The organism is Mesorhizobium sp. M0060 (genome assembly GCF_040323155.1).
GTDB lineage: Bacteria > Pseudomonadota > Alphaproteobacteria > Rhizobiales > Rhizobiaceae > Mesorhizobium.
The window spans coordinates 1-113,941 of record NZ_JAMYUP010000006.1 but is presented as its reverse complement, the minus strand read 5'-3'; the positions used below and the strand labels follow the sequence as shown (position 1 = coordinate 113,941).

General features: G+C 63.0%; 107 protein-coding genes and 1 other RNA gene (1 of these 108 cut by a window edge). 33 read left to right on the top strand and 75 right to left on the bottom strand.

All coding sequences use genetic code 11. The features are described from left to right. The 4 genes from NKJ94_RS08835 to NKJ94_RS08820 all read right to left on the bottom strand — a co-directional run. On the bottom strand, nt 1-656 hold the start of the coding sequence (locus NKJ94_RS08835; protein WP_352524363.1) for an AsmA family protein. It extends 3,322 nt beyond the left edge of the window; the window shows 656 of its 3,978 coding nt (coding positions 1-656); its start codon is at nt 654-656; its stop codon lies off the left edge, out of view. A gap of 115 nt (nt 657-771) precedes the next feature. Then, a complete protein-coding gene (locus tag NKJ94_RS08830; protein ID WP_352524361.1) occupies nt 772-1,293 on the bottom strand; it encodes a hypothetical protein in 522 nt (173 codons plus the stop codon). A gap of 107 nt (nt 1,294-1,400) precedes the next feature. Then, the gene (locus NKJ94_RS08825; RefSeq protein WP_352524359.1) at nt 1,401-1,958 is read right to left on the bottom strand and encodes a hypothetical protein; all 558 of its coding nucleotides are present in this window, start codon (nt 1,956-1,958) and stop codon (nt 1,401-1,403) included. Between the two features lie 5 nt (nt 1,959-1,963). Beyond that, on the bottom strand, nt 1,964-3,382 hold the full coding sequence (locus NKJ94_RS08820; protein WP_352524358.1) for an FAD-binding oxidoreductase: 1,419 nt from the start codon (nt 3,380-3,382) through the stop codon (nt 1,964-1,966). 119 nt (nt 3,383-3,501) lie between these two features. Between NKJ94_RS08820 and NKJ94_RS08815 the strand changes: the two genes are divergently transcribed. Together NKJ94_RS08815 and NKJ94_RS08810 are read left to right on the top strand one after the other, a co-directional pair. Then, entirely contained in the window at nt 3,502-4,008 is a 507-nt protein-coding gene (locus NKJ94_RS08815; RefSeq protein ID WP_352524356.1) for a thioesterase family protein, read from the top strand. A 125-nt stretch (nt 4,009-4,133) separates the two neighbouring features. Continuing rightward, nucleotides 4,134-4,331, top strand: a complete 198-nt coding sequence (locus NKJ94_RS08810) for a hypothetical protein (RefSeq protein WP_023676715.1) — start codon at nt 4,134-4,136, stop codon at nt 4,329-4,331. 22 nt (nt 4,332-4,353) lie between these two features. Here the strand turns inward: NKJ94_RS08810 and NKJ94_RS08805 are convergent, their stop codons facing one another. Next, nucleotides 4,354-4,833 carry an Lrp/AsnC family transcriptional regulator gene (locus NKJ94_RS08805; protein ID WP_352524479.1) on the bottom strand — a complete coding sequence of 160 codons (480 nt, stop codon included), beginning with the start codon at nt 4,831-4,833 and terminating at the stop codon, nt 4,354-4,356. Between the two features lie 90 nt (nt 4,834-4,923). On the opposite strand from NKJ94_RS08805, the gene NKJ94_RS08800 reads away from it, so the two are divergent. Further along, nucleotides 4,924-5,832: an EamA family transporter gene (locus NKJ94_RS08800; protein WP_352524355.1), complete on the top strand. Its 909-nt coding sequence runs from the start codon at nt 4,924-4,926 to the stop codon at nt 5,830-5,832. Here NKJ94_RS08800 and NKJ94_RS08795 read toward each other — a convergent pair whose 3' ends face one another. Then, nucleotides 5,833-6,726, bottom strand: coding sequence for a dienelactone hydrolase family protein (locus tag NKJ94_RS08795; RefSeq protein ID WP_352524354.1), 894 nt, complete (start codon nt 6,724-6,726; stop codon nt 5,833-5,835). A 414-nt stretch (nt 6,727-7,140) separates the two neighbouring features. On the opposite strand from NKJ94_RS08795, the gene NKJ94_RS08790 reads away from it, so the two are divergent. Then, nucleotides 7,141-7,572: a hypothetical protein gene (locus tag NKJ94_RS08790; RefSeq protein WP_352524353.1), complete on the top strand. Its 432-nt coding sequence runs from the start codon at nt 7,141-7,143 to the stop codon at nt 7,570-7,572. 8 nt (nt 7,573-7,580) lie between these two features. On the opposite strand, the gene NKJ94_RS08785 is transcribed toward NKJ94_RS08790, so the two are convergent. Continuing rightward, complete coding sequence (locus tag NKJ94_RS08785; RefSeq protein WP_352524351.1) at nt 7,581-9,893, bottom strand: glucose/quinate/shikimate family membrane-bound PQQ-dependent dehydrogenase; 2,313 nt, start codon at nt 9,891-9,893, stop codon at nt 7,581-7,583. A gap of 265 nt (nt 9,894-10,158) precedes the next feature. Between NKJ94_RS08785 and NKJ94_RS08780 the strand changes: the two genes are divergently transcribed. The 3 genes from NKJ94_RS08780 to NKJ94_RS08770 all read left to right on the top strand — a co-directional run bounded on the left by NKJ94_RS08780 (nt 10,159) and on the right by NKJ94_RS08770 (nt 15,640). Then, nucleotides 10,159-10,998 (top strand): DUF2059 domain-containing protein, encoded by an 840-nt coding sequence (locus NKJ94_RS08780; protein WP_352524350.1) that lies wholly within the window; start codon nt 10,159-10,161, stop codon nt 10,996-10,998. Between the two features lie 92 nt (nt 10,999-11,090). Then, nucleotides 11,091-13,811, top strand: a complete 2,721-nt coding sequence (locus NKJ94_RS08775; protein WP_352524348.1) for an ATP-dependent helicase — start codon at nt 11,091-11,093, stop codon at nt 13,809-13,811. Between the two features lie 59 nt (nt 13,812-13,870). Continuing rightward, nucleotides 13,871-15,640 carry a hypothetical protein gene (locus tag NKJ94_RS08770; protein WP_352524347.1) on the top strand — a complete coding sequence of 590 codons (1,770 nt, stop codon included), beginning with the start codon at nt 13,871-13,873 and terminating at the stop codon, nt 15,638-15,640. 6 nt (nt 15,641-15,646) lie between these two features. Here NKJ94_RS08770 and NKJ94_RS08765 read toward each other — a convergent pair whose 3' ends face one another. The 5 genes from NKJ94_RS08765 to NKJ94_RS08745 form a co-directional block, all read right to left on the bottom strand. Next, a complete protein-coding gene (locus tag NKJ94_RS08765) occupies nt 15,647-16,696 on the bottom strand; it encodes an ABC transporter permease (protein WP_352524346.1) in 1,050 nt (349 codons plus the stop codon). Beyond that, complete coding sequence (locus NKJ94_RS08760) at nt 16,693-17,490, bottom strand: ATP-binding cassette domain-containing protein (RefSeq protein WP_352524344.1); 798 nt, start codon at nt 17,488-17,490, stop codon at nt 16,693-16,695. The genes NKJ94_RS08765 and NKJ94_RS08760 overlap by 4 nt, the downstream gene beginning before the upstream one ends. Before the next feature lie 86 nt (nt 17,491-17,576). After that, nucleotides 17,577-18,590, bottom strand: coding sequence for a substrate-binding domain-containing protein (locus NKJ94_RS08755; RefSeq protein ID WP_352524342.1), 1,014 nt, complete (start codon nt 18,588-18,590; stop codon nt 17,577-17,579). A 102-nt stretch (nt 18,591-18,692) separates the two neighbouring features. Beyond that, nucleotides 18,693-19,601, bottom strand: coding sequence for a sugar phosphate isomerase/epimerase family protein (locus tag NKJ94_RS08750; RefSeq protein ID WP_352524340.1), 909 nt, complete (start codon nt 19,599-19,601; stop codon nt 18,693-18,695). Beyond that, nucleotides 19,598-20,632: a Gfo/Idh/MocA family protein gene (locus NKJ94_RS08745; RefSeq protein WP_352524338.1), complete on the bottom strand. Its 1,035-nt coding sequence runs from the start codon at nt 20,630-20,632 to the stop codon at nt 19,598-19,600. Before NKJ94_RS08745 ends, NKJ94_RS08750 begins: the two co-directional genes overlap by 4 nt. Before the next feature lie 196 nt (nt 20,633-20,828). Between NKJ94_RS08745 and NKJ94_RS08740 the strand changes: the two genes are divergently transcribed. After that, entirely contained in the window at nt 20,829-21,854 is a 1,026-nt protein-coding gene (locus NKJ94_RS08740) for a LacI family DNA-binding transcriptional regulator (RefSeq protein ID WP_352524336.1), read from the top strand. A 31-nt stretch (nt 21,855-21,885) separates the two neighbouring features. Here the strand turns inward: NKJ94_RS08740 and NKJ94_RS08735 are convergent, their stop codons facing one another. The 6 genes from NKJ94_RS08735 to NKJ94_RS08710 are packed head-to-tail and all read right to left on the bottom strand — an operon-like array spanning nt 21,886 to nt 28,317. Further along, nucleotides 21,886-22,782 (bottom strand): ribokinase, encoded by an 897-nt coding sequence (locus tag NKJ94_RS08735; protein WP_352524333.1) that lies wholly within the window; start codon nt 22,780-22,782, stop codon nt 21,886-21,888. Next, nucleotides 22,779-23,654 (bottom strand): MurR/RpiR family transcriptional regulator, encoded by an 876-nt coding sequence (locus tag NKJ94_RS08730; protein WP_352524331.1) that lies wholly within the window; start codon nt 23,652-23,654, stop codon nt 22,779-22,781. The genes NKJ94_RS08735 and NKJ94_RS08730 overlap by 4 nt, the downstream gene beginning before the upstream one ends. Then, nucleotides 23,651-24,628, bottom strand: a complete 978-nt coding sequence (locus NKJ94_RS08725) for an ABC transporter permease (protein WP_352524329.1) — start codon at nt 24,626-24,628, stop codon at nt 23,651-23,653. The genes NKJ94_RS08730 and NKJ94_RS08725 overlap by 4 nt, the downstream gene beginning before the upstream one ends. A gap of 16 nt (nt 24,629-24,644) precedes the next feature. Then, complete coding sequence (locus NKJ94_RS08720) at nt 24,645-26,171, bottom strand: sugar ABC transporter ATP-binding protein (protein WP_352524327.1); 1,527 nt, start codon at nt 26,169-26,171, stop codon at nt 24,645-24,647. A gap of 57 nt (nt 26,172-26,228) precedes the next feature. Next, complete coding sequence (locus NKJ94_RS08715; protein WP_352524325.1) at nt 26,229-27,287, bottom strand: sugar ABC transporter substrate-binding protein; 1,059 nt, start codon at nt 27,285-27,287, stop codon at nt 26,229-26,231. 40 nt (nt 27,288-27,327) lie between these two features. Next, nucleotides 27,328-28,317 carry a TIM barrel protein gene (locus tag NKJ94_RS08710; protein WP_352524323.1) on the bottom strand — a complete coding sequence of 330 codons (990 nt, stop codon included), beginning with the start codon at nt 28,315-28,317 and terminating at the stop codon, nt 27,328-27,330. A gap of 248 nt (nt 28,318-28,565) precedes the next feature. Between NKJ94_RS08710 and NKJ94_RS08705 the strand changes: the two genes are divergently transcribed. Further along, complete coding sequence (locus NKJ94_RS08705; RefSeq protein WP_352524321.1) at nt 28,566-30,044, top strand: esterase-like activity of phytase family protein; 1,479 nt, start codon at nt 28,566-28,568, stop codon at nt 30,042-30,044. Between the two features lie 56 nt (nt 30,045-30,100). Here NKJ94_RS08705 and NKJ94_RS08700 read toward each other — a convergent pair whose 3' ends face one another. Beyond that, entirely contained in the window at nt 30,101-30,889 is a 789-nt protein-coding gene (locus tag NKJ94_RS08700) for a L,D-transpeptidase (RefSeq protein WP_352524319.1), read from the bottom strand. 198 nt (nt 30,890-31,087) lie between these two features. Between NKJ94_RS08700 and NKJ94_RS08695 the strand changes: the two genes are divergently transcribed. Continuing rightward, complete coding sequence (locus NKJ94_RS08695; protein ID WP_352524318.1) at nt 31,088-32,560, top strand: MATE family efflux transporter; 1,473 nt, start codon at nt 31,088-31,090, stop codon at nt 32,558-32,560. Between the two features lie 9 nt (nt 32,561-32,569). On the opposite strand, the gene NKJ94_RS08690 is transcribed toward NKJ94_RS08695, so the two are convergent. Continuing rightward, entirely contained in the window at nt 32,570-33,778 is a 1,209-nt protein-coding gene (locus NKJ94_RS08690; RefSeq protein WP_352524316.1) for an MFS transporter, read from the bottom strand. Between the two features lie 157 nt (nt 33,779-33,935). Between NKJ94_RS08690 and NKJ94_RS08685 the strand changes: the two genes are divergently transcribed. Further along, complete coding sequence (locus NKJ94_RS08685; protein WP_352524315.1) at nt 33,936-34,511, top strand: TMEM175 family protein; 576 nt, start codon at nt 33,936-33,938, stop codon at nt 34,509-34,511. 7 nt (nt 34,512-34,518) lie between these two features. On the opposite strand, the gene NKJ94_RS08680 is transcribed toward NKJ94_RS08685, so the two are convergent. Continuing rightward, nucleotides 34,519-34,800: a hypothetical protein gene (locus NKJ94_RS08680; protein ID WP_352524313.1), complete on the bottom strand. Its 282-nt coding sequence runs from the start codon at nt 34,798-34,800 to the stop codon at nt 34,519-34,521. Between the two features lie 129 nt (nt 34,801-34,929). Here NKJ94_RS08680 and NKJ94_RS08675 point away from each other — a divergent pair, with 129 nt between their 5' ends. Continuing rightward, nucleotides 34,930-35,799, top strand: coding sequence for an SDR family NAD(P)-dependent oxidoreductase (locus NKJ94_RS08675; protein WP_352524311.1), 870 nt, complete (start codon nt 34,930-34,932; stop codon nt 35,797-35,799). 69 nt (nt 35,800-35,868) lie between these two features. On the opposite strand, the gene NKJ94_RS08670 is transcribed toward NKJ94_RS08675, so the two are convergent. The 3 genes from NKJ94_RS08670 to NKJ94_RS08660 all read right to left on the bottom strand — a co-directional run bounded on the left by NKJ94_RS08670 (nt 35,869) and on the right by NKJ94_RS08660 (nt 37,727). Next, entirely contained in the window at nt 35,869-36,300 is a 432-nt protein-coding gene (locus NKJ94_RS08670) for a low affinity iron permease family protein (RefSeq protein WP_352524310.1), read from the bottom strand. Nucleotides 36,301-36,469: 169 nt separating this feature from the next. Then, the gene (locus NKJ94_RS08665; protein ID WP_352524309.1) at nt 36,470-37,111 is read right to left on the bottom strand and encodes a DapH/DapD/GlmU-related protein; all 642 of its coding nucleotides are present in this window, start codon (nt 37,109-37,111) and stop codon (nt 36,470-36,472) included. Between the two features lie 127 nt (nt 37,112-37,238). After that, on the bottom strand, nt 37,239-37,727 hold the full coding sequence (locus tag NKJ94_RS08660) for a CreA family protein (RefSeq protein WP_352524307.1): 489 nt from the start codon (nt 37,725-37,727) through the stop codon (nt 37,239-37,241). A gap of 206 nt (nt 37,728-37,933) precedes the next feature. On the opposite strand from NKJ94_RS08660, the gene NKJ94_RS08655 reads away from it, so the two are divergent. Both NKJ94_RS08655 and NKJ94_RS08650 read left to right on the top strand, forming a co-directional pair. Then, on the top strand, nt 37,934-38,512 hold the full coding sequence (locus NKJ94_RS08655; RefSeq protein ID WP_352524305.1) for an SCO family protein: 579 nt from the start codon (nt 37,934-37,936) through the stop codon (nt 38,510-38,512). Between the two features lie 11 nt (nt 38,513-38,523). After that, nucleotides 38,524-39,396, top strand: coding sequence for a 50S ribosomal protein L11 methyltransferase (locus NKJ94_RS08650; RefSeq protein WP_352524303.1), 873 nt, complete (start codon nt 38,524-38,526; stop codon nt 39,394-39,396). Between the two features lie 39 nt (nt 39,397-39,435). Here the strand turns inward: NKJ94_RS08650 and NKJ94_RS08645 are convergent, their stop codons facing one another. Beyond that, nucleotides 39,436-39,780, bottom strand: a complete 345-nt coding sequence (locus NKJ94_RS08645; RefSeq protein ID WP_352524301.1) for a hypothetical protein — start codon at nt 39,778-39,780, stop codon at nt 39,436-39,438. A 35-nt stretch (nt 39,781-39,815) separates the two neighbouring features. Here NKJ94_RS08645 and NKJ94_RS08640 point away from each other — a divergent pair, with 35 nt between their 5' ends. Beyond that, a complete protein-coding gene (locus NKJ94_RS08640; protein WP_352524299.1) occupies nt 39,816-41,660 on the top strand; it encodes an aminopeptidase P family protein in 1,845 nt (614 codons plus the stop codon). Here NKJ94_RS08640 and NKJ94_RS08635 read toward each other — a convergent pair. The 25 genes from NKJ94_RS08635 to mraZ form a co-directional block, all read right to left on the bottom strand. Then, nucleotides 41,650-41,940, bottom strand: coding sequence for a LysR substrate-binding domain-containing protein (locus NKJ94_RS08635; protein WP_352524297.1), 291 nt, complete (start codon nt 41,938-41,940; stop codon nt 41,650-41,652). The two genes, NKJ94_RS08640 and NKJ94_RS08635, sit on opposite strands and share 11 nt — an antisense overlap. After that, nucleotides 41,903-42,541, bottom strand: a complete 639-nt coding sequence (locus NKJ94_RS08630) for a LysR family transcriptional regulator (RefSeq protein ID WP_352524295.1) — start codon at nt 42,539-42,541, stop codon at nt 41,903-41,905. Before NKJ94_RS08630 ends, NKJ94_RS08635 begins: the two co-directional genes overlap by 38 nt. 370 nt (nt 42,542-42,911) lie before the next feature. Continuing rightward, entirely contained in the window at nt 42,912-43,208 is a 297-nt protein-coding gene (locus NKJ94_RS08625; protein ID WP_352524294.1) for an AzlD family protein, read from the bottom strand. Then, complete coding sequence (locus NKJ94_RS08620; RefSeq protein WP_352524292.1) at nt 43,205-43,933, bottom strand: AzlC family ABC transporter permease; 729 nt, start codon at nt 43,931-43,933, stop codon at nt 43,205-43,207. Before NKJ94_RS08620 ends, NKJ94_RS08625 begins: the two co-directional genes overlap by 4 nt. A gap of 122 nt (nt 43,934-44,055) precedes the next feature. Next, complete coding sequence (locus tag NKJ94_RS08615) at nt 44,056-44,748, bottom strand: DUF2461 domain-containing protein (protein ID WP_352524290.1); 693 nt, start codon at nt 44,746-44,748, stop codon at nt 44,056-44,058. Beyond that, the gene (ligA, locus tag NKJ94_RS08610; RefSeq protein WP_352524289.1) at nt 44,748-46,955 is read right to left on the bottom strand and encodes an NAD-dependent DNA ligase LigA; all 2,208 of its coding nucleotides are present in this window, start codon (nt 46,953-46,955) and stop codon (nt 44,748-44,750) included. Before ligA ends, NKJ94_RS08615 begins: the two co-directional genes overlap by 1 nt. Before the next feature lie 139 nt (nt 46,956-47,094). Further along, a complete protein-coding gene (recN, locus tag NKJ94_RS08605; protein WP_352524288.1) occupies nt 47,095-48,768 on the bottom strand; it encodes a DNA repair protein RecN in 1,674 nt (557 codons plus the stop codon). Nucleotides 48,769-48,781: 13 nt separating this feature from the next. Next, the gene (locus NKJ94_RS08600) at nt 48,782-49,651 is read right to left on the bottom strand and encodes an outer membrane protein assembly factor BamD (RefSeq protein ID WP_352524287.1); all 870 of its coding nucleotides are present in this window, start codon (nt 49,649-49,651) and stop codon (nt 48,782-48,784) included. 204 nt (nt 49,652-49,855) lie between these two features. Further along, on the bottom strand, nt 49,856-50,803 hold the full coding sequence (gene lpxC, locus NKJ94_RS08595) for a UDP-3-O-acyl-N-acetylglucosamine deacetylase (protein WP_352524286.1): 948 nt from the start codon (nt 50,801-50,803) through the stop codon (nt 49,856-49,858). A 280-nt stretch (nt 50,804-51,083) separates the two neighbouring features. Beyond that, entirely contained in the window at nt 51,084-52,754 is a 1,671-nt protein-coding gene (gene ftsZ, locus NKJ94_RS08590) for a cell division protein FtsZ (protein ID WP_352524284.1), read from the bottom strand. Between the two features lie 67 nt (nt 52,755-52,821). After that, entirely contained in the window at nt 52,822-54,129 is a 1,308-nt protein-coding gene (gene ftsA, locus NKJ94_RS08585) for a cell division protein FtsA (RefSeq protein ID WP_352524283.1), read from the bottom strand. Beyond that, nucleotides 54,126-55,067 (bottom strand): cell division protein FtsQ/DivIB, encoded by a 942-nt coding sequence (locus tag NKJ94_RS08580; RefSeq protein WP_352524281.1) that lies wholly within the window; start codon nt 55,065-55,067, stop codon nt 54,126-54,128. The genes ftsA and NKJ94_RS08580 overlap by 4 nt, the downstream gene beginning before the upstream one ends. Beyond that, complete coding sequence (locus NKJ94_RS08575; RefSeq protein WP_352524280.1) at nt 55,055-55,981, bottom strand: D-alanine--D-alanine ligase; 927 nt, start codon at nt 55,979-55,981, stop codon at nt 55,055-55,057. Before NKJ94_RS08575 ends, NKJ94_RS08580 begins: the two co-directional genes overlap by 13 nt. A gap of 315 nt (nt 55,982-56,296) precedes the next feature. Further along, the gene (gene murB, locus NKJ94_RS08570) at nt 56,297-57,262 is read right to left on the bottom strand and encodes a UDP-N-acetylmuramate dehydrogenase (protein WP_352524279.1); all 966 of its coding nucleotides are present in this window, start codon (nt 57,260-57,262) and stop codon (nt 56,297-56,299) included. Then, complete coding sequence (gene murC / locus NKJ94_RS08565; RefSeq protein ID WP_352524277.1) at nt 57,259-58,665, bottom strand: UDP-N-acetylmuramate--L-alanine ligase; 1,407 nt, start codon at nt 58,663-58,665, stop codon at nt 57,259-57,261. The genes murB and murC overlap by 4 nt, the downstream gene beginning before the upstream one ends. Further along, nucleotides 58,662-59,789, bottom strand: coding sequence for an undecaprenyldiphospho-muramoylpentapeptide beta-N-acetylglucosaminyltransferase (gene murG / locus NKJ94_RS08560; protein WP_352524276.1), 1,128 nt, complete (start codon nt 59,787-59,789; stop codon nt 58,662-58,664). The genes murC and murG overlap by 4 nt, the downstream gene beginning before the upstream one ends. A 1-nt stretch (nt 59,790) precedes the next feature. Continuing rightward, nucleotides 59,791-60,942: a putative lipid II flippase FtsW gene (ftsW, locus tag NKJ94_RS08555; RefSeq protein WP_023676765.1), complete on the bottom strand. Its 1,152-nt coding sequence runs from the start codon at nt 60,940-60,942 to the stop codon at nt 59,791-59,793. Then, nucleotides 60,942-62,342, bottom strand: coding sequence for a UDP-N-acetylmuramoyl-L-alanine--D-glutamate ligase (gene murD / locus NKJ94_RS08550; RefSeq protein WP_352524274.1), 1,401 nt, complete (start codon nt 62,340-62,342; stop codon nt 60,942-60,944). The genes ftsW and murD overlap by 1 nt, the downstream gene beginning before the upstream one ends. A gap of 8 nt (nt 62,343-62,350) precedes the next feature. Next, a complete protein-coding gene (gene mraY / locus NKJ94_RS08545; protein WP_352524273.1) occupies nt 62,351-63,433 on the bottom strand; it encodes a phospho-N-acetylmuramoyl-pentapeptide-transferase in 1,083 nt (360 codons plus the stop codon). A gap of 24 nt (nt 63,434-63,457) precedes the next feature. Further along, a complete protein-coding gene (locus tag NKJ94_RS08540) occupies nt 63,458-64,891 on the bottom strand; it encodes a UDP-N-acetylmuramoylalanyl-D-glutamyl-2,6-diaminopimelate--D-alanyl-D-alanine ligase (RefSeq protein ID WP_352524271.1) in 1,434 nt (477 codons plus the stop codon). Continuing rightward, nucleotides 64,888-66,342, bottom strand: coding sequence for a UDP-N-acetylmuramoyl-L-alanyl-D-glutamate--2,6-diaminopimelate ligase (locus tag NKJ94_RS08535; protein WP_352524269.1), 1,455 nt, complete (start codon nt 66,340-66,342; stop codon nt 64,888-64,890). Before NKJ94_RS08535 ends, NKJ94_RS08540 begins: the two co-directional genes overlap by 4 nt. Nucleotides 66,343-66,396: 54 nt before the next feature. Continuing rightward, on the bottom strand, nt 66,397-68,124 hold the full coding sequence (locus tag NKJ94_RS08530) for a peptidoglycan D,D-transpeptidase FtsI family protein (protein ID WP_352524267.1): 1,728 nt from the start codon (nt 68,122-68,124) through the stop codon (nt 66,397-66,399). A 14-nt stretch (nt 68,125-68,138) separates the two neighbouring features. After that, nucleotides 68,139-68,516: a cell division protein FtsL gene (ftsL, locus tag NKJ94_RS08525; protein ID WP_352524265.1), complete on the bottom strand. Its 378-nt coding sequence runs from the start codon at nt 68,514-68,516 to the stop codon at nt 68,139-68,141. Nucleotides 68,517-68,520: 4 nt separating this feature from the next. Then, complete coding sequence (rsmH, locus tag NKJ94_RS08520) at nt 68,521-69,552, bottom strand: 16S rRNA (cytosine(1402)-N(4))-methyltransferase RsmH (protein ID WP_352524264.1); 1,032 nt, start codon at nt 69,550-69,552, stop codon at nt 68,521-68,523. Continuing rightward, a complete protein-coding gene (mraZ, locus tag NKJ94_RS08515; RefSeq protein WP_254818997.1) occupies nt 69,549-70,007 on the bottom strand; it encodes a division/cell wall cluster transcriptional repressor MraZ in 459 nt (152 codons plus the stop codon). Before mraZ ends, rsmH begins: the two co-directional genes overlap by 4 nt. A gap of 406 nt (nt 70,008-70,413) precedes the next feature. Between mraZ and NKJ94_RS08510 the strand changes: the two genes are divergently transcribed. Beyond that, entirely contained in the window at nt 70,414-71,529 is a 1,116-nt protein-coding gene (locus tag NKJ94_RS08510; protein WP_352524262.1) for a cystathionine gamma-lyase, read from the top strand. 8 nt (nt 71,530-71,537) lie between these two features. Here NKJ94_RS08510 and NKJ94_RS08505 read toward each other — a convergent pair whose 3' ends face one another. The 7 genes from NKJ94_RS08505 to NKJ94_RS08475 all read right to left on the bottom strand — a co-directional run bounded on the left by NKJ94_RS08505 (nt 71,538) and on the right by NKJ94_RS08475 (nt 75,671). Next, nucleotides 71,538-71,840 (bottom strand): type II toxin-antitoxin system RelE/ParE family toxin, encoded by a 303-nt coding sequence (locus tag NKJ94_RS08505; protein WP_352524261.1) that lies wholly within the window; start codon nt 71,838-71,840, stop codon nt 71,538-71,540. Beyond that, the gene (locus NKJ94_RS08500) at nt 71,837-72,112 is read right to left on the bottom strand and encodes a type II toxin-antitoxin system ParD family antitoxin (protein ID WP_352524260.1); all 276 of its coding nucleotides are present in this window, start codon (nt 72,110-72,112) and stop codon (nt 71,837-71,839) included. Before NKJ94_RS08500 ends, NKJ94_RS08505 begins: the two co-directional genes overlap by 4 nt. A 153-nt stretch (nt 72,113-72,265) precedes the next feature. Then, nucleotides 72,266-72,663, bottom strand: an RNA gene (gene rnpB, locus NKJ94_RS08495) — RNase P RNA component class A. A gap of 60 nt (nt 72,664-72,723) precedes the next feature. Beyond that, on the bottom strand, nt 72,724-73,473 hold the full coding sequence (locus NKJ94_RS08490) for a lytic transglycosylase domain-containing protein (RefSeq protein WP_352524259.1): 750 nt from the start codon (nt 73,471-73,473) through the stop codon (nt 72,724-72,726). A 185-nt stretch (nt 73,474-73,658) separates the two neighbouring features. After that, nucleotides 73,659-74,426 carry an N-acetylmuramoyl-L-alanine amidase gene (locus tag NKJ94_RS08485; RefSeq protein ID WP_352524257.1) on the bottom strand — a complete coding sequence of 256 codons (768 nt, stop codon included), beginning with the start codon at nt 74,424-74,426 and terminating at the stop codon, nt 73,659-73,661. Next, nucleotides 74,423-75,142, bottom strand: coding sequence for a TerB family tellurite resistance protein (locus NKJ94_RS08480; protein WP_352453144.1), 720 nt, complete (start codon nt 75,140-75,142; stop codon nt 74,423-74,425). The genes NKJ94_RS08485 and NKJ94_RS08480 overlap by 4 nt, the downstream gene beginning before the upstream one ends. A gap of 322 nt (nt 75,143-75,464) precedes the next feature. Next, the gene (locus NKJ94_RS08475; protein WP_254819002.1) at nt 75,465-75,671 is read right to left on the bottom strand and encodes a hypothetical protein; all 207 of its coding nucleotides are present in this window, start codon (nt 75,669-75,671) and stop codon (nt 75,465-75,467) included. Nucleotides 75,672-75,848: 177 nt separating this feature from the next. On the opposite strand from NKJ94_RS08475, the gene NKJ94_RS08470 reads away from it, so the two are divergent. From NKJ94_RS08470 to NKJ94_RS08460, 3 genes are read left to right on the top strand one after another with little or no spacing between them, the layout of a single operon-like run. Continuing rightward, entirely contained in the window at nt 75,849-79,718 is a 3,870-nt protein-coding gene (locus NKJ94_RS08470; RefSeq protein ID WP_352524256.1) for a hydantoinase B/oxoprolinase family protein, read from the top strand. A gap of 21 nt (nt 79,719-79,739) precedes the next feature. Then, nucleotides 79,740-81,038 carry a BtaA family protein gene (locus tag NKJ94_RS08465; RefSeq protein ID WP_352524254.1) on the top strand — a complete coding sequence of 433 codons (1,299 nt, stop codon included), beginning with the start codon at nt 79,740-79,742 and terminating at the stop codon, nt 81,036-81,038. After that, nucleotides 81,035-81,700, top strand: a complete 666-nt coding sequence (locus NKJ94_RS08460) for a class I SAM-dependent methyltransferase (RefSeq protein WP_352524253.1) — start codon at nt 81,035-81,037, stop codon at nt 81,698-81,700. The genes NKJ94_RS08465 and NKJ94_RS08460 overlap by 4 nt, the downstream gene beginning before the upstream one ends. Before the next feature lie 43 nt (nt 81,701-81,743). Here the strand turns inward: NKJ94_RS08460 and NKJ94_RS08455 are convergent, their stop codons facing one another. Further along, a complete protein-coding gene (locus tag NKJ94_RS08455; RefSeq protein WP_352524252.1) occupies nt 81,744-83,117 on the bottom strand; it encodes a serine hydrolase domain-containing protein in 1,374 nt (457 codons plus the stop codon). A gap of 321 nt (nt 83,118-83,438) precedes the next feature. Between NKJ94_RS08455 and NKJ94_RS08450 the strand changes: the two genes are divergently transcribed. The 3 genes from NKJ94_RS08450 (at nt 83,439) to NKJ94_RS08440 (ending at nt 85,927) form a co-directional block, all read left to right on the top strand. Next, entirely contained in the window at nt 83,439-84,236 is a 798-nt protein-coding gene (locus NKJ94_RS08450; protein WP_352524251.1) for a glycoside hydrolase family 25 protein, read from the top strand. Nucleotides 84,237-84,316: 80 nt separating this feature from the next. Continuing rightward, a complete protein-coding gene (locus NKJ94_RS08445; protein ID WP_352524250.1) occupies nt 84,317-85,489 on the top strand; it encodes a lytic murein transglycosylase in 1,173 nt (390 codons plus the stop codon). A 54-nt stretch (nt 85,490-85,543) separates the two neighbouring features. Continuing rightward, the gene (locus NKJ94_RS08440; RefSeq protein ID WP_352524249.1) at nt 85,544-85,927 is read left to right on the top strand and encodes a hypothetical protein; all 384 of its coding nucleotides are present in this window, start codon (nt 85,544-85,546) and stop codon (nt 85,925-85,927) included. Nucleotides 85,928-85,939: 12 nt separating this feature from the next. Here NKJ94_RS08440 and NKJ94_RS08435 read toward each other — a convergent pair whose 3' ends face one another. After that, on the bottom strand, nt 85,940-86,833 hold the full coding sequence (locus tag NKJ94_RS08435) for a LysR family transcriptional regulator (protein WP_352524248.1): 894 nt from the start codon (nt 86,831-86,833) through the stop codon (nt 85,940-85,942). A gap of 123 nt (nt 86,834-86,956) precedes the next feature. Here NKJ94_RS08435 and NKJ94_RS08430 point away from each other — a divergent pair, with 123 nt between their 5' ends. Then, entirely contained in the window at nt 86,957-87,688 is a 732-nt protein-coding gene (locus NKJ94_RS08430; RefSeq protein ID WP_352524247.1) for an SDR family oxidoreductase, read from the top strand. Between the two features lie 153 nt (nt 87,689-87,841). Here the strand turns inward: NKJ94_RS08430 and NKJ94_RS08425 are convergent, their stop codons facing one another. Beyond that, nucleotides 87,842-89,062, bottom strand: a complete 1,221-nt coding sequence (locus NKJ94_RS08425) for an alanine racemase (protein ID WP_352524246.1) — start codon at nt 89,060-89,062, stop codon at nt 87,842-87,844. A 224-nt stretch (nt 89,063-89,286) separates the two neighbouring features. Here NKJ94_RS08425 and NKJ94_RS08420 point away from each other — a divergent pair, with 224 nt between their 5' ends. Then, on the top strand, nt 89,287-90,207 hold the full coding sequence (locus NKJ94_RS08420; RefSeq protein WP_352524244.1) for a DMT family transporter: 921 nt from the start codon (nt 89,287-89,289) through the stop codon (nt 90,205-90,207). A 453-nt stretch (nt 90,208-90,660) separates the two neighbouring features. Here NKJ94_RS08420 and metF read toward each other — a convergent pair whose 3' ends face one another. After that, nucleotides 90,661-91,578: a methylenetetrahydrofolate reductase [NAD(P)H] gene (gene metF / locus NKJ94_RS08415; RefSeq protein ID WP_352524242.1), complete on the bottom strand. Its 918-nt coding sequence runs from the start codon at nt 91,576-91,578 to the stop codon at nt 90,661-90,663. Beyond that, nucleotides 91,578-92,600: an ArsR/SmtB family transcription factor gene (locus NKJ94_RS08410; protein WP_352524240.1), complete on the bottom strand. Its 1,023-nt coding sequence runs from the start codon at nt 92,598-92,600 to the stop codon at nt 91,578-91,580. The genes metF and NKJ94_RS08410 overlap by 1 nt, the downstream gene beginning before the upstream one ends. 142 nt (nt 92,601-92,742) lie before the next feature. Between NKJ94_RS08410 and tsaA the strand changes: the two genes are divergently transcribed. The 3 genes from tsaA to NKJ94_RS08395 all read left to right on the top strand — a co-directional run bounded on the left by tsaA (nt 92,743) and on the right by NKJ94_RS08395 (nt 94,640). Continuing rightward, complete coding sequence (gene tsaA / locus NKJ94_RS08405; RefSeq protein WP_352524238.1) at nt 92,743-93,261, top strand: tRNA (N6-threonylcarbamoyladenosine(37)-N6)-methyltransferase TrmO; 519 nt, start codon at nt 92,743-92,745, stop codon at nt 93,259-93,261. Beyond that, entirely contained in the window at nt 93,261-93,572 is a 312-nt protein-coding gene (locus NKJ94_RS08400) for a DUF2293 domain-containing protein (protein WP_352524237.1), read from the top strand. The genes tsaA and NKJ94_RS08400 overlap by 1 nt, the downstream gene beginning before the upstream one ends. Nucleotides 93,573-93,680: 108 nt before the next feature. Further along, nucleotides 93,681-94,640: an aminotransferase class IV gene (locus NKJ94_RS08395; RefSeq protein ID WP_352524236.1), complete on the top strand. Its 960-nt coding sequence runs from the start codon at nt 93,681-93,683 to the stop codon at nt 94,638-94,640. 478 nt (nt 94,641-95,118) lie between these two features. On the opposite strand, the gene NKJ94_RS08390 is transcribed toward NKJ94_RS08395, so the two are convergent. Beyond that, complete coding sequence (locus tag NKJ94_RS08390; RefSeq protein WP_352524235.1) at nt 95,119-95,736, bottom strand: MOSC domain-containing protein; 618 nt, start codon at nt 95,734-95,736, stop codon at nt 95,119-95,121. Nucleotides 95,737-95,948: 212 nt separating this feature from the next. Here NKJ94_RS08390 and NKJ94_RS08385 point away from each other — a divergent pair, with 212 nt between their 5' ends. Continuing rightward, nucleotides 95,949-96,515, top strand: coding sequence for a methyltransferase family protein (locus NKJ94_RS08385; protein ID WP_352524234.1), 567 nt, complete (start codon nt 95,949-95,951; stop codon nt 96,513-96,515). 58 nt (nt 96,516-96,573) lie between these two features. Here NKJ94_RS08385 and NKJ94_RS08380 read toward each other — a convergent pair whose 3' ends face one another. From NKJ94_RS08380 to tam, 3 genes are all read right to left on the bottom strand, one after another. Continuing rightward, nucleotides 96,574-97,644, bottom strand: a complete 1,071-nt coding sequence (locus NKJ94_RS08380) for a beta-ketoacyl-ACP synthase III (protein ID WP_502900653.1) — start codon at nt 97,642-97,644, stop codon at nt 96,574-96,576. A gap of 84 nt (nt 97,645-97,728) precedes the next feature. Next, nucleotides 97,729-98,157 carry a hypothetical protein gene (locus NKJ94_RS08375; protein ID WP_352524231.1) on the bottom strand — a complete coding sequence of 143 codons (429 nt, stop codon included), beginning with the start codon at nt 98,155-98,157 and terminating at the stop codon, nt 97,729-97,731. 111 nt (nt 98,158-98,268) lie between these two features. After that, entirely contained in the window at nt 98,269-99,045 is a 777-nt protein-coding gene (gene tam / locus NKJ94_RS08370) for a trans-aconitate 2-methyltransferase (RefSeq protein ID WP_352524230.1), read from the bottom strand. 147 nt (nt 99,046-99,192) lie between these two features. Between tam and NKJ94_RS08365 the strand changes: the two genes are divergently transcribed. Beyond that, nucleotides 99,193-99,837 carry an MT-A70 family methyltransferase gene (locus tag NKJ94_RS08365; RefSeq protein ID WP_352524229.1) on the top strand — a complete coding sequence of 215 codons (645 nt, stop codon included), beginning with the start codon at nt 99,193-99,195 and terminating at the stop codon, nt 99,835-99,837. 3 nt (nt 99,838-99,840) lie between these two features. Here the strand turns inward: NKJ94_RS08365 and NKJ94_RS08360 are convergent, their stop codons facing one another. Together NKJ94_RS08360 and ettA are read right to left on the bottom strand one after the other, a co-directional pair. Continuing rightward, nucleotides 99,841-100,653: a BglII/BstYI family type II restriction endonuclease gene (locus NKJ94_RS08360; protein ID WP_352524228.1), complete on the bottom strand. Its 813-nt coding sequence runs from the start codon at nt 100,651-100,653 to the stop codon at nt 99,841-99,843. A gap of 3 nt (nt 100,654-100,656) precedes the next feature. Further along, a complete protein-coding gene (gene ettA / locus NKJ94_RS08355; RefSeq protein WP_352524226.1) occupies nt 100,657-102,306 on the bottom strand; it encodes an energy-dependent translational throttle protein EttA in 1,650 nt (549 codons plus the stop codon). 239 nt (nt 102,307-102,545) lie between these two features. Between ettA and NKJ94_RS08350 the strand changes: the two genes are divergently transcribed. Then, nucleotides 102,546-103,841: a GGDEF domain-containing protein gene (locus tag NKJ94_RS08350; RefSeq protein ID WP_352524225.1), complete on the top strand. Its 1,296-nt coding sequence runs from the start codon at nt 102,546-102,548 to the stop codon at nt 103,839-103,841. An 83-nt stretch (nt 103,842-103,924) separates the two neighbouring features. Here NKJ94_RS08350 and NKJ94_RS08345 read toward each other — a convergent pair whose 3' ends face one another. Both NKJ94_RS08345 and NKJ94_RS08340 read right to left on the bottom strand, forming a co-directional pair. Beyond that, complete coding sequence (locus NKJ94_RS08345) at nt 103,925-104,473, bottom strand: hypothetical protein (protein WP_352524224.1); 549 nt, start codon at nt 104,471-104,473, stop codon at nt 103,925-103,927. Nucleotides 104,474-104,546: 73 nt separating this feature from the next. Further along, nucleotides 104,547-105,560: a ribonuclease T2 family protein gene (locus tag NKJ94_RS08340; RefSeq protein ID WP_352524223.1), complete on the bottom strand. Its 1,014-nt coding sequence runs from the start codon at nt 105,558-105,560 to the stop codon at nt 104,547-104,549. Nucleotides 105,561-105,740: 180 nt separating this feature from the next. On the opposite strand from NKJ94_RS08340, the gene NKJ94_RS08335 reads away from it, so the two are divergent. The 3 genes from NKJ94_RS08335 to NKJ94_RS08325 all read left to right on the top strand — a co-directional run bounded on the left by NKJ94_RS08335 (nt 105,741) and on the right by NKJ94_RS08325 (nt 109,638). Next, complete coding sequence (locus tag NKJ94_RS08335; protein WP_352524222.1) at nt 105,741-106,676, top strand: alpha/beta fold hydrolase; 936 nt, start codon at nt 105,741-105,743, stop codon at nt 106,674-106,676. A 140-nt stretch (nt 106,677-106,816) separates the two neighbouring features. Beyond that, complete coding sequence (locus NKJ94_RS08330) at nt 106,817-107,992, top strand: CaiB/BaiF CoA transferase family protein (RefSeq protein ID WP_352524221.1); 1,176 nt, start codon at nt 106,817-106,819, stop codon at nt 107,990-107,992. Beyond that, a complete protein-coding gene (locus NKJ94_RS08325) occupies nt 107,989-109,638 on the top strand; it encodes a thiamine pyrophosphate-binding protein (protein WP_352524220.1) in 1,650 nt (549 codons plus the stop codon). Before NKJ94_RS08330 ends, NKJ94_RS08325 begins: the two co-directional genes overlap by 4 nt. A gap of 81 nt (nt 109,639-109,719) precedes the next feature. Here the strand turns inward: NKJ94_RS08325 and NKJ94_RS08320 are convergent, their stop codons facing one another. From NKJ94_RS08320 to NKJ94_RS08300, 5 genes are all read right to left on the bottom strand, one after another. Then, a complete protein-coding gene (locus tag NKJ94_RS08320) occupies nt 109,720-110,169 on the bottom strand; it encodes a CHRD domain-containing protein (protein ID WP_352524219.1) in 450 nt (149 codons plus the stop codon). 153 nt (nt 110,170-110,322) lie between these two features. Continuing rightward, nucleotides 110,323-111,294, bottom strand: coding sequence for an ABC transporter substrate-binding protein (locus NKJ94_RS08315; RefSeq protein WP_352524218.1), 972 nt, complete (start codon nt 111,292-111,294; stop codon nt 110,323-110,325). Nucleotides 111,295-111,334: 40 nt separating this feature from the next. Then, nucleotides 111,335-112,471, bottom strand: a complete 1,137-nt coding sequence (locus NKJ94_RS08310) for an ABC transporter permease (RefSeq protein WP_352524217.1) — start codon at nt 112,469-112,471, stop codon at nt 111,335-111,337. Next, the gene (locus tag NKJ94_RS08305; protein ID WP_352524216.1) at nt 112,468-113,346 is read right to left on the bottom strand and encodes an ABC transporter permease; all 879 of its coding nucleotides are present in this window, start codon (nt 113,344-113,346) and stop codon (nt 112,468-112,470) included. The genes NKJ94_RS08310 and NKJ94_RS08305 overlap by 4 nt, the downstream gene beginning before the upstream one ends. Continuing rightward, nucleotides 113,347-113,877 (bottom strand): endonuclease domain-containing protein, encoded by a 531-nt coding sequence (locus NKJ94_RS08300; protein ID WP_352524478.1) that lies wholly within the window; start codon nt 113,875-113,877, stop codon nt 113,347-113,349. Nucleotides 113,878-113,941 lie beyond the last annotated feature (64 nt).

The window sequence follows — 113,941 nt, the reverse complement described above, 5'->3', positions numbered from 1 at the left end:
AGCGGATAGGCATCCGGATCGGCTTTGAGCCTGAGCCGCATTTGCCCGTCCGGTTCAGCCTTGCCGGTGGAAGCGGCGATCGTGGTCCGCAACCCGTCCAGCAACAGCGAGCCGTCCAGCCGCCAGGGGCCGGCCAGCGACTTGGCCGAGATCGTCGAGTTGATCTCGGAAATAAGATGGCTGCGCCCGCCTGCGGCGTGGCTGAGCGCGATCTGTCCTTCCGTCACCGTCAGCTTCTCGATGGAGATCTGGCCGGGATCGAAGGGCGAGGACGGCCGCATCGTCCAATCGACGGTGCCGTCGGCGGCGATGTCGATCGTCGCCTTCGGCCGCACCAGCCGCATGTCGAAGATCAGCACCTCGCCGCGCAGGAATGGCGCCAGTTCGGCATCCATCGAAAAGGTTTCGACGGTCATCGCCGGCCGGCCGTTGGGGCCACCGGCAACGGCGACGTTCGAGAACGTCAGCGAGGGAAACGGCAACAGCCTCGCCGTTGCATCGCCTTGCACGGTCACCTTGCGGCCCAGGACCGCACTCGCCTCGCGCTCGAAATCGGCGCGGTAACCCGTCCAGTCGACAAAGTACGGCACCACCAGCGCCGCACACAGCACCAGCACGAGAAGCCCACCGAAGATCACGAACAGGCGTGCGAGCATGAACTCCGAAGCGGTTGATTGAAAGTCAGCCGCACTCTATCCGCATCAGCGTGTCGATAAAGAGGCAATTCCCGCCAGACGGGCTTCCAGAGCAAAAGAAGACAGCCAAGAAAACTCAGCGCGCGTCGCGCTTTGCTTGCGCCACCTTTGCCGCCTGCCGCTGCCGGCCGAGTTCCATCGGCCGGATCAGATTCTCAGGCCGCCGGCTCACGATCGCGCGCATGCCTTTGTGCGCGGTGCGCGCGTTGAACTCGGGACCGTCCGCCGCAGCGCCTTGCTTCATGGACAGCGCCTTGCGTGCATTCTCGACCAGCGAAACACGCGCCGCCAACTGGCGGCGGCGTTCGGCCTCGCCATTGAGCCGCCGCATGGTCATCGCCAGAACCGCCAGCTTCAACTGCGAACCTTCATCGGTCTTCGAGGCGCCGGCGCCCTTTGGCGCACCTTTGCCGCGCATTTCGCGGCGGCGGCGATGCGCCTCGGTCTGGGCCTTGTCGCGCCGCTCCCTTAGGAGCTTGACCAAGCTGGCGAGTTCGGCGTCGGCAAGATGCTGTACCGCTGGATGGTGCGACTTCTCGACGAGAGCATGTTCGTCGGCGCTCAGCGCCCGAGCCTCTTCCTTGCGTGAAATCGCCATGTTGCTCGCTCCTCCGTTTACCACGTCTGCCCGGTTTCAGGCCCTGGCGACGTCCGGAGTCTCCGACCAAATGGCTAGTGCGGTCAAGGCTGACCCGGGCCAGCGGATCAGCCGCGTCGCCAAAGCCTGTCGAGAAGCCATCTTCGTTTGCCTTGCGGCGCCGAGGCGCGAGGACTGACGGCCTCCATCAACGAGGTCAGAACCGATCCGTCGCGACGGCTCATCGAAAAGCTCTCCGCGACAAATTCAAGCGTCGAGTCGTGGAAGGTGAAGATGAAGTGCCGATAGCCAGAAAACAGCTCTGGCTGATGAGAACTGTGAACTCGATTTGCCCGTTCAAGCGAACCGATCCATGACGAGTTGAGTACCTCGAATGCAGCATAGGGTTGCAGGCCCAGTTGGTAGAGCCGATGGCCGCTCAAGGCCTCATCGTTCGGCAGGCCGAATTGAAGTGCCAGACAAGGCTTTGCCGTCAGGATCGCAACCGATTGGCCGTTGGTTACAGGCGAAACTGAGCGCGGATTCGTCCCATCGAATGACGGGGCTCTCATGTTGACGATATAGGCGACCAGCAACTTGTCTTCGTCGGCGAAGACGTGAGGTAGTGGTGCACCGGCAGAAAGAGGCGGTGCTTCGATGGGCAGAAGTGCCTCGGCTGCGGCCATCGCCGCTATTGCCCAACTGCCGGCAATATCTTGCCTGGGTTCATGATGTTCAGCGGGTCGAGCGCCTGCTTGATCGTGCGCATGATGTCGACGCCACGGCCGAGTTCATGCCGCAGGAAGCCGATCTTGCCTTGCCCTATGCCATGCTCGCCGGTGCAGGTGCCGTCCATGGCGATGGCCCTCATATTGAGCCGCGCGACGAATTTTTCCGCCAGCGCGATCTCCTTCGGATCGTCCACGTCCATCAGCACCAGCACATGGAAATTGCCGTCGCCGGCATGGCCGACGATCGGCGCGATCAGGCCCATCTCGGCGATGTCCGCCTCGGTCTCGGTGACACATTCGGCAAAGCGCGAGATCGGCACGCAGACATCGGTCGACAATCCCTTGGCGCCCGGCCGCAGCGTCAGCGACGACCAGTAGGCATCGTGCCTGGCCTTCCACAATTTCGTCCGCTCTTCGGCGACGCTGGTCCACAGGAACGGACCGCCGCCATTTTCCTCGGCGATCATGCCGAAGGTTTCGGCCTGCTCGGCGACGCCGGCATCGCTGCCGTGGAACTCGACGAACAGGCACGGGCTCTCCGGATAATCGAGCTTGGAATAGGTCTTCATCGCCCGCATCTGCAGCGCGTTGACCAATTCGATGCGTGCCACCGGAATGCCCATCTGGATGGTCGCGATCACCGCATTGCAGGCCGCCTCGACACTGGGAAATGGGCAGACGCCGCCCGAAATCGCCTGCGGAATGCCCTGCAGCTTCAAGGTCAGCTGGGTAATGATGCCGAGCGTGCCTTCCGAGCCGATCAGCAGCCGTGTCAGATCGTAGCCGGCCGAGCTCTTTTTCGCGCGATTGCCGGTGGTTACCGCCTCGCCGTCGGCCATCACTGCGGTCAGCGACAGGACGTTTTCGCGCATCGTGCCGTAGCGCACGGCGTTGGTGCCCGACGCCCGCGTCGCCGCCATGCCGCCGAGCGAAGCGTTGGCGCCCGGGTCGATTGGAAAGAAGAGGCCGGTGTCGCGCAGATACCGGTTGAGGTCCTCACGCGTCACGCCGGGCTCGACGGTGCAATCGAGGTCCTGCGGATTGACCGCGATGATGCGGTTCATCCGTGAGGTATCGAGCGAGATGCCGCCGCCCGGCGCATTGGTGTGGCCTTCCAGCGAGGAACCGACGCCAAAGGCGATCACCGGCACACGATGTGCCGCGCACGCGCGCACGATTTCCTGCACCTCCGCCGTCGTCTCGGCAAAGGCGACGCCGTCCGGCGCCTGGGTCGGAATGTAGGTGGTGGTATGCGCGTGCTGGGCGCGGATCGCCTGGCCGGTCTGGAATCGCTCGCCGAGCCGCTGCTTGAGGATGCCGAGCACGGCGGCGATGCCTTCTTCGTTGCGCTCGACCGGGTTGAGGTCGCTTAGAGCCATCGATTCCTCCGCGAATGGACCAGCGTCCACCCTTGTTATGCATCTAGGGATGCGTAGTCTCACCAACCACGCTCTGTCCAGTCCACGCTCGTTTCAGCATGACGATGAGGAAGTTTCCGATGCCCATCCCAGCCCCTTTCGTCTCTCACGCCATGGACATCGAGGAGGCCTGGATCGACTACAACGGCCATCTCAACATGGCGTACTACAACGTGCTGTTCGACCGCTGCTCCGACGAAGCCTTCGAGATGATGGGGATGGGGCCGGATTATGTGAAAGAACGGCGGCTCACCATCTACACGGCGGAAGTCCATGTCTGCTACGTCCAGGAGCTGCATCTCGATCACAAGGTCACGGTCTCCTTCCAGCTGCTGGACCATGACGAGAAGCGGCTGAGGGCCTATCAGGAAATCCGCCATCTCGACGGCTGGCTCGCCGCCACGTCCGAAACGCTGTCGCTGCATGTCGACATGTCAGGCCCGAAGGTGGCGCCCTTCCCCGCCGACGTTCTGGCCAAGGTTGAAGCGATGCGCGCCGCCCATGCGGCGCTGCCGATGCCGGAGCGCGCCGGCCGTTCGATCGGCATTCGTCGCAAGACGCTTGAACCGCCGTCAGACCGCCGTTAACCTTACCAAGGTTTTAACGTGAACAAGCCGAATTGAGGCGTTGAACGACTCAGCGCGGCGTTGGAAAACCATCCGCATCGAATTGCGATACGGGCGGCGGGGCGAAAGCGGTTCGGGGAACGTGCATGAAAACCGACATCAAGGTCGAGGCGGACAGGCTGGCGGCTGACCCACGCATTACCGATTATGATTTCTGGCGCTCGCTGAAGAACCTCAACAACGAGATCTTCCACATCGCCAACAACAACGAGCCGATCCCTTTTGCCATGATCCGCTGGCGCGCCATCCTGAAGCAAGCGCGGATGAAGCGCGGCCACGCCTGACGGGACCTTCATTCCCTCCACATCAAGGCAGCCGTTTCACCGCCCCAAGCGGCGAGCGCGCCACGACAGGCGACGACTGGATGATCGCCGTGTTGGTCATCGCATAGGGAATGATCCGGTCGATCACCCGTTCGAGTTCGGCCACCGAGCCGACATGCGCCAGCGCGATGAAACAGTCCTCGCCGGTCACCCGGTCGCATTGGGCGATTTCCGGCAGCTCACGGATGATCTCGGCCACGACAGCCAATTGCCCCGGCACCGGCCTGATCCGCAGCCATGCCGACAATTTCATGCCGAGCGCGGCCGGATTGATGCGCACCGTATAGGCCTCGATCACGCCGCTTTCCTGCAGCCGCTTGATGCGCTCGGCGACGCTCGGCGCCGACAGGCCGACCGATCGCGCCAGTTCGGCAATGCTGGTGCGCGCGTCCTTTTCCAGCACGCGCAGGATTTTCAGGTCCGCCGCATCCAGATCGGGATTTTCATTTCGAAGGCGTTTCAGCGGACTGCTCCTTGCTTTCGGAAAGGAAATAGCCACAGCGCCCGGCCATCATCCATGTAAATCGAAAAAGTTGCCTGCGATACTGATCCCATGGAAGATCGGACGCAAGCCCCCGCGGCAAGTCCGGCACTCGCCGGCCCCGCCTTTACCTTGGCAAACTCGGTGCCGCCGCATCTCTGGTTCGGCGTCAGCGCCGTGTTCCACTATCTCGGACCGGCCTTCGCGGTGCTGCTTTTCCCGCATGTCGGCGTGCTCGGCATGGCGTGGCTGCGCATCGCCACCGCTGCGCTTGTCTTTGCCCCGCTGACCCGGCCATGGGCGGTCTTCACCCGCGCTGATCGCTCGACGCGGTTGTTGCTTCTGGCCTTCGGCGTCTGCCTTGGCGTGATGAATTGCTCGTTCTACCTAGCGCTTGACCGCTTGCCGATCTCGCTGGTGGCGGCTATCGAATTCGTCGGCACCATCGGCGTCGCGCTTGTCGGCCTCAGAAGCCCGCGCAATCTCGCCGCCCTTGCCGTCGCGCTCGCCGGAACCTTGCTGCTGATAGACGTCAAATGGTCGAGCGATCCTGTCGGCCTGTTCTGGGCCTTCCTCAACGGGGCGCTGTTCGTCTTCTATATCGTGCTCGGCCACCGCGTCGCGCGCGCCGGCGCCGGCAATGGCATCGCGGGACTGGGTGCCGCCATGGCGGTCGCCCTTTTCATCGTTCTGCCGATCGGGTTTAGCGATGCACTGCCGGCGTTCTCGGCGCCGCCGCTGCTGCTTGCGGCGGTCGGCGTCGGCATCTGCTCGTCCGTCATTCCCTACATTTGCGACCAGCTTGCCATGTCGCGGCTGCCGCGCTCCAGCTTCGCGCTGATGCTGTCATTACTGCCGGTCACCGCAACGTTGATCGGCGTCATTGTGCTGCGGCAGGTGCCGAGCCTCACCGACTGTCTCGGCATCGCCTTGGTGGTGGCCGGCGTCGCCTTTCACAAACCGGCGCCGGCGCCCGCCTGATCAGGCCAGCTTCTCCTTGAGGAAGGCGATCGTCCGCCCCCAGGCGAGGTCAGCCGCCTTCTTGTCATAGCGGGCCGCCGATGTGTCATTGTTGAAGGCATGGTTGGCGCCTTCATAGACATAGACTGAATATTCGACATGAGCCGCGTCGAGTTCCTTCTTGAAGGCGTCGATGCCCGCATTGGTGCGGGTGTCGAGCCCGGCATAGTGCAGCATAAGCGGCGCCTTGATCTTCGGCACGTCCTCGGCCTTCGGCTGCATGCCGTAATAGGCGACGGCGGCGGCAAGATCCGGTGCGTTGACGGCCAGCATGTTTACCGTGCCGCCGCCCCAGCAGAAGCCGACGGCGCCGACCTTGCCGTTGCCGTCCTTGTCTCGCTTGAGGTAGGCGATCGTTGCGACTGCATTGGCGGAGACCTGTGCTGGATCGAGCTGCGAAAACAGGTCACGCGCCCTGTTTTCATCGTCCGGCGTGCCGCCGAGCGGCGTCATGAAGTCCGGCGCAAGCGCCACGAAGCCTTCCAGCGCAACGCGCCGCGCCACATCGCGGATATGCGGGTTGAGCCCCCGGTTTTCATGCACGACGATGACCGTGCCGAGCTTACCGGTCTGATCCGCCGGCTTGACCAGATAGCCCTTCATCTCGCCGCCGCTGCCCGGATAGCTGATGTCCTCGCCTTTCACGCGCGGATCGTCTTCCGCGACGATTGCCGCCTGGGCCGAATTCGCCGTCAGCAGCGGCGCGATCGCGGCCGCTGCCGCACCCGATCCGGCAAGCCTGGTCAACTGCTCCATGAAGCGCCGCCGGTCGAGCGTCAGATGCGTGTATTCGTCATAGGCATCGATCATCGCCTGGGTGATGGCAGGCTTGGCGGGGCCGGCAGGTGTTGTCATGGCGCGCGCTCCTCGGGCATCGGGCATCGCCCCCCGCGGCAACATAGTGCCGAAGCTTGCCCGGTCCAGTCACGGCTGAGTGAGGGCTGCCATAAGTCCCTGCACGATGGCCGTGATGCCCCGCGCGGCGCTGTCATTAAATTTCGGTCATTTGTGGCAATTCTAAATGCACGCACCACCATATAAAACAAACTTACCAGGCTAGGCCTCGCTCGCGCCATTTGGCGAGGAAAGAATGCCTGATTGACGACGAGGAATTACGCCCATGACCTTTCCCTCCCCGCTTCTGGCAAGTGGGTTCGCACTCGCCGCTATGGCTTTGCTGGCGCTGCGGATCACCGCCGCTAGACGATCGATGGTCAAGGCCCGCGGCAACCGGCACCGCCCCACAATCAGCAAAGGCTGAGGAATATCATGGACGTTCAGGACATCATCAACACCGTCTCCCAGAAGGCCGGTCTCAACCAGGCCTTGACCGAAAAAATCGCCGGCACGATTTTCTCGGTGCTCGAACACGAGGCGGAAGGCACGACCCTGTCCAGCTTCTTCGCCAAGATTCCGGGCGCCGAGGCCCTGGCCAAGCAATATGATGTCATGGCTCCCGGCGCGGCTTCCGGCGGTGGCCTCCTGTCGTCGCTGGAGGGCGCGCTCGGCGGCGCTCTCGGCGAAAAGACCGGCGCGCTGATCAACGGCGTCGCCATACTCAAGGCGTCAGGCCTTACTCTCGCACAGATCAGCCAGGCCGGCACGATGCTGGTCCAGCAGGCCGAGACAGCCGCCGGCCCGCAGCTGACCAATGAGGTACTTGCATCGGTACCCGACCTGAAAGGGCATCTCGGGCTCTGAAGGACCTTCTACTTCGGCAGCGTATAAGCCATCACATAATCACCCGGCTTGGTGCCGACCGAGCCGTGGCCGCCGGCAACGATGACGACGAACTGGCGTCCGTCGGCTACCGTGTAGGTCATCGGCGTCGACTGCCCGCCCGCCGGCAGCCGCGCCTGCCAGAGCTGCTTGCCGGTCGTCAGGTCGTAAGCGCGCACATAGTCGTCGACCGCCGCACCGAGGAAGGCGACGCCGCCGGCGGTGATCATCGGCCCGCCAATGCCGGGCACGCCGACCTTGAATGGCAGCGGCAGCGGCGTCATGTCGTAGACGGTGCCGTTGCGGTGCTTGTAGACGATCTTGCCGGTCCGGAGATCGGCACCCGCCACATAGCCCCAGGGCGGCGCCTGGCAGGGAATGCCGAGCGGCGACAGAAACGGCTTCAATATCACTGCGTAAGGCGCACCGTCATTGCGGTTGAGGCCCTGTTCGCTGCCTTTGGTATCGCCCGGCGGCGGCACGTCGGCGCGCGGCACCAGTTTGGAGATGAACGCCAGGTATGTCGGCATGCCGAACATTACCTGCCGGACCGGATCGACTGCCGCGCCGCCCCAGTTGAAGGTGCCGAAATTGCCGGGATAGATCAGTGAGCCTTGCAGCGACGGGGGCGTATAGCGGCCCTCATAGCGCAGCTTCCGGAGCTCGATCCGGCAGGCCAGCTGGTCGAACATGGTGATGCCCCACATGTCGGCGCCGGTCAGCGGCTTCGGATTGAAGCTCAGGTCCGAGACCGGCTGCGTTGGCGAGGTATGGTCGCCCTCGATCGCGCCGCCCGGTGCCGGCACTTCCTTGACCGGAACGATCGGCTCGCCGCTGCGCCGGTCGAGCACGTAGAGGTCGCCCTGCTTGGTCGGCCCGACCAGCGCCGGCACCACGCCGCCAGCCGTTGTGATGTCGACCAGCGTCGGCTGCGCCGGCACGTCCATGTCCCAGAGATCGTGATGCACGGTCTGCCGCACCCAGCGCAATTGACCACTGTTGAGGTCGAGCGCGGTGATCGAGGAGGAGAATTTCTCGTCATTGGCGCTGCGCCCGGCGCCGAGCTGGTCCGGCGTCTTGTTGCCGAGCGGCACATAGAGCAGACCGAGCTTCTCGTCGGCGCTCGCCGTCGACCACATGTTGGGCGAGTTGTGGGTATAGGTCTGGCCGGGCGGCAGCGGCGTCGTCTGGTCCGGATTGCCGGAATCCCAGTTCCAAATCAAGGCGCCTGTGTCGACGTCAAAGGCACGAATGACACCGGACGGCTCCTCGGTCGAATAATTGTCGTTGACCGCGCCGCCGACGATGATCTTGTTGGCGACGATCAGCGGCGCCGACGTCGAATAATAATAGCCCGGCTTCGGATATGGCATGTTGGCGAGCAGGTTCAGCGTGCCGGTTTCGGCAAATGTCGGACAGACCTGGCCATTCGCGGCGTCGAGCGCGATCAGTCGGGCGTCGGATGTCGGCAGATAGATGCGTGTGGCGCAGGGCTGGCCAGCGGCGGTCTTGGCGTCGGCATAATAGGACACGCCGCGGCAGGTCTGGTGCTGGCGGTCCTTGTTGAGCTTGACCTGTGGATCGAAGCGCCATTTCTCCTTGCCGCTCGCGGCATCGATGGCGATCGCGAAATTATGCGGCGTGCAGATGTAGAGCGTGTCGGCAATCTTCAGCGGCGTCACCTGATAGGTCGTCTCGCCGATGTCGTCGGGCCCTTTCACGTCGCCGGTCTGATAGGTCCAGGCCGGCTGCAGATTGGCGACGTTTTCCGGGGTGATCTGGTCGAGCGGCGAATAGCGCTGGCCATATTGCGTGCGACCGTAATAGTGCCATTCGCCGGCCGGCACGTTGCCGCCGAGATCGGCCGTCGGCGTCACCTTGTCGGTGTTGAGTTGGCCGGCAATATCCTTCGGATCGGTCGTCATCGAATAACCGGCGACGCCGAGCGATGCCAGCACCGCGAGGATCAGCGGCGCGCGTCCGTCGGGACCGGTAAGCCCGCGCCGCGCCCATGGCGTCAACAGCCACAGCGCGACAAGCACGATAATGCCGCCGCGCGGGCCTAGCTCCCACCAGTCGAAGCCGGTTTCCCAGACAGCCCAGGCGAGCGTGCCGAGCACGATCGCCGCGTAGAGCCACAGCGCCGTGGATCTGCGCCTGTAGAGCAGCCAGGCGGCGACAAGGAAAGCCATACCGGCGATGACGTAATACCAGCTGCCGCCCAGCGTCACGAGCCAGATGCCGCCGCCGCCAAGCGCCAGGCCGATGAGGAAAAGGATCAGGGAGGTGATAACGACAGCCAAGACGGTGCTCCTTCGACTGGTGTGCTCCGCGACGCGTCCATGGGCAACCCGGCATTGCGCTCCTGCCCCGAGCACAACTTTCTCCGGCCCGCCTTGCGTGTCAAGCGAGCTCGAAGCAATCCATGATCGGACCAACGAGGACGCTGCTGATTTTCACGCTTAATGGCAAATTCGAGGCCACACGCTAAAGTAGCGATCTCACCTTGCCGGTATCCAGATTTTCCAGCAATCTGCCTTGAGCCACCGAAACCTTGGAGCAACCAGAGTGACGTCATTCCTTGTGCCTACGACGCGAGCAGTGCTTGTCGTGTGTGCTCTCCTCCTCGGCCTGGTCGCCGCGACAGTGGCCGCGCCGGCACAGACGATCGGCGAGATCAACAGGGCAAACGGTTTTCATGAGATGCTGATGGGCATTGGTCCCAATATCGCCAATGGCATAAAGTCCATACCGGAACCCCTGTCGAAAAATTTCCATGAAGCCTGGTCGGCTGCGATGGAAGGCTCCTTTGACGGCGCCAGAATGGAGACGGCCGTCGAATCGCAGATGGCGGACAAGCTGGCCGCTGCCGATCTGTCCGATCTTGCCACGTTCTACGCTTCGGCTTTGGGCAAACGCGTGACCGCTCTGGAAATTCAATCGTCTGGTTCTGAAGGTAAGGAAAGCAAGAGGACAGACGGCAAACGCATCCTCGCCGAGCTTCCATCCAAGGATGCGGTCCGTCTCGAATTGTACAGGAAGATCATGGATGACATCAGCGCCGTCGACACGGGAGAAGCAATGGCGCTGAATATAGGCTACGCGATGTTTTCTGGCGTACTGGGAGCGGCAGGAAAACCCCTCCCGGATGACCAGATCATGGCTCTGGTGCATCGGCAATACGCAAAAGTTCGTCAGACAATCGAAAAAAACGTCATGGAAAGTGCTGCCTACACATACAGGGATCTGCCGCTTGAAGAGCTCAAACTTTATTCGACATTCCTGGCGTCGTCCGCCGGACACCACTACTACGATCAGATGCTGACTGCTCTGAGCGCGGTGATGGCAGTGGAAGCGCGCTCGTTCGGACACCGATTGTTCGTCGCGCTTGGTTACCGCAAGGCCTGAGCAGGCGGGTATCACACCGTTCAGGTGCTTTGCCGGAACAAAACGGAGACACTTCTGGCCTTTCCCTGCCGAATCACTACATTCGGGGGGAGATGTCCGGCTTTTCGGAAGACATGCCCTTTTTTGACGAACCGAACGCGCGGCCCGTGGCCCCGTCGGGCATTGCCGCGCGCGCCATGGCTGCCCGCAGCAATCAAAACAACGCGCCCGATTATCTCAACGGCCTCAACCCCGAGCAGCGGCTGGCGGTGGAAACCACCGAAGGCCCGGTCCTTGTGCTGGCCGGCGCCGGCACCGGCAAGACGCGTGTCTTGACCACCCGCATCGCCCACATCCTTGCCACCGGCAAGGCCTTCCCCTCGCAGATCCTCGCCGTCACCTTCACCAACAAGGCGGCGCGCGAGATGAAGCAGCGCATCGGCCTGTTGATCGGCGAAGGCAATGTCGAGGGCATGCCGTGGCTCGGCACCTTCCACTCGATCGGCGTCAAGCTGCTCCGCCGACATGCCGAGCTGGCCGGGCTCAAATCCGACTTCACCATTCTCGACACTGACGACGTCGTGCGCCTGATCAAGCAGTTCATCCAGGCCGAAGGGCTGGACGACAAGCGCTGGCCGGCCAAGCAGTTCGCCCAGATGATCGACGGCTGGAAGAACAAGGGCCTTGGCCCCGCCGACATCCCCGAGGGCGACGCCCGTGCATTCGCCAACGGCAAGGGCCGCGAGCTCTACAAGGCCTATCAGGAGCGGCTGCAGACGCTGAACGCCTGCGACTTCGGCGACCTGCTCTGCCACCCGATCCGCATCTTCCGCGCCAATCCGGATGTGCTGAAGGAATACCACAAGCGCTTCAAATACATCCTCGTCGACGAATACCAGGACACCAACACCGCCCAATACATGTGGCTGCGCCTGCTGGCGCAGCGGCCGCAATCCTCCCCCCTTGAGGGGGAGGTGCCCGCGAAGCGGGCGGAGGGGGTTGCCGCAGAAGGCACCGCCAGTGCGTCGAGCACTGCCGCCAGTAGGTCGAGCACTGCCGCACGGACCCCACCCGACCGGGCTTCGCCCGGCCACCCTCCCCTCAAGGGGGAGGGAAGCCCGCGCCCGGCCACCGTCAATATCTGCTGCGTCGGCGACGACGATCAGTCGATCTATGGCTGGCGCGGCGCCGAGGTCGACAACATCCTGCGCTTCGACAAGGATTTCCCAGGCGCCACCATCATCCGGCTGGAGCGCAACTACCGCTCCACCGCGCACATCCTCGGCACTGCCTCCCATCTCATCGCCCACAATGAGGGGCGCTTCGGCAAGACGCTGTTCACCGAAAAGATCGCCGAGGACGACGAGAAAGTGCATGTCCACGCCGCCTGGGATTCAGAGGAGGAGGCCCGCGCCGTCGGCGAAACCATCGAGGCCTACCAGCGCCAGAAGCACAAGCTCAACGATATGGCGATCCTCGTCCGCGCGTCCTTCCAGATGCGCGAGTTCGAGGACCGCTTCGTCACGCTCGGCCTCAACTACCGCGTCATCGGCGGCCCGCGCTTCTATGAGCGGCTCGAGATCCGCGACGCCTTGGCCTTCTTCCGCGTCGTCGCGCAAGGCGCCGACGACCTCGCCTTCGAGCGCATCGTCAACGTGCCGAAGCGCGGGCTTGGCGAGGCCACCATCCGCCAGATCCATGATACCGCACGCGCGCTGCGCATCCCGATGCTGGAGGCGGCGGCAAAACTCGCCGAGAGCGACGAGCTGAAGCCGAAGCCGCGCGCCGCACTTCGCGAGGTCGCCGCCAATTTTGAACGCTGGCAGAAGGCTCTGGAAACCACCCCGCACACCGAGCTCGCCGAGACCATTTTGGAGGAGAGCGGCTACACCGACATGTGGAAGAACGACCGCTCGGTCGAAGCGCCGGGCCGGCTGGAAAACCTCAAGGAGTTGATCCGCTCCATGGAGGAGTACGAATCGCTGCGCTCCTTCCTCGAACATGTCGCACTCGTCATGGACGCCGAGCAGAACGCCGAGCTCGATGCCGTCAACATCATGACGTTGCATTCGGCCAAGGGCCTCGAATTCGAAACCGTGTTCCTGCCCGGCTGGGAGGAAGGCCTGTTCCCGCACCAGCGTTCCCTCGACGAGGGTGGCCGCTCCGGGCTGGAGGAGGAACGCCGCCTCGCCTATGTCGGCCTGACCCGCGCCAAGAAGAACCTGCACATCTGGTTCGTCTCCAACCGCCGCATCCACGGCCTCTGGCAGTCGACCATCCCGTCGCGCTTCCTCGACGAACTGCCGGAAGCCCATGTCGAAGTTTCCGAGAGCGGCAACTCCTATGGCGGCTACGGCAATGCCTATGGCGGCTCGTTCGCCTCCGGTCGTGGCGGCCAAGGGGCGGGCAGGCAGAACCCCTATGGAGCATCGCGCTTCGACAACATCGGCGGCAATAACGGCGCCGAGAAATCCGGCGCTTTCTCCAGCACCTATGCGACGCCGGGCTGGCAGCGTGCTCAGGCCAACCGCACCGAGGCGACCGACCGCAATTGGGGCACGCGCTCCGGCCACCAGGTCGAGCGCATCGGCTATGGCGAAACCGACTCCGGCTACGGCGCCGGCCGCACCTCGATCAAGGGCCGCACCATCGATGGCGAGCTGGTCGCCAAATCCGTCGCCGACACGCCGTCCCCCTTCAATGTCGGCGACCGCGTCTTCCACCAGAAATTCGGCAACGGCAACATCTCGGCCATCGAAGGCAACAAGCTGACCATCGACTTCGACAAAGCCGGCCAGAAACGCGTGCTGGACGGGTTTGTGACGGGGGTGTGATATCTGAATATCTATTTAAGACATACAGAAATCCGTCAACGCCATTGAAGATACAAGAATTGAAAAAGCCATTTGAATACCTATCAGATTTTCCAATTCCAGATGCGTTTTTGCCAAACAGGCTTCGAACTCTGCTCGAACCTATTAGCCCAACTTCACGACAGGTGGTGGAAGTCACCTCTCGATTTGAGGTCGATATACACGGGCCTGACCGTGAGTGTGTTCACATGCTTATGGCAGTTGTGGTGGCCAACGACGACCACGAGATGACGCCACTACTGGATGAGGCAGGATACGGGGTCGTTGCTTTTTCTGTACCTTTTTTTGACAAAAAAGGCAGCTCGAGGATCTTCTCTCCATCTGTTTCGGGACATGAATACATCGTTGCATCATGGGGCAACGGCTCATTTTACACCTATAATCTCGCCGAGAAGGTCTGGATGGCGCTGGGGCTTTCACCTCGTTGCGTCGGAAACGAAAGTCAGAGAGTCGTCTATGACGATCTCTCACTGCCAGAATTCAGCGTGGCAGAAGGTGAAATTTCGAACGAGTTTTATTGGAGAGCCTCACGCAATATTAGCTGGAAGATGTCCAACGAATACCTGCGTAAATATCTCTGGATGCGCGGTGCACATGGAGTACGTGTATTTTACTACCAAAAACTTCTTCCGGATGTTTCTGAACTCCGAGATTTAATGCAGGGGAAAAGTCATACCGCAATCAAACCCAAAGGCGGTTGGTATGAACTGGATATCCGTGAGCATCAGAACGGACTTCTAATTCAGGTATGGGCAACCGTTAACGCCGTCTCGCCTGAGCTTAGTCCCGAGCAAAGCGCAGATGGAGTCATCTGGCCTGATATAGCAGATACCATGACCCACGCTCGCGCAGACGCACTTGTGGAGCGTAATGTCGTCTTTCTAAATGACAAATTTTTACAGCGGTATGAACAAAGCGACTTCTACGACACTACACCTGTTAACGGCCATGACCGTTGGTGGTGCAGTCCTTCTTACAGGGGGCAGTGGGGCTTTAGTGATTGCGTTCGCGTAGGCCGCAATCTTATCCGTGTTCCAATGAGGGATCTCTATAAACCGAAACCCGATCGTGAAATATTGCACGCACATGGTTTCGCAATGGCGGCGGCGGATGTTGCGCATTTCGATCTGTTGGAAGAGCATATCGTTTCAAAAGTGCAGCGTCTTCTCGATCAACTACTTGATCTAGGTGACAATCTTTGCGCAATTGCTGCAATCGTCGGCATACAAAAAACGGCAACCGATCTAGTTGGGTTTTCAAGAGCGGAAGTCCGCGCAAACGGTTGGCTCGCCTACCCTCAACTCTCGCGTCTAGCCCAAGTCGCGCCCTTAGATATGAGTCAGCAAGCGTTTCTGGCCAGATGCAAGAGTCTGCATGAAATTTCGCAGTGCGTGCCGGATGGGTTCCTCAAATCCCCCTTGGAAAAAGCTGGATGCGCCCGAGCAACAGTTAAACAACTCGGAGGTCTCAAGCTATTAGAAAGCCTCTTGAATATCGTCGAACGCCTTAATGCCAACGAGGAACTTAGGGATGCCTTCCAAAGCGAGGTAGAGCCCGAGGGTTGGCGTAGCAGGAATGCCGCAATGGCACCTCTGTTTCTAAATAATGATCTAAGAATCGCTGACGCACACGAAACGATTGGGGAGACTTTGCAAACGCTCCGGAAACTTGGATTTGATACCGCGAACCTAAACGACGGATATGGCCGAGCTTTGGATTCCGTTACAGATGGCATTATCGACGGATTTTCGCGGATAAATCATGCAATTGTCGACTTGTTAAGTCGTTAGAGCCCCTCACCGATACCGCGCCTGGTTCCATTTGTGGCCGAGCAGCGACAGGATGATGATCAGGCCGTTGAAGAACTGGACGTAGAAGCCGCTCAGTCCCGCCGCGACGACGCCGGTCTGGATGAAAGAGACCGTGACCGCGCCAATGGCACCGCCGACGACCGTGCCGATGCCACCCCAGGTCGGCGTGCCGCCGACGAACACCGATGCCAGCACCGGCAGCAGGTAGCCGTCGCCGGCGGTCGGCCACCAGGTGAAGTTGATCATCACCGAAAACGTGCCGGCGATCGCAGCGCCAATGCCAACGAAGACGAACACTTTTACCCGCACGCGCTTGACGTCAATGCCCATCTGCTGGGCGCTGTCGGGATTGTCGCCGACCACCTTGACCTGGGCGCCGAAACGATGGCGGTTGTAGAGCAGCGCCGACAGCACGACGAAGGCGATGGCCCAGAAGATCTGCACCGGAATGCCGTAGAGCTGGCTGGAGAAGATCTTGTAGGCCCAGCTGTCGGCAAGGCCGGTCAGCGCCGTCGACCTGCCCTCGTTGATGATCTGGATCAGGCCGCGCAGGAGGAAATTCATGCCGAGCGTGGCGATCAGCGACGACAGCCCGCCATAGACGACCAGCGAGCCGACCAGGAAGCCGAGCAGCATGCCGGTGACGATTGCGGCGGCGATGCCGAGGAACGGATCGTAGCCGGCCTGCACGACCAGCGCGAAGACCCAGGAGGCAAAGCCCATCGTCGCCGGAAACGACAGGTCGATCTCGCCGCAGGTGACGACGAAGACCAGCGGCACCACCACGAACAGCGCCACCGGCAGCGTGGTCAGCACGGAACTGTAGAGATACCAGGTGGTGAACACGATCGGGTTGGCGATCATGAACACCGCCATCATGACGATGAACACGGCAAGCGTGCCGAGCGCGGCGCGGTTGTCGAGGATGAACCCGCGCAGCCAATTGTCGGACGGGTGTCTCCACTCTTTCCCGGCGGTTTCGCCATGCGTGCCGCCGAGGGGGCTCTGCAGATCGGGTTCCATGGTCTTGCTCATCGTGCCGCCCTCCCCGCATCGCCCGCGTCGTGCAAGCCCGGCAATCCGCTGGGGTGGGCGACGTCTTCCATGAAATTGATCAGGTCTTCGGCCGATTTGACCTCCCTGCGGTCGGCGGTGAGCGCGACCTTGCCGCGGTCCAGCACCACGAAGCGATCGGCGATATCGAAGACGTGGTGAATATTGTGGCCGATGAACAGGATCGAGCGTCCGCTCGCCCGCACCTGGCGCACGAAGTGGAAGACCTTGGCGGTCTCGGTCAGCGATAGCGCTGTCGTCGGTTCGTCGAGGACTATCAGCTCCGCCTTCTTATAGATGGCCCGCGCGATCGCCACGCCCTGGCGTTCGCCGCCCGAGAGCTGGCCGACGATCGACTGTGGCGTGAACACTTTCGAGGTGAAGCCGATCTCGCGCATCAGCCGGCTCGCCTCCGCGATCTCCTTGTTGACCTTCAGCCAGCCAAGCCAGCCGGTGAGTTCGCGGCCCATGAAGATATTGCGCACGATCGTCTGCTGCACGGCGAGCGCCCGGTCCTGGAACACGGTCTCGATGCCGGCGTCGCGCGAGCGCGCAGGGCTCCATCCGGTCACCGGCTTGCCGCGGACGAGAATCTCGCCGCTGGTCGGTTTGACCACGCCGGACAGGATCTTGATCAGCGTCGACTTGCCGGCGCCGTTGTCGCCGATCAGGCCGACCACCTCGCCGCGATCGACGCTGAGATTGACCCCGCCCAGCGCATAGACCTGGCCATAGGACTTGCTGATGTCGCGCAGTTCGATGATGCGTTCGGCCATGGCGATCCTCGCTTGATTGTCGCGTGCCGGCTTTTTCGCCGGCGGTCCCGCCGGCCGGGCTCGATCCCGGCCGACGGCTTGGGAGGTCAGCGCAGCGCCTGCTTGGCGAGCTCGGCGACGATCTCGTAATTCTGTGGCGTGACGAAGCCGGCGCCGGTGTCGACATTCATCGGCGCAAGGCCGAGCACCACCTGCTGGCAGAGGCTGAGGATCGGCAGATAGCCTTGCAGGAACGGCTGCTGGTCGGCCGTCAGCTGGACCCAGCCGCCCTTGAAGCCCTCGACGATCTGCGGGCTGGTGTCGAAGCCGAAGTTGAAGATATCGCCCGGCTTCCTGCCCGCCGCCTGCATGTAAGTGGCGACGTTGCCGAGCATCTGTCCACCGGGATAGCCAACCGCCTTGACGTCGGGATTGTTGAGCAGTGCCGCGGTGATCACCGGAATGGCGAGATTGGGGTCGGAAGCCCATTCGCCGCTTGGCGGCGAGGAGAGCTGTATGACCTCGACGCCCGCCTCCTTGAGGGCAGCGACAGTGCCGCGCTCGCGCGCGCCGCGGCTTTCGTTCTCGAACGGGCCGATCATGATCGTCTTGTCGCCGGCCTTGAGCCCGGCCAGCTTGACCGCCTCGGCGCCAAGCGCGCGGCCCTGCTGCTCTTGCTGGGCGCCGACATAGCCGCCGCCGAACGCCGCCGTGACCTTCGGCACCGGCACATTCTGGTACATCATCTTGATGCCGTCCTTGTGCGCCTGTTCGGCCAGCGGCATGATCGAAGCGTCGCCCGGGTGGCCCATCATGGCGATGCCGCCGGGCTTGACCGCGACAGCCTCGCGCAATTGCTGCACCATCTTCTCGACATCCCACTGGGAAAAGATGTAGTCGACCTTGGGTCCGAGATCGGCTGCCGCCTGCTTGGCGCCATTGTAGACGATGGTGCCGAAGGCATCGCCCTCGGCGCCGCCGACGAAGAAGCGGATATGGACGTCCTTGCACCATTGGGCGTCGAGCGCCTGCGCCGGCAAGGTCGAGAGTGCGGCGGCGAACGCCGTGACGGCCGCCGCGACGGTCGAGCGCAGAACTGTCCTTCTCATCGTAATGCTCATGCACGTTCCTCCCTTTGTTCCCTCGCTAGCCGAGGGGTTTCGACGATCGCTTCGGCAATGCGCCGCAATGCTCACTAGCCGGCTCCTCCCGCCGGCCGATCCTCAAGCTGGGCTCGGCAGATAGGTCGTGCCTCCTCTGCATTGCTTGAGATAGTCAAGTGCTCGGACTTGTCCGGTGATCTCGAGGTCGCCGCGATAGACCGGGTCGTGCCAGCCTTCGATGTCGATGGCGCCCTTGTAGCCGGCGAGCCGCAATTCGCTGATCACCCGCGTCCAGTCGCTGTCGCCAAAGCCTGGCGTGCGCATCTGCACGAATGGCAGGCGGCCGAACACGCCATGCTCGCGGATCACGTCCCAGCGCACCGTCGCGTCCTTGCCATGGACGTGGAAGATGCGCGGCGCCCATTTGCGGATCTGCGGGATCGGGTCGATCAGGTAGACCAGCTGATGACAGGGCTCCCACTCCAGGCCGAGATTGTCGTCCGGCAATTCGTTGAACATCAGCTCCCAGGCGTCCGGATTATGGGCGATGTTCCAGTCGCCGCTCGCCCAGTTGCCGTCCATGGCGCAGTTCTCGAAAGCAATGCGCACGCCCTTGTCAGCAGCACGTTTTGCCAACTTCCCCCAGACCCCGCGGAAACGTGGCAGGCTGTCTGGCAGCGGCTTGCCGCGGATGCGGCCGGTGAAGCCGCTGACCATGCTGGTGCCGAACAGATGCGCGTTGTCGATGATCGTTTCCCAGGCCTGGAGGACGCCGCGATCGACTTCGCCGCTCTCCAGCGGATTGCCGAACACGCCGATCGACGAAATGACGACATCGGCATCGCCGATCGCCTCGCGGATCTCGCCTGCCAGCCGTGGAATGTCCTTGCCGCCCAGCGTCTGCCAGAAGAACGGCTGGATGCTCTCGAAGCCGAGCGGCAGAATCTGCCTGATATAGGCGGCCGGGTCGTCGAGATTGGCCCTCACCATTGTGCCGATCCTGATGTCGAGCAGCGGGTTTGGCATCATGATCCTTCCTGTGCTGTGATAGCGACCCGGCGCCCGGTTTCGGCGCTCTCGATCGCAGCGAAAACCATGGCCAGGCTCTTGATGTTGTCGGCGCCGCGCGTCTCCGGCTCGGTGCCGGTTTCGACGGCGCGGACGAAATCCTGGATAATGCCGAGATGGCCGCCGACGCGATCGGCCGGGTCGAGCGGCGGCACGGCTATCGGTTCGGTGCGGTCGAACAGGCCTTCACGGACCGGCTGCACGACTTCCGCCTTCAGCCCGTCCTCGCCGTCCCAGACAATGCTGCCGCGCTCGGCGACGATCCGCCATGTACTGTCCCAACTGGTGCGGAAGCCGGCCGCGCACCAGCTGCCGGCATAGGTGAACAGCTTGCCGCCGCCGAGGTCGAAGCTTGCAGTTGCCGACGACCCTTGCCGATACCAGGAATTGGTCGGCTCCCACTCCTGGCAATAGACGCCGGCCGGTTCGCCGGCCACCATGTAGCGGGCCGCGTCGAATGTGTGGATCGCCATGTCGAGCAGCAGCACATGGCGCATCTCTTCGCGAAAACCGCCGAAATGCGGCGCAACGAAGAAATCGGCGTGGATGCTGGTTGGCGCACCAATGGCGCCGGAATCGAGAAAGCGCCGGATGCGCCTGACATTGGCGACATAGCGGCGGTTCTGAACGACGGCATGGATACGCCCAGCGCTGCCGGCGGCCTCGACAATGGCACGCGCATTGTCCGGGCTGTCGGCGAGTGGCTTTTCGGTCAAGAGATGGCAATGATGGGCAAAGGCGGAAAACGCGACCTCGCGGCGGGCTGCCGGAACCACCACGTCGAACACCGCGTCGGGCTTAGTCTGGTCGAGCACGGCGTCGAGGTCGGTTCCGATGACGGCGCCGGAAAGCTCGTATTCGCGCGCCCTCGCCCGCGCCCTTTCGGCGTCGAGATCGACCAGGCCGACAATGGCGAGCCCGTCGATCTGCCTGGCCGCATCGAGCCAGGCCTTGCTCATCGCTCCGCAGCCGACCAGGACGACATTGATCATCCAGTGCTCCTCCCTCTCGGCCCCTCCAGACCGATCCTCACGGCGTTCACGGCAGGGCCGTGAAACGTTTTCCGTAAACGTTTACGAGAACACACCCGGTGGCGTAGAATGTCAATTGGCCGGCTGCGAAAAATCGTGGTGTCGGCTTGGCCCGGAGAGCAGCCGGTGCTAGCCAAGCAAGGGGGAGAACTGTCCTTTGGCGTCCAGCATTCACGACCTTGCGCGTCACCTGAACATTTCGATCGGCACGGTGTCGCGCGCGCTCAACGGTCGCGCCGACGTCAATGCCGACACACGCCAGCGCGTGCTCGATGCGGCCAAGAAGCTGAATTATTCGCCGAACCAGTCCGGCCGCAGCCTGCGGCGCGGCGCCACCCATTCGGTCGCCTTCATGCTGCAGCCGCATCCGGGCGACCAGGAATATGGCGAGCCGTTCTTCATTCCATTCCTGACCGGGCTGCAGGCCAAGCTCGCCGAAAGCGGGCTCGACCTGATCGTGGTGATGGGCGCGCCGGGCGACTATCAGCAGGAGCGCCTGCGCCGTGTCGTCGAGACCCGCCGGGCCGATGCCGTGGTGCTGGCCTGGACGCGGCGCGAGGACGAGCGCATTGACTATTTGACCCAGGCCGGTTTCCCGTTCGCGACGCTCGGCCGCAGCCGTTCCGGCGGCGATTCCTACCCCTCGCTCGATCTGGACTTCGAAAAAGCCGGAGCAGACGCGGTCGATCGTCTCGTCGCGCGCGGTCACCGCCGCATAGCGGCCATCCGCCCGTCGCTCGATCTCAACTTCGGCTATCTGTTTCTCGCCGGATATCGCAAGGCGTTGCGGCGGCACGGCATTGAGTTCGACCCCGAGCTGATCGCGGAAGGCTTCATCAACGAGGCCGGCGGCTACGCGGTGACGCCCAAGGTCATGCGCTCCAAGGACCCGCCGACCGCCATCATCTTCAACAACGACGCGATGGCGCTTGGCGGCTGCAAGGCTCTGGCCGAGGCGGGCATCAGGCCCGGCCACGACGTTGCGGTGATCGTCATCGTCGACACGCCGCTCTGTCGCTATTTTTCGCCGGCGCTGACCGGCTTCCGCCCGGCGCTGGAGCCGATGGGCGAGCGGCTGGCCGAAATGCTGCTGGCTTCGATCCCGGCCTTCGCCGGCACCGAAGGCGCCCGCATCATCCGCGAAGTCTGGCCGCTGGAGCTGATCGCGCGCGACAGCGACTGATCAGGGCAGTCACTGAGCAGGCCGGCCTTGCTCAAAGCCGCCCGCGCTCGCGCTCCGGCGTCGCGACCAGCAAGGCCGCGGCGGTATTGGCGGCGGCAAGGGCCGCCTCGACAGGCTCTCCACGCGCAAGCCCCGCCGCGAAGGCCCCAACGAATTGATCGCCGGCACCGTGGGTGCTGATGACCTTCACCGGCATCGCAGGCAGGGCGAACGCCTGGCCGTCGCGGTCGCGATAGGCGACCCCCTCGCCGCCGGCGGTGACGATCGCAGCCGGATAGAAACCGACGAGCATACCGGCCGCCTTCGCAGCACCCTCGAGCGTGTCGACGACCGGAACGCCGGCCAGGAATTCCGCCTCAATGGCGTTGACGATGACGATGTCGGTGAGCGCGATCAGTTCGGCTGACAGCTTTCGCGCGGGTGCCGCGTTGAGGACGACGCAGCCGCCATGCGCCTTCACCGCCCGCGCCGCGGCAATATTGGCAGCTTCCGGCACCTCGTTCTGCAACAGCAGCACCGCCGTTTGCGCGATCAGCTCGGCCGCCTCTGCGATGTCCTTTTCGCCCAGAGTAAGGTTGCTGCCCGAGACGATCACCGCGCCATAGTCGCCGCTGTCGTCGAAGGTCGCTACGCTCATGCCCGAGCCGCCGCCGAAAGCCACCCGCACGAGGCGCCGGTCGACGCCGTTGCGGTCGAGATTATCGAGGAGCGCGCGTCCGAAATCGTCATCGCCGACAACTCCGATCATTGCCGCACGCACGCCGGCCCGCGCTGCCGACACCGCCTGGTTGCCGCCCTTGCCGCCGCATTTTGGATGCCAGGCATGGCCGGTCACCGTTTCGCCCTTGCGCGGGCGATCGGGGGCTTCGACCATGATGTCGTAATGCAGGCTGCCGAATACGGTCACCAGCGGCGGGGAAGCCGTCATGTGCCCTTATCTTTCCGCTTCGACGTCACCGCAGACATGGTGCGGCCGAGATTGCGCTCCGCCGCCCGGTAGTCGCGTTGCGCGACCGCCACGAACAGCGCGTCGAGGATGTTGAGCTGGGCAATGCGCGCCGCCGCGTTCTCACCCATCAACGGCGAGCCTTGCGCGGTCGAGCAGAGCACGATGTCGGCGACGGCTGCCAATGGCGAGTTGTCGTAGTTGGTGATGGCCAGCGTGCGCGCGCCGCTTTTGCGCGCAAGTTGGATGGCGTCGATGACGGCGCTGGTGTTGCCGGAATGCGAGAAGCCGACGGCGATGTCGTCCGCGCCGAGCAGCGAGGCCGACATCAGCATCATGTGCGAATCGTCGTAAACGGAGGTGCGGATGCCGATGCGCAGGAATTTATGCGAGACGTCGCGTGCGATCTGCGCCGACCCGCCGACGCCGTAGAAATCGCGATTCCTGGCGCGGTAAAGCAGATCGGCGGCACGGTCGAAATCGTCCATGTCGAGGATGGCGAGCGTCTCCTCCAGCGCCTGGATAGAGGTGCGGAACACCTTCTGCACGATCTCGGCCGAACTGTCGTCCACCGACAGCTCCTGATGCATCTCGGCGGTCGGCAGGCGGCTGTATTCATAGACCGCCGTGCGAAAGTCGCGATAGCCGGAAAAACCCAGCTTCTTGGCGATCTTGACCACCATCGCCTCCGAGACACCGGCCTCCTCGGCGATCTGCTTGAGCGGTATGGTCTCGTCGAAGCCGCGCCGTCCGAAGACGGTTTCAACCACCTTCGCCTCGAGCGGCGTCAGATGCGGCATCATCATGCGAATGCGCGGTCCTACTGCTTTCAGGTCCAGCCCGGTCAAGGTCATCCACGTCCCCTCGTCACGCGATCGATAAGCATCGCGGCGAGGATTATAAGGCCAGTTGCCAGCAGCTGATAGAAGGACTGGACATTCATCAGCGTCAGGCCGTTGCGCATAGCGCCGAGGATGACGGCACCCAGAATGGTGCCGACCACGCTGCCCTTGCCGCCCATCAGCGAGGCGCCGCCGATGGCCGCCGCGGCGATCGCGTCGAGCTCCCAGAGGTTGCCGAGAATCGGCTCTGCGGCACCCAGTCGGCCGATCAGGATCTGCGCGGCAAGAGCTGCCAGCAGGCCCGAGATCATATAGGCGGCGATCTTGGTGCGGGCGATCGGCACGCCGGCTATGTAGGCCGCCTCCTCATTGCCGCCGACGGCGAGCAGATATTCGCCGAACGGCGTCTTCTTGAGGATGATCCAGGCAACCAGCGCGACCACGGCCACGATGACGACCGCCAACGGCAATCCGAACAGCGAGCCATTGAAGATGGCGCGAAAGCCGGCAGGCAGGCCGAGCACCGGATTGCCGCCGGTATAGATCAGCGCCAGCGCCCGGTAGGTGCTGAGCGTTCCCAGCGTGACGATGAAGGGCTGCAGCCCGACATAGGCGACCAGCACGCCGTTGAGCAGGCCGCAGGCGAGGCCGATGGCGAAGCCGGCGGTGATGGCCAGCGGAAACGGCACGCCGGCAACCAGCATCGAGGCCGAGATGACGGCCGAAAGAGCTGCCGTCGGCCCGACGGACAGATCGATGCCGCCCGAGATGATTACCAGCGTCATGCCCAACGCCAGGCAGGCGTTGATGCTCGATTGCTGCAGGATGTTGATCAGGTTGCGCTCGGCAAAGAAGCCCGGGACCAGTGCCCCGAAGACGGCGAGGATCACCACCAGGCCGATCAGCGTACCGGCGTCGCGCACGGAAAACCGGTGCAGGAAATCGGCCGCTGGGCGCGTTACTGTGTGTTCGGTTATATCGGTCATCCGCTGGTCCTGTCCGTTATGCACCGGCCCGACGGCGTTGCGCCTTGCCGGCCTGAGTCTCCGTTTGGGGTATGGCGTGCGCGGCGATCGCCTGTTCGCTGAGACTTGCGCGGCCCAGTTCGGCGGCGACCGTGCCGTCGCGCATGACCAGCACGCGGTCGGCGAGCCGGATCACCTCGGGCAACTCGGACGAAACGACGACGACCGAATGGCCTTCGGCGGCGAGCTCCTCGATCAGGTGGTAGATCTCCGCCTTGGCGCCGACATCGATGCCGCGCGTCGGCTCGTCGAACAGAAGGATCCGCGTTCCCGCCGCCAGCCAGCGGCCGATGATCGCCTTCTGCTGGTTGCCGCCGCTGAATAGGCGGATCGGCCGGTCGAGCAGGAACGGTCTGAGATTGACGCGTTTCATCTTCTCGGCTGCCACGCGCTTCAGCCGGCGGTGGTCGATGAGGCCGCGCGGCGCGAACACGCTCATCGAGGCCAGCGCCATGTTGCTGTAGATTGACCGCAACGGCACGATGCCTTCGCGCTTGCGCTCCTCCGGCACCAGGCCGATGCCGGCCGCGATGGCGTCGCGCGGACTGGAAAGTTTTGTCGCCTTGCCGTCGATCTCTATTGTGCCTGATGAGACGCGGTCGGCACCGGCCAGCAGCCGCAGCAGTTCGGTGCGGCCCGAGCCGACCAGGCCGGCAATGCCCAGCACCTCGCCGCGATGCAGGTCGAACGAAACGTCGTGGACCTTGGTCGCCGAGGCGAGGCCACGCACGCGCAGCCTGATCTCGCCGGAAGCATGCGGGCGGTGCTGTTCCTGGGCAAGCTCGCGGCCGACCATCATCGAAACGACGGCCTTTTCCGACACCTGCGCCAGATCAACGGTTTCGACCACGACACCGTCGCGCATGATGGTGGCGCGCTGGCAGATGCCGAACACCTCGTCCAGCTTGTGCGAGACATAGACGACCGCGACACCGTCGCGCGCCAGACCGGCAATCACCTCGGCCAGCCGTTCGAACTCGCTCGGCGTCAGGCTGGATGTCGGCTCGTCCATCGCCACGATCCTGGCGCGGTCGAGCAGCGCCCGGGCGATCTCGACGATTTGCCGCTGCGCGACCTTCAGGCTGCCAAGCGGGGCTGCCGGATCGATGGTCGGGTCGATGGCGGCGAGAGCTTCCGCAGCGCGGCGTTCCTGCTCGCGCCGGTCGACGAAGACGCCGCCGCGCGTCAGCGGACGGCCGAGGAACATGTTCTGGGCGACGCTTAGGCGCGGCACCTGCTGCAATTCCTGATGGATCATGGCCACGCCCGCGGCGCGTGCCGCGACCGGGTTGTTCAGCGTCACCGGCTTGCCGTCGATCAGCACGCTTCCCGCTGTCGGCCGGTAGACGCCCGACAGGATGCGCAGCAGCGTCGACTTGCCGGCACCGTTCTCGCCAAGCAGGCCATGGATTTCGCCGGCGCCGACCGAAAAGGACACATCGCTCAGCGCCCGCACGGCCGGAAACACCTTGGAAATGCCCTCGAATTGCAGCCGCGCTGACATTGCTTCAGTTCTCCAGGCAAGGGTGCCGACCCAAGGCCGGCACCCGCCGCCCCTGCTCTACTGGCCCGCTGCCGCGTCCTCGAGCAGCGCCTTGCGCACGGCATCGCCGCCGCCGGAGTAACGGTCGGCATTGTCCTTGGTGATCAGCGCCTGCGGCGTGGCGACGACGCGCGGCAGCTTCTGCCCGGCCACCAGTCGCAGCGCCGATTCCAGCGCCACCTCGCCGGTCAGCACCGGGAAGCTGTCGACGGTACCGGTCAGCTCGCCGGCGCGGATCGAAGCGTAGGCGTCGGAAATGCCGTCGGTGCCGAAGACGGCGACCTTGTCCTGCAGACCGGCCGCCTTGACCGCTTCGACGATGCCCAGCGCCATGCCGTCGTTGTTGGCATAGAAGCCGATCAGGTCGGGGTGCTGCTGCAGGATGTTGGTGGCCGCGTCGTAGGAGGTCTGGCGATCCCAGTTGCCGGGGACGCTGGCAACAACCTCGAACTTGCCGGCTTCAGTGATCGTGGTCTTGAAGCCGTCGGTGCGCTGGACGGCGGCGTAGACGCCGGCCTGGCCTTCGACGATGGCGACCTTGCCCCCATCCGGCCGGTTCTTGATGAACCATTTGGCGACGCGCACGCCATTGTCGCGCTGGACGTTGCCGACATAGTACTCGGCCTGCGGGATGACTGCGTCATTGACGTTGACCACCGGCATGTTGGCGGCCTTGGCCTGTTCCATGATCGGCTGCAAGTTGGAGTCGGTCTGCGGCGAGACGAGAAGCACGTTGTAGCCTTGCGTGACCAGGCCTTCGGCGATGGTGAGCTGGCCGAGCTGGTCGCCCTCGCTCTGCGCCGCCTGGTAGACGATGGGCACACCGATACGGTCGCCGAACGACTTGTAGCCCTCACCCAGCGAGCGCCAGTATTCGTTGGTCAGCGTCTTGGAGACCGCACCCGCCTTGGTGCCCTCGGGCAGCTTGGGGAAAGCCCCGAACTTGGCCTCGAGCTGCGACCAGTCGATGCGATCCTTCTCGGTGTCGGAATTGAGTGGCGCGAGGTCCGCGGAAAAGGCCGAGCCGATGGACAGCGCCATCAGGCCAGCGGTAGCGGTGGCAAGCAGAAATTTCATGGTCTTTCCTCCCTTGTTGAAAACGGCAATGGCGCGGGCCTCAGCTGTCCGGCCCGAGCATGGCTTCCTGGATGATGGCCTGCGACGCGACCGCGTCCTGACGGTCGACGGCGGTGGAAAGGCGGTTGTCCTTTTCCAGCCGATCGACGACGCGCAACATGCGCTTGACGGTCGCGATGTTGACTTCGCATTCGTGGACCGGATCGAGCCCGGTCATGTCGGGGAACGTGTCGAAATAGATGGCGCCGGCGTAGCCGTCGCGGCGGATCTGCCTGAGCAGCTCGATCGTCTGAACCGTATGCACCGCGCCGACCATCAAGCCGTCGTCGCGCTTGGCGTAGCCATCGTTGAGGTGCACGCCGAGCAGGTTGCTGTGCCGTGCCACGAGTGCGGCGGCGAAAGCCGGCTGCTCGTCGGCATAGAGCACATGGGCGAAATCGAGCGTCACGCCGAGATTGGGCAGGCCGATCTCGCGGATCGCCAGCAATGTCGTCGCCGCATCGGGCATCAGGCTGTAGGAGCGCGGCTCGTTGGGTTTGTATTCAAGGCTGATCCGGCAGTCCGGATCATGCGTCGCAACTTCACGAATACCATCGATTTCGTGTTGCCAGAGCGCTGCGTAGTCAGCCTGGAAGGCATAGTCGAAGCCATCCTGCCCGAGCCACAAGGTCATCAGGCTGGCGCCGGCCTCGCGCGCGGCGTCGATGCCGGCCTTGGTCAGGTCGATGGCCTCGCGGCGAACGGAAGGATCCGGGTTAGTGAAGGCGCCGAGCTTGAAGGCCGGATTAGAGTAGTAGCGCATGGCGAAACCATTGATGGAAAGCCCGAGATCGCCAAGTTTCCGCGCCATTTCCGCAGGCTTTTCATCGACATGGTCGGGAAAGTTGAGGTCGAGATCGGTCAACTCTGCAACCTTCGCTGCACGCGCCGCCATCTGCAGCATGGACGGTTTGCCGACAAGATCAGGCCACTCGGCCTGCGGCCGCGAGGCAAAGGAATTGAGGCGGGTGGCGAAACGATAGACTGTCATCGGTGACCTTTCATTGTCATAACTTCACATAAGAATGATTATTTGTAAAGTTGTTAATTGCCCTCTCGGCGGCGACGAGTTCGCCAGACCCAGGCCAGTTGCAACCGCATGGGGACAAGCAAGCGCGGCACTGTCACGCAAATATCATGTTCGCGTCCTAGATCGCTTCTCCGAAGGCTTTCGCGGCATCGTCGATGCGGCGCGGCGCTTTTTCAGGTCCGGCACCTTTGTTACCAAAGAGGATATCCATGAAAAACCCGCACCGAACCGCGTCCCTCGCCGTCGCGCTGGCGATGTTCACCGCCTCGACTCCGGCCTTGGCCGACAACTCCGCGACCGTCGGTGGCGTCAGCTTCGTCAACAAGGGGCTGGTCGGCGTCGGCCGTATCCCGGCCAGCCAGAAGGACAAGTTCGGCGAGACGTTTGGCTCCGGCTCCGGCATGGCGATCGACGCTGCCGGCTGGACGCATGGCGCGGACGGCTACAAGGGGTCGCTATGGCTGTTGCCGGATCGCGGCTACAATGTCGTCGGCACCACCGATTACCGGCCGCGCCTCAACACGATTGCCATCGAGTTCGCCCCGATCGCGCCGGGTGCAGTACCAGCCGCCGGCCAGGAACAGTCGGGCGTCAAGGCGACGCTTGCCGACACCATGCTTTTGACCGACGACAAGGGCGCCGATGCGACCGGCCTCGATCCGCTCAACGGCGTGCGTGCGGCGACCGACGACATGCCGATCCTGCCCGAAGCCAACGGCAAGCTCGCGCTCGACGACGAGGCGATCGTGCGGCTGTCCGACGGCACCATGTTCATCTCGGACGAATACGGCCCGAACATCTACCGCTTCTCCGCCGACGGCCATCTGATGTCGGCAACGCGGCCGCCGGCAGCCCTTGTCCCGATGCGTCATGGAACGCCGAATTTCGCGTCCGACAATCCTGGGCCTGGTGCGGCGGAGCCCGATCCGAAGGATCCCGAGACCGGGCGCCAGAACAACCAGGGCCTCGAAGGCATGGCGCTGACGCCGGATGGCAAGTTCCTGATCGCCGTGTTGCAATCGGCCCCGCGGCAGGATGGTGGCGATTCCGCCTCGACGCGCCAGAACACGCGCGCGCTGGTCTACGATGCCTCGGATCCCGCCCAGCTCAAGCTCGCGCATGAATATATCGTGCCGCTGCCGGTGTTCACCGATGCCAAGGGCAAGACCAAGATTGCCGCGCAGAGCGAGATCGTGGCGCTGTCGGACAAGACCTTTCTGATGCTGGCGCGCGACAGCGGCAACGGCCAGGGGCTGAAGGGCGACACTTCGCTCCATCGCGAGATCAGCATCGTCGATGTGTCGGCGGCAACCGACATCGCCGGCAGCGAGTTCGACAAAGACAAGCCAGTGGCGCCCAAGGGTGAGCTCGATCCATCGGTGACGCCGGCCAAGCTGACGCCGTTCATCGACATCAACGACAAGAGCGAACTCGGCCGCTTCGGACTGCACAATGGCGCGCCCAACGACCGCAACAACCTTTCAGAGAAGTGGGAGGCGATGTCGGTGGTGAGCGTCCTCGATCCGAAGCTGCCCGACGACTATTTCCTGTTCGTTGCCAATGACAACGACTTCCTCACCCAGGACGGCTTCCAGGTCGGCGCGCCCTACAAGGCCGAGGACGGCGCCGATGTCGACACCATGTTCCTGGTCTATCAGGTCACGATTCCCGGCTTGGCCGGGAAGTAGCGACACCCATGCAGGCGGACGCGCCGACCGCATCCGCCTAGAGATCGTGAAGGCACTTACCTCAACATCTCTGCGTCCTTTGGCACACCCGCATCGATCGGCTCGGCCGTCCTGTTCGACACGGCGGTGGTCTTCGCGGCGGCCGACAGGTTCGGGCGCACGAAGACCGGCGCGACGCCGTTAACGCGGCTGTAGAGGTCGATAATGTCCTGATTCATGAAGCGCACACAGCCGGACGAGGCGTTCTTCCCAATGGAATCCCACTCCGGCGTGCCGTGCAGCCGGTACATCGTGTCCTTGCCGTCGCGGAAGAGATACAGCGCGCGGGCGCCTAGCGGGCTCTGCGGGCCGGGCGGCATGCCGTCCTTGTATTTCGCCAGTTCCGGCCGGCGCTGGATCATTTCCGGCGGCGGCGTCCAAACCGGCCACATCTTCCTCGCCTGAACCACGGCGCTGCCGGTCCATCCGAAACCGGCCTTGCCGAGGCTGACGCCATAGCGAATCGCCTTGCCGCCGTCGCGCACCAGATAGAGGAAGTGCTCGGAGGTATCGACGACGATCGTGCCGGGTTTTTCTCCGGTCGGGTCGGACACGATCTGGCGCACGAACTTCGGATCGATCTTGGCTACCGGGATTGCCGGCAGTTGATAGCCCTCGTCGACGCGCGCGGCATACATGCTTGCGACATCGCCGAAAGCCGGTTCGCTTGGCGCCACTGTCAGTGGCGGCGTCACCACGTCCGTCGTGGTGCACGCCGAAAGAGCCACGGATGCCGCGCCCAAAGCGGATGCACCGAGAAACGCGCGCCGGTTCAGGCGCTCAAAAAACAACGGAATATCGGACATGCCCCCCGCTTACCCATAGGATTTAGTAAGGAATGCGGCCCCCCGCATCCAGGATCAATATCCGATTCCGGAAGCTTTGAGAACATGATTAGATCAAGGCGCGCTAGACGGAATTTGCAACGCCGCATCGACCTGTCCCGTTAAATCGGCAATCATTGCGGACCGGAACCCAAACAAGCCGTCGCCGAGTTGCCTGCCATGGACGATAAGATGCCCGCGCGCCGGCGGACCGGCGATCTCACCAGTGGCCCCATCCCTCGCACGTTGCTGCTTTTCGCCCTGCCGGTGCTCGGCTCCAATGTGCTGCAATCGCTCAACGGCTCGATCAATGCCGTGTGGGTCGGCCGCTTCCTCGGCGAAGCGGCGCTGACCGCCACGTCCAACGCCAACCTCGTGCTGTTTCTCATCCTCGGCACGGTATTCGGCATCGGCATGGCGGCGACCATCCTGGTCGCGCAATCCGTGGGCGCTCGCGATCTGCCCGAAGCCCGCCGCATCGTCGGCACCAGCGCCACGTTCTTCTTTCTTGTCTCGGTGGTGTTCGCGGTCTGCGGCTGGATCTGGGTCGATGCGATCCTGAATGCGCTCGGCACGCCGGCCGATGCCTTGCCGCTGGCCCGCTCCTATCTGCGCATCATATTCATCGCCGTGCCGATGATGAACCTGCTCTCCTTCGTCATGACGATGCTGCGCGGCGCCGGGGATTCGCGCACGCCCTTCTTTTTCATGGCGCTGGCCGTCGTGCTTGACGTCATTCTGAACCCACTGCTCATCCGCGGCATCGGCCCGTTCCCCGAACTTGGCATCGCCGGCTCGGCCACCTCGACGCTGATCGGCCAGGCGGTGAGCGTGATTGCCATTCTGATCGTGCTTTATGCGCGCAAGCATCCGCTGCGGCTGGCCGGCGCCAATCTCGCCCTGCTCCGGCCGGACCCAACGCTGCTGCGCATCGTCGTCGTCAAGGGCGTGCCGATGGGCCTGCAGATGATCGTCGTCTCGGCCGCGGCGCTGACCGTGATGGGCATGGTCAACGCCTACGGCTCGCAGGTCGCAGCCGCCTACGGCATAGCCGCACAGCTCTGGACTTACATCCAGATGCCGGCGCTCGCCATCGGCGCCGCGGTCTCGTCCATGGCGGCGCAAAATGTCGGCGCCGGACGCTGGGATAGGATCGGCCGCATAGCGGCCTCCGGCGTCGGTTTCAACCTCGCCCTGACCGGCGCGCTTGTCGCGCTGCTGTTCCTGTTTGACCGCGCGGTGCTCAGCCTATTCCTCAGCAGCGACAGTGCGGCCATCGACATCGCAGTGCACATCAACAACGTGGCGTCCTGGTCCTTCATCCTGTTCGGCATCACCATCGTGCTCTTCGCCACCGTGCGCGCCACCGGCGCGGTGATGCCACCGCTGATCATCCTGGTGATTTCGGTGCTGCTGGTACGCACCAGTTTCGCCTATTTCTTCCGGAGCATGATCGGCGAGCAAGCGCTGTGGTGGAGCTTTCCGGCCGGCTCGATAACCTCGCTCGTGCTGGCCGCGGCCTATTATCGCTTCGGCCTCTGGCGCGCCATGCACATGATCGAGAACCGGCCGGCTGCCGGCGAGCCGCCGGATACCGGCCTCGGCGTACCGCGCCAGCGCGCGCATCTTTCGCCGGAGATACCGAACGGCTGAAAGACCGGCTCAGCGGGCGTATTTCGCGCCAAACCCGAGCGCCACCAGGGAAAAGACGACGATCATGCCGGCAAAGGCCAGGCTTGCCACGGTCGCGCTTGCCATGGTCGACAGGACGCCGATGCCGATGACCGGCAGTGCATTACCGCAAAAACAGCAGATGAAGAAAGCGGAAACCACTTCGGCGCGCCGGTCGGCCGGCGCGATCTCGTTCACCACCTGCAAGCCGCCGCGATAGCCGAACGCCGCCGACACGCCGCACAAGGCGGTTGCGACGATCATGATGGCCATCGAAGCCAAGACCTGCGCCGCAACGATCAGAGCAACGGTCGGGATCATCAGGGCAAGTGCCGCAAACATTGTGGCTCGGCTCGAAAGACGCGTCGTCGCCAGAATGGTGGCGGCAGCCACGATCGCCAGTTCGAAGAACAGAGCGCCAGCTTCGGCATGGTTGGTTACCTGCAGTTGCTGCGCCAGGATGCTCGGCGCCAGTGCTGCATAAAAGCCGACCAGCGACATTGCGCCAAAGCCGGTCACCGCCGGCGCGACGAAACCCGCGCGGATGTCATCAGGCAGCGAAAGCCGCGGCCGCATCGAGACATCAGCCAGTTTCCCCGGCCGCGAAACGGTTTCCTGCGTACGCCAGATCAGCATGGTGACAATCGCAAGCATTGCCAGGTAGACGACGAATGTCAGCCTGAGCGGCCAAGGCGCGTATTCGGCGAGCAAGCCGGCCCCAAGCGCACCAAGGCCGAGGCCGAGAAAGTTGGTGCTGGTGGCAATCGTCGCCGCCTGTGACTTGTCGTTGGTCGAGAGCAATTCGGCGAGCCAGGCGGTGCCGGTGCCGGCGCCGACCCCAATTGCCAATCCGCTCAGAATCCGGGCGATGTCGAGCCAGGCGACATTTTCGGCGAACAGGAAGAACGCGGCGCTGACGACGGCCACCGCCATCCCGGCCAATGCCATCGGACGGCGCCCGATGACGTCGGACATGCGCCCGAACACCAAAAGCGCCGCCAGATTGCCGACGACGTAGACGGCATAGACCAGCGTCAAAGTGATCTGCGAGAAGCCGAAGGCCTGCTTGTAGATGACGTAAAGCGGCGTCAGCGCCGTGCTGCCAGCGAAAAGGGCCGCGATCATGGCAGCGACGGCGGCCGCCGCAGCGTTGCCGCCGAGTTCGTGATCGCGCGTCATGACTTGAGCGTGAGCGGTCATTTTTCGATCTTTTGATATTCGGGATCTGACACTCTAACGCCTTTTTCGCGTAAGCCGTTCCCCCTCCCCCTCTTGCTCCTGACAAATTTGGCAGCTTTTGCCGATGGCGCTGAGTGATATCCTCTTTTAAGTTTTGAGGATTGTTAGGGAAGCAATTATGGGAAAGGGACGGGTCGAAGCATTCACCGATGGCGTGGTCGCCATCATCATCACCATCATGGTGCTGGAATTGAAGGTGCCGCATGGCGAGGATTTTTCGGCGCTGGCACCGCTGTGGCCCGTCTTTCTCAGCTATGTGCTTTCCTTCATCAATGTCGGCATCTACTGGAACAATTTGCACAATATGTTCCATACCGTGCAGCGGGTCGACGGCCGCGTGCTGTGGGCGAACCTCAACCTCTTGTTCTGGCTATCGCTGATGCCGGCGACGACGGCCTTCATGGGCGAGAACCATTTCGCGCCGGTGCCGGTTGCCGTCTATGGCGTCGACCTGGCGCTCTGCGCCATCGGCTTCAACATCCTCACCATGGCCCTGCATCGACTGCACGGCAACGAGACCCTCTTCGCCAGGGCGTTGGGCAACGACCTCAAGGGAAAGATCTCGCTGGTCCTCTATCTTTCCGCCATCGCGCTGACCTTCGTCAATCACTGGATCGGTGTCTCGATCTATGTCCTGGTGGCGATGATCTGGTTGGTGCCGGACAGGCGGTTCGAGCGGCTGATCGAGAAATAGGCCCCGTTTAGCCTCGCATTGCTTTCAGCTTTTCCGCTACCGAAGCGGCAAGGTCGGCGTAGCGCTCCTCCAGCCGCTCGGCCGCCTTGATCACTGAAAAATCATGGCCGAATTTTTCCAGCGCCATGCGCAGCTTTTCGACGAATTCGGCCTGTTTTTCGAGCGCCGAAAACAGCGTCGTCACTTGCGCTTCGCTGATGTCGGGATTGGCGAGCATCTGCGGCACCTCGCGGCTCATCTGGTCGCCGGTGGCGGTCTGTTCTTTCAGGATCTCGATCCAGTCGGTCAATCGTCAGGTCTCCTTTTCCGATATCAGCATGCGCACGCCCGCCGACGCGGTCAACCCGAAGATGCCGACACCTGCTTGCGCGAGCCTCTTTCCGCGCTAAGTTCGCCGCGGCCAGAACAGGAGAAAATCATGACCACCGACGCCGAGATCCAGACCGCTTTGCCCGCACTCGCTTCCGGCAATGTCGCCGTCATCACCGGCGCGGCCAGCGGCATCGGCCTTGCCGCGGCCAAACGGCTGGCGGCGTTGGGCATGAACATCGTGCTGGCCGATATCGGCGGCGCACGCCTCGACGAGGCCCGACACGCCGTCGCCGCCATCGCCGGCGACAGCGCCGTACTTGCCGTCGCCACCGACGTCTCGAAAGCCGACGAGCTCGACCGGCTGGCCGAAAAGGCATTCGACACCTTCGGCGACGTGTCGCTGCTGATGAACAATGCCGGCGTCGGCAACAATCCCGGCAAGCCGTGGGAGAACCGCGACACCTGGAAACGGCTGCTGGATATCAATTTCTGGGGCGTCGTCCATGGCGTCGAGGCCTTCGCGCCGCGCATGCTGGCGGCGGGAAAGCCGGGCCTGATCGTCAACACCGGCTCCAAGCAAGGCATCACCACACCGCCCGGCAACCTCGCCTACAATGTCTCCAAGGCGGGCGTGAAGACCTATACCGAAGGCCTGGCGCACGCGCTGCGCAACGAGCCCGGTGCCAAAATCGCGGCGCATTTGCTCATTCCGGGGTTCACGTTTACCGGCCTGACCGGTGCGGATGAGAAACCGCCAGCGGCCTGGACCGGCGAGCAGGTCATCGACTTCATGCTGGCCTCGCTGCTGCGTGGCGATTTCTACATCCTGTGCCCCGACAACGAGGCGACCCGGTCCATGGACGAAAAGCGCATGGCCTGGGCGATTGGCGACATCATCGAGAACCGTCCTGCTCTGTCGCGCTGGCACCCGGACTACAAGGATGCTTTCGCGGCATTCATGACGCGCAGCGCATGATCCCGAGCCGAAGCTCAGCGTAGCAAAGAATCGGGTCCGATCTTCGCAGGTATGCGCCGGACCTTTATATCACGCCGCCGCGTGCTTCTTCGTGTTCCGTTTCTTCGCCATGGCTTTCTCGGCTGCCAACTCGGCAAGCTTCTGATCATGCCGCTTCGCTGCCTGTTCGCATTTCTTGCGGATCTCTTCGACCTCGGTCTCGGTCAGGTGTTCGATACCGATGAAGGTGTTCTGGGCTGTGCTGACCCGGATCAATTCGTCGAGCTTCGCCTGGATCGCGGCGCCATCGCGGTTCTGGGTGTTCTGGATGAGAAACACCATCAGGAAGGTGACGATCGTCGTGCCGGTGTTGATGACGAGCTGCCAGGTGTCCGAAAAGCCGAACATCGGCCCGCTTGCCGCCCAGACGACGATGATCAGGAAACAGACAGCAAACGTCGGCGGCAGGCCGGCAAAATGGGCGACGTTGTTGGCGATCCTGGTGAAAAGCTTCTCAATCATTCAAACTCCCTCAACGGCCGGGCGACGAACCCGGACGGAAGCCGAGTTCATTGTGTCAGCAGAAACAGTTGGCAGCCGCTCCTGGTTCCCTCGTGGCGGAAGGTCGCGGGTACATTGTTGGAGGACCAGATCGCGCAGGCCGTCGGACCGCTTGCAGATAGGCCCGAAGTCAGGCGGCGCCGTTTTCCCAGCGGTCGAGGAAAGCCTCGATGGGCAAGGCCTGCATGTCGGGAACTGCCGTGGCCAGCTTCTCGACCGGCCAGTCCCACCAGGCGAGACGTTCGATCCGGGCGGCAGTTTCCGCGCTGAAGCGCAGGCGCAGTTGCCTAGCCGGAACGCCGGCGACAATGGCATAGGCCGGCACGTCGCGGGTCACCACCGAATTGGCACCGACGATCGCGCCATTGCCGATCACTACGGCCGGCATGATCACGGCGCCATGGCCGATCCAGACATCATGGCCGATGCTGACGGCTTTCGCCCGCCGCCGGTCCCGGAACGCCTGATCGACACCCAGCCAGCGGAAGTACTCGTTAGGCCGGTAGCTGATCTTGTGCTGGGTCAGCCGCTCGACCGGATGCTCCAGCGCGTTGATGCGGCTGTTTGCGGCGATCGAGCAGAATTTGCCAATCGTCGTGTAGATCGCCTCGGCGTGACGCTCGAAGTAGGAGAAGTCGCCGACCGTCACCTCGCGCAGGATGACCCGCTCGCCGATCGACGCGTAGCGTCCAAGCTTGCACGCCTTCAGCTCCGCCGTCGGATGTATGCGCGGCTCGGGATCTTTCAGGACAAGGTGTTCGGGACGATCCATGCGCGCGCTTTACGCCGGCACGCATAGTCTCGCAAGCCGACTACGGCGCCGCGCGTCCGTTTGGACGCGCTAAGGACGCTGCAGCACTTTCAATTTCTACTTCGGCTAATTTCTATTTCGGCCAATTCTATTTCGGCTTGCCGTTGGTCCACACCACGTTCTGGCCGTAGAGCGGCACGGTGGTGACCGACATTTTTGCCGAGCCGTCCTGCACCTGGCGCGAATGCGACAGGTAGATCAGCGTCTCGTTGGCCTTGTCGTAGATGCGGTTTACCACCTGCTTCTTCCAGATCAGGCTGATGCCTTGCTTGAAGACCTCCTCGCCGGCCTCGCTCATGTCGATGTCGCCAATGGTGATCGGCCCGGTCTGGCGGCAGGAGATCGAAGAATCGGACGGGTCCTCGAACCAATTGCCCTTCTGCAGGCGATCGATCACGCCGCGGTCGAAATAGGAGACGTGGCAGGTCACGCCCTCGACCTTCGGATCCTTGATTGCCTCGACGATGATGTCGTTGCCGAGCCAGTCGACGCCGACCTTGCCGACTTCCTCGGCGGCGGCAGCGCCGGCGCCAATGACAAGGCACACGGCCAACGCGCCGCCAATCAGTTTTCGCAAAGAGACCTCCTGCGGTTCGAATTTTGCCGACCTCAGGTGGGACGAACGGCAGCGCTTTGCAAGCAGATCGCCTTCCCACAGGATTGCCCGGTTGCGGCAACGCGACATCTTTGCGTCCGCGCGACCGAACCGCTAAGAGTGTTCGCCAAGCCAAGGCCTTCACGGCGCGAATTCGGCGGCCGATGAAATCACGACGGACTTCTCTGATGATGCGTTCAATTCTGGTCGGCATTCTCGTCCTGATGGCCGCAGGCATCGGCTGGCTCACCTTCGACTGGTACCGCGGACATTATGGCGGCGAGCCGTTCGGAGCACCGTTCACGCTGGTCGACCAGAAGGGCGGGCCGGTCACCGAAGCCGCCTTTCGAGGCCACCCCAGCGTCGTCTTCTTCGGCTTCACGCATTGTCCGGAAGTCTGCCCGACCACGCTTTTCGAGTTGGCCGGCTGGCTGAAGACGATGGGCGACGACGGCAAGAACCTGCGCGCCTATTTCGTTACGGTCGACCCTGAGCGCGACACGCCCGAAATCATGAACGCCTTTGTCAGCAATTTCTCCGATCGCATCCTCGGCATTACCGGCGATCCGGACAAGGTCCACGCCATGGCCAAATCCTTCGGCATCTACTGGAAGAAAGTCGACACGAACGACGGCGACTACACGATGGACCACACCGCTTCTGTGCTGCTGCTCGATGCCAAGGGCGATTTCGCCGGCACCATTGCCTACGGCGAAAGCCCGGACACCGCCATCGCCAAGCTCAAACGGCTGGCGGCGGAAGGTTGACGTATCCAGTAATGACGCAGACGCGTTTGTATTTCACCGCGGGCAAGATCGAGGCTGACCGCATCTTCGCGGCGCTCGGCGCGGCGTTCGACGACGAAGGCCTGCCGGTTGCGTTACTTGAGGTCGACGAGGACCGCGATATTCATGAAGTATCGCTCTATGCCGACGACGACGTCGATGCGATCGAGGCGCGGCTGCGGGACGTCCTTGCCGGACTGTCGCTGTCGAAGCCGATAGCGCGCGAAACGCTGCCCGACGTCGACTGGGTGGCGCGCTCGCTGGAGGGATTGAAGCCGGTGCGGGCCGGGCGCTTCTTCGTCCATGGCGCGCATGACCGCAGGAAGCGCCACAGCGGCGAACTCGCCATCGAGATCGAGGCCGGCCTTGCCTTCGGCACCGGCCACCACGGCACCACCGCCGGCTGCCTCGAAATGCTGGAGCAGGTCGTGCGGCGCGAGCATCCGCGCAACGCGCTCGACCTTGGCACCGGCAGCGCGGTGCTCGCCATCGCAGTGGCCAGGCTTGCGCATATTTCGGTGCTGGCGACCGACATTGATCCGATCGCCGTCAAGGTGGCCGCCGCCAATGCGCGGCTGAACCACGTCAAGGCGCTCATCGAAACGGTGGCTGCACCCGGTTTCCACCATCCGATCTTTGCCGCGCGCGCGCCTTTCGACCTGATCGTCGCCAACATATTGGCGCGGCCGCTGATGCGCCTGGCGCCGCAAATGGCTGGGCATATCGCGCTCGGTGGCTCGATCGTCCTGTCGGGCATCCTCGACCGCCAGCGCGATGCGGTGATCGCGGCCTATGTCGGCCAGAAATTCCGGCACGTCCGCACCTTGCACCGCGAGGGCTGGGTGACGATCCATCTCAAGCGCTGAGGCGGAGCGCTTTCAACGCAAGCCGGAATTCGCTCGGATCTAGCGCGAGATTGCCGCTTTCTTCAGTTCTTCGCGATCGTAGCCGTGAGCCTTCAGCGTTTCATCGTCAAAGCCAAGCAGAACGCCGCTCACATATCGGCTCGCTTCGCGCTGGCGAGCTTCGATCAAAGCGCTCATGGCGCTTCTGAAAAATCCGCGTCTGGCTGAAATCGTGGACATGATGGTCTCCTTTGCAGGCAATAAGACGCTTTCCTCCACGTTAAGAAGGTAAGCCTTGCTGACGCTTTTTGAAATCGCCGATTCTGCATGGCCTCTATGCGCAAAAAGACACTGTAGCGGCCAGCCATGATCGGTCCGAAAATCGATTCCGATTTTCGAAGTCATGCGCTACGGTCGCGCCAGCATTCGAGGAGAGCCATATGTTCCAAACCTTCGATTCCGCCGGCGACCCGGCCGTTGGCAAGCCGCGCGTGGCAATGCTACGCCAATGGCTGGCGGCGAACGGGCTGGATGGTTTCATCGTGCCCCGCGCCGATGAGCACCAGGGCGAGTATGTCGCCGACCGCTCGGCACGGCTGAAATGGCTGACCGGCTTCAGCGGCTCGGCCGGCGTCGCCATTGTGCTTGGCGAGCGCGCCGTCATGTTTGTCGACGGGCGCTACACGCTGCAGGTGCGCCACGAGGTCGATCTCGGCATCTTTTCGATCGAGAGCCTCGTCGACAATCCGCCCGCCAACTGGATCAAGGACAATCTCGGCAAGGGCGTGCGGCTGGGCTTCGATCCGTGGCTGCAGACGATCAGTGACGTCAAGGCGCTGAAAGCCTCGGCCGAGAAGTCCGGCGCGACCTTGGTGCCGCTCGAACAAAATCCTATCGACGCAATCTGGCAAGATCAGCCCGGGCCGCCATTGGCACCGGTAGAGATCCACCCGATCGGCTTTGCCGGCGAACTGGCTAAGGACAAGCTGGCGCGGCTGGCGGCGGCTATCGAGAAGGACGGCGCCACCCATGCCGTGCTGACTGACCCCTCCTCCATCGCCTGGGCCTTCGACATTCGTGGCGGCGACGTGCCACACACACCGCTGGCGCTCGGCTTTGCCGTGCTCGCCGCCGACAGGTCGCATCTGCTTTTCATGGACCAGCGGAAGTTCTCACGCACCGTCGCAGCCTATTTGACGCAGCTCGCCGAATTGCACGAACCCGGTGAATTCGAAACGGCGATCGTCACCCTGGCCAAGGGCGGCGCAAAAATCGCGCTGGACCCGGCTCTGGCGGCGGAGAAGCTCAGTATGCTGGTCGAGGACAATGGCGGCACCGTCATTGCCGCGCCGGATCCGGCCCGCATTCCACGCGCAACGAAAAACCAGGCCGAGATCGCCGGCGCCCGCGCCGCGCATCACCGCGACGGCGCCGCTGTCGCCAAGCTGCTGTGCTGGCTCGACCGTCAGGAGCCCGGCACGCTCGACGAAATCACCGTTGTCACCAGGCTTGAGGAGACGCGCCGGCAAACCGGCGAAGAAACACAGATGCCGCTGCGCGACGTCTCGTTCGACACCATCTCCGGCGCCGGCCCCAACGGCGCCATCATGCACTACCGCGTCTCCCGCGCCACCAACCGCAAACTGGAGAATGGCGAACTGTTCCTGCTCGATTCCGGCGGGCAGTACCAGGACGGCACCACCGACATCACCCGCACAGTGCCGATCGGCACGCCGACCGAGGAGATGCGCGGGCGCTTCACGCTGGTGCTGAAGGGTATGATCGGCATCTCCATGCTGCGCTTTCCACCGGGCACGCGCGGCTCCGAAATCGATGCGGTGGCGCGCCTGGCGCTGTGGAGACACGGCTGCGATTTCGCCCATGGCACCGGCCATGGCGTCGGCTCCTATCTGGCCGTGCATGAGGGCCCGCAGCGTATTGCCAAGACCGGCACCGAAAAGCTGCTGGCCGGCATGATCGTCTCCAACGAGCCCGGCTACTACAAGGAAGGCTCCTACGGCATCCGCATCGAGAACCTCGTCCTGGTGACGCCGGCCGAGATGGTCGACGGCGGCGACATCGCCATGCACGGCTTCGAAACGCTGACGCTGGCGCCTATCGACAAGCGGCTGATCCGGTCGGACCTGCTGACCCGCGATGAGCTGCATTGGCTCGATCAATACCACGCGCGGGTGCTGGCTGAGATCGGGCCGATGCTCGACGGCGAGGCGTTGGCCTGGCTGGAAAAGGCAACCGAACCGCTGCCGCACGACTTCAAGCAATAGCCGCGGCGGCAACGCCGGTTGACAGGCTTTGCTCCGCAAGCAGTCCCTGCAGAGCCGTGACGTTGGGAGAACCGGCTCCCTTGCGCCAGAACAACACCGTGACGGCATTGTCTTCGTCAGAGGGCAGTTCGTGCAGCTTTAGCCAGCGGCTCTCCGGGAAACCCGAAAGCACACTTTTCGGCATCAGCGCTATGCCCATGCCAGCCACCACGCAACCAAGGATGGCATGGTATGAACCGAGCTCAATTGGTTTTTTCGGCCATGAACCCTCTGCGCGCATACCATTGTTCCAGCCGCTTGCGGTGCGGGCAGCCGTGCTCAAAGGCTATCATGGTTTTGGGCATGTCCCGGTGGTCCTCGACCGAAATGCGCGATGCCGCAGAGACAATGACCAACTGCTCGTGAAATGCTGACTGCTTTTCGAACGGAGCATCGGCGATCGGCTCGGCTGCGAACGCTGCATCGAGTTCGCCGGCAAGCATGGCGGTCGCGAGAACCTGTGGATTTCCGGTGCGCAACTGGATCTCTACTTCGGGATAGCGTGCGTGATATTCGGCGAGCAGGCCCGGAAGCCGTGCCGCGGCGGTGCTCTCCATCGCACCTAGGCGAAGCGTGCCGCGCGGGCGTGGATCGAGCATCGCCGTTCGCGCCTCCTCTGCAAGCGCCAGCAGCCGGTCTGCGTAGCCGATCAACCTGTGGCCGGCAGGCGATACGTGCAGTCGCTTACCCTCCCGGATAAACAGCTGCACACCGAGATCCTCTTCGAGCTGCCGGATGCGTGTGGTCACGTTCGACTGCACGCGAAACAGTTTTTCCGCCGCTCTGGTGATTCCGCCTTCGCGCACCACCGTGCGGAAGATGCGCAGATCAGCTAAATCCATCAATCTCTCCCGCAGAATGAAATGATCTTAATTATTCATTTTATGTGATGAAGCGTCTCCGGTAAATCGCCTGTTGTCAGCCTCAATCAGGACGGACCACAAGGGAGATGGAAATGTCGCCTGAGCCCTTCGGCCTCCAGCCCATCGATCTGAGCGCATTGACGCCAAAGCAGCGGGAGGCAATTTATACCGACGCCGTGCGACGCGCCCATCGGGAGAGATCAGCGGCGATCCGGCTGAGCCTGTCGTGGGTCGCGTCGATATTCAAGAACCGTGCGTCCTGGACAGGCGCTATCGTGTCGTTCGTTACGCTTGCGAGCGTTATCGCGAAACGCACGCGTCGAACTCACCGTCAGACGAACGTCGACGATTACCCCATGACCTGCCGTGCAACGATCAGCACGGCCGCACCGGCCAGGAACATCGCCATCAGCCCGCCGCGCAGCGAGACCAGGCCGGCGACGATCAAGGCCAACCATTCCGCCGGTCCGGCGCTCAGGGCCGCCGGCGCCACCAGCGTGGTCAGCACCGCCGCCGGCACGGCGTTCAGCCCAGCCTCGACCCGAGGATGGATGTTTTCGAAGCGCGAGATCACCAGATGACCGCCGATGCGTGTCAGATAGGTCGCGATCGAAGCGGCGACGATGATCCACAAGGTCGTGCTCATGGCCGCGCCTCCACGCCGCTGTGGCGGGGCGGCAGGATGACGGCGAGCAGCACGCCGGCTAGCGCGCCGATGGAGACATGCCAGGGCGAGCCGACCGTCTTGTAGGCGATGATGGAGGCGGCAGCGCTGGCGACGACCACCGGCAGCCACAGCGGCCTCTTGCGGAAGCTCATGACCAGGCCGAGAAAATAGATCGGCAGCAGGAAGTCGATGCCCAGCGCGTGGGTGTCGGGGATAAGCTTGCCGAACATCGCGCCGAGCGCACTTTCGATGACCCAGAACAGATAGACCGGCAGCCCAAGCCCCATATACCAGGCGAAGCCGACGGTCTCACCGGCTTCCGCCTTGCGCTCGGCCACCGCGAACTGCGGATCGGTGAGCACGAAATAGCCTATCGCCTGCTGCACCAGCGGCCAATGCGCGATTCGCCGGCCGATACCGGCCGAATAGAGCACATGGCGAAAATTCACGGCGAAGATCGACAGCACGATCAGCCACGGCGCGACATGCTGGCCGAACAGCTCGATGCCGACCATCTGGCTGGCGCCGCCGAAGACCGTTGCGCTCATCAAGAACGCCTCAAGCACGGAAAACCCGTTGTCGACTGCGAGCGCCCCGAACAGCAATGCAAACGGCGCCGACGCCACCACGACGGGCATGCTGAGCCGCACGCCGTCCCAGAAATCGTTTTTCACACCGTTTTCTGAGATTGCTTCCGCCGACATCAAGCGCTCCTTGGGAAGGGTCGTATGTAGGGAGGGCCGCCCGGCTTGTCACACCAATTCGCTTGAGGCAAACGATCAGCGGAAATGATGGCTGAAGCGTCGCGGCAAGCTCGCTTCCGTGCCTAGCGCGGCGAAGCCTTGCCTTCGATTGCCCTGCCCCAGTCGAGCAGCGGTTTTGCCCGCATGGCAAAGTCGACAAGCTCGTCGACCAATCCAGCTCCGTAGATACCCGCCGGCTCGATCGCGTGCAGGACGGCAAAATGCCGGTTGCGGATCGCAGCAGCGAGATCGGGCTCGGCGATATGCTCGAAGCCGCGCGGCGTACGCTTCATGCAGCCGTCCGGGTCGAGCTCGAGGCCGTTCTTCTTCAGCGTCGCGACCAGAGCGCGGAACTCGGCCGGCCGCGCTGCAATTGCATTGCGCAGCGCCAGCAACAGCTCCGGTCCGGGCTGCCACCAGGCAACGCCGGCAAAGCAGCGCTCGAGTCCGATATGGACGAAGAACACGCCCTGTTCCATCTTGGTACCGTCAGGCGAAAGGATCGCCGACAAATGCCGATTGTAGGGCCGCTTGTCCTTGGCGAAACGTACGTCGCGATTAATCCGGAACAGCGACTTCTTGCGGTCGCCGCGCAGGCCGAGCCTCAATGCCGCGAAGCGCTCGGAGAGCGTTTCGACCAGATCGCCGAAGGGGTCGCGCAGTTCGCATTCGAAAAGGTCGCGGTTTTCCAAAAACCACTCCCGGCTCTGATGAAAATCGAGCGCCTTGAGGAAGGGAATGGCTTTCTGACCAAAACCATTGAATTCAGTCGGCATCACGCGCCCTTGCTGATCCGCTCGAGCCAGGCATCCTCGTCGATGACTTCGATACCGTGTTCGGCAGCCAGCTTGAGCTTGGAGCCAGCACCGGGCCCGGCGACGACGAGGTCGGTCTTCGCGGAAACTGAGCCTGCAACCTTCGCGCCAAGACGTTCAGCCATCGCCTTGGCCTCGGGGCGCGTCAACTTTTCCAGCGTGCCTGTAAACACGATTGTCTTGCCGGCGACCGCACTATCGGCTGAGACGTTCACAATGTAGGGCTTCGGGTGGACCTGTGTGAGCAGCGCTTCAAGCACGTCGTCATTGCGTTCATTGCCGAAGAAATCGCGAAGCGCGCCTATCACCGTATCGCCGATGCCGTTGATCGAAGGAAAAACGGTGTGTGGATCGGCTGCCGCTGCTGTCTCCTTGCCAATGCGGATCAACTCCTCGATCGTCGAGAAGGTTCGGGCAAGCACAGCGGCCGTCGTTTCGCCGATATGGCGGATGCCCAGTGCAAAGATGAAGCGATCGAGTTCCGGTTCGCGGCGGGCATCGATGGCGGCGAAGAGCTTGTCGAGGCCCTCGTAGTTGCGTTCCTCGACACTGCGTACGTTCTTGCGCGTCTTGCCCGATGCGGCCTCGCGCTGCCTGGCCTGCTCCTCCCGCCGCTCCGCCAGCGCCTTGGTGACGGCGGGACGGCGGTCCCTGAGAGTGAAGATATCGGCGGCTGTCTTGATCAACCCGACATTGAAGAACAGATCTATGTTTTCAGCGCCCAGGCCTTCGATATCCATGGCGCCGCGTGACACGAAGTGGCGCAATCCTTCCACGGCCTGCGCGGGGCAGATCAGTTCGCCGGTGCAACGTCGGCGGGAATCTTCCTTGCCAGTCTTCTCGTTGATCTCGCGCGTTGCGGGTGAGCCGCAGATCGGACATTTGTGCGGGAATTCGTAAGGCACGGCATCGGGCGGACGCTTGTCGGCCACGACGCTGACGATCTGCGGAATGACGTCCCCTGCCCGCTGGATGACCACCGTGTCGCCGATACGTACGTCATTGCCGTCGCGGATCGGCTGGCCGTTGCTGTCCAGACCTTTGATGTAATCTTCGTTGTGAAGCGTGACGTTTTCGACCACGACGCCGCCGACCGTGACGGGTGCAAGCCGGGCAACGGGCGCCAGCGTACCCGTACGGCCGACCTGGATGTCGATCCTGAGCACGGTTGTCATCGCCTGTTCGGCCGGAAATTTGTGGGCCACGGCCCAGCGTGGTTCGCCGGTGACGAACCCCCATCTGCGCTGCAACTCCAACTGGTCGACTTTGTAGACGACGCCGTCGATGTCGTAGCCAAGTGATGAGCGCTGGGTTTCGATAAGGTGATAATGCGCGACCAGTTCCTCGACCGACTTTGCCCGTACCATCAGCGGACTGATCTTGAACCCCCACTCCGCGAATTTTTGCACGGAATCGTACTGGGTCGGAGCGGGATCCATTGAGGTATAGCCCCAGGCATAGGCAAAGAACTTGAGGTTGCGGCTGGCGGTAACGGACGGGTCCTTCTGGCGGAGCGACCCGGCCGCCGTATTGCGCGGATTGACGTAATCCTGGCCGCCGATCGCCGCCGAGCGTTTCTTCAACGCCTCGAATTCCGCGTAGGTCATATAGACCTCACCGCGTATTTCGATGACCTCCGGCCAGCCCGATCCCTTCAAGGTCTTGGGGATGTCGGCGATGGTCCTGAGATTGGCCGTGATGTCCTCGCCAACCGCACCGTCGCCGCGCGTTGCGCCCTGCACGAACACGCCGCCTTCATAACGCAGCGAAGCCGATAGCCCGTCGATCTTCGGCTCAGCCGTGAAGGCGATGTCCAGATCCTTGTCGCGGTCAAAGAATCGCCGGCCCCGTTCGATGAAGTCAGCGACGTCCTGGTCGGTATAGGCTTTGGCGAGGCTGAGCATCGGCAGCGCGTGGCGCACCTTGGCAAAGCCTTCCGCTGGCGGCGCGCCGACCCTGCGCGAAGGCGAATCCTCGCGCACCAAAGTGGGGAAGCGCTGTTCGATGGCGAGGTTGCGCTGCGTCAGCGCATCATATTCCGCGTCCGTGATTATCGGCGCGTCCTCGCCGTGGTAGCGCCGGTCGTGCTCGGCGATCTTCTCCGCCAACCGCTTCAACTCGCTTGCCGCCTCGCTTTCGCTGAGCGAATCGACTGGTTTTTCGTCCATGCACTGCTCCCTCCACGGTGGCGCGACACAATAGAACAGTATTCTCTCATGAGGGAGAGACCAGACACGGAAAATCATTCCTGAACAGCAGGATGGAGCCATACCCTGACTCGGGTCACGAGCGCCGGAGACGACTCGTCTAGGCTGCCGCGGTGTTCTCCCGCAGCAGCCGCTCGGCCGCCGCGCGTGCTTCATCGGTGATGGTGGCGCCGGCGAGCATGCGTGCGATCTCCTCCTGCCGTGCCGCCCGGTCCATCTCGGCGATGCCGGTCGAGACCCGGTCGGCACCGCCTGATTTGGAGATCAGGAAATGCGTCGCCGCGCGCGCCGCCACTTGCGGCGCATGCGTGACCGAAAGCACCTGCACGCGTTTTGCCAGCCGCGCCAGCCGCTGGCCGATGGCATCGGCAACCGCGCCGCCGACGCCGGTGTCGATTTCGTCGAAGACCAAAGTCGGCGCCGACCCGCGATCAGCCAGCGCGACCTTGAGCGCCAGCAGGAAGCGCGAAAGCTCGCCGCCGGAAGCGACTTTCATCATCGGGCCGGGCCTGGTGCCGGGATTGGTGCGCACCCAGAACTCGACCTGGTCGATGCCTTCTTCCATGCGGCTCTCGGCATCGCTTGCGATCTCGACGATGAACTCGGCCCGTTCGAGCTTCAGCGCCGGCAGTTCGGCCATCACCGCCTTGGTCAGCCCGACGGCCGCCGCATGGCGAAGCGACGACAGCTGGGCCGCCGTAATGTCATAGGCCTGGCGCGCCGCTGCGGCCTGTTTCTCCAGCGCGTGCCGGCGCTCCTCGCCGGCGTCGAGATCGGCAAGGTCGGCAGCCATGGTGTCACGCAATTGAGCCAGATCGTCGACGGCGACGCTGTGCTTGCGCGAGGCGGCACGCAGCGAAAACAGCCGCTCCTCGGCTTTCTCCAGCCGCTGCGGATCATATTCGGTGGCGCGTAGCGCGGCTTCGACGCCCGACTGCGCCGCGTCGAGCGACAGCATCGCCTCGTCAAGCGATTTGACGACCTCTTCAAGCAGGCCGGGCGCTTCCGTCACCTTGCGCTGCAGCCGCCTGAGCAGGCTGGCCAGTTGCGGCAGCGGCGATGACGGGCCCGAAAGCACATCCTGCGCATCGTGGATTTCCGATGCGATCTTTTCGGCCCGCATCATCGAGGCGCGCAATTCGGCAAGCTCGGTCTCCTCGCCCGGTTGCGGATCGAGCCTGGTCAATTCGGCGACCGCTGCACGCAGATAATCGGCCTCGCGCGCCGCCGCCTCGACTTTGGCCCGGTGCCGTGAAAATTCCTGCTCGCAGGCGCGCCAATGCCGCCACGCCTCGCCGGTTGCCCGAGCAGCGCCGAGGTGGCCGCCGAAACTGTCGAGCAACTCGCGATGCGCGCCGGGATCGACCAAAGCGCGCTCGTCGTGCTGGCCATGGATCTCGACTAGTGCATGGCCGACGTCGCGCATCAGCGTCACGCTGGACGGCTGGTCGTTGACGAAAACGCGCGTGCGGCCGTCCGCCGTCTGGACGCGGCGCAGGATGACGTCGCCGTCGTCCTCGATGGCGTTTTCGGCAAGCAGCATGCGGGCCGGGTGGTTGCGCGGCACGTCGAACACAGCGATGACCTGGCCTTGTGCCGCGCCATGCCGCACCAGCGAGGGGTCGCCGCGGGCGCCAAGCGCCAGCGACAAAGCGTCGAGCAGGATGGACTTTCCGGCGCCGGTTTCGCCGGTCAGCACCGAAAGGCCGGACGAGAAGTCGATATCCAGCTTCTCGATCAGAACGATATCACGGATCGACAGCCTGGAGAGCATGGTGACGCGCCGCTCAGGCGCCGGTGATCAGCTTCCCGGCCTTGGAGATCCACGATCCGGCATTCTCGCGCGGCTCGAGCCCACCACTTTGCAGGAGCTTGTAGGAATCCTTGTACCACTGGCTGTCTGGATAGTTGGTGCCGAGCACGGCCGCAGCGGTCTGCGCTTCCGACGTCAGCCCCATCGCATAGTAGCTCTCGGTAAGACGCGCCAGCGCCTCCTCGACATGGCGTGTGTTGGAATAGTTCTCCACCACGTTGCGGAACCTTTTGACGGCGGCGATGTATTCGCGGCGCTCGAGATAGTAGCGGCCGATCTGCATCTCCTTGCCGGCGAGCTGATCGTTGGCGAAGCGGATCTTTTCCTTGGCGTCGTCGGCATATTCGGAAGTGGGCCAGCGCGTCACCAGGTCCTGCATCGTCTGCACGGTAAGACGCGCTTCCTTCTGGTCCTGGGTGACGTCCTTGATCTGGCGGTAGTAGCTCAGCCCGATAATATATTGGGCATAGGCTGCATCGTCGGTCGATGGGTAAAGGGTCAGGTAGCGCTTGGCCGAACCGATCGCCTCGTCGTAATTGCCCTGACGATAGTCGGCAAAGGCACCCATCACCATCGATTTGCGGGCGAATTCCGAATACGGATGCTGGCGGTCGACGGCATCGAATTTGCGGCTTGCCTCCTGCAGGCGCCCGGCATTCAGATTGGCGAGCCCCTGGTTGTATAGAACGTCCGCCGGCTCGGTCTGATCGACATAGGTCGAAAGATCGACGTCTTTCTCCGAAGACATGCAAGCCGACAGAAACAGCGATGGAACGACCACCGAAAGTGCCAGGAAAACAGCCCGCCGCGGCGCCTTCGATTGATCAACTCGCTTGAAAAACATGATTGGATTCCGCCCTTTCGGCGTCAGTTCAGTCGACGGCAGCAGCCATAAACCATAACCGCCTTGCCCGGCAACGCTATCCCCGGCCAATCGCACATTTTTGTGGCGGTTTGGCGCCACCCCGAAAGCTGTGCGATTTGGCCAACCAGTGATGCATCCATGCAACACAGCTGATCGCAAGAAGAGCCGCAAAAACGTTAAGAATCAGATCATCCAGGGCGCATAGAGGGCCGCGTTGACGGCGCTCATCTCCGCCGTACGGCCGCGCTCACGGCGCGTCGTCTCGACGATCTCGAAGGCCGAGCGGTCGGACAAGAGGCGGCGCAACGCCGCGGCGTTCAGCCTGTGGCCGCCACGATAGGAGCGGAAACAGCCGATGAACCGGGCGCCGGCGAGCGCCAGGTCGCCCATCGCGTCCATCGTCTTATGGCGCGCGAACTCGTTGGGATAGCGTAGGCCTCCCATGTTGATCACGCGGTTGTCGTCGCCGATCACCAGGGAATTCTCCAGCGAGGAGCCGAGCGCGTAGCCGGCCGCCCATAACCGCTCGACGTCCTTCATGAACCCGAAGGTGCGGGCCCGCGCGACGTCGCGGCGGAAAATGTCGGCATTCATGTCGGATGCAAAAAGCTGGCGGCCGATCGCCGGGCTCTCGAAATCGATCTCGATCTCGAAGCGCGTGCCGTCATAAGGCCTGAACTCCGCCCAGCAGGCGCCGTTCTCGATGCGAACCGGCTTGACCACCCTTATGTAGCGACGCTTGACCGGCAGCGTTTCGATGCCCGCTTGGTCCACGGCCTCGACGAACATCACCGCGCTGCCGTCGAGGATAGGCACCTCACGGCCGTCGATTTCGATGACCAGATTGTCGATTCCAAGCCCGAAAAGCGTCGCCATCAGATGCTCGACCGTGGCAATGTGCTCGCCTTGCGGATCGCCAAGCATGGTGCAGAGGTCGGTAGCGCCGACCTCGGAAACCAGCGCGCGAAATTCGTGGCTTCCGCTTGCATTCGAAAGCTGGAAGACGACACCCGTATCGGCATCTGCCGGCAGGAAATGGACGGTGACCGGGTTGCCGCTGTGGACGCCAATGCCGGTCAGCGTCGCACGCGATTTAAGTGTCGTCTGATAGTCGTGCAAAACAATCCCCATAGCCCATAACTGCCTAGGTCCGCTTCATCTGCCCTGAGGGCGCGGCTCTTGATTAATCGGCAGGCAGGGCCACTTCCCCGAGACTCCCAGCAAACCGACTTTGGTCGGTGGCGAAGATAATAGTCCCGCAGGGAGACTCCAAATCACGGTTTCTTACTCTCTGTAACCGCTATCCAGCGCGGGAGCGCCTCGTAAGTCCTTGTTTTAAAAGCACTTTTAATGTTAACAGGCGAACAGTCTCCTGCTCGCCTGTTAACAACTGTTACGAACCGTTAACAGATCAATTGGCCTGTCGGCGCAGAAAGGCGGGAATCTCCAACTGATCGTCTTCCTGGACAGCCCGGCTCTGCGGCGTCAGGCGGCCCTGCTCGTCCAGCTGGCCGCGGCGCGGCGCGTAAAGTTGCGGATCCTGGCTGGCCAGGCGGCGCACTTCGGCCGGCGCCTGGCGCAGTTTCGGTTCGCGCGGCTGCGCCGGCTGCAGCCGTGCAGGCTCCTCCTCGCGGCGGGTCAGGCCGTTGGTCAGGCGCTTGAGCAGCCCCATCGGACCGCTGTTTTCGTGGTCGGCCGGACGGGCCTTGGCTTCCACTTCGGCCTTCACCTGCGGCGGGAAGTCCTCGACCCGCGGCATGCGCTGGGGTGCTGCGGCAATCGGCTGCGGCATTTCACGCTGCGGAGCGGGCTGCATCGCTTGCTGAACCATGGGCTGCGCTATCGGCTGCTGCTGAGCCGGAGGCGCCTGGAAGATCTTGCTCTGCGGACGGAAGTCTTCCGCATGGGCGACCGGTACCGGGCGGGCCTGCGCCATCGCTGCCGCATTCGCCTCGGCGAGCTGAATGGCCTCGGCGACCGGATCGGCAGCACGTGATTCATAGATCGGTTGCTGGACAGGCGCCGGGCGCATTTCCGTGACCTGAGCCGCCGGGCGGCTGACCGGCTTCGGCGGAGCCGTGCGGATGGAGATCGGCGCGGCAGCGATTTCGGCCGCCGATTTGTCGATGCCGGTGGCGACAACCGACACGCGGATAACGCCTTCGAGTTCCTCGTCGAAGGTGGCGCCCAGAATGATGTTGGCGTCCTGGTCGACCTCTTCGCGAATGCGCGTTGCGGCCTCGTCGACTTCGAACAGGGTCAGGTCGCGGCCGCCGGTGATCGAGATCAGCAGGCCCTTGGCGCCCTTCATCGAGGTCTCGTCGAGCAGCGGATTGGCGATGGCGGCTTCCGCCGCGGCCATTGCGCGGCCCTCGCCCGAAGCCTCGCCGGTTCCCATCATCGCCTTGCCCATTTCGCGCATGACCGAGCGGACGTCGGCGAAGTCGAGATTGATCAGGCCTTCCTTGACCATCAGGTCGGTGATGCAGGCAACGCCCGAATAGAGCACCTGGTCGGCCATGGCGAAGGCATCGGCGAAGGTGGTCTTGTCATTGGCCAGCCGGAACAGGTTCTGGTTGGGAATGACGATCAGGGTATCGACGCATTTCTGCAGTTCCTCGATACCCAAGTCGGCCGTCTTCATACGGCGCTGGCCTTCGAAATGGAACGGCTTGGTGACGACGCCGACGGTGAGGATGCCTTTTTCGCGAGCAGCGCGTGCAACGACGGGAGCCGCCCCGGTGCCGGTGCCGCCGCCCATGCCGGCAGTGACGAAGCACATATGCGTGTTGGAGAGATGATCGATGATCTCGTCGATGCACTCTTCCGCAGCCGCGCGCCCGACTTCAGGCTGCGATCCGGCGCCGAGACCCTCGGTGACATGCGCACCGAGCTGGATCAGCCGCTCGGCCTTCGACATTGTCAGTGCCTGCGCGTCGGTGTTGGCCACCACGAACTCGACGCCGCGCAAGCCGGCGGTGATCATGTTGTTGACGGCATTGCCGCCGCCGCCGCCGACACCGAACACGGTGATGCGCGGCTTGAGCTCGGTGATGTCCGGCTTTTGCAGATTGATGGTCATTGTCTTCGTCCTTTGCCTTTCCCGCCGCTTCGCCGCCGCGGCCGCCTATGGGGCTGTCCCCGTCAAATTAAAAACTGTCTCTCAACCACTGACTCATTCGATGCAGTTTTCCGCCTGTTCCGGTCATCCGGAGACCGGAAATTCCCTTCGCCGGACGGCTCTCGAAGCTCGCCATCTGCGGGTAGATCAGAAGTCCGACCGGCGTCGAAAAGGCCGGCCCCTTGGCCGCCTCCGGCAGGCCTGCCACGCCGAGCGGGCGGCCGATACGCACATTGCGGCCAAGAATGCGGCGCGCCGCTTCAGGCAGGCCTGCAAGCTGGCTGGCGCCGCCGGTCAGCACCACACGCTTGCCGACGGCATTGCCGTAGCCGGATTTGTTCAGCCGGTCGCGCAGCAGTTCCAGCGTCTCGTCGATGCGGGCGCGGATGATGCGTGTCATCACCGAACGTGGGATCTGCAACGGCACCTCGCCGTCCTCGCCGATCGGATGGATCGAGACCAGGTCGCGGTCGTCGGCACTGCCGGGCAGCGCCGAGCCATGCATCACCTTCAGCCTTTCGGCGGCATCGAGCGAGGTCGACAGGCCCTTGGCCATGTCCAGCGTGACGTGGTTGCCGCCGATCGCGATGGCGTCGCCATGGACGAACTTGCCCTCGGAAAACACCGAGATCGTCGTGGTGCCGCCGCCCATGTCGATACAGGCCGCGCCCATTTCGAGCTCGTCATCGACCAGCGCGGCAAGCCCGCTGGCATAGGGCGTCGCCACCATGCGCTCGACCGACAGATGCGAACGGTTGATGCAGAGCTCCAGATTGCGCAACGGCGCCGCGTCGCCCGTCAGCACATGCATGTCGACGCCAAGCTGGTCGCCGACCATGCCGCGCGGATCGCGCACGCCGCGCTCGGCATCCAGCGAAAACGCGACGGGAAGCGAATGGATGACCTCGCGCTCGGCCCGCAGCGCCTGCTTGGCGCCGGCGGCAAGCACACGCTTGATATCGGCCTCGTCGGCCTCATGGCCGCCGAGATTGATGGTGGCCGAGAAGGCCTCGCTCTTCAGCCGGCCGGCAGTCATGTTGACGATCAGCGAATCGACCGTCAGTCCCGCCATGCGTTCGGCGGCGTCGACGGCAAGACGGATGGCGTGCTCGGCGCGGTCGAGATCGATGACGACGCCCGATTTCACGCCTTGCGATTTCTGGTGGCCGATGCCGATCACCTGAATGCGATGCGAGCGTCCGCGCAGCAGCTTGCCATCGTCGCGCGGCTTGAGCTTGGCCACCACGCAGCAGACCTTGCTGGAGCCGACATCCAGCACCGTCAGTATGCCGGACCGGCGCGCCGAGGCATCGCTGTTGCCGCCAAGCCAGTTCATATCTTCGTCTCCGGCTTGCGCTTCAGCATCTTGGGCTTTTCGTTGAGCGCGGCCTGGCGCTGTGTCGCCGCTTCCGGCGTCAACTGGACGACCAGACGATCGGAAAGGCGCATGTCGACGGCGGCGATGTCGCGCGTCAAAAGCCCGTTCTCGTGGTCCATCCTGACCAGGTCGGCAATTGCCTGGTCCTCGCCGTCTTCGGGAAGCTTGACCGTGATGCCATTCTCAAGCTTGAGGTCCCAGCGCCGTTCGCCGATGCGGATATAGCCTTTGATCCGCGCGGCAAGCTCCGGATATTTCTTGATCTTGGCAAGGAAATCCGGCGCCTTGGCCGGTGCGCCGGTGCCGATGATCAGCGGCAGCAATATCTGCTTGCCGCCGGAGAACGGCGCAATGACGGTGCCGGATTTCTCGATGACCGAAAGCGCGCTGCCTTGCTGCCACAGCGCGAACGGCTCGCGCTCCTCGACGCGCACTTCCAGCGTATGCGGGTAGACTTTGCGCACTGCCGCGGCATCGACCCAGGGCAGCGTGGTGATGCGTTCGCGCGCAGCTTCGGCATCAAAGCCGATCAGCGAGGTCCAGCCGTCGAGCTCCAGCCTGTCAAGGATATCGATCTCGGAGGTTTCGCGGTTGCCGACGACCTTGACCTGGTCGACGGCAAAGCCGGTGCGGGCGGTAACGCTCTGGACGATGGCGTCGGCGTGTCCGCCGAGATAGGCGCCATAGGCGCTAGCCGATATGAGCAACGCCGCCGACAGGATGGCAGCGGAATAGGGCGGCGCTTCGAAGTCGCCCTCGCCGAGGCGCGCCAGCACGCGCACCGGCCGGCGAAGCAGGCGCGGCAGCACGAAATGGTCGAACGACAACGGCATGCCGAACAGCGTCGGCCCGGCCGCGCCCTTCCCCTTGCCCTGTCCCCACTTCAACGCAGACACGAAGCGTCCTCCACCATCCAACTCAACAAATCGCCGAACGAGTGTCCCGCTTGCGCGGCGATTTCCGGCACCAAAGACGTCGGCGTCATACCCGGCTGGGTGTTGACCTCGAGCCAGACAATTTCGCCGTTCTCGGAGTGACGATCGTCATAACGGAAGTCCGACCGGGAAACGCCCCGACAGCCGATAGCTTGGTGAGCCTTGAGTGCCAGTGTCTGTATTTTTTGGTAAATATTCGATGAAAGTTTTGCCGGGCATTCGTGTTTTGATCCGCCCGCGACGTATTTTGAATCATAGTCGTAGAAGGAATGGCCGGTCGGGATGATCTCGCAGACACCGAGCGCCACATCGCCCATCACCGCGCAGGTCAATTCCCGCCCGTGCACATAACGCTCGACCATGACCGTATGGCCATATCTCCACTCGGACGAGCCAATGATCTGCGGCGGATGCGACTGGCCTTCGTGCACGATGACGACGCCGAAGCTCGATCCTTCGTTGACCGGCTTGACCACATAGGGCGGCTTCATCGGGTGCTTGTTCTGGATGGCGAAGCGATTGGCCACCTTCGATTCCGCCACCGGAATACCGGCCGCCTTGGCGACCTTCTTGGCCTGCTCCTTGTTCATCGCGAGCGCCGAGGCAAGCACACCGGAATGGGTATAGGGAATGGCGAGGTATTCAAGGATGCCCTGGATGGTGCCATCCTCACCGAAGGGGCCGTGCAGCGCATTGAAGACGAGGGCAGGCTTGAGCTCGGTGAGCACCGAGCCGATGTCGCGCGAGACGTCGACGCGGGTGACCTGGTAGCCCTCCCCCTCGAGCGTATCGGCGCAGGCTTTGCCCGACGACAGGGACACGGGCCGCTCGGACGAGAATCCACCCAGAAGGACGGCCACGTGCTTGCTTGTCATTCCCCGTCATTCCCTCTCACAGCAGGCCTGCACCATCGTGCATGACCCGAAAAGCATCGCGCGCACTCAAATACGCCGAGCAGCTTTGCTCCCGTGTTTCCGCAACATTGAGTCCGAGTCTCCCGGCAGGTTGCCCCCCAGACGGAAACGCGAGTAACGCGTCGAAACGACTCAAATCAGGAAACGCTTCAGGGCAGAGAATCAGAGAGTTGATTCGCTGGCAAGTGCTTACGATTCCGATGGATTCACTTTCCGCAAAAACGGCAGCAAAATGTGAATTCATGAGGTCCGAAAGGCAACGGTCTTCGAGTTGCGCTAAAGCAGCTGCCCGAGAAATTCCTGAACGGCATGGCCCGGCCGAAAATTGCCGATGCGCTTGATCTCCCACTGCAGCCGGATGCCCGATCTTTCGAGCACGCGCGCACGCACCGTCTCACCGAGATATTCAAGCTCGTAGCCTGTGGCGGTTCCGGTGTTGATCATGAAGTTGCAATGCATCGGCGACATCTGCGCCCCGCCGACCATCAGGCCGCGGCAGCCGGCCTTGTCGATTTCCTTCCAGGCCGAGGTGCCCTCGGGATTCTTGAAGGTCGAGCCGCCGGTCTTTTCGCGGATCGGCTGTACGGTCTCGCGATGGTTCTGGACAGCATCCATCGCAGCCTTGATCGCCGCCTTGTCCTCGGGAACGCCTTCGAACAGCGCCGATGTGAAAATCAGCCCGGACGGCGCCGCTGAATGGCGATAGGCATAGCCCATGTCGGCATTGCTCAGCGTATGCACATTGCCCTTGCGGTCGAGCGCCCGCACCTCGACGACACGCTCGCACGTCTCGACGCCATTGGCGCCGGCGTTCATCCTCAGCGCTCCGCCTATGGCGCCGGGAATGCCGTGGTAGAAATGAAAGCCGCCGATGCCGGCCTCGTAGGCAACGGCCGCAACGCGCTTGTCGGGCGTCGCGGCGCCCGCCTTGATCGTGGTCGGCGCAATCACTTCGGTCTCGCCAAAGCCTTTGGCCGAAAGCCGGATGACGAAGCCCGGAATGCCGCCGTCACGGACAAGCAGGTTCGAGCCGACGCCGACGATGGTCAGCGGTATTTCCTCGGGCACCGCCTTCAGGAACGCGGCAAGATCGTCCTCGTCGGCCGGCTGGAACAATGCGTCCGCGAGCCCGCCGGCTCGGAACCAGGTGATCTTGTCCATCTCGGCATTGGGCGTGATGCGGCCGCGCAGTCCGGCAAGCCGGTCGCCAAGCTTCTCGATCAACGCCTGGCCGCGCATCATGAGATGGTCCCGCCGAGTTCCTTGGGCAGCGCATAGGCCCATTGGGTGATGTTGCCGGCGCCGAGGAAGACGACGAAATCGCCCGGCTTCGCCACCTCGCGCACGATCGGCGCAATCGCCGCCGGACCTTCGATGTAGCGTGCGTCGCGATGGCCGCCGGCGCGGATGCGCGACACCAGTGCGTCGGACGTTACCCCCTCGATCGGTTCCTCGCCGGCCGCATAGACGGGCGCCACCATTACCGTATCGGCGTCGTTGAAGCAGACGGAAAACTCGTCGAACAGATCGCGCAGCCGGGTGAAGCGGTGCGGTTGGGTAACGGCGATGATGCGGCCCTTGGTAGCGCTGCGCGCGGCCTTCAGTACCGCCGTGATCTCGACCGGATGATGGCCGTAATCGTCGAACACATCGACGCCGTTCCACGAACCGGTATGGGTGAAGCGCCGCTTGACGCCGGCGAAGGACGACAGGCCCTTCTTGATCGCCTCGGCCGAAAGGCCGAGCTCATGCGCGACGGCAATCGCCGCCGTCGCGTTGGAAACGTTGTGGCGTCCGGGCATCGGCAGCCGCAGGCCGGCAATCGTTATCTGACCGTGCGTCTTGCGGTCGCGGATCACCACGTCGAATTCCGAGGTCGGGCCGTCCATGCGGTGATTGGTGAAGCGCACGTCGGCCTGCGCATTTTCGCCATAGGTGATGACGCGCCGGTCCTCGATGCGGCCGACCAGCGCCTGCACCTCGGGATGGTCGGTGCACATCACGCCGAAGCCGTAGAACGGCACGTTCTCGACGAACTGGCGAAACGCCTCGCGCACTTTGTCGAAGGACCCGTAATGATCGAGATGCTCGGGGTCGATATTGGTGACGACGGCAATCTCGGCCGGCAGCCTGAGGAAGGTGCCGTCGCTCTCGTCGGCCTCGACCACCATCCATTCGCCGTCGCCCATGCGGGCATTGGTGCCATAGGCATTGATGATGCCGCCATTGATCACCGTCGGGTCGAGCCCGCCGGCTTCGAGTAGCGTCGCCACCATCGAAGTCGTCGTCGTCTTGCCATGCGTGCCGCCGATCGCCACCGCTTGCCGGAAACGCATCAGCTCGGCCAGCATCTCGGCCCGCCGCACGATCGGCAGCAACTTCTCACGCGCCGCCTTCAGTTCCGGATTGGATTTCTTGATTGCGGTGGAGACGACGACCACCTCGGCCTCGCGGAGGTTTTCGGCCTGGTGGCCGACGAAGCATTCGATGCCCTTGTCGCGCAGCCGCTGCACATTGGCGCTGTCGGCCTGGTCGGACCCTTGCACCTTGTAGCCGAGATTGTGCAGCACCTCGGCGATGCCGCTCATGCCGATGCCGCCAATGCCGATGAAATGCACGAGGCCGATCGTCTGTGGCATCTTCATGCGTGCGTCTCCTTCCTGAATCCCGAAACGGTTTTCCTGGACGCAATAGCCTCTGTCAGATCGGCGAGCAACCGCGCGGCATCCGGTTTTCCGGACGATTTCGCCGCCGCGGCCATTGTCGCCGCCCTGCCTGGATCATTCATCAGCCCGCCGACAAGCGCGGCGATCCGTTCCGCCGAAAGCGTGGATTGCGGATGCACCTCGGCACCGCCCGCTGCCGCAAGGGCCGCCGCATTCGCCGCCTGGTCGTGGTCGAGCGCGTGCGGATAAGGCACCAGCAACGCCGGCCGGCCGATCACCGCGATTTCCGATACGGTCGATGCGCCGGAGCGCGACATCACCAGATGCGCCGTCGCCAGCCGCGCCGCCATGTCGGTGAAGAAGGGCGACACCTCGGCCTCAATGCCAAGCGCGGCATAGGCGGCTTTCACCCGCGCCACATCGTCGGCGCGCGCCTGCTGCGTGATCGCCAGACGCCTGCGCTGTGTATCTGAGAGTTGAGCGATCGCCGCCGGCACCGCGTCGGAAAAGAACTGCGCGCCTTGGCTGCCGCCAAACACCAGAAACCGGAACGGCTCTTCGCCGCCCGATGCGGCGTAAGGCGTCTTGGCTGCTTCCAGTACTTGCGGCCTGACCGGATTGCCGGTGGTCACCGTCTTGGCGCCAGCGGCACTTGTGTCTTCCGGCAGGAACCCACCGGCAATGGCGTCGACGCGGTCGGCGAGCGCCCGGTTGGCGCGGCCCATCACCGCGTTCTGCTCGTGGATCAGCGTCGGCACCTTGCGCCGGGTGGCGGCATAGAGCGGCGGCAGTGTCGGATAGCCGCCGAAGCCGACCACGATGGCGGGCTTGATGCTGGCGATGACGGCCGATGCCTGCCGCACCCCGCGCCAGATTTTCCAAAACGCGGCGAGCACGGCAAAAGGATTTTTCGACCCCATCGTCGCCGACTGGATCGGATGGATGGCGGCTGCCGGGAACTGCCCGGCAAAGCGCTCGGCGCGGTCGTCCGTCGCCAGATGCACCGTCCAGCCGCGCCTGGTCAGTTCGTGCGCCAACGCCTCGGCCGGGAACAGATGTCCGCCCGTGCCGCCAGCCGCCAGAAGGATGACCCCCTTCGCCATCTCACTCCGCCGGCATCGCACGCGGCGACGGCATGAAGCCCAGCTGCTTGCGCTTTTCCGGGCGCTTGCGCGTCAGCGCCAGCACCATGCCCATCGAGATGGCGATCGCGATCTGCGAGGAGCCGCCGTAGGAGATGAACGGCAGCGTCATGCCCTTGGCGGGCATCAGCTGCAGATTGACGGCCATGTTGATGACTGACTGCAGGCCGAAGACCGTGACCAGGCCGCCAACCGCGTAGCGCGTGAAATCGTCCTGCTCCTTAAGCGCCGTGTTGAGGCCGCGCAGCACGATGAAGCCGAAGATGGACATGATGAAGAAACACATGATCAGCCCGAATTCCTCGCCGGCGACCGAGAAGACGAAGTCGGCATGGCTGTCGGGTATGACCCGCTTGACGGTGCCCTCGCCCGGCCCGACGCCGAACCAGCCGCCATTGATCAGCGCCTCGCGGCCCATGTCGACCTGGAACGTGTCGCCCTCGCCGGTCATAAAGCGGTCGATGCGGCCGGCAACGTGCGGGAACACCGCATAGGCGGCGAACACGCCGCCGACCCCGGCAGCACCCAGCGCGACGATCCACAGCCACGGCAACCCGGCCATGAAGAACATCACCCCCCAGGTGCCGAGCACCAGCATGGTCTGGCCGAGGTCAGGCTGCGCCACCAGCAGCGAGATGACCAGCGCAAGCAGCAACATAGCGAACAGATTGCCCGGAATGTCGGGCTGGCGCTTGTGCTCGGCGAACAGCCAGGCGCAGATGATGACGAAGGCCGGTTTCAGGAACTCGGACGGCTGGATCGACAGGCCGGCAAGCGACACCCAGCGCCGCGCGCCCTTCACCTCGACGCCGATATAGAGCACCGCCACCATCAAAAACAGCATGATGCACAGCATGACCAGCGCCATGCGCCTGATCTGCCTGGATTCAAGAAACGAGACGGCCAGCATCACCCCAAGCGCGGGAATGGTGAAGATGATCTGTCGTGTGGCGAAGTGGAAACTGTCGAGGCCGATGCGTTCGGCCACCGCCGGGCTTGCGGCGAAGGACAAAACGATGCCGAGCCCCATCAGCGACAGGAACGCCGCCAGGAACCAGCGATCGATCGTCCACCACCAGGTCGCAACCGGGCTTTTGTCGAGACGGCTTTGCATTATCGTGTCCCTCCGATGGGCTTCACGCCATCAATGGCGGTTGCGGCTTGCCTGAACGCCTCGCCGCGCACTTCGAAATTCTTGAACTGGTCGAAACTGGCGCAGGCCGGCGACAGCAGCACCACCGCCTCGCCGCTGTCATCCTTCGCTGCATCGCGGGCGGCGTGCTCGACCGCAGCGGCCAGCGTGCCTGAGATCTCGTAGGGCACCGCCTCGCCCAGCGTCGCGGAAAAGGCCGGTGCGGCTTCGCCGATCAGATAGGCCTTGGCGACGCGCGGGAAGAAGCCGCGCAAAGGCTCGATGCCGCCCTCTTTCGGCAGGCCGCCGGCGATCCAGTAGATACGCGCAAAGCTCGACAGCGCCGGTGCCGCCGCGTCGGCATTGGTCGCCTTGGAATCGTTGACGAACAGCACATGGCCCTTGCGTCCGACCTGCTCCATGCGGTGCGCCAATCCGGGAAAGCTCTCTAGTCCCGACTGGATCTCGCCGAGATCGAGCCCGACCTTGAGGCAGGCGGCGACGGCGGCCAGCGCATTCTGCGCATTGTGCTGGCCGCGCAGCGAACCGATGCCTTCGAGAAAGGCGATACGGCTGTAGCGGCCATGCACCGCCTCCATCAGATTGGTGCCGTCGGCGAAATAGCCGTCGGTCAGCGGCAGGCGCTTGGAAATGCGAATGACCTGCCGGCCCGCCCGCTCCAGCCGGTCGGCGATCTGGGCGCACCAGGAATCGTCGACGCCGATGATTGCCGTCTCGCTGCCGGCCACCAGCCGCTCCTTGATCGAGGCGTAGTGTTGCATCGTGCCGTGGCGGTCGAGATGGTCCGGCGTCAGATTGAGCAGGACGCCGGCCGTCGGATTGATCGAGGGGGCAAGATCGATCTGGTAGGACGAGCACTCAACCACATAGTGCCGCTCGGGCTGCGGCGGATCAAGCGTCATCACCGCGCGGCCGATATTGCCGCCCATCTGCGTGTCGCGCCCGGCCGATTTGAGGATGTGCGCCGTCAGTGCCGTGGTCGTCGACTTGCCGTTGGTGCCGGTGATCGCAATAAAAGGTGCTGCCGGCGCCCGCGCCGTCCGCTCGCGGCAGAAAAGCTCGACATCGCCGATGATCTCCACGCCTGAACCTCGCGCCAGCTCCACCGTCCAGTGCGGCTTCGGGTGCGTCAGCGGCACGCCGGGCGACAATACGAAGGCTGAGAACCTCGCCCAGTTGGCGCCGCGCAGGTCTGCGGTCGCAATACCGATCGCGCCGGCCTTGGCGACGCTGTCGGGATTGTCGTCCCAGGCAAGGACGTCAGCGCCGCCCTCGATCAGCGCGCGCGCCGTGGCAATCCCCGAGCCGCCGAGCCCGAAGAGCGAAACGCGCTTGCCTGAAAAGCATGCGGCGGGGATCAAGCGGCCTCCTATCTGAGCTTCAGGGTCGACAGGCCGACCAGCGCCAGGATGACGGCGATGATCCAGAAGCGGATCACCACCTGGCTTTCGGTCCAGCCGAGCTTTTCGAAATGATGGTGGATCGGCGCCATCAGGAAAACGCGCTTGCCGGTCATTTTGAAGTAGCCGACCTGGATGATGACCGAGAATATCTCGACGACGAACAGGCCGCCGACGATGACCAACACAATCTCGTGCTTGGTCGCCACCGCGACCGTGCCGATCAGCCCACCCAGCGCCAGCGAGCCGGTGTCGCCCATGAAGATTGCCGCCGGCGGCGCATTGAACCACAGGAAGCCGAGCCCGGCGCCGATCACCGCGCCGAGGACCACCGCAAGCTCACCGGTACCGGGTACGAAATGGATCTGCAGATATTCAGCGAATACCGCGTTGCCGGAAAGATAGGCAATGACGCCGAAGGACGCCGCCGCGATCATGATCGGCACGATCGCCAGTCCATCGAGGCCGTCGGTCAGGTTCACCGCATTGCCGGCGCCGACGATGACGAAGCACGAGAACGGGATGAAGAACCAGCCGAGATTGACGAGAAGCTCCTTGGCGAAAGGAAACGTCAGCGATGACGAGAACGGCGCCTGGCCGTTATGCATGATCACCCAGGCGGCGATGCCGGCAATGACGAATTCGAGCCCCAGCCGCGCTTTTCCGGAAAAGCCGAGATGCGATTGTTTCGTCACCTTTAGGTAGTCGTCATAAAAGCCGATCGAGCCGAACCCCAGCGTCACCAGCAGCACCACCCACACGTAGATGCTGGACAGGTTCGCCCACAGCAGCGACGAGCCGACGATGCCGGACAGGATCATCAGCCCGCCCATGGTCGGCGTTCCAGCCTTCTTGAAATGCGTCTGCGGCCCGTCGGCGCGGATCGGCTGGCCCTTGCCTTGCCGCAGCCTCAGCGAATTGATGATGGTCGGTCCGAAGATGAACACGATCAGTGCCGCTGTGATCAGCGCTCCGCCGGTGCGGAAAGTTATGTAGCGGAAGACGTTGAAGACCGAGATCTTGTCCGCAAAATCGACGAGCAGTGTTAACATGCGCTTGCGTCCCCCGGACCGATCCTAGGTCTGTCTGCTGGTTGTGGCTTCCGCCGGAAACTTGCCGAGCAATGCCTCGACCAGCTTTGAAAAGCCTATGCCTTTCGACGATTTGATCATGACCACGTCGCCGGGCTTCAATTCCGATAGAAGCACCGGCTTCAGATCTTCCGCGCCGGCGCGGTACTCCGTCTTGATCTCGCCGGGCAGCACGTCGGCCAGCGCCCGCATTTCCGGGCCGCCGAGAAAGACCGTGCGCGTGTCGGTGCCGACGATCAGGTCGGCAAGGGCGGCATGCAATTTCGCCGAATGGCTGCCGAGCTCGAGCATATCGCCAAGCACGGCAATTCGCCTGCCCTCGCCCGACACCGGTGTCGTGTTGAGCAGTGCCATTGCAGCGCTCATCGAGGCCGGATTGGCGTTGTAGCTCTCGTCGATCAGCGTGATCGGGCCCTTGGGATGGCGCAACACATAGCGCTTGCCGCGTCCGCGTTCGGGCGAAAGATCGGCCAGCGCCTGAGCAACCCTGGTGACGTCGGCGCCGACCAGATGCGCTGCACCCAGCACCGCCAGCACATTCTGCACCATGTGGCGGCCCGGCGCGCCGATCCTGGCGACGATCTCGTGCCCGCCAATCTTGGCGGTGATGACGGAGTGATCGGCATTGAGCTCGCATTTGATCAGTTTGAAGGTCGCCCGGGCATTCTCGCCGAACCCGTAAACATGCTCGACGCCGGCCTCTTTCGCCATCTTCTCCAGCAGCTTCCAACGCGGGTCGTCGCGGTTGAGAAGGGCGGCGCCACCGGGCTCCAGCCCTTCGAAAACCTCCGCCTTGGCCTTGGCGATCTCGTCCAGATTGCGGAAGAAGCCGAGATGAGCGGCCGCGATCAGCGTGACGATGGCGACATGCGGCCGGACCATCTTGACCAGCGGCCGGATCTCGTCCGGATGGTTCATGCCGATCTCGAAGACGGCATAGTCGCAATCCTGCGGCATGCGCGCCAGCGTCAGCGGCACGCCCCAATGGTTGTTGAACGACTGGGCCGATGCATGCACAGTGCCGACCGCGGACAGAGCGTGGCGCAGCGCTTCCTTGGTGGTGGTCTTGCCCGCCGAGCCGGTCACGGCAATGACCCTGGCCTTTGAGCGAGCGCGCGCCGCGACACCGAGCTTTTCCAGCGCGACAAGCACGTCCTCCACGACGATCATCGGTGCCGTCAGCCGCCCCAGCGACGGCAGCTTGCCCTCGGCGACGACAAGCACGCCGGCGCCCGCCTTAATGGCGGCGGTGACGAAATCGTGGCCGTCCATCGCCTCGCCCTTGATGGCGAAGAAGGCGTCTCCTGGCTGCAGGCTGCGGCTGTCGATGGAAATGCCGGCGATGCCTTCAGGCATCGGACCGAGCGGCCGGCCATCTATGGCCGCAACCAGCGCCTCGGAGGTCCACAGATAGTTCACGCCGCATGCTCCCTGAGCGCCGAGCGAACTTCCTCGTGATCGGAAAAATGCAGCGTCTCGGTGCCGATGGTCTGGCCTTCCTCATGGCCCTTGCCGGCCACGATCAGCGTGTCGCCGGCATGCAGCATGGCGACCGCCTCGTGAATGGCCTTGCGCCGGTCGCCGATCTCGATCGCGCCCGGCGCGGCCGTGAGGATTGCGGTGCGGATCGTCTCGGGGACTTCCGAGCGGGGATTGTCGTCGGTGACGATGACGACATCGGCCAGCCTTGTGGCGATCTCGCCCATGATCGGCCGCTTGCCCCGATCACGGTCGCCGCCGCAGCCGAACACGACGATGACGCGGCCAGTGGTAAAGGGGCGCACCGAAGCCAGCACGTTTTCCAGCGCGTCCGGCTTGTGCGCGTAGTCGACATAGACCGGTGCGCCATTGGCGGCCGTCCCAACGAGGTCGAGCCGTCCCGGCGCGCCCTTCAATTTCTCCAATGCCATCAACGCTTTGCCGACGGATGTTCCGGTCGAAATGGCGAGGCCTGCCGACACCAACGCATTGGCAATCTGGAAATCGCCGGCCAGCGGCAAGTCGATTTCGTGGAGGACGCCGTCCGCTTCCACCTCGGCGCGTTGGCGGTGGCGCTCGTGCTCGACCCGCTTCAGCCGCAGGAAATCGCCGCGGCGGCCGACTGTCAGCACGTTCAGTCCCGCTACCCGCGCCGCCTGGATCGTCGGCTCCGACCACGGGTCGTCGGCAAAGATCACGGCCGGCGCGCCCTTCGGCAGCAGCGCGTCGAACAGACGCAATTTGGCGCGATGATAGTCCTCGACCGTCGGATGGTAGTCCATGTGGTCGCGGCCGAGATTGGTGAAGCCGCCGGCCGCAAGCTTGACGCCGTCGAGCCGGCGCTGGTCGAGGCCATGGCTGGACGCTTCCATCGAGGCGTGGGTGACGCCGGCCTCCGCCAATTCCTCGAGCAGCCTGTGCAGCGCCACCGGATCGGGCGTGGTCAGCGAGCCGTATTCGTTGCGGCCCGGCGCCACCACGCCGGTCGTGCCGATCGAGGCGGCGGCGAAGCCCGCCTGCTCCCATATTTGCCGGGTGAATGCGGCGACAGAGGTCTTGCCGCTGGTGCCGGTCACCGCGACCATGGTTTGCGGTTGCTTGCCGAAATAACGGGCAGCACTCAGCGCCAGCGCAAGGCGCGGATCGTCGACCGAGAGAACCGGCACTGGCAGCCCGGCGACCACACTGCCCTTGCCGACCACGATCGCTGCAGCGCCGCGGCTCGCGGCATCGGCGGCATAGGCTGCGCCATCCGCCTTGGAGCCGGTGAGCGCGAAAAAGACGACACCCGGTGTTACCTGGCGGGAATCCGACGAAATCCCTGTAACCTCCATGTCGAAGGAAGCTGTCCCCTCGACAGGCAGGATACCGGCTAGATCTTTCAGCTTCATCGAACCCCGTTCATCGCAACAAAATAGCGCGCAGTTGCCGGCGCGCCCCAAGAATCACTGATAGGAAACCAGCGTTGCACCATTTTCATGGCTGAAATCTGGCTTCACGCCAAGCATGGAAGCCGCACGTCGGATGATGTTTGCAGCCATGATGCCCGCATTCGAGGCGGCCGTCGCGCCCATACCGGGCTTTTCCGGCTTCGGTTCGTCGGCGATCGTCAGCACTATGTATTGCGGATCGTCCATCGGGAAAGCCGCAACGAAGGCGTTGAAATTCTTTTCCTTGGAGTAACGGCCGTTGACGACCTTCTCCGCCGTTCCCGTCTTGCCGCCCACCCGGTATCCTGGCACCCGTGCATTGCGGCCGGATCCCTTTTCGGCATTGAGTGCATAGAGGTAGCGCATGCCCTCGACGGTCTTGTCGCTGACCACTTTCTTGGCCACCGCCATCGCCTGCTCCTGCGTGCGCGGCAGGAAAGTCGGGTCCATCAGATAGCCGCCATTCATCAGCGCGGCGCAGCCGACCGCCGTCTGCAGCGGCGTCGTCGACACACCGTGGCCGAAGGCGATGGTGATCGAATTGACCTGCTTCCAGACCTTGGGCTCGGTCGGCCGGGCGACTTCTGGCAGTTCGGTCTGCATCTTCTCGAGGATTCCCAGGCGATGCAGGAATTCGCGGTGTCCGTCGATGCCAACCGCTTCGGCTTCCTTGGCAGAGCCGATGTTGGATGAGTAGATGAACACTTCCGGCACCGACAGTACCCGGCCCTTGCCATGGAAATCATGGATGGTCTGATGGCCGATCCTGATCGGGCGCGATGCGTCGAAACGGCTTTGCAGCGTTATCTTGCCGGAATCGAGCGCCATGGCGGTGGTGAAGCTCTTGAAGGTCGACCCCATTTCGTAGAGGCCGGCCGACATACGGTTGAGCCGGTCCTTGTCCTGCGCGTTATAGGGGTTGTTCGGATCGAAATCCGGAACCGAGGCCATCGCCAGCACCTCGCCGGTCTTGACATTGAGAACGACGGCGCCCGCCGCGATCGCGTGGTATTTCTCCATGCCCGTGGCGACCTCGTCGCGTACGATATGCTGGACGCGCAGGTCGATCGAGAGTTGCACCGGCTTCAGATCCTTGGCTACCGCCAGGCCCGACGCCTGAAGGTCGCTCAAGCCCTGTTCGTCGATGTATTTCTCCATGCCGGAGATGCCCTGATTATCGATGTTGGTGAGGCCGACAATGTAGGACGAGGTTTCGCCGGCCGGATAGAACCGGCGCTTTTCGGTGCGGAAGCCGAAGCCGGGGATGCCGAGTTGCATGATGTCGGCCTGCTGCTTCGGTGTCAGTTGGCGCTGCAGCCAGACGAAGCCGGCGCCGCTCTTCAACTTGTTGTATGTCTGCTCGTAGTCGATCTCGGGAAGCACCGTCGACAGTTTTTCGATCGCTTCGTCGGCGTCGACGATGCGGCGCGGTTCGGCAAACAGCGACGCCGTCTTGATGTCGGTCGCCAGCACTTCGCCGTTACGATCGACGATATCGGGTCGCGATGCCGTCACCCGGCTCTGCGGGCCGCCCGACAGGTCGGGATTCTGGAAACCCAGATAGACCAGCCGCCCGGCAATGGTCGAATAGATGCCGAAGAACACCGCCATCGTCATGACGATGCGGGTTCTGCCCTTGCCACCGGTCGCCTTGCGGGCACCTTCGACCACGATCGATCCGCCCGCGCCGGGCTTCGAACCGCGCTTCAGCAGCCTCCCAATCTTTGGAAATCTGGCGGCCATTGGAAATCCGGTGATCATTGGACGATGCCTCCAGTCACCACGGGATCCTTGCCGCCGATATCGGCCATGCCGCCCAGCCGCTGGGATGAAAGGTCCTCGATGTTGACGGGTTTCGCCGGCAGATCGTCCAGCCCGACGATCTGCCGCGCATTGACCGGCTCGAGTCCGAGTTGCGACTTGTAGAGCTCGGTCAGCTTCTGCAGGCGCGACGGCTGGGTAAGCAGGCTCCAGTCCGCCTTGAGCAGGTCGATCGTGTCCTCTTCATAGCGGATCTGCGCCTGGATCTTGTGCACTGCCGCTAGTTGCTCCTCGGCCTCGCGCTTGGTCTTGTAGGTCAGGGCAGCCGCCGAGACCATGACGGCGATCAGGACTATGTCGCTGGTACGAAACACGTGCTCACCTCTCTCCCGGTCGATCGACACCGGGAAGCTTTGGGCCAGGCAGTTTTGGCAGGCCGAAAATCGAAAAATCGCCAGGGCGCACCGGCGCCTCTGTACGGATCGCAGCGCGCAGCCTTGCCGAGCGCGCCCGCGGATTGGCCGATATCTCGGCATCGCCAGGCGTCACGCCGCTGCCCTTCTTCGTGAAGGTGGCGGTGCGCGCCTGCGCCTCGGGCAGATGCCGCGATCCGGTCGCTGAATCCGCACGGTCGGCGATGAAGCGCTTCACGATGCGGTCCTCCAAGGAATGGAACGTCACCACCGCAAGCCGCCCACCCGGTTTCAGCGCGCGCTCGGCGGCAAACAGCGCCTTGGCCAGTTCGCCGAGCTCGTCATTGACGAAGATGCGCAACGCCTGGAAAACGCGGGTGGCCGGATGGATCTTGTCTTTCGGCGCGCGGCCGATATGCGTCTCGATGGCATCGGCAAGGTCGAGCGTGCGCTCGAAGGGGCGTTTTTCGCGACGGCTCTCGATCATACGGGCGATGCGCCCAGCATGGCGTTCCTCGCCGAGAAAACCGAAGATGCGGGCAAGATCGCCCACCTTGAAGGTGTTGACGACGTCGGCGGCGCTCAGGCCCGCCTGCGCCATGCGCATGTCGAGCGGTCCATCGGCGCGGAATGAAAAGCCGCGCTCCGGCTGGTCGATCTGCATGGAGGAGATGCCGATGTCGAGCACGACGCCATCGGCACTTTCAACCTGCTCGTCAAGCGTCGAGAACGGTGCCTGGACAAGCCTGAGCCTGCCGCCCGACTGCTGTTCAAGGGCCCGCCCCGCTGCGATCGCATCCGGATCGCGGTCGATGGCGACGACCGAGGCTCCGCTTGCCAGAATGGCCTTCGTGTAGCCGCCGGCACCGAACGTGCCGTCGACGATCACCTCGCCTTCTGTCGGCGACAAAGCCTCCAGCACTTCGGCAAGGAGGACCGGAATATGACGGGCTGGTCCGCCAACAGCATGAACTTCATCGCCGTCGCCCGCCATCATTCCGGCCGCTCCCCAGGCTTCGTCCCCTGCCGAAGCTGCAAAAGCCGGGCGCGTGCTTCCGTCCCATAGGCACTGAGCCGTCCCGGCTCCCAGATCTGAAAGAAATTGCCGCGGCCAACGAAGGCCACTTCCGCTGAAATGCCGGTATGCTCGCGAATGAAATCGCTCATCGTGATACGGCCATCCTGGTCGAGCTTCAGAAACGTTCCATCGCCATGGCAGAAGAACGACATGTCGTCCGCCGTCTGCAGGAACGGGTCTTCCTGCGCGATGCGCTGCTCGTAGCGATCGAGCAGGTCGAGCCCACCAACATCCATCGCCGGGCGATCCAGGCAGCGTAGCGCATAAAGTTCCGAATAGCCGCGTTTCTGCACAACGGCACGGAAATGTGCCGGCACGGACACCCGCCCCTTCGCATCGATCCTGTTCACCGCGTTCGACAGAAACCGGTCCATTACGCGTTACGGCCGCTTGCGCCGCCGCACCCCTCTGCATCTTCCCGTCCGCGCCGCCGCGGCCCGGTCGCTGCCCAAAACGCACTTCGTTATGACGGGCGAACGCAGGCAAACGCGCAGCCGCCGCGGCTGCCCGATTGGCGTACGCTTCACCCTGACACGGAACGAAGGCTTGAGTATCGGAATGGGATATCATGGGGTGTTATGGGCGTCAACGGGAACAGTCTTCAAAACGCGCCTGCCACGACTGGGGAGAGCAGCTTTGACGGCACTCAGGTCTTTATCCTCTATTAAGCCTAACGAAGAGTTTAGACCCGTGTGGTCCAACCGGAGGCGGCTTGCTGCGGCTCGCTGCCGCGCATAGCTTCGGCATCTCCATTTCCGGTCAGTAACGAGGTTTGAAATCATGTCCGAAACAGCCAAGTCACGCGCCGCGGCACTTCCCCATCTGCGTCGCGGCAGGCTTGCCAAGGGCGACCCAATCCCCTTGCCCCTGACCATGGCCGCCATTTTCCACGCGCCCGGCGATGCCACTGGCTTCGATCAATATGGCCGCTTCAGCAATCCGACCTGGGATGCGGTCGAGCACATGCTGGCGCATCTGGAGGACGCCCCATGCGTCGCCTTTCCCTCGGGAATGGCTGCAATCTCGGCGGTGTTTTTCGGCCTGCTCAAAGCCGGCGACCGTATCCTGCTGCCGTCCGACGGTTATCATACGACGAGAGCGCTGGCAGACCGCTTCCTGAAATCCTTTGGCGTCGCCTACGATGTCCGGCCGACATCGAGCTTCCTCGACGGCGGCTTTGACGGGTATCAGCTTGCCTTCGTCGAAACGCCCGCCAATCCAGGACTGGATATATGCGACATCGCAGCCGTCGCCGAAGCCGTGCACAAAGCGGGTGCGGTGCTTGTGGTCGACAACACGACGATGACGCCTTTCGGGCAACGACCGCTCGATCTCGGTGCCGATATCGTCATTGCTGCCGACACCAAGGCGCCTAACGGTCATTCCGATGTGCTGTTCGGCCATGTCGCCAGCCGCAACGCGGATATTATCTCGAGGGTGACCGACTGGCGCGAGACGTCGGGCGCCATCCCCGGGCCGTTCGAGACATGGCTGGTCCATCGCGGCCTCGAAACGCTGGACGTGCGTTTCGACCGCATGTGCGCTTCCGCCGAGATGATAGCGCGACGGCTGAAAAACCATCGCGCGGTCAACGGCTTGCGCTTTCCGGGACTGGAAAGCGACCCGTCGCACAATCTTGCCCGCGCCCAGATGGAGCGTTTCGGTTTTCTCATCTCGTTCGCGCTTGCCTCGGAGGACAAAGCCGAGGATTTCATCAACAACTGCGCCTTGATGCAGGCAGCGACTTCGTTCGGCGGCGTGCACACTTCGGCCGAACGGCGCGCAAAAAGAGGAGACGCCGTTCCGCCCGGCTTCGTTCGCCTGTCGGTCGGCTGCGAACCTGTGGAAGAGCTTTGGCAGGCGATCGAGGCGTCGCTAGACGCAGTCGCTAGCTGAATCGGCAATCACGAACTCAGATCGCCGGCCTCGATCTTGCGCCGGCCGTGCAGCACGCGAACGATTTCGATCGCCTCTTCACTGACGCGGTACAGGGTGAGGTATTCGCCGACGATCAGATGACGGATTCCAGTCGCGATGTCTTCGCGCGGCGCACCTGAGAAGGGATAAGTGGCCACTTGCTGCCAGCGGGCTTCGATCCGATCGAGCAATCGATCGGCTGCAGCCTCGTTGTCTTGCGCAACATGAATCCAGATCGCGATCAAATCCTCTTCCGCATTTGCGGTTCGGATGATGGGCAGCAAATTCATGCCGCGCTGTTGGGTTTCAATCGTCTCCGCGCTTCGGCCTTGATTTCGTTAATCGACGCAAACCGTCCCGGCCCGCTGTCGATCCCCTCCTGCACCAGCTTGCGCAATTCCTCGACCGTGTAGCCGAGCAGGTCGCGCCGGTCCTTCCATTGCCTCAGCGCGTCGCGGATCACCTCGCTCGCCGAGGCATATTCGCCGGCGGCGACCACGTCGTCGACCGCCGCCGCCAGTTCCGGCGACAGCGTGATGCTGCGTTTATCGACCTGGCCCATGACGCGCTCCTGAATACCGCCATCCAAATGGTACGATTTAATCGCACCATTTTCAAGGACTGTCACACTCGATTGCCGGGTCGAAAGTGAAACAACAGCTGCGCCCGAAGGGCGCAACCTGCTGATTTCAGACGACTTGCTTTTATCGGGGAAACTGCCAGCTGGCCTGTAAGCCGGGTTCTGTATGGCCCTCGCCCCTTGCGGGGCGAGAACGTGGCGGCCATTCATCTTGGGCGCATGTTGCCATGCGCCTCACGCAACCTACCCGGACGGTGAGCCGGAAACAGCCCTCGAGGGTTGCCCCTCGCACCGTCCCTATTCGGTCTTGCTCCCGGTGGGGTTTACCGTGCCGCTCCTGTTGCCAGTCGCGCGGTGGGCTCTTACCCCACCCTTTCACCCTTGCCACGAGAGATCGTGGCGGTTTGCTTTCTGTGGCACTTTCCCTGGGGTCGCCCCCGCCGGCCATTAACCGGCACCGTGTCTCCATGGAGCCCGGACTTTCCTCACCCGCAGCCTTTCGGCTTCGCGGGTGCGGCCGCCCGGCCAGCTGGCAAGGCGTATAAAGGGGTTCAGGCCGGAAAACGCAAACGAAAAAGCAAGTTTATCGCCCGTCAGGCGGGCGCTCCAAGTGCTGCCAGCTGCACCTTGACCTTGCCGCAATAGGCTGCGGACACCGGGTTCATCCGTGTGGCGCCATGGCCGGCATTGTATTTCAGGATCGTGCCGCAGGTCGTGCCGCCGCCGAGATCCCGCGCCATGGCGAGGTACTTCATGCCGTATTTGATGTTGGTGTCGGGATCGTAGAGACCCTGAACCGAACCGCTGTAGCCCATCATCCGCGCCGTCGCCGGCTTGATCTGCATCAGGCCGATCTCGCCGGCGCTGCCGACCTGGTTCGGCTGGTAATTGCTCTCGATCTTGATGACGGCATTGGCGAGCGACACCGGCACGCCATAGCTGACTGCATAACGCGCAATGATCGCCGAATACTGTCCGCTGCCGCCGACGACCGCCGCCTTGGGCGCCGCCCTGCTCTTCGGGCCGACCGATGCCGTTGCCATGTGGTCGATGCGTTTGCGGTTACGCTTCACATGCTGTTTGGAGATTGTCTTTCTTGCAGCGGCTGGCTTTTTCGCAGCGGCTGGCTTTTTCGTCTTTATCGCGGCCGCTTTTTCCACTTTTGCGGTGGCGGTCTTCTCCACTTTTGCACCACGGGTGGCTTTCGGCATGGCGGTTTTGCCGGCTGCGGCACTGAAGCCCTGATCGGCCCGCTGGCTCAGCGGCGCGCTGTTCGCCGCACTGAAGGCAAAAGTCATTACGCCGGCAGCAATGGCTGCCGTTAAAACGGTCAATTTCTGCATGTGATCCTGTTCTGTTTGATCTGCACAAAGAACTTCGCGCAGATACCCTCAATCAACATCGGAACATCTTGGGGGATAGAGGTCCGACAATCTGTACGGATCGCCTTTGACGACCGAATTGGCGTCAAAGAAGGCGAGGCAAGTCACTTTGAGTAACAGATTGTAACTTTTAAGCTTGGGAAAGACTATTTGGGAGAAGCTATCCTTACGGAAGCGAGCAGCCTTTCCAGTGTGCGGATCGTCGATCCGTCAGCCACGCCATCGACCAAGCGCTGCCGGAAATGCCGTTGAAATGCCGCAACCACGATTTCGGTCTGCCGGTCGAAGGCGCCGGTGATCTCGACGCCATAACCATAGAGTACCAGCATCGACTGCAGCGCCTCGACCTCGGCGCCGGTATCGCCTGGCTTCAGCACGGCGCCGCGCCGGATCGGTGCTGCCGGCACAACATGGCCGACACCGGCGGCAAACAAGGCTTTCCATGGAAATTTCTCGCCCGGATCGACCTTGCGCCCCGGTGCCACGTCGGAATGGGCGAGCACCCGCTGTGCTGGAATGGAATGGCGCTCGATGATGCCGGCGCACAGGCCGATCACCGCGCCGATCTGCCGTTTTGGAAAGTTGCGATAGCCGAGCGTATGCCCTGGATTGACGATCTCGATGCCGATCGAACAGGAGTTGACGTCGCTCAGCCGGAACCACGAACTCTTGCCGGCATGCCAGGCACGGTCGCTTTCCCTTACCATCTGAACGATGCGGCCGTCCTCATGGACCAGGTAATGCGACGACACCTCACTTGCCGGATCGCACAACCATGCCTCGGCACCGGCGCCGGTCGCCATGCCGGTGTAGTGCAGCACGATCATGTCGGGTCTGAGCGTCCCGCGCCGTGGTCCGAAATTCGGCGATACCCTGACCTCGGCGCTCGGCTCGTCGGGCAGGAAGCCGCTCATGCGTGCCGCAGGCCTCGCTCGATCATCTCATAGGCCGCGTTGATCGCCGCCAGCCTGGTCGTCGCGATCTTGATGAATTCCTGCGGCAGGCCGCGCGCGATCAGCCGGTCCGGATGATTGTCGGAGACCAGCTTGCGGTAACGCCTGCGGACCTCCTCGAACGGCTTCCCACGCTCGATGCCGAGCACAACATAAGGATCGGCGGCACCCAGATCGACATGCCGCGCCAGGATGCTCTGGTAATGCGCCTCGTCGATGCGGAAGATCTCGGCGATGCGATGCAGGAATTGGCCCTCGCGCTCATGCACCAGCCCGTCGGCCTTGGCGATGTGGAACAGCCCGTCGAGTATGTCCTCCAGCATCAGGCAATTCGAATGGCCCGAACCGCAAAGCTGTGCCATCCGCTCGGCATAGGTCTCGAAGCCGGCAATGTCGCGCTTGGCCAAATCGTAGAGCCGCGCCACATTGCGCCTCTGTTCCTTCGGCACCTCGAATATTTCCTGGAAGGCGCGCACCTCGTCTTGCGTGACGATGCCGTCGGCCTTGGCCATCTTGGCCGACAGCGCGATCATCGCCACCGAGAAGGCGACGCGCCGGCGCAAGTCGGCATCGCCGGAGAAAACCGTGCGCACGGCTTCGACCACTTCGGCGACGCCTGACGACGCTGAAGATGAAACGCGTGTGACGAAGTCGCCGAGGCGGTCCCAAATCGACATGACGGCTTCATAGGGCCAACCGCCCATCGCTATCAAGCCAAGACAGTGCCGCAGGGGCTGGCCCAATCGATTTGGCGGAATGCCTGAGGCGGCTGGCGCTAGTGCTCACCCATGGAAAATCCGCAAACGGCAGTTGCGGCGCGCAAACGATGAGCCCGGCGATTCGCCTTGGTATCGTCATTTCGGCGGCATGTGAGGGGGCGAGGCAGTACTTTTCGCGTTGCGGTTACCAGCGTCGTCGCGCTCGGCCGCAAGGCGCGGGTCTCGTAAGCAAAAGAAAGGCCGGCGTGTGAGGCCGGCCTTTCCTGGTTTGTGAGATTGACTACTGCGCCGGGGCAGCCGGCGCAGGAGCAGGTGCCGGAGCCGGCTCGGCAGGCTTGTTTGCGTCAGGAGCAGCCGGCTTCATCGTCTGGTCGGATGCCGGCGGGTTGGTGCTCTGCGTCGTGGTGGTATCGGTGCCGCTGTCGCTGCAGGCTGCAACGCCAAGCAAGGCAAGCGCCGAAACCGACGCAAGAATGAGTTTCTTCATGATATCTCTCCTCTAATCACGCCTCCGTTACCGGCGACGGTCCAGGACACAATGCATCAGGCCATGATGAGTTTCGTAACGTTGCGTTTCCGCATGTAACATCAAGCGCTTGGCCGTTGCCGGACAACGCGTTGAGCACTAACAGCATGCATGGATGAAAATGCCGGAGGCGCTGCCATGACCGCAAAATGGGATTTCTGGATCGACCGCGGCGGCACCTTCACCGACGTCATCGGTCGAGGCCCGGAAGGCGGACTGCATCCAAGGAAACTCCTTTCGGAAAATCCGGAAGCCTATGCCGACGCCGCCATCCAAGGCATTCGCGAACTGCTCGGCGTCCAGCCCGGCGCTCCAATCCCCTCCGCTCTGATCGGCGATGTCAAAATGGGCACCACGGTCGCCACCAATGCGCTCCTCGAGCGCAAGGGCGACCGGGTGCTGCTGCTCATCACCAAAGGCTTTCGCGACGCGCTGCGGATCGCCTATCAAGCCAGGCCCGATATCTTTGCCAAGCAGATCATCCTTCCCGAACAGCTCTACGAGCGTGTCATCGAAGTCGATGAGCGCGTGCGCGCCGACGGCTGTGTCGAACGCCTGCTCGACGTCGCTTCCGTGCGCCTGGCCATCAAACAGGCCAAGGCTGACGGCATCGATGCGGTCGCGATCGTCTTCATGCATGCCTGGAAACATCCCGATCACGAAAGAGCAGTTGCGACGGTCTGCAGAAAACTCGGGTTTTCGCAGGTCTCGGTCAGTCACAAGGTTTCGCCGCTGATCAAGCTGGTCGGCCGCGGCGACACCACGGTGGTCGACGCCTATCTGTCGCCGATCCTGGCAAGGTATGTGCAAAGGGTTGGTCGAGAGCTCGGCGTTTTCTCCCCCCTCGAGGGGGAGATGTCGGCGAAGCCGACAGAGGGGGTCATCTCAGAAGGGACCGCCACAACGTCGAATCCGGTCGATCCGACGCCACCCGGCGGCTTCGCCGCCACCCTCCCCTCAAGGGGGAGGGAAACACCCCGCCTCATGTTCATGATGTCGTCGGGCGGCCTCACCGCCGCCGATATGTTCCAGGGTAAGGATGCGCTGTTGTCCGGGCCGGCCGGCGGCGTCGTCGGCATGGTCGAGACCGCAAAGCTCGCCGGTTTCGGCAAGGTCATCGGCTTCGATATGGGCGGTACTTCGACCGATGTCGCCCACTATGATGGCGATTACGAGCGCACCTTCGACACCGAGGTCGCCGGCGTGCGTATCCGCGCGCCGATGATGCGCATCCATACGGTCGCCGCCGGCGGCGGCTCGATCCTGCATTACGAGGCCGGCCGCTTTCGCGCCGGGCCGGATTCGGCCGGCGCCAATCCCGGCCCGGCCGCCTACCGGCGCGGCGGTCCGCTGGCCGTCACCGACGCCAACGTCATGCTGGGCAAACTGCAGCCCGAGTTCTTCCCGGCCATTTTTGGACCGGGCCAGGACGAACCGCTCGACGTGCAGACGGTTCGCGAAAAATTCACCGCACTTGCCGCCGAAATCGGCGACGGCCGCCCAGCGGAAGCCGTGGCCGAAGGGTTCGTCACCATCGCCGTCGAAAACATGGCCAACGCCATCAAGAAGATTTCCGTGCAGCGCGGCTACGACGTCACCGAATACCTCCTGAACTGTTTCGGCGGCGCCGGCGGCCAGCATGCTTGCCTGGTCGCCGATGCGCTCGGCATGGAGGCGGTGATGATCCATCCCTTCTCCGGCCTGCTTTCGGCCTATGGCATCGGCCTGTCCTCAGTGTTTGCGTCACGTCAGCAGGCGCTGCTGAAGCCGCTGGTGGACGACTCCAGGGCGACGATCGATGAGATCATCGCAACGCTGCGCAAAGCCGTCATCGACGAACTCGCCGCGCAAGGCATCACCGAAGACGCGGTCGCCGCGAAGCCGGTGCTGCAGATCCGCTATGACGGCACCGATACAGCACTGCCCGTGAATTTCGAGCACGGTTCGATCGCACAGGCCAAGGCGGACTTTGAAACAGCGCACAAGGCGCAGTTCGGTTTCGTCTATGACGACAAGCCGATGATCGTCGAATCGGTCGGCATAGAAGGCACCGATACCGGCGGCACCGGCCGCGACGAAAGCGATTCAGTTGTTGAAGACGTGGCCGCAAGTCCTTCCGGGACTCGGAAAATCTTCGTCGATGGCGCATGGCGCGATGCCGGCATCTTCCCTCGTCAAACGCTGAAGCCCGGTAACAAGACCGTCGGCCCCGCTTTGATCATCGAGCCGAACCAGACCATCGTCGTCGAGCCGGGCTGGCAGGCCGAGATCACCGCCAAGAACCACGTACTGATGCGCCGCATCGAGAAAAAGCGCCGGCAGGCTGCACTCGGCACCGAAGCCGATCCGGTGATGCTGGAGGTTTTCAACAACCTGTTCATGTCGATCGCCGAGCAGATGGGCGTGACGCTGCAGAACACCGCCTACTCGGTCAACATCAAGGAGCGGCTCGATTTCTCCTGTGCCGTTTTCGATCGGAATGGCGCGCTGGTCGCCAACGCGCCGCACATGCCGGTGCATCTCGGTTCCATGGACCGCTCGGTGGAAACCATCATCCGGCTGAACTCCGGCGATATTCACCCCGGCGACGTCTTTGCGCTGAATGCCCCTTACAATGGCGGCACGCATCTGCCTGATATCACAGTGGTAACGCCGGTGTTTTCCCTCCCCCTTGAGGGGAGGGTGGCCGCGGAGCGGCCGGGTGGGGTCGCTGGGGCAGTGCTCGACGTTCCGGCGGTGCCTTCTGAGGAGACCCCCACCGCCGCCTTCGGCGGCACCTCCCCCTCAAGGGGGGAGGAGATCCTCTTCTACGTCGCCTCGCGCGGCCACCATGCCGACATCGGCGGCACGGCGCCCGGCTCGATGACGCCGCTCGCCACCACCGTCGACGAGGAAGGCGTGCTGTTCGACAATTTCCGCATTGTCGATCGCGGCCGGTTCCGCGAAAAGGAACTGGAAACGCTGCTCACCGACCACCCCTACCCGGCACGCAATCCGCACCAGAACATCGCCGACCTCAAGGCGCAGATCGCCGCCAACGAAAAGGGCGTCGCCGAGCTGCGCAAGATGGTCGCGCATTTCGGCCTCGACGTGGTCGAAGCCTATATGGGGCATGTTCAGGACAACGCCGCCGAAAGCGTGCGCCGCGTGCTGGAGCGGCTGCCCGACCGTTCCGAATACGAATATCCGACCGACACCGGCCAGGTGATCAAGGTAAAAATCACTATCGACCGGCAGAAGCGCGAAGCCACCGTCGACTTCACCGGCACGTCGCCGGTCATGAAGAACAATTTCAACGCCCCCGAGCCGGTCGCCCGTGCCGCGGTGCTTTATGCCTTCCGCGTCATGGTCGAAGACAACATCCCGATGAATGCCGGATGTCTGCGGCCGATCAACATCATCGTCCCCGACGGCTCGATGCTGAAGCCCGTCTATCCCGCGGCAGTCGTCGCCGGTAATGTCGAGACTTCGCAGCACGTCACCAACGCGCTGTTCGGCGCGATGGGGGCGATGGCCAATGCGCAAGGCACGATGAACAATCTCACCTTCGGCAACAAGCAGTACCAGTATTACGAGACGATCTGCTCGGGCTCGCCGGCCGGCCGGATGAACAATGGCCGTGGTTTTGCCGGCACCTCCGGCGTCCACACCCATATGACCAATTCGCGCCTCACCGATCCGGAAGTGCTGGAACTGCGTTTCCCGGTATTGCTCGAGGATTTCCATATCCGCGAAGGCTCCGGCGGCAAAGGCAAATGGAGCGCCGGCGACGGCACCAAGCGCACCATCCGCTTCCTCGAAAAGATGGAATGCGCGATCCTGTCTTCGCATCGCAACCGCCCGCCGCAGGGACTGGACGGAGGCGGCGACGGCGAGGCCGGTTCGACCAAGGTCCGCCGCAAGGATGGCGCGATCGAGGCGCTGAAAGCTTGCGACCAGACGGTTCTCGACGCCGGCGACGCCGTCATCGTGACGACGCCCACCCCGGGCGGATTTGGCAAGGCATAAAGAGCCTGTCACCGGCCTGTCATGACCCTGCGCTACCCGCTTGCGGCAAAGCAAACGGGGATTCGCCTTGCCATGACGGACATTTCTGGGGAATTGGTTTTTCGCCGCGGCAAGGAAGTTGGCAAAGCCGTCTACCAGAACCGCCCGCTGTCGAAGGCCGGCCTTTCCGAACGGCTCTTTGCCTTTCTGTTCTCCGGGCTCGTCTATCCGCAGATATGGGAAGACCCCGAGGTCGACATGGATGCGATGCAGCTCGGCAAGGGCCACCGCATCGTCACCATCGCGTCGGGCGGCTGCAACATTCTTGCCTATCTCACCCGCTCGCCGGGAAGGATCGACGCCGTCGACCTCAACGCTGCCCATATCGCGCTGAACCGCATGAAGCTCGAAGCGGTGCGTCACCTGCCGTCGCAGGGCGACCTGTTCCGTTTCTTCGGAGCGACTGAGACCCGGCACAATTCGCAAGCCTACGACCGCTTCATCGCACCGCATCTCGACCCGGTCAGCCGTCATTATTGGGAGCGCCGCAACTGGCGCGGCCGTCGCCGCATCGCTGTCTTCGACCGCAATTTCTACCAGACCGGCCTGCTCGGCCTGTTCATCGCCATGGGCCACCGCACCGCCAAGTTCTTCGGCGTTGATCCGGCCGGCATCATGAATGCCAAAACCATCGCCGATCAGCGCCGCTTCTTCGAGGAGGAATTGGCGCCGGTCTTCGAAAAGCCGCTGCTGAAATGGGCGACCTCGCGAAAAGCCTCGCTGTTCGGCCTCGGCATTCCGCCTGCCCAGTACGATTCGCTGATCACCTCGGGTGACGGCACCATGGCCAGCGTTCTAAAAGCCCGGCTGGAAAAGCTCGCCTGCGATTTTCCGCTGAAGAGCAACTACTTCGCTTGGCAGGCCTTCGCCCGCCGCTATCCCAATCCGGGCGAGGCCGCCCTGCCCGCCTATCTCGAAAAGCGCAACTACAAGACGATCCGCAACAATGTCGACCGCGTCGCCGTCCACCACGCCAATCTGGTCGAGTTCCTTGCCGGCAAGGATGCCGGTTCGGTGGACCGCTTCGTGCTGCTCGACGCACAGGACTGGATGACTGACGACCAGCTTAACGGGTTGTGGGCCGAGATCACCCGAACCGCCTCCACTGGTGCCCGCGTCATCTTCCGCACCGCCGCTGAACCCAGCCTGCTGCCCGGCCGCGTCTCGAATTCGCTGCTCGACCAGTGGCGCTACGAGAACGACGCCTCGCGCGAGTTTTCGGCCCGCGACCGCTCGGCCATCTATGGCGGCTTCCATCTCTATGTGAAGCAGGGCGCATGAGCACGACCGAGGTGCCGGCCAGCCATGCCGAGCTGATGGACGGCGTCTACCGCTGGCAGCGTCATATCTACGACCTGACCCGCAAATACTACTTGCTCGGCCGCGACCGGCTTATCGCCGGGCTGGATGTGCCGGCCGGCGGCACGGTGCTCGAGCTTGGCTGCGGCACCGGTCGCAACATCATCCTCGCCGCCCGCCGCTATCCCGGCGCGCGCTTCTTCGGCTTGGATATTTCGGCCGAGATGCTGGAGACGGCCGCTTTCGCCCTTGCCCGCGAAGGCCTCTCCGGCCGCGTCATGCTGGCGCGCGGCGACGCCACTGATTTCGACGCCAAAGCGCTGTTCGGCGTCGAGAATTTCGACCGGATATTCGTGTCCTATTCGTTGTCGATGATCCCCGGTTGGGAGAAGACGGTGTCTGCAGCAGTTGCAGCCCTGTCACCTGGCGGCTCGCTGCACGTCGTCGATTTCGGCCAGCAGGAAACCCTGCCCGGCTGGTTCCGCGCGCTGCTGCGCGGCTGGTTGAGGAAATTCCATGTCGAGCCGCGTGAATCGCTGCGTGCGGTTCTGGATTCGGAATCTGCAAGAACCCGTGCAAGCCTCCGTTTCCAAACGCTTTATCGCGGCTATGCGTGGCTCGCTGTGGTCGGCCCCCGCAAATAGCGTGGGACCTGTTTGAGATGCGGCACCCTCGGTGCAGCGCCCCTCAGTGCAGCACCTTGACCAGCGCCGCTACCATCGCCTGCGGCCGGTAGCCGAGCCTGGCCGGCGTCAGGCCGAGCCGCACCACGACCAGTTGCTCCGAGGGGACGATGGCGACCGTTTGCCCGTCATGCCCCTCCATCCAGTATGTGTCCTTGGGCAGGCCCGCGGCAACGCCGGCGCCGGGGCTTTCCTCATCGCCTGGCCCCTCGATCCATAGTTGCCCCTTGCCGTAGACTTTCGAGGCAGGTGCTGCTTCGCGCATCCAGTCGACAAAGCCGGCAGGCAGAATATCCTTGCCGTTCCAGACGCCGCCCTGCAGCAGAAACTGGCCGAAGCGCGCCCAGTCGCGTGCCGTGGCGTAGAGATAGGACGAGCCGACGAAGGTGCCGTGCTCGTCGGCCTCCATGACTGCGCTGCGCATGCCGAGCGGATCGAACAGCGCGGTCCGCGGCCAGGCCAATGCCTTGTCTCCGATCGCGTCCTGCCACAGTCTGGACAGCATCACCGCCGTGCCGCTCGAATAGGAAAACACCTTGCCGACCTCGCCGGTCAGCGGCTTGGATCCGGCAAAGCCCGCCATGTCCGGTTCGAGATAGAGCATCCGCGTTACATCGGCGACGTCGCCATAGTCCTCGTTGAATTCCAGCCCGCTCGACATCGCCATCATGTCGGCGAGGCTGATCACGGCGCGGCCATCTGCTTGCCAGGGTCCGAACAGGCCCTGGTTGGTCATCGCCAATTTGCCGTCCTTCACCAGCGTGCCGACGATCGCCGCATTCACCGTCTTGGTCATCGACCAGCCCAATAGCGGCGACTTTTCGGAAAAGCCGTCGCCATAGCGCTCTGCGACGATGCGGCCGTTCTTGACCACCACCACCGCACGCATGCCGGCGCCGGTCAACGCCGGATCGTCGCGGATTGCCGTGACCTCGGGATCCTGCGAGGCATCGACCTTGTCGCCCTCCGGCCAGATCGCATCGGGCAGCGGCGCCGGCGTCGGTGCAGCTCCCACGATGCCCTTGGCGGCGGCAATATCGCCGTCGGGAACCGAGGCGCAGCCGAGCCCGTCGCGGACGACCGCGACACTCTTGCCGAGCACGCCGAACAGGCCCGCCGAAACCGTTCCCTTCTCCTTGTCCACCGACACTCTCATCAGCTTCAGCAGCGGATGACCCGGCGCCTGCACATCGACGGCGAGCACGTCGTCGGCGTCTCGTCCTGCGATGAAGACGTTCGAACAGACGATCTTGGCCGAATAGCCGGAACCGACGCGGATCAGTTCCGGCGGCGCGAAATACAGCCAGCCCGCGAGTGTCGCGGCGGCCAGCACAGCCAGGCCCAGCAGCCATTTGACGAACTTCAGAAGGATCTGCATTTTCGAACTCCCCCTGAGCGCTCGATCTATGTCATCGATTTGCCGCCATTGTTTCGGCAAAATCGCGGCTCTTGTCGAGCGTCGTCAACCGAATATCAACCATGATCGGCGATCACGAGAGAGAACCGGGCGATCCTGTGGGGTGACCGTCCGGCGGGGCTTGAATGCATGCGTCCCAAACTGCACAGCGGTTTTGGGAATGCATGAAACGAAGATCCAGGTGCGTGGCGTAAGTCGGTTTCAAACGCGCCGCACCCGGTCGAGGGGCCACCCGCAGAAAGACCCATCAGCGGCCGGCTGAAACCGGCTCAGGAAGTAGCGATGCGCCGTTTCGCGGTCCTCATCACGCTGACGCTGCTTGGCGCCTGCTCGACGGTCGAGGATCTGACACCATCGCTGTCGTCGTCCAGCGCCCCTACGGTTGCGGTACGCGCCCCCCGTTTCGCCGACTCCGACCCGCATGAATGGGACAGCGGCACACCGTGGAACTATGCCGTCCACGGCACGGACGTCTCCAAATACCAGACCTCGATCGACTGGCCGGCGGCCAGGGCCAGCGGCATCTCTTTCGCCTTCATCAAGGCAACCGAAGGCGGAGACCGGTTCGATGAAGCTTTCAACGAGCATTGGAGCCGCACGAAAGCCTCGGGGATTCCCCGCGCCGCCTATCATTTCTTCTATTTTTGTACGCCCGCCGCGACCCAGGCGCGCTGGTTCATCCAGAACGTCCCCAAAGACGGCTCGGCGATGCCGCCGGTCCTCGACATGGAATGGAACCCGAAATCGCCGACCTGCAAGCTGCGGCCCGATGCCGCCACGGTGCGCAGCGAGATGAGCACATTCCTCGAAATCGTTGAAAAACACTATGGCAAGAAGCCGATCATCTACACGTCGGTCGACTTCTTCGAAGATAATGGTTTGTCGGGTTTCCGCGGCTACCCCTACTGGCTGCGCTCCGTCGCCGGGCACCCGCGCCAGAGATACGGCAGCCATCCCTTCACCTTCTGGCAGTATACCGGAACGGGTGTCGTGCCGGGCATGGCCGGAAACGCCGACATCAACATCTTCAACGGCACCGAAGCCGCCTGGAAGAAGTGGTTGCGGCAGAACACCCGTTGACACCGGGCCTGCCGCCTGCTTTTCGACATGGCCAATGACGAATGCCTGCAACCGCCGGTAATCTTCTCGGAAGGATGGCGATGCGATTGCGCTTTGGAACTCTCGCGGCGCTGCTCCTGACCGCCTCGCCCGCCACGGCACAGCAATGTGGCGGCGATTTCGAGGCATGGAAGCAGGGCGTGGCGGCGGAGGCCCGGGCGGCCGGCGTCGGCACTGCCGGCCTCGATGCGCTGGAAAGCGCCACCCTCGATGAAAAGGCGTTGGCACGCGACCGCGCCCAGGGTGTCTTCACCCAGACCTTCATCGAATTCTCGAACCGCATGATCTCGTCCCATCGGCTGAAGCAAGGTGCGGCCAATCTGCAAAAATATGCCGAGATCTTTGCCCGCGCCGATCGCGAATTCGGCGTGCAGGCGCCGGTCATTGCCGCCTTCTGGGCTCTGGAAACCGATTTTGGCGCCGTGCAAGGCGATTTTCATACACTGAACGCGCTGGTGACGCTCTCGCATGACTGCCGCCGCCCCCAGCTGTTCCGGCCGCAGATCCTCCCGCTGCTGACCTTGATCGATCGCGGCGTCGTGCCGGCCGATGTGACCGGTGCCTGGGCCGGCGAGATTGGCCAGACGCAGATGTTGCCTTCCGACTATCTCGGTCACGGCGTCGACGGCGACGGCGACGGTCTGGTCGACCTGCGCGGCAGCGCGCCTGATGTGATCATGAGCACGGCCAGCAAGATCCAGTCGCGCGGCTGGAAGCGCGATCAGCCCTGGATCGAGGAAGTCCGTGTGCCCGACGACTTGCCGTGGGAGCAGACGGGGCGCACCAACAAGCTGCCGTTGACGCAATGGACCCAGTGGGGCGTTACTAGGCCAGACGGCACGCCGCTTCTCGACAACGGCCTGAAGGCCGGCCTGGCGCTGCCCATGGGTCGCAAGGGGCCAGCCTTCCTGACCTACGACAATTTCGACGTGTATCTCGAATGGAACCAGTCCTTCACCTATGCCCTGACCGCGGCAAATCTTGCCGCCCGGCTGGGGGGGGCGCCGCGATTCGATCCGCGCAACCCCGAACCCGGCCTCGACGGCGACCAGATGAAGGCGCTACAGACCAAGCTCGAAGCGAAAGGCTATGATGTCGGTACCGTCGACGGCATCCTGGGCACCAACACCCGCGAAGCCATCCGCAAGGAGCAGATGCGTCTGGGACTGCCGGTCGACGGCTGGCCGACTCCGGAGCTGCTGGCGAAGCTGTAAAATTGCAAGTATGACTTCTGCAGCTTGTTGGCAGCAAGCATGTGGAAGTCAGGTATGAGCCTCTACGACCCAAAGAATACCTACACGCCCAGCCTTACCTCGCCGCGACCGTTGGGTGGCATAGAGGCTTTCTACGTCTCACTCACCAAAGACGCCTTCGACCAACAACCGATGGTCGATCTCATTCGCCACATCCGGTCTGCTTATGCGGCGAACAGATTCTACGCATTTACGTCGATGCATACGCTAGTTGTCAGCGTCAACAATCCGATCGAATTCAATCGGGACAACCTGCGAATTGACTATCAAGCTTCCCGCGACACTTGGGAATTCAACTATTTATCAAACCCTTTCAAACCGGCTGAATTCGTCAGGCGTTACCCTGCCCCGCTTGGAATCGAGAAATTCGACGGTTTCGTAAAGATGATCGGGTGGTAGATCCGCATCACATCACCGCCTGGCAAGCAGGAAATCGATAAAGGCTCGCAGCGGGGCCGGAACCTGCCGGGAACTCGCGTGGTATAGATAAAAACCCGGAAATCTCGGCGACCAGGCTTCGAGAAAGCGAATTAGCTTTCCCGCTTCGATCCACGGCCGGACCTGGTATTCCAGCATGTACGCCACGCCGACCCCATCCAGAACCGCCCCGATCATCAGTTCCGTATCATTGACCGTCAGGCCGCCGCTGACAGCCACTTCCAAGGCACGTTGGCCCCGGGCGAACTCCCAGCGGTAGAGATTGCCGCCGCTCGGCCACTGGAAATCGATGCACTGGTGCTGATGCAGGTCCGCGGGGTGACGGGGTATCGGGTGATGCTCCAGATAGCTCGGCGCGGCCACTGCGGCCATCTCGAGCTCCTCGCTGAGCTTCACCGCTACCATGTCCTTGTGCAGCCGCTCGCCCAATCTGATTCCGGCATCGAAGCGGCCCTCGACGATGTCGGTGAGCATGTCTTCAACGATGATCGTGAGGGCGATGTCGGGATAGGCGCGGCGGAAATCGCCGAGGATCGGCGCGATGAAACGCGTGGCGGCGATGCGCGGAACATTGATGCGCAGCGAGCCTGCCGGCCGACCGCGGGATGCATGAGCGTCCGCAACAGCCCCTTCCAGTTCGCTGAACGCCGGTGCGATGCGGGCAAATAGCTTCTCGCCCTCAGCAGTCGGCGACATGCTGCGCGTGGTGCGGTTGAGCAAGCGGACACCGAGACGCTCTTCCAGCCCGCGTATCGTCTGGCTGAGCGCCGGAGGCGAAATCCTGAGCTTGGCCGCGGCGCGGACAAAGCTGCCCTCTTCGACGATTGTTGCAAATGCCCTGAGTTCGGAAAACTCGGTTCCTCGCATTATGTATCCCAGACTTAACAAGTCAGTTAGATAATAGGCTATTCTCTGAGCAATAGCATGTCCTTAGCTTTCCCTGGAACGCCGCTCGATCGAGGCGGCCGCAGCCAGACGGAAGGAACAGCCATGCATCGTCCACTTGAGGGCAAAACCGCACTTGTGACCGGCAGTTCGCGCGGCATCGGACGCGCCATCGCGGAGGGGCTCGCGGCCAAGGGTGCGGCCGTGGTCGTCAACTATGTCGGCAACGAGAAAGCCGCCTGGGAAGTGGTTGCCTCCATTGAAGGGAATGGCGGAAAAGCCGTCGCCGTCCAGGCGGATGTCTCCAGCATCCCCGACATTCGCAGGCTGTTCGATGAAAGCGAAAGGCAGGTGGGGGCGATCGACATCGTCGTCGCCAATGTCGGCGTCGCCGTCATAAAGCCGCTCGTCGAGGCCACCGAGGCGGACTTCGATCATGTCTTCGGCGCCAATGCCAAGGGCACCTTCTTCACGCTTCAGGAAGCGGCGCGCCGCGTTCGTGACGGTGGCCGCATCATCGCTGTCTCCACCGGCGGAACCAGAATGTTTTTCACGCAGACGGCGCTTTATCTCGGCAGCAAGGGAGCCGTCGAGCAGTTCGTTCGCGTCCTCTCGCGCGAACTTGGCCCGCGCGCCGTTACCGTCAATGCGCTTTCACCAGGCTTCACCGACACCGACCTACTGCCCGAGCGGGACCGCGCGATCGCCGCCGGCATGTCGCCCTTCGGCAGGATCGGAGCACCGCGCGACGTAGCCGATGTCGCGGTTTTCCTCGCCTCCGACGAGGCGCGCTGGCTGACCGGCGAGAATATCCAGGCTGGCGGTGGAGTAGCCTGACTGAATGGTGAATGGTGAATGGTGAATGGTGAATGGTGAATGGTGAATGGTGAATGGTGAATGGTGAATGGTGAATGGTGACAATTCACCGAAGCCGGACGGAACGCAAGAACTACTTCTATTCACTATTCACTATTCACTATTCACCATTAACTAATCGGCCATCGTCTCGAGGCTGGCAAACCCCTGCGGCGCATCGCCTTCGTCGAACGGCGTCGCCACCTCGACGAAGGTGTCGGGATAGAACCCGTTGAACCGTGTCCTGAGCGACAGCGAATAGGCGCCGATATGGCCGATCTCGATCCAGTCGCCGGTATCGACGGTTTCCGGCAGCCAGAACGGCCGCGACAATATGTCGACGGAATCGCAAGTCGCGCCGCAGACCTTGAACGGCACGATGGTCTTCTCCACACCATTGCGCGAGCGGATCGCCGGATCGGGGATGAAGCGTGCCGGCAGCGTGATCTTGCCGGTCCATGAATCCGACAGCGACGCCCAGATGCCGTCATTGATGTAGAGCCTTTTGCCCTTGCGCAGCAGCACGCGCACGATCAGCGACAGGCAGCGCGCCACGATCACCCGGCCGGGCTCGGCCACCAGCGGCATCTGGTCGAACTGGTATTCCCTAAGGTCGCCCGATAGCCGCGACATGATCTGACCGAGCGACGGCATTTCCGGCTTGCGGCTGTTCGGATCATGGCCGTATTCGGCCGGAAAGCCGCCGCCGACATCCAGCCCGGCAATGTCGAAGCCGACGCGGTTGCGCACCCAGTCGGCGGAGGCCAGCGCCCGCTCATAGGTGTCGGGATCCTCGATCTGGCTGCCGACATGGAAGCACAGCCCGACCTTGTAGCCCGTCCGGTTCAGCCGCTCGGCCAGTTCGACCGCATTGGCCGGTCCGGCGCCGAACTTCTTCGACAGCTCGTATGCCGCCGATCCCTTCGTCTGAATGCGCACGAACACGGTGATGGCGCCCGGATCGATGTCGAGCGCCCGCACCACCCTGGTCAGCTTGGTGATCTCGTCCTCATGGTCGAGCGAAATGACGCGGATGGCGTATTTTTCCAGCGCCAGCCTGATGTCCGACTGCGCCTTCACTGGGTGCATGTAGAGCATCTCGGCGTCCGGCGAGACGGCACGCACGGCGGCGAATTCGCCGGGCGATGCCACATCGAAGGCAGTGACCCCGGCCTCGACCAGGGCGTTGAGCACGATGTGCTCGCCATTTGTCTTGACCGCATAAGCGGTCTTGCCGGGAAACATGCCCATGAACTGTTTGGCGTCCGCCTTCAGCACCTGTGGCCGGAAGCAGTAGACCGGATCGTCCGGGCGAAGTGCCAGCGCTGCCTCACGGGCATTTTCGAATCGCTGCATGGACGAATCCCTTGACTGAGGCTGCGCACAATTAATCCAAGCTAGCGGCTAATGAAAACAATTCTATGTCTCGCAGCCCTGGCTTCGCGGCGCTACGCCGGTTCTGTACGCCGGTTATGAGAGAGCTAGGCCATCGCTCAGGTTTCGGGTGGCCCTTGCCGCCGGACCGGGTATGCGTGAACAGATGCCTGAAGAGCAAGGCATCTCGTCTGGGAGGACGACCAATGGCGATAGCTGCCACCACCGCCACGGCACGCGGGCCGATGGTGCTCAAAGACTGGGCGCAGCTTCTGCTGCTCGGCGCCATCTGGGGCGGTTCGTTCTTCTTTGCCCGCATTGCGGTATCGGAACTTCCTCCGCTGGTGCTGGTGCTGTTTCGCGTCACCATCGCGGCGATCGCGTTGCAGCTCTATCTTGCGGTTCGCGGCCCGTCCTTTCGCCTCGCCTTCCCACATGTCGGACTGTTCTTCCTGCTGGCGCTCGCCAACAATGTCATCCCTTTCTCGCTGATCTTTGCCGGCCAGACCGAGCTTGGCGCCGGTGTCGCCTCGGTGCTTAATTCGACCACGCCGTTCTGGACGCTGATCCTCGCCAATGCGCTGACCAGTGACGAGAAACTGTCGTGGAACAAGCTTGCCGGCATCGCGCTCGGCATAGCCGGCACTGCGGTGATGATCGGTCCCGGGCTGATTGCCGGGCTCGGCGGTCCGGTCTGGGCGAAATTCGCGCTGATCGGCGCCTCGCTCTCCTATGCGGTTGCCCTGATGATTGCCCGCCGCTTCAAGGGTGTGCCGTCGCCGGTCATCGCCGCCGGACAATTGACCTGCTCGACCATCATCATGATCCCGGTCGTTCTGTTCACCTATGACGCTGCCAATCTGTTTTCGGCTTCGCCGCCGGTATGGGCGGCGGTGCTGGCGCTGGCGCTGCTGTCGACCGCCTTCGCCTATATCCTGTATTTCAACCTCGTCGCCTCGGCCGGCGCCACCAACGCCTCGCTGGTCACGCTCATCGTGCCGGCCAGTGCCATCCTGCTCGGCTTCCTGTTCCTGGGCGAGCGGCTCGAACTGTTCGAACTCGGCGGCATGGCGCTGATCGCGTTCGGCCTCGTCACCATTGATGGGCGCCTGTTCGGCCGACGCTAGAACGCCGCGCCTGATTGCGTCGCCCCGAAAAGCGATTCCAATTCGGGGCTGGGTAGCGCTGCCATGCCACGGCTTCGCCACAAATTATTCACAGGTCCAAGGCCGGCTTTTGACCAAGAGTTTCAATACCTAACGGCAAACAGCAGGTCGAAAATTCCACAATTTCGTCGCATTGCAGCAAAGTTTCTGCTTGCCTGTGGCACAAATGACCCTAGACTCTCGCCATAGCTCTTAAGAGGAGGCTATGACATGGGACTGACGAGGCCAATCAACGCTTTGATGATTTGTGCTGCGTTTGCATTCATCGGCGCCCTCATTATGGGCGTCCTTCCATAAGGCCGCTGAGCGGCGGAAGACCAGCACCGAATATTACAAACCATTGAAAAGGCCGGGCATTTTGCCCGGCCTTTTGCATTTCCCCAACCTTTTGCATTTCACAGGACTCGCCTGCCCCTAGGCCGCGGCAGATCCCGCTGCCTCGACTTCGTGCGATCTGATGCCGATCATGTGGCAGATGGCAAAGACCAGATCGGCCCGGTTCATCGTATAGAAGTGGAAATCGCCAACGCCACGCTCGACAAGGTCGAGCACCTGCTCGGCGGCCACGGCCGACGCCACCAGCGCATGCGTTTGCGGGTCGTTCTGCAGCCCATCGAAGCGCTCGGCCAACCATGCCGGCACCAAAGCGCCGCAACGCGCCGAGAAGTTGGCGACCTGGGTGAAGTTGTGCACCGGCAATATGCCCGGCACGATCGGTATATAGATACCGGCCCGCCGTGCCCGTTCGACATAGCGCTCATAGAGATCGTTGTCGAAGAAGAACTGGGTGATCGCCCGCGTCGCGCCATTGTCGGCCTTGCGCTTCAGCATGTCGAAGTCGGTTGCGAAATCCGGGCTTTCCGGATGCTTTTCCGGGTAGGCCGAGACCGATATGTCGAAATCGCCGGCGCCCTTCAGCGCATCAACCAGCTCGGCGCCATTGGCATAGCCGTCCGGATGCGGCCGGTAGGCCGCGCCGACGCCCTCGGCCGGATCGCCGCGCAGCGCGACGAAACGCTTGACGCCCATATCGGCGAATTCCCGGATCACCGCGTCGACCTCGTGACGCGCCGCGTCGACACAAGTCATATGCGCCGCCGGCGTCAGTGTCGTTTCGTTGAGGATGCGCTTGACGGTGCGGGCCGTGCGCTCGCGGGTCGAACCACCGGCACCATAAGTGACCGAAACGAATTTCGGCTTGAGCGGCTCCAGCCGGGTGACTGTGTCCCACAGCCTTGCCTCCATCTCGTCGTTCTTCGGCGGAAAGAACTCGAATGAAACCCTGACCTTGTCGCCAATGTCGGGGCGGCGGGAGAAGCGGAACTGGTTCATCAGGCGGTTTCCCCTATCGGATACGCAGTGGCCGGTTGTCTGTCGTTGGAAGGCTCGGCGATCAGCATGCGTCGATCGCGGCCGAGCCAGAGTTTTACGGTGAGCTTGGCCTCGTTGCCGCCGCGCGGCTCGAATTCCTGGCTGTCCTCGAGGTCGAGGCCGGCTTCGGAAAACCAGTCGGCAATTTGCCGGTCGGAAAAGCCGAGACGCATATGCGCGTGCTCGTCGCGTAAAAACTCCAGCGTGTGCGGCGCGAAATCGACGATCACCAGCCGGCCGGCCGGGCGCAACAGCCGCGCCGCCTCGCGAATGGCGCGAGCTGGATCGTCGAGATAATGCAGCACTTGGTGGATGGTGACGAGATCGAAGGCGTCGCGCTCGACCGGCGGCGCGAAAATATCGCCCTGCCGCACCTGCGCATTCGAAACGCCGGCCTTGTCGAGATTGGCGCGCGCCACCGTCAGCATTTCGCGCGACATGTCGATGCCGACACCGCGCCGATAGAGCGGCGAAAAGATCTCGAGCAGCCGTCCGGTGCCGGTGCCGAGATCGAGCATCGACTGGAACGGTCGCTTGCCGACGAGCTTGACGAGTGCTGCTTCGACGGCGCGGTCCGGCACATGCAGCGACCGGATATGGTCCCAGCTTGCGGCGTTTACCGAGAAATATTCGGCAGCCCGGTCCTGCCGCTTGCGCTTGACCGCGGCCAGCCGTTCGAGATCACGCTCGACCTGCGGATCGGCGCCGCGGATGCCGGAGACCAGCCTGAGTACGAAATCGCGCGACGCGTCGGAATCCGAAAGCCGGAAGAAGGCCCACGACCCCTCCTGATAGCGGCCGATCAGCCCGGCCTCCAGCAGCAATTTCAAATGCCGCGAGACGCGCGGCTGCGACTGGCCGAGGATTTCGGTGAGATCGGAAACGGTAAGATCGCCGCGCGACAGCAGCGCCAATATGCGCAGCCGGCTGGATTCGGCCGCCGCCTTCAATGTATCTACCATCGTGTCGAGAGCGACATGCATGCGAGCATTCTCTTTGAAAAGATATAAACATATGTTTATGTCGATTTTGATAGCCTTGCAAGCGCTATGTCGCTTCCGGACAAGAAAATGACGCATGCGTGGCGGATCGCGCAAAGCCGGAAGCATGATCGGGGCGAGAACCATGTTCGAAACGCGTAGCGGCGAAAAGCTTCTGAAGACCGACCCGGCAACGATGCCGCCGGATGGCCATGTCGTCTTCATCGGCCGCATCGCCTCGCCGTGGACGACGCGGGAAACTTGCCCCAAGAACATGAAAGCCGCGCGGGAGACGGGACGGCCGGCGGCTCTCACGATCGACCCGCTTTATCGTGATGGCCTGCTTGGCTTGGAACGCGCCAGCCACGTGATCATCCTGTCCTGGCTGCACCATGCACCGCGGCAACTGATTGTGCAGAAACCCCGCCATGCCACGGAGCCGAAAGGCGTTTTTTCGCTGCGCTCCCCTGCCCGGCCGAACCCGATCGGACTGCATGTCGCAAAGCTCGTCGCCCTCGACATCGACACCGGCCGCATCGATCTCGACGCCATCGACGTGCTCGACGGCACGCCGGTCATTGACCTCAAGCCTTATTTCGCCTCGACCGATGCCTTTGCCGAGGCAACCATGGCCGGGCGGGACGAGCCAGGACGGGTCGAGTGATGAGCGCGCCGACCGGCCGCCGCCGCGCCATCGCCAAGGCGCTGACAGCGCTTCTGCCGCTGGCGCCCTATGCCGACATGGAAAAGATCCGTGCCGATGCCGGCGCCGTGCATATGAAGACGCTGCCGCCGACGATTGCCGTGTGGCTGGCGACCATCGCCCATATCCGCCATATGCACACCGACTACGAAAAGCTGCTGGCCGAAGGCTATGACCGCGATTCCGCGCGCTTCTTCGTCATCGAACAGACCAACAATGTGCTGACCCGCTGGCGCGCCACCCGTCTGCTCGATGATGAGGACGAGGAGTGACAGGCTAGCAATGGCCTATCCGGCAAGTCCGGCCTGTGTCTTGTCCGGCCGGCCGTGCTGTTCTACCCGGATGCAGCGGCCACCGCGCGAGGGCATGAAGGAGGCGAGATGGACAACGCTGGGGATCCGCTGACCAAACCGCTGCCTTTGCTCTCGGTACAGCATGTCGACCCGCACTCCTATCCGGACGGCGTCGCCTTTCTGGACGACCAGTATCTGCCAATGTCGCAGGCCAGGATCCCGGTGCTTGATTGGGGGTTCCTGCACTCGGATGCCACTTACGATACGGTGCATGTCTGGAACGGTCGCTTCTTCCGTCTCGACCTGCATCTCGACCGCTTCTTCGGCGGGCTGGAAAAGCTGCGCATGACGATTACGTTCGACCACGAAGGCGTGGCCGAAATCCTTCAAAACTGCGTGGCGCTGTCTGGCCATCGGGCTGCCTATGTCGAGATGCTCTGTACGCGCGGCACCTCTCCGACCTTCAGCCGCGACCCGCGCCAGGCGGTCAACCGCTTCATGGCCTTCGCCGTTCCCTTCGGCTCGGTCGCCAATGCCGAGCAATTGCAGCGCGGCCTCAATGTCGCGATCAGCGATAAGGCGCGCATCCCGCCGACCTCGGTCGATCCGGCAATCAAGAACTATCATTGGCTCGACCTGGTGCGCGGTCTTTACGACGCCTATGACCGCGGCGCCGAGACCGCGCTGATCCTCGATCTCAACGGCAATGTCGCCGAAGGCCCGGGCTTCAACGTCTTTTGCGTGAAGGACGGAAAACTGTCGACACCAGCGGTCGGCGTGCTGCCGGGCATCACGCGGCGCACCGTCTTCGATCTCTGCGCCGAGGCCGGGCTTGCCGCCGCAGCAACCGACGTCTGCATCGCCGCGCTTAAGGCGGCCGACGAAGTCTTCATCACCTCAACCGCTGGCGGCATCATGCCGGTGACAACGATCGACGGCGCTCCGGTCGCCAACGGCAAGGTCGGTGCGATCACCAGCCGACTGACGGCGCTTTATTGGCAAAAGCACGAAGAACCGGCATGGTCGACCCCGGTGCGCTACCCCTGACCCTCGCTGGCCTGGCGCGGCGCTGTCCCGCCAACGTCAACGTCGGCAACATCGAAACGTTCAAAGCCTGAAACAAAAACCCGCCTCAATGGGCGGGGCAGCGGGGCGAATCAGCACCATAGCAAGATTAGTAGCATAGCTGCCGGCACAAAGCAAGAACAAAGTTGCTATACATCAGGAAAATCGCTTCAGGTTGGCGTCGCGGCCTCATTCCAGCTTGGGTTCCTCGCCCCACGAAAGTGGCTCGGCGAAGCCGAGACGGAGAGGGGGAACCGCGCTCTACGAAAAGCCTCGCCGGCCGCGGTGCCTGTCCTCGGGCTTGCCGAAGGCAAGACCCGTGGGCGGCCACCTCTCCCCCGCTTCGCGGTGGGCGAGGAACCAAGGTCTTGAAAGGTCGCGGGACAGTGCCCCTCTGCCCTGCCGGACAGAGGGGGCGCGAAGGAACGCGGCTTCGGCTGGCAATGCCGCCTTGCCTGGACTAGGCCCGATAGATCCACTGCTCCGGCATGCGCACCGAAATCTCCTCGCCGGCCGTGATCGTGCCGGGCTTCTCGACCCAGGCGACGAGCCCGCGCAGCCGCTTCGCCGCTTTTGGGAACAGCAGCGCGCCGGCGTCATGGTCGGCCATCCCGGCATGTTCGGCGACCGACCGCCCAGCGATGCGGCAAGGTCCGTTCTGCGCGTCGACCTTGACGGTCGCGCCACCTTTGAAGAACAGCAGCGTCCCGGACGGCAGCATGGAGAGGTGCGGCAGGCCTTCGATCACGAGATTGGCGCCGATCCATTCCGGCTTGATCTCGGCGATGCCCATCCGCTCGGCGACGATGGCCAGTTCGCCCGCCGCCACGATCGACAATTGCCGCTCGTTGCGCATCTCGGTGCCGCGCGGATACCAGGGCTCGCGCCCACCGGAGCGCCGCGTCGTGCCGGCGTGGAAATCGCCATCGATGCCATCGAAGCCGAGTTGCAACGCATCCACGACTCGTGTCTCGAAATGATCGAACGGCGCGACGTAAAGCGCGGCCACCTTGGCGGCGAGTTTTCGCGCCGGGACAATCTCGACCGGATTCTCGGCTGCGGGAAACATATCCAGCATTGGTTTCATTCCTTGCGACGGGGCGCAGTTAGCCGAAGTCGATTTACAGCGTCCAGTCGAAAGCGTTGATGCTCCAATCAAGGCGGCTGATACGGTTCGGCGCCGACAACCCCCTTCCAGGCTGGACCAGCTCCATTCCGCGCCCGTGCCGCATTGCTGCCGCGCTGTATCGATTGGATAACAGGGTCAGACGAAGGCCTGCGGAGGTTATCATGCATCCCGCATCGGCGATCGTGCAGCTTTGGCTGCTCTGGGTCGTCACATGGGCCGCGGCCGCCTTCTGGGCCGACCGGGCCGAAAAACGCGCCGGTTTCGACGCGGAACTTCCCTACCGGGCGGTGCTGGTGCTCGGCACGATCCTGCTCTTCATCCCGGCGCACGGCTATGCCGGCCCGCTGAGACTTTGGATGCCAACCCTTGCCGACGCGTGGATATGCTTCGCGCTGATCGCTGCCGGTCTGGCATTCGCCTGGTGGGCGCGGCTGCACCTCGGCCGCCTGTGGTCGGGCACGGTCACCGCCAAGGCTGAGCACCGCGTCGTCGACACCGGTCCCTACCGGCTGGTCCGCCACCCGATCTACACCGGGCTGCTTCTGGCGATCCTCGCCACCACGGCGGCGAAGGGCACGGTCTGGGGCGTTGCCGGGGCCATCCTCCTCATCGTCGGCATCGTCATGAAAGCAAGGCTGGAGGAGCGCTTTCTCCGCGGCGAACTGGGTAGCGCTTACGACGACTATGCCAGGCGCGTTCCCATGCTGGTGCCGTTCGCGCCGAGCTAATGCATGTCGCCCAAAAGTGTGCAGCGTTTTGGGACAACGACATGCATAAAACAAAAATCTAAAGCATGCGCAACAGCGCGCCGCCGATCGAATAGCCGGCGCCGAAGGCGCAGAGCAGGCCATAGTCGCCGGCCTTCATGTCGGCATGGTTCTCCGACAGGGCGATGATGGCGCCGGCGGCGGCGGTGTTGCCGAGGCGCTCCAGCACCATCGGCGCGCGGTCATGGTCGACCTCATGGCCGAAGGACAGTTTCAGGATCATGGCGTTCATCCGCGCATTCGCCTGATGCAGCCAGAAGCGCCGGATCGCTTGCGGCGTCAGCCCGTGCTCGGCCAGGAATTCGACGATGAATTTGTGGCCGGCGACGGTAACTTCCTTGAACACCTTGTTACCGATCTGCTTGATCAGATTGCCTTCCAGATCGATCATGTACGGATCGTCCTGGGTTGCGCGGGTATAGTAACCGAGATTGGTGCGGATGCTGTTGGACATCTGCGTCCAGGTGCGCGTATCCAGCACCTCGAAGCGCCCCGGCCGCTTCTCGCCCTGGGCGAGCCCTTCGACGATCATCGACACGGAAGCGTCGCCGAAGATGAAATGCGTCTGCCGGTCGCGAAAATTGAGATGGCCGGTGATGATCTCCGGCGTCGACACCAGCACGCGTTTGTGCGCCCCTGCCCGCACCAGATTGACGGCGATGTGCAATGCGGCCGCCGCCGACGAGCAGCCAAGCCCCATGTCGAAGCCGGCGCCCTTCGTCCCCAACGCCTGCTGCATTTCGATGGCGATCGCCGGATAGGGCCGCTGATGGTGCGAAGCCGAGCAGATCACCAGGTCGATATCCTCAGGCTTCAGCCCGGCATGATCGAGCGCCTTCCTGGCCGAGGCGATACCGAACTCGGCCTCCAGCGACAGCGCATCGTCGGGCCGCGCCGGGAAGCGCGGCGCCATGCGGGTCGGGTCGAGGATGCCTTCCCGTTCGATGACATGGCGGGTCTGGACGCCCGAGGCATGGACGATGAAGGCACTGTCCGATTTCTGCAGCAGCGTCTCGCCCGAGGCCTCGCGGCGGACATTCTCTGTGTCCACCCAGGTGTTGAAGCTGGCGACGAGCTCCTCATTGGTGATCGAAGCTTCGGGGATTTCAACGCCGATGCCGCTGATGATGACGCGATGCATTTCCAGTTCGTCCCATGCGCAGACGTTGCGGCCTCATGTCGACGCCGCAAAAAGCTCGGCGCAACCTCTTTTGCACCTAGCCAGTTTATGCCGGCTTAAATCAAGCCCCTGGAACGGGTCTTTACCAGGCGCAGAGCTTGGTATTGGTCTGCGGATTGTTCCAGCAGGCGCCGTCATCGTTGCTGCGCGCACGAATTGCCCGGGCAGCGAGACATTGCGCCGGCCGAGATTGACGTAGCCGTAAGCAAAACCGGGCCCGTCGACCTCCAGGACATAAGTCGGATAGCCTGGCGCAGAGATGCGAAAGCTGCCGTCACCGTCCAGCGCCCGGTAGTTGCAGGAGAAATAGCCGTCGTCGCTGGTAAAGCAGCGCGCCCGCTTCGCCTCCGCCGACATCGACAAGGCGAGCACGGCGGCCGCGCAAACGCTGCCGCCGAAAACCATCTTTTTCAGTGTCATCATCCACCCCATGGCCGCTGACGGGCCGTTGCCCTTGCGCCGCTGAAATGCGCATGGAGGTGAAATCGGGTCAAGCGGCCGCTGCGCACTACCCTTTGCCGTGGCTAAAAGTTCCTAAGCAGCGCGCCGTGCCACGATGAAGAGACGGGGGAAGCGCAGCAACACCTTGCCGTTCGACATCGCTGGATAGGCTTCTTCTATTCTGGCCGTATAGCGCTTCAGGAAAAGCTGCCGCTCGTCTTCGTCGAGCGGATCGAGGAACGGCTTCAACCCTGTCGACTTCACCCACTCGACGATCGCCTCGGCATCCGCCATCGGATGGTTGTAGATCGTGTGCCAGATATCGAGCCGGTCCGAGAAAGGCGACAGCAGGTCGTAATAGAACGCGACAGGCGGCAGCGGCGCGCGGGCCGCGTCGCTGAGCTTTTCGGTGAACGGCATCTCGGCCGCAGTCTCCCGCATCAGCCGGTGCGACGGCTCGGCCATATTATCCGGCATCTGCACGGCAAGCGCGCCGCCGGGCGCCAAAAATCCCATCAGTCGCTGGAAAATCGCCGGATGCTCCGGCAGCCACTGAAACACCGCATTGGCGAAGATCACGTCGACGGGTTCCGTCGGCTGCCACGCCGCCGCATCCGCCAGCGCAAAGGTGACGCCGGGCAGACGCGCCTTGGCCTTCTCGATCATATCAGGCGAGGTATCGAAGCCGCTGATCTGCGCCTTTGGCCAGCGCTCGACCAGCAATTCGGTCGAATTGCCCGGCCCGCAGCCAATGTCGACCACCCGACGTGGCTCCCGCATCGGCACCTGCGCAACGAGATCGCGCGCGGGGCGGGTGCGCTCGTCCTCGAACTTCAGGTAGAGGGCGGCGGACCAGTCGGGTCTAGACATGCTGTTCTCGCGAAGATTGTCTTCTGTGTCGGTTCAATAGGCATCTGTCGACAGACACACAATGTGCCAGACATGTCGGTGCGAATCGTGCAGTCTTGACACGGGCAGAAAGTTCTGTCTTTGTTCTTATTTTCTTAGGGGGCCATTGTGAACGCCGAAGCGATGAATGCAGCCATCGACTTGGCGAAGAAAACAGGTGGCAAGCGCTTTCACACGGTGCTCGCCGATCCTCCTTGGCGCTTCACAAATCGTACCGGCAAAGTTGCGCCCGAACATCGCCGTCTGTCACGCTATGAAACGCTGACGACCGATGACATCTGCGCGCTGCCGATATCAGAACTGACTTTGCAACCGGCACATCTCTACCTCTGGGTTCCGAATGCGCTGCTGCCGGATGCTCTGCGAGTCATGCGAGCCTGGGGATTCGAATACAAGTCGAACATCGTCTGGCACAAAGTGCGAAAGGACGGCGGCTCTGATGGCCGCGGCGTCGGCTTCTATTTTCGCAACGTGACCGAGCTGCTTCTGTTCGGCGTGCGCGGAAAAAATGCTCGTACGGAATCTCCCGGCCGCAGCCAGGTCAACTACATGTCATCGCGAAAGCGGGAACATTCCCGCAAACCCGATGAGCAATATGAACTGATCGAAAGCTGCTCCAAAGGTCCGTATCTGGAGCTTTTTGCACGTGGCACCAGACCCCGATGGACGTATTGGGGCAATCAGGCAGATGAGGACTATAAGCCTACTTGGAAAACATATGCCTACAATTCGGCAGTAGAGCCTGCCGAATAGCGATTATTCGTCGCCTCCTACTGCATCAATTATTGGCTGGAGACCCGAAGGATCCTCACCAAAGCTGACGATTGAATCTGGCAGCCCAATTGTAACCAGAGGGCATGGGTTGCCAACACCGCGAGAGATTCGATCGTCTAATTTTCGCCAATGGGTGGTAGCTTCACCGAACTTGTCTGCTGCAAATTTGCTCGAGAATGCTTCTCTGAAGGTAACCGGATCTTTCGAGCGCTCGATACGTTTCATGATCGCAGCGCGCTGACGTGTTGTGGGATCGTATCCCCAGCGCAACAAGTCATCGAACGATTGAATTTGCCGCTCGTCGAAAAATCGCTGCACAAGACTGAGCACATTGTCGTGAAGCGATTTTCCTCGCGTGACAATAATTCCGACTGAAATAGCTCCCTCGGCATGAAGACGTTTGAAATTCTCAAGGTCGCGATCAAAGAATGGGTCTTTGTTATTCCATTCGATTTCTAGTGCGACCACCGCATCGGAATCATTCCGCTGCCGAAGATGCCGTACATGATCCATTTTGTGGGAAATCGCTTCTCTCGCGATTCCATTAATTACTTTTTCGATCGTGAAAGTTGTCGTCAACCAATCCGCAGCAACCAACCCTCGCCGTAAGCGCTGCGTGTTCTTTGTTTCACCACCACCGCCAGCGATTATTTCTTCGATCGGAATTGATGCAGCTAGAAGAACAGCCTCCAGCTCCGATACCGCGTCTGGGAAGTCGACAGAGAGAATCGCTTCAGCGTGCGAATGAAACTCGACCTGAAAGCCTTTTGCCGAAAGACGATCGAAGAGTGCCATGCCCTACCTGGTCAGCCGCTTATACGTCATCCTGTGCGGGTTGACCGCGTCCGGGCCGAGGCGGCGGATCTTGTCCTGCTCGTAATCCTCGAAATTGCCCTCGAACCATTCGACATGGCTGTCGCCCTCGAAGGCGAGGATGTGCGTCGCCAGCCGGTCGAGGAACATGCGGTCGTGCGAGATGATGACGGCGCAGCCGGCGAAGTTTTCCAGCGCGTCTTCGAGTGCGGCAAGCGTTTCCGTATCGAGATCGTTGGTCGGTTCGTCGAGCAGCAGCACATTGCCGCCGGTCTTCAGCATTTTTGCCAGATGCACGCGGTTGCGCTGGCCGCCGGACAGGTTGCCGACCTTCTGCTGCTGATCGCCGCCACGAAAGTTGAACGACGCGCAATAGGCGCGGGTGTTGGCCTCGAACTTGCCGAGCTTGACCACTTCGGCGCCGCCCGAGATCTCTTCCCAGACGGTCTTGGTTGGGTCGAGTGCGTCACGGCTCTGATCGACATAACCGAGCTTGACCGTCTCGCCGACGCGGATCGTGCCGGCATCGGGCTTTTCCTGCCCGGTGATCATGCGGAACAGCGTCGTCTTGCCGGCGCCGTTCGGGCCGATGACGCCGACGATGCCGCCGGGCGGCAGCTTGAATTCGAGATCGTCGATCAGCAGCGTGTCGCCGAACCCTTTCGACAGACCCTCGACCTCGATCACCACATTGCCGAGCCGCTCGCCATGCGGAATGACGATCTGGGTGTCGCTCGGACGCCGCTTGTCGGCCGCATCCAGCAGATCCTGGAACGCCTGGATGCGGGCTTTCGACTTGGTCTGCCGGGCTTTCGGGCTGGACTGGATCCACTCGCGCTCTCGGCCGATCGCCCGCTGGCGCGCATCGTCCTCGCGGCCTTCCTGCTTGAGGCGCTTGGCCTTGGCTTCGAGATATTTGGTGTAGTTGCCTTCGTACGGGATGCCACGGCCGCGGTCGAGCTCGAGGATCCAGCCGGTGACGTTGTCGAGGAAGTAGCGGTCGTGGGTGATGATCATCACCGCGCCCGGATAGGCGCGCAGATGCTTTTCCAGCCACGCCGTCGTCTCGGCGTCGAGATGGTTGGTCGGCTCGTCGAGCAGCAGCAAATCGGGCTGGCGCAGCAGCAGCTGGCAGAGCGCGACGCGACGGCGTTCGCCGCCCGACAGCTTGGTGACGTCGGCTTCCTTGGGCGGACAGCCGAGCGCCTCCATCGCCATCTCGACCTGCTGCTCGAGATCCCACAAATTGAGCCGGTCCATCTCGTCCTGGAGCTTGGCCGACTCGTCGGCCGTCTCGTCGGAATAGTTCATCATCAATTCGTTATAGCGCTCGATGATGGCGGTCTTGGCGACGACGCCTTCCATGATGTTCTCGAACACATTCTTGTTCGGATCGAGTGCCGGCTCCTGCGCCAGGTAACCGACGGTCGCGCCTTCGGCCAGCCAGGCTTCGCCGCTCCACTCCTTGTCGATCCCGGCCATGATCTTGAGGATCGTCGACTTGCCGGCGCCGTTGGGGCCGAGGATGCCGATCTTGGCGTCCGGGTAGAAGGACAGATGAACGTTCTCGAGCACCTTCTTGGTGCCGTAGGCCTTGTTGAGGCCGGCCATGTGATAGATGAACTGGCGTGCCACGCGCGCTTTCCCTGAAAAATCGACTGATGTCGGATTGAATGGAAGTTGCGCGCTATGTAAGCGATGCGGCCGCGAACGGCAAACAGTTTTGGCCCTAAGCGAATTTGGTCGCACCGCAAACGCTTAGCCGTTCATTTCGTGCCGACGCCCAGACGAAAGCTCCGGTTAACCATTCCGCGTCAAAACAGTGTTGGGTGGGGAATCGCCAGCAACCGCGATTTCGGAAGAGAGATCGGGTCGTGCTGAACAGTTTCCTGCTGCTTGCCGAAGCGGTTTTCTATTTCGGCACAATGGTCACGCTTTTCGGTTTCAGGAACCGTATCGGCCTCGGCGTCTTTGTCTGCGCGCTTGGCGCCATGCATTTTCTGGAAACCTATCTGGCCAGCGTGTTCTATGTCGCGCTGCCGTTCGGCATGGTATCGCCCGGCTCGGCTGTGCTGTTTTCCGGCAAACTGGTGATGCTTCTCCTGCTCTACATCAAGGAGGACGCGGCAACCGTGCGGCAGCCCATCTACGGCCTGCTGCTCGGCAATGCCTTGATGATCGGGCTCGTGCTGATCCTGCGCTTGCACGACATCGCACCGCTGCCCGACGGCAAGCTTCCCGACATCGCCTTCATCGATAAGATGGGTTGGCTGATGGCATGGGGCACTTCGCTGCTGTTCATCGATGCCATCCTCATCATCCTGCTCTATGAAAAACTCGGCAAATACCTGCGCAATGCGCTTTTCACCCGCATCCTGGTCTCGGTAGCCTGTGTACTCACATTCGACCAGGCGGGGTTCTTCACGGCGCTGCATTTCATCGCCGGGGCGCCGGTCGCGGTTTTCCTTGGCGGCTGGTTTGCCAAGATGGGGGCGGCCCTTGCTTTTAGCATCATGCTTGTCGCCTATCTCAGATGGTTCGAGGCACGGCAGATCCCGGCGCCGCGTGGGCTTTCAGACATTTTCGACACGCTGACCTATCGCGAGCGCTATGAAGCGCTGGTCGAGCAGGCAGGGCGCGACGGCCTCACCGGCCTGCTGAACAGGGGCCGCTTCGACAGCGACGGCGAAGCCGCCGTCGCCGCCAGCCTGCGGACGGCCAAGCCGCTCAGCCTGCTGATCATCGATGTCGACCATTTCAAGTCGATCAACGACCGCTTCGGCCATGCCGAGGGCGACAAGGTGCTGAAATCCATCGCAGCCCTGCTTGGCGAGATTGTCAGTCCCGAGGACCAGGTTTTCAGGATCGGCGGCGAGGAATTCGCAATCCTCTGTTCGCGCCCGCATCCGGCGGCCAGGCTGCTGGGCGAGAGCATCAGGCACGCGGTCAAGACATCAACGAGCACCAGCCGGTTCGACATCACCATCAGCGCCGGCATCTCGACCGTCGGCGAGACGACCCGCTGCCTTGCCGATCTTTTCGCGCTCGCCGACCAGCGTCTCTACAAGGCCAAATCGACCGGACGCGACCGCGTTGTCGGCGAGCCGGGCGGCAACGAGGCTGACGGCCGCAACACATGGACCAGGCCGGAGCGCAGCGTCGGCGCATAACGCTGCAATTGGCGCAATCAGGATTGTTTGCGCCGCTGCCATGCGCCGATCGCGACCGAAACCGCCATCAGTGCGATCGCCAGCTATTTCATTGCCGCGATGATCGGGCTGGCATCGATATCATAGGCGATGAACAGAAGAATGCCCGGCACCAGCAAGCCGCAGAGCACCAGCATGATCCGGTTGATCTGCCACGACACCTTTGCCGCGAGCGCCTGATCGCCGGCCACGGCGACAAGGTTGGTATGCAGCGACTTCGGCGCGACCAGCGCGGTCGAAAGGCGCAGCGAAATCGGCAGGCCGATCCCGATGATCAGGAAGGCGCATGCCGCCAACAGCAGCGAAAACTTGAGCGCACTGGTTTCGGCCGGTACCGGGAACAGCAGCGTCGCCAGCGGCAGGAAGATACCGAAGATACCGAGCGCAGCGATGGCGATGAAGATCGCCGCGTTGACCAGTGTGAACAATTGGTAGGTGCCGGCGCCGATCGGTTTGGCGAGCGTGCTCATGCGCGCCCACTCCGCTTCGGTGTAGGAAAAACCCGGCCACTCCATATGGCCGTCACGGATCGCCGTCATGCCCTTGGCCCAGAACGCCAGCCGCGCCAACGCGCCGCTCGTCATGCCACTCATCGCTACCCCCGCCGAATGATGCCCCTGGGATCATACCACCCCCGGTGCAAAGCGACAGTCGCGTTCGGCCTATTTACTGGAAACCGACGGGATCGACCGTGCCCTTCGGGCAGCCGGCCTTGGCTGTCGGCGCCGAGGCAAGCAGCAGCGCACCGAGCGAGGCGTTCGAAGCAATCGGGCCGGTAAGGCCAAGCGTCAGCTCGCCGATCAGCCGCCTGCCGTTCGAAGGATCGACCACGCAGGATACGCGGACCCGGTCGCCCGCGCCTGTGCCGAAGGCGCTGTCGAAGGCGCTGCGGATCCGATCGGACGTCAGCTGCTTGCCGATGTTCTTGGTGAAGAGATCGCGTACCGGCGACGCGTTCACCGCGCGCATCAGGTTCAAAGCGTCGGAGAAATACTCCTGCTGGCTCTTGCCGTAGCAGGTGCCGTGCTTGATCCACTCATGCCTTTCGAGGGCGGATGCGGTGCCCGGCATCACCTGGTCGAGTTCCGATCGCGTTTTCGGGTCAAGCGTGACCGGCGGCAGGTCCCGCCAGTGCGCCGGATCGTCGTTCGCCTTGTCGCTTGCCGCGACCTGGCAATAGAAATTTCCGTTCGGTTGCGGCCACAGCCCATGCAAGGTGAAATGGGTCGCATCGAAACCGGCCGCGGTCTGCGCCCGGCATTCGGTCTTGCTGGACTTGGTCTCACAGAAAGCCGGCTGCCAGCTCAGCGCGAAGACATATTCCGGTTTTCCGGACGCCGATGCCTTGTTCGGATCGGCAGGCGCCGATGCAGCCGGCATCGTCGACGCATTGCCGCCCGAAACGTGGCCGCAGCTGATCTTGACCCAGCGGCGCTCCGGATCGGCGCCCGGCACACGAATGAGATAGTGGGTGGGCGCATCCTTGTTGCCGGCCAGGAGATCATAGCTCTGGCCAGCCGCGGTCGAGACATTGCCCAGGTTCTTGCCGCTCTTGATCGCCTGCGTCGCCGGACAGGCGGCATCGGCGACGAATGAGCCGGTCATCTTCACATCGGCCTGCGCCGCGCCGACCAGCAGCACGGCCGCAAGCGCCAATCCGAAAACAAAACCTGTCCGCATAAGAGTCCCTCGGATCAAAAAACTGCGGCAACAGACTGCCGTTGTCACCATGTCAGAATTGCGAACGTGCGATAAACCCCACCGCGCAAATCGGCCACGCCGGATTGACGCAAAACCGGCGCCGGCGCAAACAAAACTCGCGTCCGGTATCGTGTCGCGGGCATTGGAGACGAAGCGGCGATGTCATTCGACCAACAGCTTGTGCTTCGATCGCCGACCGGCGCCGAGCTCAACCTTTATGTGAAACACGCCACCGGCCAACCACGCGCAATTGTCCAGATTAACCACGGGCTGGCCGAACATGCCGCGCGCTATGCCCGCTTCGCCGATTTCCTCGGCGCGCGCGGCTACCAGGTCTACGCCCACGACCACCGTGGCCACGGCGCGACCAGGGCGCCTGATGCCCCGCTTGGCAGATTCGCCGACACGGATGGCGGTGCCAAGGTCATCGCCGATGTCGCTGCCGTCCACGACCTCATCGCCAAGGAACGGCCGGGCCTGCCGGTCATCGTCTTCGGCCACTCCCTGGGCGCGTCGGTCGCACTGAATTTCGTCTTGCGCCACTCTGCGCGCATCCAGGGCGCGGCGATCTGGAACGGCAATTTCTCGGCCGGCCTGCTCGGCCAAATCGCGCTCGGCATGCTTGCCTGGGAAAAATTCCGGCTTGGTTCCGACGTGCCGTCGCGCCTGCTGCCCCGGCTGACGTTCCGGGCCTGGGGCAAAGCCGTGCCCAATCACCGGACGCCGTTCGACTGGCTGTCGCGCGATGCCGTCGAAGTGGAGAAATACATCGCCGACCCGCTCTGCGGCTGGGACGCATCGGTGTCGATGTGGCATGACGTCGTCAAGATGGCGCTCGATTGCGGCAGCGACAGCGGTTTTTCCGGCGTGCGGCGCGACCTGTTCGTCAATCTGGTCGGAGGCGAGAAGGATCCGGCCTCGGACGGCGGCAAGGCGGTCAGCCATCTTGCCGGCCGGATGCACATGATGGGCTTTTCGAATCTCGTTTCAAGGGTTTACGCCGAAACCCGCCACGAAAGCCTGAACGAGGTAAATCGAGACATCATCATGGAGGATTTTGCGCTCTGGGCCGACCGCGTGCTGAGGGCGCCGTAACGCTTGGCCCATCGCAAGGGCCGTGACAGCGGCACGCGGGATTGATAGTGGGATGTCGCCCAAAAGTGCGCAGCGGTTTTGGGATAACGACATGCACAAAAAAGATCTAAGGCTGCGCTTTCGACCAATCACGGTGATCCATGACTGAGCCTCCGCTCAAAGGCATCCGCGTCATCGAACTCGCACGCATCCTTGCCGGGCCATGGGCCGGGCAGCTGCTTGCCGACCTCGGCGCCGATGTGATCAAGGTCGAAAGCCCGGACGGCGGCGACGACACGCGCAAATGGGGGCCGCCCTTCGTCATCGGCCATGACGGCGAGAACCTTTCGGCCGCCTATTACCATTCCTGCAACCGCGGCAAGCGCTCCATCGCCATCGACTTCTCGACGCCCGAGGGCGCCGAGACGGTGCGCCGGTTGGCCGCGACATCGGACGTGCTGATCGAAAACTTCAAAGTCGGCGGACTGAAGAAGTACGGCCTCGATTATGACAGCCTGAGAAAAATCAACCCGCGGCTGATCTATTGCTCGATCACCGGTTTTGGCCAGTCGGGACCGTATGCGCCGCGCGCCGGTTATGATTTCATCATCCAGGGCATGGGCGGCATGATGTCGATCACCGGCGAAGCCGGCCGCGAACCGCAAAAGGCCGGCGTCGCTATTTCAGATGTTTTCACCGGGCTTTATTCGGTCATCGCCATCCAGGCGGCGCTTCGTCATGCCGAGAAGACAGGCGAAGGCCAGCATATCGACATGGCGCTCTACGACACCCAGATCTCGACGCTCGGCAACCAGAACCTCAACTATCTCGTCTCCGGACAATCGCCGGTGCAGATGGGCAATGCGCATATGAACATCGCGCCCTACGAGGTGGTGCCGGTGAAAAATGGCCACATCATCCTGGCGGTCGGCAATGACGGCCAGTTCGCAAAGTTCTGCGCTGCCGTCGGCCTCGACGAGCTGGCGTCTAACCCTGACTTCGCCACCAATCCCGCCCGCGTTGCCAACCGGGCGAAGCTGCGCGAGCAGATGATCGAGGCGCTGAAAGTCTTCGATCGCGACCCGCTGCTGGCCAAGCTCGAGGCCGCCGGCGTGCCGGCCAGCCCGATCAACAATATCGGCCAGATGTTTGCGGACCCGCAGACCATCGCGCGCGGCATGCGGCTCGACCTCGACGACGGCCATGGCAATCTCTTGCCCTCGGTGCGTGCGCCGATGGTCATGTCCGGCACGCCGCTGGTCTATGAACGGCCCTCGCCGCGTCTCGGCGAACACACCAAAGAAATCCTTGCCGAACTGGAGAGGTCTGGAAAATGAAGACCGGCGGACAACTCATCGTCGATGCGCTCGAAGCCAACGGAACGGACCGTATCTATTGCGTGCCCGGCGAATCCTATCTCGCGGTGCTCGACGCGCTGCATGATTCACCGATCCGCACCATCGTCTGTCGCCAGGAGGGCGGTGCCGCAATGATGGCCGACTGCCATGGCCGCCTGACCGGCAGGCCCGGCATCTGCTTCGTCACCCGCGGCCCCGGCGCCACCAATGCCTCGGCCGGCATCCACATCGCCATGCAGGATTCGGTGCCGCTGATCCTGTTCATCGGCCAGGTCGCCAGCCACGCCAAGGGGCGCGAGGCCTTCCAGGAGGTCGACTATGTCAGGTTCTTCGGTGATATCGCCAAATGGGTGGTCGAGATCGACGAGGCCTCGCGCATCCCCGAATTCGTCACGCGGGCCTTTTCAGTGGCGACCTCGGGCCGGCCCGGCCCGGTCGTCATTTCGCTGCCCGAGGACATGCTGACCAGCCTTGCCGAGGCACCGGAAGCCTTGCACTACACACCGGTCGAAACGCGGCCGGGCAAGGCCGAAATCGACGCGCTGGAAGAGCTGCTTAACAAGGCAAAGCGGCCCTTCGTCATTCTCGGCGGTACGCGCTGGGACGCGCAAGCCGTCGCGCAAATACGGACGATCGCCGAGGCCTGGTCGCTGCCGATCGGCTGCTCCTTCCGCCGCCAGATGCTGTTCGACCATCTTCACCCGAACTATGCCGGCGATGTCGGCATCGGCATCAACCCCAAGCTGGCAACCGCCATCAAGCAGGCCGACCTTGTGCTGCTCATCGGCGGCCGCATGGGCGAGATGCCGTCGTCCGACTACACGCTGCTGAAGAGCCCCTACCCGGACCAGATGCTGGTCCATATCCATGCCGACGCCGGCGAGCTCGGCCGCGTCTACCGGCCGGCGCTGGCGATCAATGCCTCGCCCGCGGCCTTCGTCGAAGCCTTTGCCAAACACAAGCCGGGCGCAGCGCCGGTGTGGGCGGCTGAGACAGCGAAGCTGCATGCGGCCTATCTCGACTGGTCGACGCCTCCGGAGAGCGGCCCTGGCGCCGTCCAGATGGGGCCGATCATGAATTATCTCGAAACGATGCTGCCCGACGATGCCATTCTCACCAACGGCGCCGGCAACTACGCCACCTGGGTGCATCGCTATCACCGCTTCCGGCGTTTTGGCACACAGGCAGCACCCACATCCGGCTCGATGGGCTACGGCACGCCGGCGGCGGTCGCAGCCAAGGAATTGTTCCCCGAGCGCGACGTGATCGCCTTTGCCGGCGACGGCTGTTTCCTGATGAATGGGCAGGAATTCGCCACCGCCGTGCAATACGGACTGCCGATCATTGTCGTTGTCGTCAACAACGGCATCTACGGCACCATCCGCATGCATCAGGAACGCGAATATCCGGGCCGTGTCGTCGCCACGGATCTGAAAAACCCCGACTTCGCGGCGCTCGCGCGTGCCTATGGCGGTCATGGCGAAACAGTCGAGAAGACCGCCGACTTCGCGCCGGCTTTCCAGCGTGCGCGCGCCAGCGGCAAGCCGGCGATCGTCGAGATCAGGCTTGATCCCGAAGCGATCACGCCGACCCGGACCATGACGCAGATACGCGACAGGGCCTGAGCGCCAACGGGATAGGTCGAATCCCTTCGCAAACTTCGACAGGTTGATGCAGCGCTATGGTCGCTCTCGGGCGACGTTGCGCTACATCGACGCTGGCGCCTTTTCGATCTGCCCGCGGTTCTCGCCGTCCGCGTGGGCCGCAGTGTGGATGTTGACGTAGTATTTGCCGGCCTCCAGATCGGTGGCCTGCTTGTCGGTCAATGTCGCCGAGCCCTTGATCGGGCTCTTCAGTTTTTTGAACGGCACCACAGGGTCGGCGTTTTCACCCTTTGCCGCCGGGCCGTGAATGTGTGCGGCGGTCGCCGGCCCGCTGAGGCCGGAATACCTCACGGTCCAGCTGAGTTTCTTGGTGGCGGTGTTGAACCTGAGCGTGGCGGTGCCCTTGCCCTTCGTGGTGACGGGCGGGTTCTGCTCAGCGCCATTGAGCGTCGCCGTCATCTTTACGGTTTCGGCCAGAGCTGGTGACACCGAGAAGATGGCTGCAGAAATGGCCAGCGCCGAAAGCATCGGCGTGAAGGACTGGATGCGCATGGAAACCTCCGTTGTGGCACCCTTGAAGCGGATGCATCGGCACAACGATTTTGCGAGCGGATGTTTCCGCCGGTAACGTTCATTTTACATCCCACTAAAAAGGGGCGGTCGCCCGCCCCCTTTTTGTCTTCCAACAGAGCTTGCTTGACAGCCCTATTTGATCGCCTTGTCTGTGATCGCGGTCGTGTAGGCGCCGGTCGGCTCCTTGCTGATGATCTTCTGGTCGAGCAGCGCCTTGGCGGTGCGCTCGTAGGTCGCCGGATCGAGCTTGCCATCGGCATTGTCGATCAGCTTGGCGACTTCCCCCATCATGCGCTTTTGGTGGTTCTCGTCCTGGCCGCCATTGTCCATGACAATGCCAGCTGCCTCGTCGGAATTGTCGATGGCGTATTTCCAGCCCTTCATCGAAGCGCGCACGAAACGCACCATCTTGTCCTCGAAGGCCGGATCCTTGAGCTTGTCTTCCAAAGCATAGAGCCCGTCTTCGAGCAGATCGTTGCCCATGGCGGAATAGTTGAAAACGGTCAGCTCTTCCGGCTTATAGCCAGCGTCAATGAGCTGCCAGTATTCGTTGTAGGTCATGACCGAGATGCAATCCGCCTGCTTCTGGATCAGCGGCTGCACATCAAAGCTCTGCTTGAGCACGGTAACGCCGTCCGGGCCGCCTTCGGTCTTGAGGCCAAGCTTGTTCATCCAGGCATAGAACGGGTACTCGTTGCCGAAGAACCAGACGCCGAGCGTGTGGCCTTTGAAGTCGGCTTCGGTCTTGACCGGGCCGTCCTTCGGACAGACCAGCTCCATGCCGGCCTTCTTGAACGGCTGGGCGATGTTGACCAGTGGCACGCCCTTTTCGCGCGCAGCCAGCGCACCGCCCATCCAGTCGACGATGACGTCGGCGCCACCGCCGGCGATCACCTGCTCCGGCGCAATGTCGGGGCCGCCGGGCTTGATATCGACATCGAGGCCCTCGGCTTCATAAAAGCCCTTGGCCTTGGCGACATAGTAGCCGGCGAACTGTGCCTGGGTGACCCATTTCAGCTGCAGCGTCACCTTGTCCGCGGCCATCGCCTGGAACGCGGCCAGCGACATCGCGCCGGCCAGCATCGAAACAACAAGTCTTTTCATGTTTTTACCCTCTGAAGTTAGCGCCCTAAACCCACCGCCCCTATCCACCACGGACAGAGGGATGCCAAAACGTGATTGCTCTCTCGAAAAGAGCGACCACGCCATAAAAGACCGAACCCGCAAGTGCTGCAACTGCGATTTCGGCCCACACCATGTCGATGTTCATCCGTCCAACTTCCGTCGAAATGCGGAATCCCATGCCGACCACCGGTGTGCCGAAGAACTCGGCGACGATGGCGCCGATCAGCGCCAGCGTCGAATTGATCTTCAGCGCGTTGAAGATGAACGGTGCCGCCGCCGGCAATCGCAACTTGAATAGTGTCTGCCAGTAGCCCGAGGCATAGGTGCGCATCAGGTCGCGCTCCATATAGCCGGAGGCTGCAAGCCCGGCGACGGTGTTCACCAGCATCGGGAAGAAGGTCATGATGATGACCACCGCCGCCTTGGACTGCCAGTCGAAGCCGAACCACATGACCATGATCGGCGCCACGCCGATGATCGGCAGCGCCGACACCATATTGCCGATCGGCAGCAGTCCGCGCCGCAGGAACGGTACGCGGTCGGCCATGATGGCGGCAATGAAACCTGCCCCGCTTCCAACGACGTAACCGAAGATCACCGCCTTGAAGATCGTCTGACGCACGTCGGCGGCCAGGATTGGCAGCGAAGTGGCAATGCGTGCGCCGATGGCGCTTGGCGGCGGCAAAAGGATGAAGGGGATACCGGCACCACGGGTCACCGCCTCCCAGATGATCAGGATCCAGGCGCCGAAGATCGCCGGGATGATCAGGCGCAGGGCGGTTGACGCCCAGCGCGACGTCGGGCGAAACGACGACAGGACCGTTACGCAGCGCCAGGCCAAAAACCATGCCGCGGCGAGCAGCAGATAGAAGGGGGCGCCAGCGCTGCCCTCATTGCCGGTTATGCCGGCGAGCAGGATCCACGCCGCGCCATGCGCGCCAAGGAAGAGCAACACCACCCCGATCATCGGTGGAAAGTTGTCGGCCTCAATTGCCACGAGCAGCAAAATGAACATCAAAGCCGTGGTCGCCATGGCGTAACCGGGCGCGGCACTGACGAGCGGCCAAAGAAGCAGCGCGCCGACAAGAAGGATGAGCGCGGCATACCCTTGCCAGGATCGAGGTGTGATTGAGGAAAGGCTCAGGAGCGAGCTCATGCCGGCCTCCCGCCCATGGCGCGGTCGACCAGGCGCCCGGCTATGCCGACCAGCATCACCAGCAAGGCGGCCACCACCGAGCCGGCAACCAACGCCGACCAGATGTCTATGGTCTGGCTGTAATAGGCGCCGGCGAGCAGCTTGGCGCCGATGCCGGCGACGGCGCCGGTCGGCAGCTCGCCGACGATGGCGCCGACGAGGCTGGCGGCCACCGCGACTTTCATTGAGGTGAACAGGAACGGCACCGAAGCCGGCACCCGCAATTTCCAGAAGGTCTGCGAAGGACTGGCATTATAGGTGTGCATCAGGTCGAGATGGGTAAGCTCGGGCGAGCGAAGCCCCTTCACCATGCCGACCGCCACCGGGAAGAACGACAGATAGGTCGAGATCAGCGCCTTCGGGATCAGCCCGGTGATGCCGACAGCGGCCAGCACAACGATGATCATCGGTGCCACCGCCAGGATCGGAATGGTCTGCGACGCGATGATCCACGGCATCAGGCTGCGGTCGAGCGTCGCCACATGCACGATGCCGACGGCGATGACGATGCCGAGCGCCGTGCCGAAGGCAAAGCCGAGCAGCGTCGACGACAGCGTCACCCAGGCATTGTAGACAAGGCTGCGGTTCGAGGTGATGCTGCGCAGAAAGGTGTTTTCGAAAAAATTCACTGCCACCTGATGCGGCGCCGGCAGCGTCGGCTTCGGCTGCGCCAGCGTCTTGCCGATGAACTCGACGACGCCCGGTGTCTGATTGGCGCGGCGGTCGAGATCGCGCTGGAACGGTGCGTTGAGGACAACGGCCATGACGTACCAGACGACGACCACGCCCAAGAGGATCGAGGTCACCGGAACGATCTTGTCGCGAAACGAGTCCATCTAGTGGTCCTCGCGGGATGGGTGCCCTCCTCTCCCCAATGGGGAGAGGGTGGCCGGAGCGAAGCGGAGGCCGGGTGAGGGGGTAGAAATCTTTCCGTCGAGGCAAGCCAAGATCGTATCAAGGACCGCTCGGCGTTCGGCCAAGACTTCATGGTTCCAGAACCGAAGAACGGAATAACCGTGACCATTCAGCCAAGCAGTTCTCGCGGCATCGGTTGGAGATTCCGCGTGCTGGCTGCCGTCGATTTCCACGATCAGCGCGCTCTCACGACAGACGAAATCTGCAAAGAACGGCCCAAGCGGCACTTGCCTCACAAATTTGTAGCCGTTGAGATGGCGCCCTCTTAGTTCCCCCCAAAGCCTGTATTCAGCCTCGGTCTCGTCAAACCGCAGCTTTCGAGCGCGAGCGGTTGCACCGACCTTTCTTTTGGTCGGATCCGCCAAGGCCCCCTCACCCGACCTCCGCTTCGCTCCGGCCACCCTCTCCCCGTCGGGGAGAGGAGGGAGCTCATCTTCCGCCGCCTCAATCATCATAGCTGTGCCCCGCCCTGAGCCCGTCGCGCACGCGTGCCGCGATCGCCAGGAACTCCGGCGT

Coding starts and splice junctions, on each gene's coding strand:
- ftsW (WP_023676765.1), bottom strand. CDS start 60,942: ATGCAAAGCCGTCTCGACAAAAGCCCGGTTGCGACCTGGTGGTGGACG.
- NKJ94_RS08535 (WP_352524269.1), bottom strand. CDS start 66,342: ATGAAGCTGAAAGATCTAGCCGGTATCCTGCCTGTCGAGGGGACAGCT.
- NKJ94_RS08425 (WP_352524246.1), bottom strand. CDS start 89,062: ATGCAGCGATTCGAAAATGCCCGTGAGGCAGCGCTGGCACTTCGCCCG.
- NKJ94_RS08775 (WP_352524348.1), top strand. CDS start 11,091: ATGTCCGGCTTTTCGGAAGACATGCCCTTTTTTGACGAACCGAACGCG.
- NKJ94_RS08455 (WP_352524252.1), bottom strand. CDS start 83,117: ATGCAGATCCTTCTGAAGTTCGTCAAATGGCTGCTGGGCCTGGCTGTG.
- NKJ94_RS08460 (WP_352524253.1), top strand. CDS start 81,035: ATGAGCACGACCGAGGTGCCGGCCAGCCATGCCGAGCTGATGGACGGC.
- NKJ94_RS08645 (WP_352524301.1), bottom strand. CDS start 39,780: ATGACTTCGAAAATCGGAATCGATTTTCGGACCGATCATGGCTGGCCG.
- NKJ94_RS08490 (WP_352524259.1), bottom strand. CDS start 73,473: ATGCAGAAATTGACCGTTTTAACGGCAGCCATTGCTGCCGGCGTAATG.
- NKJ94_RS08410 (WP_352524240.1), bottom strand. CDS start 92,600: ATGCATGTCGCTCTCGACACGATGGTAGATACATTGAAGGCGGCGGCC.
- NKJ94_RS08745 (WP_352524338.1), bottom strand. CDS start 20,632: ATGATCAATGTCGTCCTGGTCGGCTGCGGAGCGATGAGCAAGGCCTGG.
- NKJ94_RS08730 (WP_352524331.1), bottom strand. CDS start 23,654: ATGACCTTGACCGGGCTGGACCTGAAAGCAGTAGGACCGCGCATTCGC.
- NKJ94_RS08385 (WP_352524234.1), top strand. CDS start 95,949: ATGCATCCCGCATCGGCGATCGTGCAGCTTTGGCTGCTCTGGGTCGTC.
- NKJ94_RS08470 (WP_352524256.1), top strand. CDS start 75,849: ATGACCGCAAAATGGGATTTCTGGATCGACCGCGGCGGCACCTTCACC.
- NKJ94_RS08320 (WP_352524219.1), bottom strand. CDS start 110,169: ATGCGCATCCAGTCCTTCACGCCGATGCTTTCGGCGCTGGCCATTTCT.
- NKJ94_RS08820 (WP_352524358.1), bottom strand. CDS start 3,382: ATGGCTCTAAGCGACCTCAACCCGGTCGAGCGCAACGAAGAAGGCATC.
- NKJ94_RS08310 (WP_352524217.1), bottom strand. CDS start 112,471: ATGAGCTCGCTCCTGAGCCTTTCCTCAATCACACCTCGATCCTGGCAA.
- murC (WP_352524277.1), bottom strand. CDS start 58,665: ATGAAGATGCCACAGACGATCGGCCTCGTGCATTTCATCGGCATTGGC.
- mraZ (WP_254818997.1), bottom strand. CDS start 70,007: ATGGACCGGTTTCTGTCGAACGCGGTGAACAGGATCGATGCGAAGGGG.
- mraY (WP_352524273.1), bottom strand. CDS start 63,433: ATGTTAACACTGCTCGTCGATTTTGCGGACAAGATCTCGGTCTTCAAC.
- NKJ94_RS08790 (WP_352524353.1), top strand. CDS start 7,141: ATGGACGTTCAGGACATCATCAACACCGTCTCCCAGAAGGCCGGTCTC.
- NKJ94_RS08735 (WP_352524333.1), bottom strand. CDS start 22,782: ATGACGGCTTCCCCGCCGCTGGTGACCGTATTCGGCAGCCTGCATTAC.
- NKJ94_RS08485 (WP_352524257.1), bottom strand. CDS start 74,426: ATGAGCGGCTTCCTGCCCGACGAGCCGAGCGCCGAGGTCAGGGTATCG.
- NKJ94_RS08375 (WP_352524231.1), bottom strand. CDS start 98,157: ATGATGACACTGAAAAAGATGGTTTTCGGCGGCAGCGTTTGCGCGGCC.
- NKJ94_RS08330 (WP_352524221.1), top strand. CDS start 106,817: ATGACTGAGCCTCCGCTCAAAGGCATCCGCGTCATCGAACTCGCACGC.
- ligA (WP_352524289.1), bottom strand. CDS start 46,955: ATGGACGAAAAACCAGTCGATTCGCTCAGCGAAAGCGAGGCGGCAAGC.
- ftsZ (WP_352524284.1), bottom strand. CDS start 52,754: ATGACCATCAATCTGCAAAAGCCGGACATCACCGAGCTCAAGCCGCGC.
- NKJ94_RS08640 (WP_352524299.1), top strand. CDS start 39,816: ATGTTCCAAACCTTCGATTCCGCCGGCGACCCGGCCGTTGGCAAGCCG.
- NKJ94_RS08500 (WP_352524260.1), bottom strand. CDS start 72,112: ATGGGCCAGGTCGATAAACGCAGCATCACGCTGTCGCCGGAACTGGCG.
- NKJ94_RS08825 (WP_352524359.1), bottom strand. CDS start 1,958: ATGGCCGCAGCCGAGGCACTTCTGCCCATCGAAGCACCGCCTCTTTCT.
- NKJ94_RS08750 (WP_352524340.1), bottom strand. CDS start 19,601: ATGATGCCAAACCCGCTGCTCGACATCAGGATCGGCACAATGGTGAGG.
- murG (WP_352524276.1), bottom strand. CDS start 59,789: ATGGCGAAGGGGGTCATCCTTCTGGCGGCTGGCGGCACGGGCGGACAT.
- NKJ94_RS08390 (WP_352524235.1), bottom strand. CDS start 95,736: ATGCTGGATATGTTTCCCGCAGCCGAGAATCCGGTCGAGATTGTCCCG.
- NKJ94_RS08435 (WP_352524248.1), bottom strand. CDS start 86,833: ATGCGAGGAACCGAGTTTTCCGAACTCAGGGCATTTGCAACAATCGTC.
- ftsA (WP_352524283.1), bottom strand. CDS start 54,129: ATGAACTGGCTTGGCGGCAACAGCGATGCCTCGGCGCGCCGGTCCGGC.
- NKJ94_RS08465 (WP_352524254.1), top strand. CDS start 79,740: ATGACCCTGCGCTACCCGCTTGCGGCAAAGCAAACGGGGATTCGCCTT.
- NKJ94_RS08345 (WP_352524224.1), bottom strand. CDS start 104,473: ATGAGTGGCATGACGAGCGGCGCGTTGGCGCGGCTGGCGTTCTGGGCC.
- NKJ94_RS08315 (WP_352524218.1), bottom strand. CDS start 111,294: ATGAAAAGACTTGTTGTTTCGATGCTGGCCGGCGCGATGTCGCTGGCC.
- NKJ94_RS08720 (WP_352524327.1), bottom strand. CDS start 26,171: ATGTCAGCGCGGCTGCAATTCGAGGGCATTTCCAAGGTGTTTCCGGCC.
- NKJ94_RS08755 (WP_352524342.1), bottom strand. CDS start 18,590: ATGAGCATTACGATGAGAAGGACAGTTCTGCGCTCGACCGTCGCGGCG.
- NKJ94_RS08700 (WP_352524319.1), bottom strand. CDS start 30,889: ATGTCCGATATTCCGTTGTTTTTTGAGCGCCTGAACCGGCGCGCGTTT.
- NKJ94_RS08665 (WP_352524309.1), bottom strand. CDS start 37,111: ATGGATCGTCCCGAACACCTTGTCCTGAAAGATCCCGAGCCGCGCATA.
- NKJ94_RS08620 (WP_352524292.1), bottom strand. CDS start 43,933: ATGTCGGCGGAAGCAATCTCAGAAAACGGTGTGAAAAACGATTTCTGG.
- NKJ94_RS08475 (WP_254819002.1), bottom strand. CDS start 75,671: ATGAAGAAACTCATTCTTGCGTCGGTTTCGGCGCTTGCCTTGCTTGGC.
- NKJ94_RS08725 (WP_352524329.1), bottom strand. CDS start 24,628: ATGACCGATATAACCGAACACACAGTAACGCGCCCAGCGGCCGATTTC.
- NKJ94_RS08530 (WP_352524267.1), bottom strand. CDS start 68,124: ATGGCCGCCAGATTTCCAAAGATTGGGAGGCTGCTGAAGCGCGGTTCG.
- NKJ94_RS08305 (WP_352524216.1), bottom strand. CDS start 113,346: ATGGACTCGTTTCGCGACAAGATCGTTCCGGTGACCTCGATCCTCTTG.
- NKJ94_RS08710 (WP_352524323.1), bottom strand. CDS start 28,317: ATGACAGTCTATCGTTTCGCCACCCGCCTCAATTCCTTTGCCTCGCGG.
- tsaA (WP_352524238.1), top strand. CDS start 92,743: ATGTTCGAAACGCGTAGCGGCGAAAAGCTTCTGAAGACCGACCCGGCA.
- NKJ94_RS08615 (WP_352524290.1), bottom strand. CDS start 44,748: ATGCCGACTGAATTCAATGGTTTTGGTCAGAAAGCCATTCCCTTCCTC.
- NKJ94_RS08510 (WP_352524262.1), top strand. CDS start 70,414: ATGTCCGAAACAGCCAAGTCACGCGCCGCGGCACTTCCCCATCTGCGT.
- metF (WP_352524242.1), bottom strand. CDS start 91,578: ATGAACCAGTTCCGCTTCTCCCGCCGCCCCGACATTGGCGACAAGGTC.
- NKJ94_RS08575 (WP_352524280.1), bottom strand. CDS start 55,981: ATGACAAGCAAGCACGTGGCCGTCCTTCTGGGTGGATTCTCGTCCGAG.
- NKJ94_RS08360 (WP_352524228.1), bottom strand. CDS start 100,653: ATGGCACTCTTCGATCGTCTTTCGGCAAAAGGCTTTCAGGTCGAGTTT.
- NKJ94_RS08795 (WP_352524354.1), bottom strand. CDS start 6,726: ATGACAACACCTGCCGGCCCCGCCAAGCCTGCCATCACCCAGGCGATG.
- NKJ94_RS08340 (WP_352524223.1), bottom strand. CDS start 105,560: ATGCGGACAGGTTTTGTTTTCGGATTGGCGCTTGCGGCCGTGCTGCTG.
- NKJ94_RS08810 (WP_023676715.1), top strand. CDS start 4,134: ATGAAAACCGACATCAAGGTCGAGGCGGACAGGCTGGCGGCTGACCCA.
- NKJ94_RS08815 (WP_352524356.1), top strand. CDS start 3,502: ATGCCCATCCCAGCCCCTTTCGTCTCTCACGCCATGGACATCGAGGAG.
- lpxC (WP_352524286.1), bottom strand. CDS start 50,803: ATGGGGATTGTTTTGCACGACTATCAGACGACACTTAAATCGCGTGCG.
- NKJ94_RS08395 (WP_352524236.1), top strand. CDS start 93,681: ATGGACAACGCTGGGGATCCGCTGACCAAACCGCTGCCTTTGCTCTCG.
- murB (WP_352524279.1), bottom strand. CDS start 57,262: ATGATGCGCGGCCAGGCGTTGATCGAGAAGCTTGGCGACCGGCTTGCC.
- NKJ94_RS08685 (WP_352524315.1), top strand. CDS start 33,936: ATGGGAAAGGGACGGGTCGAAGCATTCACCGATGGCGTGGTCGCCATC.
- NKJ94_RS08765 (WP_352524346.1), bottom strand. CDS start 16,696: ATGAGCAAGACCATGGAACCCGATCTGCAGAGCCCCCTCGGCGGCACG.
- NKJ94_RS08670 (WP_352524310.1), bottom strand. CDS start 36,300: ATGATTGAGAAGCTTTTCACCAGGATCGCCAACAACGTCGCCCATTTT.
- NKJ94_RS08800 (WP_352524355.1), top strand. CDS start 4,924: ATGGAAGATCGGACGCAAGCCCCCGCGGCAAGTCCGGCACTCGCCGGC.
- tam (WP_352524230.1), bottom strand. CDS start 99,045: ATGTCTAGACCCGACTGGTCCGCCGCCCTCTACCTGAAGTTCGAGGAC.
- NKJ94_RS08430 (WP_352524247.1), top strand. CDS start 86,957: ATGCATCGTCCACTTGAGGGCAAAACCGCACTTGTGACCGGCAGTTCG.
- NKJ94_RS08830 (WP_352524361.1), bottom strand. CDS start 1,293: ATGGCGATTTCACGCAAGGAAGAGGCTCGGGCGCTGAGCGCCGACGAA.
- NKJ94_RS08505 (WP_352524261.1), bottom strand. CDS start 71,840: ATGAATTTGCTGCCCATCATCCGAACCGCAAATGCGGAAGAGGATTTG.
- NKJ94_RS08760 (WP_352524344.1), bottom strand. CDS start 17,490: ATGGCCGAACGCATCATCGAACTGCGCGACATCAGCAAGTCCTATGGC.
- NKJ94_RS08635 (WP_352524297.1), bottom strand. CDS start 41,940: ATGCGCGCAGAGGGTTCATGGCCGAAAAAACCAATTGAGCTCGGTTCA.
- NKJ94_RS08600 (WP_352524287.1), bottom strand. CDS start 49,651: ATGTTTTTCAAGCGAGTTGATCAATCGAAGGCGCCGCGGCGGGCTGTT.
- NKJ94_RS08445 (WP_352524250.1), top strand. CDS start 84,317: ATGCGATTGCGCTTTGGAACTCTCGCGGCGCTGCTCCTGACCGCCTCG.
- NKJ94_RS08630 (WP_352524295.1), bottom strand. CDS start 42,541: ATGGATTTAGCTGATCTGCGCATCTTCCGCACGGTGGTGCGCGAAGGC.
- NKJ94_RS08440 (WP_352524249.1), top strand. CDS start 85,544: ATGAGCCTCTACGACCCAAAGAATACCTACACGCCCAGCCTTACCTCG.
- NKJ94_RS08675 (WP_352524311.1), top strand. CDS start 34,930: ATGACCACCGACGCCGAGATCCAGACCGCTTTGCCCGCACTCGCTTCC.
- NKJ94_RS08480 (WP_352453144.1), bottom strand. CDS start 75,142: ATGTCGATTTGGGACCGCCTCGGCGACTTCGTCACACGCGTTTCATCT.
- NKJ94_RS08300 (WP_352524478.1), bottom strand. CDS start 113,877: ATGATTGAGGCGGCGGAAGATGAGCTCCCTCCTCTCCCCGACGGGGAG.
- NKJ94_RS08690 (WP_352524316.1), bottom strand. CDS start 33,778: ATGACCGCTCACGCTCAAGTCATGACGCGCGATCACGAACTCGGCGGC.
- NKJ94_RS08450 (WP_352524251.1), top strand. CDS start 83,439: ATGCGCCGTTTCGCGGTCCTCATCACGCTGACGCTGCTTGGCGCCTGC.
- NKJ94_RS08715 (WP_352524325.1), bottom strand. CDS start 27,287: ATGAAATTTCTGCTTGCCACCGCTACCGCTGGCCTGATGGCGCTGTCC.
- NKJ94_RS08400 (WP_352524237.1), top strand. CDS start 93,261: ATGAGCGCGCCGACCGGCCGCCGCCGCGCCATCGCCAAGGCGCTGACA.
- NKJ94_RS08655 (WP_352524305.1), top strand. CDS start 37,934: ATGATGCGTTCAATTCTGGTCGGCATTCTCGTCCTGATGGCCGCAGGC.
- NKJ94_RS08420 (WP_352524244.1), top strand. CDS start 89,287: ATGGCGATAGCTGCCACCACCGCCACGGCACGCGGGCCGATGGTGCTC.
- rsmH (WP_352524264.1), bottom strand. CDS start 69,552: ATGATGGCGGGCGACGGCGATGAAGTTCATGCTGTTGGCGGACCAGCC.
- NKJ94_RS08705 (WP_352524321.1), top strand. CDS start 28,566: ATGAAAAACCCGCACCGAACCGCGTCCCTCGCCGTCGCGCTGGCGATG.
- NKJ94_RS08695 (WP_352524318.1), top strand. CDS start 31,088: ATGGACGATAAGATGCCCGCGCGCCGGCGGACCGGCGATCTCACCAGT.
- NKJ94_RS08650 (WP_352524303.1), top strand. CDS start 38,524: ATGACGCAGACGCGTTTGTATTTCACCGCGGGCAAGATCGAGGCTGAC.
- NKJ94_RS08335 (WP_352524222.1), top strand. CDS start 105,741: ATGTCATTCGACCAACAGCTTGTGCTTCGATCGCCGACCGGCGCCGAG.
- NKJ94_RS08625 (WP_352524294.1), bottom strand. CDS start 43,208: ATGAGCACGACCTTGTGGATCATCGTCGCCGCTTCGATCGCGACCTAT.
- NKJ94_RS08325 (WP_352524220.1), top strand. CDS start 107,989: ATGAAGACCGGCGGACAACTCATCGTCGATGCGCTCGAAGCCAACGGA.
- recN (WP_352524288.1), bottom strand. CDS start 48,768: ATGCTCTCCAGGCTGTCGATCCGTGATATCGTTCTGATCGAGAAGCTG.